At 46.2% G+C, this 96,234-nt stretch carries 63 protein-coding genes and 1 pseudogene; 42 read left to right on the top strand and 22 right to left on the bottom strand.

Annotation, left to right across the window (positions count from 1 at the left end):
• Positions 1–203: 203 nt before the first annotated feature.
• The 4 genes from ACFPFU_RS22955 to ACFPFU_RS22940 form a co-directional block, all read right to left on the bottom strand.
• Positions 204–2,621: an ABC transporter permease gene (locus ACFPFU_RS22955; protein WP_377068573.1), complete on the bottom strand. Its 2,418-nt coding sequence runs from the start codon at positions 2,619–2,621 to the stop codon at positions 204–206.
• 145 nt (positions 2,622–2,766) lie between these two features.
• The gene (locus ACFPFU_RS22950; RefSeq protein WP_377068571.1) at positions 2,767–5,148 is read right to left on the bottom strand and encodes an ABC transporter permease; all 2,382 of its coding nucleotides are present in this window, start codon (positions 5,146–5,148) and stop codon (positions 2,767–2,769) included.
• Positions 5,149–5,372: 224 nt separating this feature from the next.
• Complete coding sequence (locus ACFPFU_RS22945) at positions 5,373–7,778, bottom strand: ABC transporter permease (protein WP_377068569.1); 2,406 nt, start codon at positions 7,776–7,778, stop codon at positions 5,373–5,375.
• A 225-nt stretch (positions 7,779–8,003) separates the two neighbouring features.
• Positions 8,004–10,376, bottom strand: coding sequence for an ABC transporter permease (locus ACFPFU_RS22940; RefSeq protein ID WP_377068567.1), 2,373 nt, complete (start codon positions 10,374–10,376; stop codon positions 8,004–8,006).
• A 491-nt stretch (positions 10,377–10,867) separates the two neighbouring features.
• On the opposite strand from ACFPFU_RS22940, the gene ACFPFU_RS22935 reads away from it, so the two are divergent.
• From ACFPFU_RS22935 to ACFPFU_RS22880, 12 genes are all read left to right on the top strand, one after another.
• Positions 10,868–11,512, top strand: a complete 645-nt coding sequence (locus ACFPFU_RS22935; RefSeq protein ID WP_377068565.1) for an RNA polymerase sigma factor — start codon at positions 10,868–10,870, stop codon at positions 11,510–11,512.
• A 796-nt stretch (positions 11,513–12,308) separates the two neighbouring features.
• A complete protein-coding gene (locus ACFPFU_RS22930) occupies positions 12,309–13,400 on the top strand; it encodes a FecR family protein (protein ID WP_377068563.1) in 1,092 nt (363 codons plus the stop codon).
• 177 nt (positions 13,401–13,577) lie between these two features.
• A complete protein-coding gene (locus ACFPFU_RS22925) occupies positions 13,578–17,045 on the top strand; it encodes a SusC/RagA family TonB-linked outer membrane protein (RefSeq protein WP_377068559.1) in 3,468 nt (1,155 codons plus the stop codon).
• Between the two features lie 12 nt (positions 17,046–17,057).
• A complete protein-coding gene (locus ACFPFU_RS22920; RefSeq protein WP_377068557.1) occupies positions 17,058–18,767 on the top strand; it encodes a RagB/SusD family nutrient uptake outer membrane protein in 1,710 nt (569 codons plus the stop codon).
• A 371-nt stretch (positions 18,768–19,138) separates the two neighbouring features.
• Positions 19,139–21,343 carry an alpha-amylase family protein gene (locus ACFPFU_RS22915; RefSeq protein WP_377068555.1) on the top strand — a complete coding sequence of 735 codons (2,205 nt, stop codon included), beginning with the start codon at positions 19,139–19,141 and terminating at the stop codon, positions 21,341–21,343.
• Between the two features lie 533 nt (positions 21,344–21,876).
• Entirely contained in the window at positions 21,877–24,318 is a 2,442-nt protein-coding gene (locus ACFPFU_RS22910; protein WP_377068553.1) for a hypothetical protein, read from the top strand.
• A gap of 387 nt (positions 24,319–24,705) precedes the next feature.
• Complete coding sequence (locus ACFPFU_RS22905) at positions 24,706–26,886, top strand: alpha-amylase family protein (protein ID WP_377068551.1); 2,181 nt, start codon at positions 24,706–24,708, stop codon at positions 26,884–26,886.
• Between the two features lie 147 nt (positions 26,887–27,033).
• Entirely contained in the window at positions 27,034–28,527 is a 1,494-nt protein-coding gene (locus tag ACFPFU_RS22900) for a sulfatase family protein (protein ID WP_377068549.1), read from the top strand.
• An 83-nt stretch (positions 28,528–28,610) separates the two neighbouring features.
• A complete protein-coding gene (locus ACFPFU_RS22895) occupies positions 28,611–30,083 on the top strand; it encodes a sulfatase-like hydrolase/transferase (RefSeq protein WP_377068547.1) in 1,473 nt (490 codons plus the stop codon).
• Between the two features lie 41 nt (positions 30,084–30,124).
• A complete protein-coding gene (locus ACFPFU_RS22890) occupies positions 30,125–30,580 on the top strand; it encodes a hypothetical protein (RefSeq protein ID WP_377068545.1) in 456 nt (151 codons plus the stop codon).
• Positions 30,581–31,080: 500 nt separating this feature from the next.
• Positions 31,081–31,848: a hypothetical protein gene (locus ACFPFU_RS22885; protein WP_377068543.1), complete on the top strand. Its 768-nt coding sequence runs from the start codon at positions 31,081–31,083 to the stop codon at positions 31,846–31,848.
• A gap of 13 nt (positions 31,849–31,861) precedes the next feature.
• Complete coding sequence (locus ACFPFU_RS22880; RefSeq protein ID WP_377068541.1) at positions 31,862–32,095, top strand: hypothetical protein; 234 nt, start codon at positions 31,862–31,864, stop codon at positions 32,093–32,095.
• A 774-nt stretch (positions 32,096–32,869) separates the two neighbouring features.
• Here the strand turns inward: ACFPFU_RS22880 and ACFPFU_RS22875 are convergent.
• The gene (locus tag ACFPFU_RS22875) at positions 32,870–33,748 is read right to left on the bottom strand and encodes an RraA family protein (RefSeq protein WP_377068539.1); all 879 of its coding nucleotides are present in this window, start codon (positions 33,746–33,748) and stop codon (positions 32,870–32,872) included.
• A gap of 556 nt (positions 33,749–34,304) precedes the next feature.
• Between ACFPFU_RS22875 and ACFPFU_RS22870 the strand changes: the two genes are divergently transcribed.
• Genes ACFPFU_RS22870 through ACFPFU_RS22860 form a run of 3 tightly spaced genes read left to right on the top strand, consistent with a single transcriptional unit; the run spans position 34,305 to position 40,062 of the window.
• Positions 34,305–37,106, top strand: coding sequence for a DUF1553 domain-containing protein (locus ACFPFU_RS22870; protein ID WP_377068537.1), 2,802 nt, complete (start codon positions 34,305–34,307; stop codon positions 37,104–37,106).
• 11 nt (positions 37,107–37,117) lie between these two features.
• Positions 37,118–38,599 carry a DUF1501 domain-containing protein gene (locus ACFPFU_RS22865; RefSeq protein WP_377068535.1) on the top strand — a complete coding sequence of 494 codons (1,482 nt, stop codon included), beginning with the start codon at positions 37,118–37,120 and terminating at the stop codon, positions 38,597–38,599.
• Between the two features lie 8 nt (positions 38,600–38,607).
• Complete coding sequence (locus ACFPFU_RS22860) at positions 38,608–40,062, top strand: c-type cytochrome domain-containing protein (RefSeq protein ID WP_377068533.1); 1,455 nt, start codon at positions 38,608–38,610, stop codon at positions 40,060–40,062.
• Between the two features lie 155 nt (positions 40,063–40,217).
• Here ACFPFU_RS22860 and ACFPFU_RS22855 read toward each other — a convergent pair whose 3' ends face one another.
• The 4 genes from ACFPFU_RS22855 to ACFPFU_RS22840 are packed head-to-tail and all read right to left on the bottom strand — an operon-like array spanning position 40,218 to position 46,541.
• A complete protein-coding gene (locus tag ACFPFU_RS22855) occupies positions 40,218–41,900 on the bottom strand; it encodes a hypothetical protein (RefSeq protein ID WP_377068531.1) in 1,683 nt (560 codons plus the stop codon).
• 15 nt (positions 41,901–41,915) lie between these two features.
• Positions 41,916–43,073: a DUF4249 domain-containing protein gene (locus ACFPFU_RS22850; RefSeq protein WP_377068529.1), complete on the bottom strand. Its 1,158-nt coding sequence runs from the start codon at positions 43,071–43,073 to the stop codon at positions 41,916–41,918.
• Positions 43,073–45,832: a carboxypeptidase-like regulatory domain-containing protein gene (locus tag ACFPFU_RS22845; protein ID WP_417575073.1), complete on the bottom strand. Its 2,760-nt coding sequence runs from the start codon at positions 45,830–45,832 to the stop codon at positions 43,073–43,075. The genes ACFPFU_RS22850 and ACFPFU_RS22845 overlap by 1 nt, the downstream gene beginning before the upstream one ends.
• Positions 45,825–46,541: a hypothetical protein gene (locus ACFPFU_RS22840; RefSeq protein ID WP_377068525.1), complete on the bottom strand. Its 717-nt coding sequence runs from the start codon at positions 46,539–46,541 to the stop codon at positions 45,825–45,827. Before ACFPFU_RS22840 ends, ACFPFU_RS22845 begins: the two co-directional genes overlap by 8 nt.
• Before the next feature lie 206 nt (positions 46,542–46,747).
• Between ACFPFU_RS22840 and ACFPFU_RS22835 the strand changes: the two genes are divergently transcribed.
• The 7 genes from ACFPFU_RS22835 (at position 46,748) to ACFPFU_RS22805 (ending at position 55,020) form a co-directional block, all read left to right on the top strand.
• Positions 46,748–47,503 (top strand): LOG family protein, encoded by a 756-nt coding sequence (locus ACFPFU_RS22835; protein ID WP_377068523.1) that lies wholly within the window; start codon positions 46,748–46,750, stop codon positions 47,501–47,503.
• Positions 47,504–47,560: 57 nt separating this feature from the next.
• A complete protein-coding gene (locus ACFPFU_RS22830) occupies positions 47,561–48,358 on the top strand; it encodes a PhzF family phenazine biosynthesis protein (RefSeq protein ID WP_377068521.1) in 798 nt (265 codons plus the stop codon).
• 101 nt (positions 48,359–48,459) lie between these two features.
• Positions 48,460–49,182, top strand: coding sequence for a DUF547 domain-containing protein (locus tag ACFPFU_RS22825; protein ID WP_377068519.1), 723 nt, complete (start codon positions 48,460–48,462; stop codon positions 49,180–49,182).
• A gap of 4 nt (positions 49,183–49,186) precedes the next feature.
• Positions 49,187–50,548: an NAD(P)/FAD-dependent oxidoreductase gene (locus tag ACFPFU_RS22820; RefSeq protein WP_377068517.1), complete on the top strand. Its 1,362-nt coding sequence runs from the start codon at positions 49,187–49,189 to the stop codon at positions 50,546–50,548.
• Between the two features lie 242 nt (positions 50,549–50,790).
• Positions 50,791–52,335 (top strand): 4Fe-4S binding protein, encoded by a 1,545-nt coding sequence (locus ACFPFU_RS22815; protein ID WP_377068515.1) that lies wholly within the window; start codon positions 50,791–50,793, stop codon positions 52,333–52,335.
• On the top strand, positions 52,335–53,807 hold the full coding sequence (locus ACFPFU_RS22810; protein ID WP_377068513.1) for a cellulose synthase family protein: 1,473 nt from the start codon (positions 52,335–52,337) through the stop codon (positions 53,805–53,807). Before ACFPFU_RS22815 ends, ACFPFU_RS22810 begins: the two co-directional genes overlap by 1 nt.
• A gap of 505 nt (positions 53,808–54,312) precedes the next feature.
• Positions 54,313–55,020 carry a glycosyltransferase family 2 protein gene (locus ACFPFU_RS22805; protein ID WP_377068511.1) on the top strand — a complete coding sequence of 236 codons (708 nt, stop codon included), beginning with the start codon at positions 54,313–54,315 and terminating at the stop codon, positions 55,018–55,020.
• 365 nt (positions 55,021–55,385) lie between these two features.
• Here the strand turns inward: ACFPFU_RS22805 and ACFPFU_RS22800 are convergent, their stop codons facing one another.
• Positions 55,386–55,760: a helix-turn-helix domain-containing protein gene (locus ACFPFU_RS22800; protein ID WP_377068509.1), complete on the bottom strand. Its 375-nt coding sequence runs from the start codon at positions 55,758–55,760 to the stop codon at positions 55,386–55,388.
• A 107-nt stretch (positions 55,761–55,867) separates the two neighbouring features.
• Here ACFPFU_RS22800 and ACFPFU_RS22795 point away from each other — a divergent pair, with 107 nt between their 5' ends.
• The 4 genes from ACFPFU_RS22795 to ACFPFU_RS22780 all read left to right on the top strand — a co-directional run bounded on the left by ACFPFU_RS22795 (position 55,868) and on the right by ACFPFU_RS22780 (position 59,880).
• Positions 55,868–57,073, top strand: coding sequence for a DUF4221 family protein (locus ACFPFU_RS22795; protein ID WP_377068507.1), 1,206 nt, complete (start codon positions 55,868–55,870; stop codon positions 57,071–57,073).
• A 30-nt stretch (positions 57,074–57,103) separates the two neighbouring features.
• Positions 57,104–57,232, top strand: a complete 129-nt coding sequence (locus ACFPFU_RS22790) for a hypothetical protein (protein ID WP_377068505.1) — start codon at positions 57,104–57,106, stop codon at positions 57,230–57,232.
• Positions 57,233–57,270: 38 nt separating this feature from the next.
• Entirely contained in the window at positions 57,271–58,386 is a 1,116-nt protein-coding gene (locus ACFPFU_RS22785; RefSeq protein WP_377068503.1) for a hypothetical protein, read from the top strand.
• 324 nt (positions 58,387–58,710) lie between these two features.
• Entirely contained in the window at positions 58,711–59,880 is a 1,170-nt protein-coding gene (locus ACFPFU_RS22780; RefSeq protein WP_377068501.1) for a hypothetical protein, read from the top strand.
• A gap of 146 nt (positions 59,881–60,026) precedes the next feature.
• Here the strand turns inward: ACFPFU_RS22780 and ACFPFU_RS22775 are convergent, their stop codons facing one another.
• The 4 genes and pseudogenes from ACFPFU_RS22775 to ACFPFU_RS22760 all read right to left on the bottom strand — a co-directional run bounded on the left by ACFPFU_RS22775 (position 60,027) and on the right by ACFPFU_RS22760 (position 67,576).
• Entirely contained in the window at positions 60,027–60,884 is an 858-nt protein-coding gene (locus ACFPFU_RS22775; RefSeq protein ID WP_377068499.1) for an alpha/beta hydrolase, read from the bottom strand.
• 57 nt (positions 60,885–60,941) lie between these two features.
• Complete coding sequence (locus tag ACFPFU_RS22770; protein WP_377068497.1) at positions 60,942–61,394, bottom strand: ferritin-like domain-containing protein; 453 nt, start codon at positions 61,392–61,394, stop codon at positions 60,942–60,944.
• Between the two features lie 167 nt (positions 61,395–61,561).
• The gene (locus tag ACFPFU_RS22765; protein WP_377068495.1) at positions 61,562–64,009 is read right to left on the bottom strand and encodes a TonB-dependent receptor plug domain-containing protein; all 2,448 of its coding nucleotides are present in this window, start codon (positions 64,007–64,009) and stop codon (positions 61,562–61,564) included.
• 337 nt (positions 64,010–64,346) lie between these two features.
• Positions 64,347–67,576, bottom strand: a pseudogene (locus tag ACFPFU_RS22760) (S41 family peptidase).
• A gap of 146 nt (positions 67,577–67,722) precedes the next feature.
• Between ACFPFU_RS22760 and ACFPFU_RS22755 the strand changes: the two are divergent.
• The 4 genes from ACFPFU_RS22755 to ACFPFU_RS22740 all read left to right on the top strand — a co-directional run bounded on the left by ACFPFU_RS22755 (position 67,723) and on the right by ACFPFU_RS22740 (position 71,283).
• On the top strand, positions 67,723–68,604 hold the full coding sequence (locus tag ACFPFU_RS22755; protein WP_377068493.1) for a hypothetical protein: 882 nt from the start codon (positions 67,723–67,725) through the stop codon (positions 68,602–68,604).
• A complete protein-coding gene (locus ACFPFU_RS22750) occupies positions 68,601–69,932 on the top strand; it encodes an MptA/MptB family glycosyltransferase (RefSeq protein ID WP_377068491.1) in 1,332 nt (443 codons plus the stop codon). Before ACFPFU_RS22755 ends, ACFPFU_RS22750 begins: the two co-directional genes overlap by 4 nt.
• Positions 69,933–69,964: 32 nt before the next feature.
• The gene (locus ACFPFU_RS22745; protein ID WP_377068489.1) at positions 69,965–70,717 is read left to right on the top strand and encodes a DUF6503 family protein; all 753 of its coding nucleotides are present in this window, start codon (positions 69,965–69,967) and stop codon (positions 70,715–70,717) included.
• A gap of 161 nt (positions 70,718–70,878) precedes the next feature.
• Positions 70,879–71,283, top strand: a complete 405-nt coding sequence (locus ACFPFU_RS22740) for a LytR/AlgR family response regulator transcription factor (RefSeq protein WP_377068487.1) — start codon at positions 70,879–70,881, stop codon at positions 71,281–71,283.
• A 160-nt stretch (positions 71,284–71,443) separates the two neighbouring features.
• Here ACFPFU_RS22740 and ACFPFU_RS22735 read toward each other — a convergent pair whose 3' ends face one another.
• Entirely contained in the window at positions 71,444–72,664 is a 1,221-nt protein-coding gene (locus ACFPFU_RS22735) for an S-adenosylmethionine:tRNA ribosyltransferase-isomerase (RefSeq protein ID WP_377068485.1), read from the bottom strand.
• 179 nt (positions 72,665–72,843) lie between these two features.
• Here ACFPFU_RS22735 and ACFPFU_RS22730 point away from each other — a divergent pair, with 179 nt between their 5' ends.
• The 9 genes from ACFPFU_RS22730 (at position 72,844) to ACFPFU_RS22690 (ending at position 83,916) form a co-directional block, all read left to right on the top strand.
• Entirely contained in the window at positions 72,844–73,944 is a 1,101-nt protein-coding gene (locus ACFPFU_RS22730) for an o-succinylbenzoate synthase (RefSeq protein WP_377068483.1), read from the top strand.
• A gap of 158 nt (positions 73,945–74,102) precedes the next feature.
• On the top strand, positions 74,103–75,602 hold the full coding sequence (locus ACFPFU_RS22725) for a sugar porter family MFS transporter (protein WP_377068481.1): 1,500 nt from the start codon (positions 74,103–74,105) through the stop codon (positions 75,600–75,602).
• 28 nt (positions 75,603–75,630) lie between these two features.
• Positions 75,631–76,806 carry a n-acyl-d-glucosamine 2-epimerase gene (locus tag ACFPFU_RS22720; protein WP_377068585.1) on the top strand — a complete coding sequence of 392 codons (1,176 nt, stop codon included), beginning with the start codon at positions 75,631–75,633 and terminating at the stop codon, positions 76,804–76,806.
• Between the two features lie 4 nt (positions 76,807–76,810).
• The gene (locus tag ACFPFU_RS22715) at positions 76,811–77,911 is read left to right on the top strand and encodes a glycoside hydrolase family 10-like protein (protein ID WP_377068479.1); all 1,101 of its coding nucleotides are present in this window, start codon (positions 76,811–76,813) and stop codon (positions 77,909–77,911) included.
• Between the two features lie 182 nt (positions 77,912–78,093).
• A complete protein-coding gene (locus tag ACFPFU_RS22710) occupies positions 78,094–79,824 on the top strand; it encodes an FAD-dependent oxidoreductase (protein WP_377068478.1) in 1,731 nt (576 codons plus the stop codon).
• 78 nt (positions 79,825–79,902) lie between these two features.
• Entirely contained in the window at positions 79,903–80,556 is a 654-nt protein-coding gene (locus ACFPFU_RS22705; protein ID WP_377068476.1) for a flavodoxin family protein, read from the top strand.
• A gap of 287 nt (positions 80,557–80,843) precedes the next feature.
• Entirely contained in the window at positions 80,844–82,040 is a 1,197-nt protein-coding gene (locus ACFPFU_RS22700; protein WP_377068474.1) for a S8 family serine peptidase, read from the top strand.
• A 147-nt stretch (positions 82,041–82,187) separates the two neighbouring features.
• A complete protein-coding gene (locus ACFPFU_RS22695; RefSeq protein ID WP_377068472.1) occupies positions 82,188–82,421 on the top strand; it encodes a transposase in 234 nt (77 codons plus the stop codon).
• A 289-nt stretch (positions 82,422–82,710) separates the two neighbouring features.
• Positions 82,711–83,916 carry a DUF4221 family protein gene (locus tag ACFPFU_RS22690; RefSeq protein ID WP_377068470.1) on the top strand — a complete coding sequence of 402 codons (1,206 nt, stop codon included), beginning with the start codon at positions 82,711–82,713 and terminating at the stop codon, positions 83,914–83,916.
• Between the two features lie 76 nt (positions 83,917–83,992).
• Here ACFPFU_RS22690 and ACFPFU_RS22685 read toward each other — a convergent pair whose 3' ends face one another.
• Entirely contained in the window at positions 83,993–84,586 is a 594-nt protein-coding gene (locus ACFPFU_RS22685) for a hypothetical protein (protein WP_377068468.1), read from the bottom strand.
• Positions 84,587–84,796: 210 nt separating this feature from the next.
• On the opposite strand from ACFPFU_RS22685, the gene ACFPFU_RS22680 reads away from it, so the two are divergent.
• Complete coding sequence (locus tag ACFPFU_RS22680; protein ID WP_377068466.1) at positions 84,797–85,078, top strand: type II toxin-antitoxin system TacA family antitoxin; 282 nt, start codon at positions 84,797–84,799, stop codon at positions 85,076–85,078.
• A complete protein-coding gene (locus ACFPFU_RS22675) occupies positions 85,075–85,566 on the top strand; it encodes a GNAT family N-acetyltransferase (protein WP_377068464.1) in 492 nt (163 codons plus the stop codon). The genes ACFPFU_RS22680 and ACFPFU_RS22675 overlap by 4 nt, the downstream gene beginning before the upstream one ends.
• A gap of 22 nt (positions 85,567–85,588) precedes the next feature.
• Here the strand turns inward: ACFPFU_RS22675 and ACFPFU_RS22670 are convergent, their stop codons facing one another.
• Positions 85,589–86,176, bottom strand: coding sequence for a MiaE family protein (locus ACFPFU_RS22670; protein ID WP_377068462.1), 588 nt, complete (start codon positions 86,174–86,176; stop codon positions 85,589–85,591).
• 240 nt (positions 86,177–86,416) lie between these two features.
• Entirely contained in the window at positions 86,417–86,722 is a 306-nt protein-coding gene (locus ACFPFU_RS22665) for a hypothetical protein (protein WP_377068460.1), read from the bottom strand.
• A gap of 94 nt (positions 86,723–86,816) precedes the next feature.
• Between ACFPFU_RS22665 and ACFPFU_RS22660 the strand changes: the two genes are divergently transcribed.
• The gene (locus tag ACFPFU_RS22660) at positions 86,817–88,046 is read left to right on the top strand and encodes a glycosyltransferase family 2 protein (protein WP_377068458.1); all 1,230 of its coding nucleotides are present in this window, start codon (positions 86,817–86,819) and stop codon (positions 88,044–88,046) included.
• A 207-nt stretch (positions 88,047–88,253) separates the two neighbouring features.
• Here the strand turns inward: ACFPFU_RS22660 and ACFPFU_RS22655 are convergent, their stop codons facing one another.
• The 4 genes from ACFPFU_RS22655 to ACFPFU_RS22640 form a co-directional block, all read right to left on the bottom strand.
• Entirely contained in the window at positions 88,254–89,900 is a 1,647-nt protein-coding gene (locus ACFPFU_RS22655; protein WP_377068456.1) for a glycoside hydrolase family 88 protein, read from the bottom strand.
• Between the two features lie 210 nt (positions 89,901–90,110).
• Positions 90,111–92,321 carry a DUF4954 family protein gene (locus ACFPFU_RS22650; RefSeq protein ID WP_377068454.1) on the bottom strand — a complete coding sequence of 737 codons (2,211 nt, stop codon included), beginning with the start codon at positions 92,319–92,321 and terminating at the stop codon, positions 90,111–90,113.
• Positions 92,322–92,340: 19 nt separating this feature from the next.
• Positions 92,341–94,176, bottom strand: a complete 1,836-nt coding sequence (gene glmS, locus ACFPFU_RS22645; protein ID WP_377068452.1) for a glutamine--fructose-6-phosphate transaminase (isomerizing) — start codon at positions 94,174–94,176, stop codon at positions 92,341–92,343.
• A 687-nt stretch (positions 94,177–94,863) separates the two neighbouring features.
• Entirely contained in the window at positions 94,864–96,201 is a 1,338-nt protein-coding gene (locus tag ACFPFU_RS22640; protein WP_377068450.1) for a hypothetical protein, read from the bottom strand.
• Positions 96,202–96,234 lie beyond the last annotated feature (33 nt).

Below are 96,234 nucleotides of genomic sequence, written 5' to 3'. Positions count from 1 at the left end.
GTTATCAGCTTGATCAGCGCTATCAGCGTTCCATTCCCGTCGCTGCTCACTCCTCAAGAATAGACCGCAGATGACACGGATGTGCGGATCTGCGCTGATTTTTCATCCGCGGTTATCAGCTTGATCAGCGTTATCCGCGTTCCATTCCCGTCGCTGTTCACTCCTCAAATTATCCATCCCGATTTCCCGGATTTCGTCCCCGCTCACTCAGATCGCAGCGACTCAACAGGATTGGCCAGCGCGGCTTTGATGGCTTGGGAACTGATGGTCAATAGTGCTACCATCAAAGCTCCTATGCCCGCCAGAGGGAATACCCACCAGCCGATCTCGATTTTGTAGGCAAAGCCCTCCAGCCATCTGTTCATGACATACCAGGAAACCGGCGTGGCAATCACGATGGCCAGTAAAACCAATTTGACAAAGTCCTTGGACAACAATCCTACAATACTGCCCACGTTCGCTCCGAGCACTTTCCTGATCCCGATCTCTTTTGTTTTTTGTTCTGCCATATAGGTGGCCAAGCCCAGTAAACCCAGGCAGGCAATGAGTATTGCCAGCACGGAAAACGAAGTGAATATCTTTCTGAACTTCACGTCCGCCGCGTACTGCCGGTTAAAATCCTCATCCAGAAAACTGTATAGAAAAGGTCGGTGTGGCGCCATCTGTTCCCAGACCCGTTCCACCTCGGCGATGGTATGGGAAAGGTTTTCAGGGGTTACTTTTAGTGACAAGTACCTGCTGGCATAGGGTTCCAGCGGTAAAGTCAGCGGTTCGATGTTTCGGTGCAGGGAAATATAATTGAAATCCCTGACTACTCCGATCACTTCACCGATCCGGCCCCATTGTTCGAATTTCTTCCCTACTATATCTGGCGGGTTGTTATAGCCGTATTGCCTGGCAGTTGCCTCGTTGACGACCATAGCACTGCTTGAATCCGAGGGATAGTCCCTCGAATAGGTCCTGCCGGCTACCAATTCCAACCCATAGTGGGTAATGAAATCCATTCCCACCTGGAATATGGCCTGTCCGTCCCATATCATTTCCCCGTCCGGACCTTCTATACCGGTACCCGCATGGGGGAAATAGCTTCCGGGCACACTTCTGGAAAACGCCGCGGAAGAAATTGCAGGAATTTTCTCCATGCTGTTTTTAATCACTTCCGATCTATCGTTGACCAGTCCATCATAGTTATAGTCCAGCACCAGCATCTGTTCCTTGTCGAAACCCAGGTCCTTGTCCAGCAAATGTCCCATCTGAAAATAAACGATCATGGTGCCGGCTATCAGTGCAATGGAAAGACTAAACTGAAATACCACAAGCGCTTTCTTCAGGTTGACTCCTTGCGTGCCCGATTGGTACACACCTTTAAGTACCGATACAGGCTTGAAGCTGGACAATACCAATGCCGGATAGGTTCCCGCCAAAACACCAACCACAAGCATGATCCCCAAAATAACAGGAATGGTCTGCCAACTGATAAAATTTTGGAGTGAAAGCGCCTTGCCCGTGAGTTCGGCCATAAGCGGCATACTCACGGAGACAAACGAAATGGCGATAAGAGCTGCCAGGAAAACAATGATGACGGATTCTCCCAAAAACTGATAGACAAGACTCTTTCTACTGGCACCAATGGATTTTCTGATGCCGACTTCTTTTGACCGCTCCATGGACCGGGCGGTTGATAGGTTCATGAAATTGATCATGGCAATTGCCAAGATGAACAGCCCGATGATTGAAAAAACATAAATATTGGCCAGGCTGCTCGTCTCACCGGGCTGGCGTTGGGCAGGGGTTCGAAGATAGGCGTCCTTAAGCGGTTCAACGACAAAGGTGTACTTATAATCGCTTTGCCCTCTTCTCCTATCGATAAATTCAGGGATCTTTTGTTCGAAAGCCGTTTGGTCAAATTGACTATTGGCAAGAAAGTAAGTATAGAAGTCCGCGTAACCCCAATTATCGAATACATCGGGCCTTGACACCCTGAAAGTGCTCATGGACAGGAGAACATTGAATCTGAAATGGGAATTGGCAGGAATATCTTCCATGATCCCCGTCACTGTATAATCACCCGCAACCGATCTTCCGGCGGATTCGCTTCCTTTCAAAGTCCGGCCGAGGGGATCTTCATCGCCGAAATACTTTTTGGCGGCGCTTTTAGTCAACACGATGCTAAACGGGGCCACCAGTGCGGTTTTTGGGTCTCCCTGGACCAGTTTCCAGCTAAAAACATCAAACACGGTGGAATCCATAAAGAAGACGCCTTCTTCCTGGAAGATCCGGTCTTCATTTGTCAGCAAAATATCCGACCGCCCCGAAAACTGCACGACTTTTTCTATCTCCGGGAAGTCGTTTTTCAGAGCGGGGCCGATAGGGGCATTGCCCCATACCCAGAAGGACCCCAGGTCCGGCTTGCCTCCTTCGGCAGGAAGGGCCCCATGAGCTACCCTGTATATCCGGTCCTTATGTTCATGATAGTTGTCAAAGGAGATTTCATCCTGTACAAACATGAAGATCAGGACACAACAGGCCATGCCTATACCGAGTCCAACGATATTGATAAAAGAATACACTTTCTTTTTCAGAAGATTTCTCCAGGCGACTTTAAGATAGTTTTTCCACATATTATTTATGTTTCTAAGCGAAATAGTTTTTCACCATATTCTAATAACTTTCAAGCGCCTCATCCAACTCTTCCTTTCCCAAATCACCCCATCCCCAGATCACTCCATCACCAGATCACCAGATCACCAAATCACCGATCACCTTTCACTCCGATCGCAGCGACTCAACAGGATTCGCCAGCGCTGCTCTGATAGACTGGAAGCTGACCGTCAATACAGCAATTGCCAAGGCTCCTGCGCCCGCAACCACAAATACCCACCATGCTATCCCGATCCGGTATTCATACTGCAGCAGCCAGCCATTAAGATAAAAGTAAGAAACCGGAATGGCGATAAAACAGGAGATCATGACCAATACGACAAAATCACTGGATAGCATGCCCCAGAGAGTGGCCACGGAAGCCCCCAATATTTTACGTATACCGATTTCTTTCGTGCGTTGTTCTGCTACAAAGGAGGCCAGTCCAAACAAGCCCAGGCAGCTTATAAAAACAGCAAGTATAGCAAAGAAGCCAGCTAATCTACCGATGCGCTCTTCGTTCAAGAATTTGGCTGCAAATTCTTCATCAGCAAATTGATATTCGAAAGGAGTGGCAGGATGATGCTTTTTGAAAATCGATTCTATCTCGGCTATTGCTTTGCCGGCGCTCACTTGGGGATTTATCTTTATATTGATAAACTTAATCCTGTTAAATGTATCAATGTAAAAAATAGTCTGTCTTACAGGTTGATACAATGATTGCGTGACGATATCTTCTACCACGCCTATGATGGTATAGTTTCCACCAAAAGCCTTCACCGTCTCGCCTATAGGATTTTCAAGTCCCATGTATTTTACGGCGGTTTCATTCAGGATAAAGCCTGAGGAGTCGGTTGCAAAGTCCCTGGAAAAATCCCGTCCTTCTTTGATTTTCCAACCTACCGTTTTACCAAATTCATGATTGACGCCTCCTGTTACAATCTCGTCCTGCATATTCGGATCCTTACCTTTCCATTCAAATCCGCTATTCGTTACGCCAGTGTTGATGATGGTGCTTTCTGACAGGGCCGCTTCCGCTATGGTTCCTGAGGCCAGCAAGTCGTTCCTAAACGCCTCATAATGATTGCGGATTTCTTCGGTTTTTATGGGAATGGTGATAAGGCCTTTCCGGTCGTAGCCCACCGGACGGTTTTTGGCGTGTTGGATCTGCTGGAAAACAATAATGGTTCCGATTATCAGGGTTATGGAAACAGTAAACTGTACCACTACCAGGGCTTTACGGGGAATAGAGCCGAAACGACCCGTCCGGAAAGTACTTTTCAATACTTTGATGGGTCTGAACGCCGATAAATAAAAGGCAGGATAACTTCCGGCAACCAATCCTGTGAAAAAAGTAAAACCAATTCCAGTCAACCAAAACAAAGGTGATGTCCACAAGACGGTCATTTGCTTATCCGCAACTTCATTAAACCAGGGCAAAGCAAGTTGGACGAGGAGGATGGATAAGGCAAAAGCCAGGGCAGTCACTACCAAGGATTCACCGAAGAACTGGTTGATAAGCTGGCTACGGAATGACCCCACCACTTTGCGGATTCCCACCTCTTTAGCACGTTTTTCGGAACGTGCTGTGCTCAAATTCATAAAATTGATACAGGCCAGCAACAATACAAATCCACCGATAATGCCAAACAACCAGACAAATGTAATCTTTCCTCCCACACTTATCCCGTTTTCAAACTGGGAGTACAAATGCCATTTGGCCATCGGGTGTAAGAATAGCTCTGGGTTAAATCTTTTGTCCTCATCACCTACGTTATGCTGTTTGGCTTCTTTTATGGCCAGAGAGGCCTGAGCCATGTCTACATTTTCAGCTACCTGTACAAAAGCCTGAAACCAACTGTTGCCCCAGCCTACTCTTTCTTCCAGGTTCTCGCTTTTTACCATTAAATCCCATGGTGCAATAAAATTCAAGTCTTTAAATGTGGAATTATGAGGTAAATCTTCATAAACTCCAGTTACTTTCACATCTAATCGACTGTCCATTTTCAGGATTTCACCCACAGGGTCCGAATCTCCAAAAAAGGCTTTTGCGGTCGATTCGGAAAGCAAAATAGTGTAGGGGTCTTTTAGTCCCGCATGCGTGCCTTTCAGCATCTTTAGCGACAGCATCCCGGGAGCATCGGCTTCCATGAAGTTACCGGTTTTAGCGAGTGCCTTTTCCCCAAAGGTCAGGATTGGGCTTCTTGTAAAAGAGGATATGACGACATGCTCGAAGTTGCTGCCGTAGCTGTTTCGGAGTTCAGGTCCCAGTTGCACGGCTTGGCTACCCCATGTTACCACTTCACCATCAAAAGTCTGGTTTTGCATCACACGCGCGATCCGGTGGTAATTTTTATGGTATTTATTGAACGACAGTTCATCGTAGATCCATAAGCCGATCAATATAGCTAATGCCATGCCGACGGCCAGTCCACCAATGTTAATCAGTGAATAGCCCCATTGCCGACGCAAGTTTCGGTAGGCGATTTTTAAATAGTTTTTCCACATATTTTTTTAGTTCTGGGTATATAATGGAACGCTGATAACGCAGATTGAACGGATTCTCGCTAATTTTTTCTGTGAATTACCCACCTACGGCGATATGAGTCGGCTAAATCATGCGTCACTTGTTTTGCCTTGACGGATCAGTGTTCTATTATTTTCCGGTTTTTGTTTTTCGGTATAGCTTGGAACATGCTTTCCGTGTGCTGTCACACTACTTTCTACTTTCCTTACTCGCTTCTCAAACTATCCACCGGATTCGCCAGCGCAGCTTTCACCGATTGGAAACTCACGGTCAGCAAAGCGATCACCAAAATCGTAAGCCCGGCTGCCACAAATGTGACCCATCCGATCTCCATGCGGAAAGCGAAATTTTCCAGCCATCTGCTGACCAGCAGGTAGGAGAGGGGGGTGGAAATCAAAACAGCAACCATTACCAGCTTTACGAAATCCATTGAGAGCATTCCCACCACGCCCGCTACGGAAGCCCCCAATACCTTGCGGATACCTATTTCCTTTGTCCGTTGCCGGGCGATATAGGTGGCCAGGCCGAATAAACCCAGACAAGCAATGAAAATGGCGATACTTGTAAATACCAGGAATGTCCGGCCCGTCTTTTCATCGGCAGCATATTGTTTGTCAAACTCCTGGTCCAGAAAGGCATATTCATAGGGACTTCCGGGAAATAGCTCCTGCCATTTCTTTTCCACAAAGGCCATCGTGGAAGGCAGTTCCATGGTATTCAATTTCAGACTTATATAGTTAAACCGCCATGGGACGATGGCCAATACCAATGGCTCAACAGGGGCCTGCAGGGAACGGTAGTGAAAGTCTTTATAGACACCGATGATCTCACCGCCTTCGCGGCCAAAACCCGCATTCATTTTTTTGCCTATGGCCTCCTCAGGGGTACCCCAGCCAAAAGCTTTTACGGCTTTTTCATTAATTAAAAAAGCAGATTCAGCGTCTGTTTGCAGCTCTTTGTTGAATGGCCGCCCGGCCAGCATTTCTATACCATAGGTTTTTAAGAAATCCGCATCAACAAACATGAAATACATGGACTGGCCTTTATCATCTTCTTCGCCGCTTAGGGAAGCAGCAAAGTTATATACTTTTTTTCCGGGCACATCGGAAGAGGCGGTGAGGCTGATGATGGAAGAATGATTCAGGAACTCCTCTTTGACCTGCTCATACCTGTCGGCAATGGAAATCCCTCCCCTGACAGGTAAAACCAGCATTTGTTCCCGGTCAAAACCAAGCTTTTGGTCCTTCATAAAATCCAGCTGTCTGTACACCATGATGGTCCCCACGATAAGCATGAGGGAGATGGTAAACTGGCCTACTACCAATACTTTCCGCAATGAAGCGCCTTTGGATACCGTGTTCAACCCGCCCTTTAGCACCGCTACCGGACGGAAGGAGGACAGAAACAAGGCCGGATAGGTGGCCGCTGCCATGCCGACCAGAAATGTCAATCCAATAAGCATTCCGATAAATTGGAGCGTAAAAACCTCACTCAGGTTATAAGTTTGACCGGATAGCGATTCAAACAGGGGATGGGTAATAAAAACCAGCAAAAGGGCAAAGATCAATGCCATAGCTGTCAGCAATAAGGATTCGCTGACAAACTGGTTGAATATTTTCGCTTTGGCCGCGCCCACTACTTTGCGTACGCCCACCTCTTTGGCTCTGTTGGAAGATTGGGCCGTGGTGAGGTTGATGTAATTCAAGGAGGCAATCAGCAAAATCAACACGGCTATTACCGTAAAAATGTACACATTGACGGCACTTCCCGGCACTTCTGCCTCGCCGGTTAAATCCGAATGAAGATGAATGCTTTTGATGGGCTGAAGAAAATAATGATAGCCGATTCCCCATTCTTTGATGATATCCCCTACATAGGCATCGGCCGCTGTTTTCACCTGTTCTTCAAAAGCGGGAACATCCACGTGTTCATGTAGCTTGATATAAGTATAAAACATGGTGGAATGCCAGTTTTCAAGCGTACCTGCAAACCAGTCTTCATTTTCTATTGTCGCAAATGAAGTAATGAAATTAATGTCCAGGTGGCTGTTGTATGGCAGGTTTTTCATTACCCCGGTGATTTCAAACTCCGATCCGTTGATTTCCAGTACTTTTCCCAAAGGATCCTCCTCTCCAAAATATTTTCGGGCGGTTTCTTCCGCGATGACTAATGTGGATGGGCGGCTTAATGCTGTTTTTGGGTCCCCTTTTACAAGCGGAACCGTCAGTACATCAAAAATGCCTGGGTCGGCCAGGAAATAATTATCTTCATAAAAGATGTTTTCCTCCCCATATTTTACCAGTAAATTGTGCCACTGCCACAGCCGGGCAGACGCTTCCACCTGGGGGAAATCCCTTTCCAGCGCCGGGGCCAGGGGGCCACAGGTAGCGGCAAATACCCGGTTGCTCTCGCTGGTCTGAATATCTACCGCCACCCGGTAAACGCGGTCCGCATCTTGATGGTAATTGTCATAACCAAGTTCATTTCTGATGAAAAAGGAAATAACCAAACAGGCAGCGATGCCGATGGCCAGCCCGGCCACATTCAGGAAGGTATATCCTTTGTGACGGATGATATTTCTCCACGCGATTTTTAAATAGTTTTTCCACATAATTTTTTTAGTTCTGGATATTTAATGGAACGCTGATAACGCAGATTGAACGGATTATCGCTGATTTTTTCTGTGATTACCCGCCTACGGCGAGGTAGGTCAGCTAAATCATGCGTCACTTGTTTTGCCTTGACGGATCAGTGTTCTATTATTTTTCCGGTTTTTGTTTTTCGGTATAGCTTGGAACATGCTTTCCGTGTGCTGTCACACTACTTTCTACTTCCCTTACTCGCTTCTCAAACTATCCACCGGATTCGCCAGCGCGGCTTTCACCGATTGGAAACTCACCGTCAGCAAAGCTATCAGCATCGTCAGCAAGCCTGCTCCGATAAAGTGCCACCATTCCAGGTCAATTTTATAGGCGAAACCGTCCAGCCAGTTTTTGGTTAGGTAATAGCTCAAAGGCAGCGCTATGACAATGGCCACCAGCACCATTTTGGCAAAGTCCCCGGACAGCAGCTCCATGATTTTCCACTCGCTGGCACCCATCACCTTGCGGATCCCGATTTCCTTGATCCTTCTTTCGGCAGTGAAGGTGGCAAGACCAAACAGCCCCAGGCACGAAATCAGGATGGCTATTCCAGCGAAGTATCTGGAAAGGACAGCTACCCGTTGTTCTGCCACATATTGGTTTTGGTAATCCTGATCCAGAAATTTATAATCGAAAGGGAACCCTGGATTATACTCCTGATAAAACTGTTGTAGTTTTCCGATCGTCTCCTGTTCCTTTCCCGCTTCTATTCTGGCCATTACCTTGTGTGTCCAAGTGGGACGTAAAATGAAAAATAAGGGATTTATTTCTTCATGTAGGGAAGCAAAATGGAAGTCTTTGGTGACCCCTATGATCTCAAGCTGGGTGCCTTGGATAGAGATGACTTTTCCAATAGGATCTTTCAGTCCCATGACTTCAATCGCTTTTTCATTGAATATGATTTTCGAATCTTCCGTACCAAAATCCCTGGAATAGGTTCTCCCTTCCTTCATGTCCACTCCCAATAACTCAATCATGCCGTAATTGACAGGTCTCACTTCAAATGGAACCTGTTCATCCGGATCTTTTCCTTCCCATTCATCAATGGAAAAGGTATTTTGGCTACCGCCGACCACACTCTGCCCTATGCTGGAAGCACCGACAATTCCATTTATCTGCTGCATTTCTGAAAGAAAAGTATCCAGGTTTTCCGCTACTTTCCCTTCTATTTCAAAATAAAGAATATTCTCTTTGTCATAACCCAGATTTTGTGTCTGCACATATTCAATCTGATGGTACACCACCACCACGGAAACGATCAGTACCACGGAAAGCGCAAACTGAAATATCACCAAGCCCTTTCTGGCCCATAATTCACCCGTCGAACTGCCTAGCTTTCCTTTTAAGATGATGGCAGGCTTAAAATTGGAAAGATACAGGGCGGGATAGCTACCGGCAACCACTCCTGTCAGCAGGGAAGTGCCCGCCACCATAAGAAGAAGATCTTTATCCAAACTAAGTGTCAGGTATTTACCGGTAATAAGATTGAACTGGGGCAGGAAAAGCAGAACCAGCAGCAAAGCAATGGACAGGGATAAAAAGGCCATGAGAACAGATTCTCCCAGATATTGAAATACAAGCGTTTGTCTTGCCGCACCAATGGCCTTTTTTACGCCGACTTCCTTTAATCGTCCGGAGGCTTTGGCCGTGGAAAGGTTCATGAAATTGATACAGGCTATGCCCAAGATAAAAACGCCAATAATGGAAAAGAGCCAAACGTATTCTATCCTGCCCCCTTTAGGCTCACCATTTTCATACTGAGCATAACTGTACAGATAAGCTTCAGAATAGGGCCTGGTGGATAAGGTAAGATCCCGTGTATGAACTTCATCCCTTTTACCGTCTAAAAAGCGGGCTATTTTATCGTTAAATTGTCCTGCATCAACCCCTTCATTCAGTACCAAATAAGTGTTTACTTTGTTGTAATTCCAGTTCAGTACATTGGGATCCAGATCCTTGTATTCTTCAAAAGAAAGCACAAAATCAAATTGGGCAGTGGAATTGACGGGAGTTCCTTTGAATACCCCGGAAATCCGAAACTGTTTGTAATGGGGAATATCGATCACCTTACCGACTATGTTGTCGGTGGTATTGAATAGTTTCATGGCTAGATCTTCGGAAATCACCGCGGCACTTTTATCGGTTAAAACCTTGTCTTTATCCCCATGGATAAGGTCATAAGAGAACATATTGAAAAAATCCCGGCCGGCATACTGCACCACTGCCTTCACATAATTCTCTTCCACCCGAATGGTTTTTTGTTCAGGCCGGATCCGGCTGGCCACGGCATATTCCACTTCAGGCATTTCATTAGCCAACGCTTCCGCCAAAATCCCTGCCGTAAAGTTATTGACTCCAGGCCTGTCAGCGTTACTGTAAACCTCAACCACCTCAACAAGTCTGTTGTCTTTCTCATGGAATTTATCCACGCTCAACTCATCTCTTACCCAAAGAAAAATCAATAAAACACAGGCAAGTCCAGTAGACAGACCTATCAGGTTGATGAAGAAGGTGCTTTTGTACTTTTTGAAACTTCGGTAGATCAGCAGGAGGTTATGTCGGAGCATAAATAAAATGATTGAAAGTGAGATTTAGCGGTATTGCGACTTCCGTGCCAGCGGAAAAATTGATTTTCCAGCCATTGGGGGCTTTTTAGTGGGCGGTTTGTGGAGATTTTCGAACAAAAACGTCCGTGGGCGGGCGATTTGAAGAAAATCGGGTTATCTTCTCTTTTGTTAGTGGCGGTTCGAAGGGATTCCCCAGGATTCGTCAAAGTCGCTTTAATGGACTGGAAGCTTACCGTAAGCAAAGCAGTTACAAGGGCCAATACACCTGCGCTGACAAAATGCCACCATCTGTGGAGAAAGTCCTCCCGCCAACGCCCCAATCACCCTTGGAGAAAATATCAAATCATGCGATAGCTAGGGGGAGCTTGTTCCGGAACACGTTTTTTGAAAAACACATGACCGGCAACCCGGATTGATGTTAAAATGACTTCTCAGCAAATTTAGCCGAACAATAAAATTCCGCCCATAAACCTTTTTGAATTAATGGATTTATGGCTACTTTTCGAATACAATATACCCTTTTATCTTCTATGGCCAAAGAAAATTTTAATAAATCGCCTGATAGCTATCCGGATGATCTACTTCTCTGGAGGCAGATCAAAAACGGGGATAAGGCGGGAATGGAGGGATTATACGTGAGGTATACCCAACAGCTTTTTAGCCTGGGCATGTCGATAAAGGCCAACCGGAGTTTTGTGAAGGATTGTATCCATGAGGTATTTTTGAATATATGGAAATACGGGCATAGCCTTAGAGATGTAGATAACGTAAAACTTTACCTTTTCAAATGCCTCAGTCATAAAATCCAGAAAGAAATAAAAAGGGAAAAAAGCCGGTTTGTGCAGGATGCTTTTGATCCATATGAAACTTTGTTGTACGCGGAAGTTATGGAGTCGGATATAGGCCCCGACGGGGTAGATGAAAGGAAGAGGTTGAGGTTGGCGGATGCCTTGGAGAAGCTTCCCACGCGCCAGCATGAAGTGATACAGCTTTTGTTTTTTGAAAACTACTCTTATGAGGAGACATCCCAGATCATGGGGATCAATGTGCAGTCCGTTTATACCATGGCATGGAAGGCAGTTTCCAACCTGAAGAAGTGCCTCATAATGCTTTGTGTATGTTTGCTGTGTATGTGAGAGATGGGGAACGCTGGTTGGGTAGGGTTAAGTTTACGTGAATTTCTAACCATTTGAAAAAGCAGGCTCATTTTGTACGCACCCGTCAAGGGATTAACTTCTTGGATCCTGTTATTGCGTTTGTTACTTTTTGCTGCAGGTCAAAAAGTAACCCAAAAACCCCGCCGCTGTGCATCTTTCCAGCTAAAATTTAAGGCCGCCCACACACAGGCAAACCCGTCGTTTTGTTGGAAAGCATCTCAATCAAATTTGCCGTACCTGTTACCAAAAAACCTCCTCAGACATGCCTGTGCCCTTGCCCCCCGCTCCTTAAATTTCTTAACGCCGGAAATCTGCAAGGCGGAAAGAGCGTGTTTTCCAGCCGGGGAAAACCGTACCGTCACTGCCTTAACATTTAGAAAATACACCAATCAGGATGACAGAACAAGTCTGGGACAGGTTCCCGAAACAAGTCCGGGACAGGTATACACAGCCTGCCCCGGCTGATACCGGAGAATTAGCACGGAGGATAAGGGTAAGATGGTTGAAATTATCATTTCATGAAATTCGTGTCAACCATGCCTCGCCGGCCCGCCTCCCGAAGTCGTACGGAGGGCAGGCAGGCGGGTCAGTGAAATTCCCCGAATCCCTCTGTGCGGGTCCGGGGCAGGCGTGGACAAAAGTTCATTTGTTTACCCGAAAATTGATTCTTGACTTAACACTGGTTTTGTTATAAAATATAAATTTTTAAAAAAAATTTCCGAACGAAGGATAGATTTTGGAATCCCGGGACTTATGTGGGCGAAATTCAAATCCTATGGATATAGCCAATTATACTACGGAAGATTTCGTGCTGGATCCGTCCTTCAGAACATGGGTGCTGCACCCGAATGCCGAGTCTAACCTGGCTTGGGAACAACAGTTGGCCGCCCACCCCTCCAAATACCCCGAAGCCAAAAAGGCCAGGGAAATCATCATCCATTTGTCTACCAAAGAGCACAGGCTTTCGGATGAGGAACTTTGGAGTCTGTGGGAGGTCCTGGATGGGGAGATGTCTGAAAACACCGCTATGCACCGGAAAGAGAAGGTCATTCCACTCAACGCCTACAGCACCCTGTACCGGTCAACACCCCGCCGGGGATGGGTACGCGGGATCTTGTCCCATGCTGGATACCGGGTTGCGTCCATGCTGGTATTTGTAATGGGATTGGGTTTTCTGGCCAGCTATTTTCTGACGGAAACCGCTACAGAGGAACTGCCGCCTGTGGTTTATGAAGAACGCAGCACGGTCCCCGGCTTAAAAGCCCACTTCACCTTGAGCGATGGTTCGAAGGTGATCCTCAATTCGGGAAGTAAACTGAGGTATGTGAAAAATTTTGGCAGGGACCGGAGAGAGATATTTTTGGAGGGGGAAGCTTTTTTTACCGTGGCCAAGGACAGCCTGAGGCCATTTGTTGTACAGACGGGTGAAGTGAAGACCACGGCCTTGGGTACTTCCTTCAATATCAAATCCTACGGGACCGCCTCATTGGATATTTCCCTGCTTACCGGAAAAGTATCTGTGGAAATGCCACTGGGAGAAACCCCCTACCTCACTTTGATACCCGGAGAGGCGCTCAATATAAATATTCCCGACAGCCAAATCATGAAAGGCCGCTTTGAGGAAGAAATGGTGATCGGATGGACCAAAAAGCTGCTTATTTTTCAGCAGACTCCACTTCCGGAAGCCATTAGAACTTTGGAAAACTGGTATGGGGTGACCTTTGAGATACATAACCAGCCTGAGGACGAGGTGCTTTTTTCCGGCAGGTTTCACGATGAGACGCTGGAGATTGTACTGTCAGGTTTGAGCTATGCGGCCAAGTTTGATTTTGAGATCAACAAGGATAAAGTGACAATTAGATTTTAAACCATAACCCAAAAAACCATTTGCCTATGACCAAAAACTGACGCTTTCAACAAACAAGCCGGAGATGCTCCAACATCCCCGGCCTGAAACATCCCGGATGAAGATATTGCAGTCCGTCATCCGGTGGACGTTCATCTAAACTATTTCACAACAGTCTAAAATAAACTGAGTAAAGGTATGAAAAATCTTGTACTATTACATGTTATTCGCATGACCAAACTGTTTACCTACGCCTTTCTGATCCAATGCCTTTCCATGGGTTTTCTGTTTGGACATAATGGGAATGCCCAGGTAAAGGATATTGAGGAGGTAATGATTCAGGTGGCTTTCAACAATGTCCGGATAGAAAATGCATTTTCCACTATCGAGAAACTGTCCGGTTACAGCTTTGTATACACCCACAAGGAGGTAAAGAACCTTCCTGGAGTTTCTGCGGCTGGGGATATGCAAAGCATGTATGACCTGCTAAAAAACCTGGCCTTACAAACAGGCCTGCAATTCCGGCAGGTGAATCAGAACATTCACGTTAGGAGAATTGAAGAGGGGCTGCGTGAAGCACTGGTTCTGACCGGCAATGAAACGGCAGCTATCGACATCACCGGAACCGTCACGGACGAAAACAGTGAGCCCTTGCCGGGAGTAACGGTCATTATTGAAGGCACCAATGTAGGAACCGTCACAGACCTGGATGGAAGATACACCATTCAGGCGGAAGAAGGGGCGGTGCTGGTTTTTTCTTTTGTAGGATTTGTAAATCAAAGAAGAACAGTCGGCAATAGCAGCACCATAGATGTGCTGATGATTGAAGATGCTACGGCTTTGGATGAAGTTGTGGTGGTGGGCTATGGAACCCAGGAAAGGGCAAAGTTAACCGGTTCGGTGGCCAGTGTAAAAACGGATGACATTAACTTCATTCCCACATCTAACCTGTCTAACGTTCTGGCAGGCAGGGCTCCGGGTGTGCAGATCGTCCAGTCATCCGGGTTTGCGGGAGCCCCCTCCAATATTTCTATTCGTGGAAGTTCCGCCATAGAAGGTTCTTCCCCCCTGTATGTAATCGATAATGTCATAAAATCCAGAGCTGATTTTGATGCCCTGGACCCCAATGAGGTAGAGAGCATCAATTTCCTCAAGGATGCTGCAACTGCGGCCATTTACGGGGCGAGGGCTTCCAATGGGGTGGTTTTGGTTACGACCAGGCAAGGAACCACCGGTAAGCCTGTTTTTAACTACAAGAGTTTTTTTACGACCTCCAGAACGACGAGGCCGGTTCAGAGTTACACCGCGACAGAAGAGCTCGAATACATGAACGATTTTGCCGAGACGTTTGGTAACCCTTTGCCGGTTACCGAGGAAATTTTCCGGTATTTTGAAGATAGAAATTACGAGTTGCACGATTATATCTGGAGAAACCCCTCATCTCAGCAACATAACCTCAGCGTCAACGGAGGGAATGAAAACCTGACCTATTATATGATGTTGGGTACCAATTCAGACAAAGGGTCTTTTCACAATACAGATTATTCAAGGTATAACTTCAGAAGCAATGTAACGGCAAAAATAAGTAAGGACTTGTCTGTGAACCTTAATTTAAGCGGCAATAAACGTGTCACGAACAGGTTCTTTTGGCCCTACGACTGGGATGGGGGAGAAGGGTTTGAGCTATCGGATTTTTACCGGACAACCTTCAATTGGTCCAGGCTCTATCCGTACTTCGTAGATGCCCAGGGTAATCCGACCACGGATAAAGAGAACGGGTTTCCTGTCGGTTTGGGGGCTTGGAATCCGGTGTTGATGTTAGAAAATGGCAATTATAGAAAGATTTCAAGGAACACCTTCAACGGTATCATTAGGCTGGACTATGATCTTCCCTTTATAGAAGGATTGCGTACGAGCCTGATGGCCAATTATGCTTTTGACTCCAGAAACCAGAAGGATTTTGTCATACACAATCGTTCCTATATGTTTCAGCAGGGTTCATCCACAAACCCCTATGTCCCGGGTCCAATAGACCCCAAAAACCTGAATATCCATAATTTATCCAGGGCGTTTGAAGGTATAGATGAAAGCGCCGAATTCGGTGACAGTTATCAACTCAACTGGTTTTTGAATTACGACAGGACTTTTGGTGACCATACCGTTTCAGCCATGGCCATATATGAACAGGCTGCTTTCAGTGGAAAATCGTTTCGAGGTACGGCGGATCAGTTATTGACCAGTAGCGTAGACCAGATTTTTGCCGCGTCTACAGATACCGAAAGAAGGTATTTTAATGGCAGTGAATCCGAAACGGGAAGGGCGTCATGGATAGGAAGAACCCGCTATGAGTACGCAAGCAAATATATTGCTGAATTTTCATTCAGGTATGACGGCAGCTATCGGTTTCCGAAAGATACAAGGTGGGGGTTTTTCCCTTCCGGCTCCGTAGCCTGGAGGATCACGGAAGAAAATTTTGTTGATATCCCTTCTCTTAGTGAATTCAAACTCAGGGCCTCCATAGGCACGACAGGTGATGATAACGTGGCTGCCTTTCAATTCCAAAACAATTTTGTGCCTGGTAGCGGGTATGTGTTCGGAAACTCGCTTTACAACGGCATCCGTGCCGGAACCCCGCCAAATCCCAATATCACCTGGGCTAAAATGCTTTCTTATAATTATGGTTTTGATTTTGGCTTCTTAAATGATAAGCTGATAGGTTCCTTTGATTATTTCCACAATCACCGGTATGACTTGCTGAGGCAGCGCATCAGGGTTGTTCCCGGTACTTATGGAGCGCCGTTGAGCCACGAAAACTACGCCGAAATTGACATCAAGGGGGTGGAGTTTTCATTGAACTATAGAAACAACATCGGCAGGGTAAGGTACAGTATCGGGGCCAATATCGGCTATGCAAAGGATAAAGTACTTGTAATCGATGAGCCTGCGGGACTGGAAGACTGGAGAACGGCGATCGGTCATCCGGTAAACAGACTTTGGGGATACCGATCGAATGGGATCATCAGGGACCAAGCCACTTTGGATGCCCTGCCGGAAGGGTATAACCAATTTGGAAGAGCGCCTATGCTCGGGGTAATTCTGTTTGAGGATATAAGAGGGGTTAATAGAACGGAAGGCGCTGATGGCATCATAGACCAAAACGACCAGGACTGGCTGTCTGACAATGCTATTCCAAGAATAAACTACGGTATAAATGGAGGGTTTTCCTGGAACAATTTAAAAATCGATTTCTTGCTTCAGGGAGTGGGTGCTTACGACAAGATCGTCAAAACCCAAAACAACCCTACCGGAGGCGTGTTCCAGGTGGGAGCCAGGCCTTACTTTGAGCTTTGGACCGACCGGTGGACGCCGGACCGGGTTGATGCCCCCTATCCCAGGGCAGGTAATTGGGGAATGGAGGAATTTGGCTGGGCGCCCTCTGATTTCTGGATCAGAAGCGGGGCTTATTTAAGGCTTAAAAACCTGAATGTAGCCTATGACATCCCATCACCGTGGCTGAATTCCAAGAATATCAACCTCCAGTTTTTCTTCAACGGGACAAATTTATTTGTAGTTACCGCATTTAAGGAATACGACCCTGAGCAGGACCGGTTGGATTCTTATCCGCTCATGAAGTCTTATACAGGAGGAATCAATGTCAGATTTTAAACCGTCGCAAAAATGAAGAAGAATTTAAACCCAATATATATTATTGCCTTCGTAGCTGCTATGATGGCAGGTTGTGCCGATGATGTGCTGGATGTAAAAAATCTATCCGTTTATAACCCGGATGATGTATGGAATGATCCCACGCTCTCCAATGCCTATTTGGTGGATTTGTATGCCTCTACTTTTACCGGATGGCCGGTAAATAACGGAGACAATGCTGATGAATCCGTAGGTATTATAGGGCAGGGTCTTGTTCAAACCACCAATAATTCATTTAAACACTGGCCTTATACAAATATCAGAAGAATCAATGTTTTGCTGAATGACATTGATGAGGGGACTTTGCCTGAAGCCACCAAAACGGCTATCAAAGCCCAGGCGCACTTCATGCGGGCCTTTCATTATTTCAAGGCTGTCGTTCACCACGGCGGTGTCCCGATCATTAAAGTTCCACAATTGCTTACCGATGATTTGATGGTTCCCAGGAGTTCCACGCTGGCGTGTTTTGAATTTATACTGGAGGATCTTGAACAAGCCCTATCAGGGCTGCCCGACAAATTTGTCGGAGGTGACTTTGGCCGTGTAGATAAAGGTGCTGCAATGGCGTTCAAGGGGCGGGTTTTATTGTATATGGCGAGTCCCCAATTCAACCCATCCAACCCCTATGATAACAGCTATTGGCAATCATCCTACCAAGCGAACCTGGAGGCAAGGAATTTTCTGGAGTCCCAAGGGTACGGTTTGATGGAGAACTATTCGGACATCTGGAGGGAATCCGCCAACAAAGAGGTCGTTTTGGCTACCGTTTACAGGAATCCTGTGAGGGTCAACGGAAGGCAGGAACATTGTGTCCGCCCTATTTCCCAATCCAGGGATTGTACCGGTTCAGACCAACCTATATGGAAATTGGTGGAGACGTTTCCGATGAAGGACGGCCATATGCCGGGCGAATCACCCAATTATACGTACGATTTACAGCGTTTTTGGGAAAACCGTGACCCTAGGTTTTATGATGTGATCGTATATAATGGCGCCTTATATGAGTTGGGAGGCCAAGCGGGAAGGAGACAATATACCGATACGCAGGTGGGGGGAATCGCCGATGGTTTTGGTGCCAACGCGACTTTTAACAGATCGGGCTTTTATACAAAAAAAGGTATTCAAGAAGAATTGCCGATTGAACAAGCCCAATTGAACGACGTGGATTGGGTGGAAATACGTTTTGCTGAAGTGTTGTTTAACCTGGCAGAGTCGGCCAATGAAATCGGGAATAACGGCGAGGCCTTCGAAATACTGAAGCTGATACGGGAAAGAGCCGGTATCGAGGCCGGGGCCGATTCCAACTATGGCTTGAAAGCCGGAATGACCAGGGATGAATTGAGAGAGGCCATTTATACCGAGAAGTTTATCGAATTCGCTTTTGAGGGCAAGCGTTTTTGGGACCTTCGAAGAGCAAGAAAATTGCATACCGAAATCCACGGGGCCAGAAAATACGGCCTTCTGGCTAAACTTAAGGATGGACTGGACCCACTAAGCGGTGGTTTTATGCCCGAAGATTTTGACTACGAAATAACAGAATTGTTCAATACGGGGCAAAGGGAGATGTTTACTCCTGAGGAGTACTATTTCTTTCCAATCCACAGAGATGAAATCGAAAAGAACCCGAATCTGGAGCAAAATATAGGCTGGGATGAAGGCGGTTTTAACCCTGTTATTGATTGAAGGAGAGCGTCAGTTCTGGTATGACATGACACTGGATTCCGAGTGCTTGGTTGTCCACAGCCTGCCCCGGACCCCGTCAAACGGATTCGGGGAATTACACGAATTAGCACGAAGGATGAGGATGTTGGAATTTCAATGATCTGAATCATTTCATAAAATCCGTGTCAGTAAAGACCTGTCCCAGCCTGCGCCGAACTGGTTTCGGGGAACTTGCTTCGGATTAATGGACAAAAACTCGTTGGTTAACCCCAAAATTGATCCTTGACTTACCGTTAGTTTTATCAAATTTAAAATTTAAAAAAGGAGAGCGAGGTCGTTGATACGTCCATTCGACGACTTTGCTCTCCGTAATTCTCCATATGAAGGGTTTTTTGACTCGTATATCTTATAGTTTTCTTATTCTGTTCATTTCCTGTTCCCAATACGAACACGAGGACTATCAAAATGACGATTGGTTGATCAATGGAACAGGGTATAAAGCTGAGACAAAAATTATTGCGGGTGGGAAAGAACTTGTGCTGACAAACGGCCTGGTTCAGCGGCAATTTCGCGTTGCCCCAAATTTTGCAACTGTGGGGCTTAATAATCTGGTGACGGGGCAAAATTACTTACGCGCTGTCAGGCCGGAAGGTAGATTGACCCTAAACGGTATCGATTATAACATCGGGGGATTGTTTGGCCAACCCATCCATAATTACCTGTTGGAGGAATGGAAGGATGAGTTGAAAAATGATCGCCGTACATTCCAGTTTGTCGATTATACCATAGATGAAATCAAACCCAGGATGGCATGGAAAAGGCGTCCCGAATGGCTGTCTTCTGAAGCAGCCTGGCCTCCCAAAGGAAAAGAACTGTCCGTTACATTTACCGCGCCTGAGTTTATATCCAATCCCTCAATCGACCAGGGCCGCTCACTTCCCTTAAAAGGAATAGACGTAACCGTCCATTACGAACTTTATGACGGGCTTCCGCTTATGGGGAAGTGGATCAGCGTGAAAAATAACACAGAGAACCCGATTACCATAGACAAGTTTGTCGGCGAGATATTGGCCGTGACGGAAGAAGAATCCAGTGTGGAGGGGGAGGAGCGATGGGAGCTTCCCAATATTCACATAGAAACTGATTTTGCTTTTGCTGCTATGGGCAACCGGGAAGCCAATAAGAGCGTGGTCCACTGGAAAAAGGATTCATTATACACCTCCCAGGTTAATTATCTTTTGGAGACACCGGCCTTATTGGAAGTTCATCCAAGCCTTGGGCCAGCGCAAACCCTGGATACGGGAGAATCTTTTGAGACTTTCCGTACCTGGGAGTTGTTTTTCGCTTCTTATGACAAAGAGAGAAAGGGCTTATCCATGCGCAAGATGTACAGAACCTTGTCGCCTTGGGCAATGGAAAACCCCATTTTGATGCACGTGCGCAATGCAGATCCCGAATCCGTGAAACTCGCCATCGACCAATGTGCGGAGGTGGGATTCGAAATGGTCATCATGACTTTTGGCAGTGGGTTCAATATGGAGAGGGGGGACAGGGAGTATTACCGTAAAATGAAGGAACTCGCCGATTATGCACACAGCAAAGGGATTGCCCTGGGCGGGTACTCATTGCTTGCCAGCCGGTCTGTAAGTGGGGAAACTGATATCATCAATCCCGAAACCGGGAAACCCGGCCGTATTGCCAAATACGACAACTCGCCTTGCCTGGCCACGGAATGGGGGAGCGAATACTTCCGTAAGATCCGGGAAATGTATGAAGCCACAGGCCTGGACATCATCGAGCATGACGGAAGCTATCCGGGGGACATTTGTGGTTCACACGACCATTCAGGACATAGGGGACTGGAGGATTCCCAATGGAATCAGTATCAAATCATCAGTGATTTTTACGACTGGTGCCGGGAGCAGGGGATTTACCTCAATGTGCCGGATTGGTATTTTATGAATGGCTCCTCCAAGATTGCCATGGGATACAGGGAAGTGAACTGGTCGCTTCCCCGCGCCCATCAGGAAATCATAGAGCGGCAGAATATTTATGACGGTACCTGGACCAAAACGCCAAGCATGGGCTGGATGTTTGTGCCCTTGACGGAGTATCACGGAGGAGGTGAGGCAGCGACGATTGAGCCGTTAAACGAGCACCTGGACCATTATTCCAGACGAATGGCGAATCTATTTGGCGCGGGTGTTCAGGCGTGTTATCGCGGACCCAGGCTATACGATACTGAGGAAACCAGGGAGGTGGTGAAAAGTTGGGTGTCTTTTTACAAAAAGCACCGGGAAATCCTGGATTCGGATATCATTCATCTCAGGAGGCCAGACGGCACAGACTGGGACGGCATCCTCCATGTGAATCCTGATGGGGAGGAAAGAGGGCTTTTGATGCTGTATAACCCTTTGGATAAGCCCATTAGCCGCACCATCTCCACACCCGTGTATTATACCGGTTTGGCTGAAAAAGTGAAGGTTTCCGACAGCCAGGGCAATTCAACCACCCATTGGGTTGACAGGCATTATCACATCCGTCTTGAAGTAAGTTTGCCTGCCCGAGGGCATGAATATTTTATTTTAACCGAATAGCCTTGGAAAAGAAATTCCCCAACCTTAATGGAATCTTGAAACATACAGAGAAATGTTGGGTCAGTTCAACTATAAAATGGTAAATGTAAAAGTGAAATCAGATTAATGAAAAGGGTCGGGGAATTTTCATCCTTGGGTATAACCACAGAGGACACAGAGGGTTGGGAGGGGGTTTGGTGTTAAGCGTGATTGGCGGAATAAAAAGGGAAACCATATCGCAAAAACTCCCGGACGATCCAGAAAAATTCCGGACTCTCTCCGTGTCCTCCGGTCCTCTGTGGTAAAAAGAACTCACCACAGAGGGCACAGAGGTTTGGGAGGGGTTTGGTACTGAAAATGATGTATGGGACTTTGTTACTTGTTTAGATTTTCAATTATTAGAATAAAAATCAAGTTGGTAAGTTTCTTGGCATCTTAGCGTTCCCTGCCGACAGGTTGGCGGGAAATTCTAACCCCTTTATACTTGACTTGACGTCAGGTCATATTCCGGGGTTGATAGAAAATATTAAATCACTTAAACTATATGAAAATAAATGATGGATCAAGTTTATAAATTGATATTGATAGTGTTCATAGCAGTCCTTCCAAAAGTGTCGGCACAGGAGGTGACGTTCGAGACGAAGCATTTGAAAATAGCATTGGATGAAAGGGGACATATAGAAAGCCTGTTTGATCGTGTGCATAAAAAAGAATACCTGCTTTCGGGGCAAGCATCTCCTTTCCTCACCCTAAGGGTGGGGGAAAATATGGTCCAGCCGGAAAGGCTTCAGGTGTCGGGAGATCAAATGAGCTTATTTTTTCCTGTAGAGAATATTGAGGCCAGGATAGAATTCCGGGAACATGAAGAGTATCTGACTTTTGAACTAACCGGTATCACTTCTCCGGATTTGGTAGAAGTAGTCATCTGGGGACCGTATCCTACTTCGGTAAGGGAGATTATCGGAGAGGCGGTAGGCGTGGTAAGGAATGGCGAATTTGCCATCGGGATCCAGGCCCTGAATGTCAAAACCTTAGGTGGTTACCCCTCCCAGGAGAGCGATATCGAGCCTGCTTATGATATATTCGAAACCGGGGATTTGGTGGATGTGGATTCAGGGTGGCGAAATAAAAAATACTACCGCGGGCAAACCGCCAAGGTAATAGAAAACGGATCGGTTCTCCAGGCCTATACCCGCAATAGATCGGATAACAGGGTGATAGAAAACTGGGGGCATTCGCAGTATCTCGCACCGGCTTTTGAAGATGGCGGGGTCGTGGGATCCAAAATCGCCTTGTTTGGGTGCCCATCAGATCAGGCTTTGACCACCATTGGGACCATTGAAGTGGCTGAAGGGCTTCCCCATCCCACGATAAACGGAGCGTGGGCTAAAACGGCCAAAGAAGCAACGGCCTCCTATTTAATCATGGGTTTTGACGGGAAGTCGTTGGATAAAGCTGTTTCCCTTACAAAAAAGGCAGGCCTTAAATACCTGTATCATGGCGGGCCGTTTAAGACCTGGGGCCATTTTGAGCTAAATCAGGAGGCTTTCCCGGATAACTGGAAAAGCCTGAAAAGCTACGTCGATCGCGCGGCAGCTGAGGGTGTTCATTTAGGGCTTCATACCCTGTCCAATTTTATTACGACCAACGATCCCTACGTGACCCCTGTTCCGGATCCGCGTTTGGCGATCGTGGGTGAAAGCACATTGGAGAAACCCATTGACGCCTCTGCGAAAGAAATCCCTATAGCGTCCCCGGTATTTTTCAACCAGATGGAAAACAACTCATTGCATGCGGCACGCATCGGCAATGAGATTGTCCGGTACAGGGCCGTTTCCGAAGAGGTTCCATGGAGACTGTTGGACTGCATCCGGGGAGCATACGGGACCCAAGCCTCGACGCATTTGGAAGGTGAAGCCATCGGCAAGCTGATGGATCACGGATATAAAGTTTTTCTCAGCAATGCGGAATTGTCCGAAGAGATTGCCCTCACGCTGGCCAGGCTTTTTAACGAAACGGGGTTGATGCAGATTTCCTTTGATGGTTTGGAAGGGGTTTGGTCAACAGGTATGGGACAGTATGCCCGCAGCCTGTTTACCAAGACATGGTATGATCACCTGTCACCGGAACTGCGCAGCAAAATCATTAACGACGCCAGCAATCCCAGCCATTTCAACTGGCACATCAATACGAGATATAATTGGGGAGAACCCTGGTATGCCGGGTTTAGGGAAAGCCAGACCAATTACCGGCTGATGAACCAGGATTTTTATAAGCGGAATTTGTTGCCCGCGATGTTGGGCTGGTTCAGCATGTCTGATCAGACCAGCCTGGAGGACACGGAATGGCTGCTCGCCCGGGCGGCGGGATTTGATGCGGGGTTTGCTTTTAATGTCTCCTTTGCAGCGGTGGATAAAAACGGGATAAGTGATGAGATTTTTGAGGCGATACGGACCTGGGAAGCAGCCAGAATGGCCGGGGTATTTTCGGATGAACAAAAAACCCTGATGCAGGATATCGAAAATGAATACCATCTGGAAGCTAAAGGGGAAGGAGAGTGGGTGCTGTATTCCTATAAAGTGGGACGCCATGAACATAAACAGCTTATAAGGCAGCCGGGTGAACCTGTGCACAGTGTCATGGAGTTTGGGAATCCCTATTCCGAACAACCCATGCAATTTCTACTGAAACTGAACGGCGGGGAAAATAACGCCGGGGCTGCTGCCAGTAACCTTACGATGGAAGTGAATAATTTTCACTCCCTGGAAATTCCCTTTGCCATCCATGCGGGACAGTATTTGAAGCTGGATGCTTCAGGAATCATGCGGCTGTATGACGCAAGCTGGAATGTATTGCAAGAAGCAAACATAGGGGACAGGGTGCCTAAATTAAAAAACGGGAATAACAGGCTTATTATCGATTCGGATTTTTCCGGAAACGGAAATGCAAGTATCCATGTAGAGTTGAAAGCAAGTGTCAAATCAAGTGTAAAGTGATGGGGTTGCATCTTTGGGTATAACCACAGAAGACACAGAGGGTTGGGGCGGTGAGCGAAACAGGCAAAAACCCCCGGAAGATCCAGAAAAACTCCGCACCCTCCTCCGTGTCCTCCGTTCCTCTGTGGTTATAAAAAAATCACCACAGAGGACGCAGAGGGTTGGGAGGGGTTTGGAACTGAAAATGAGTATGGGATAAAAATAATGGCTGGCAACGGGGATAGTGGAAAATCAGTGACCGTTGCAGGCAACAAGTCCCAACCCGTCCGCATATAAATCCAAAGATTGGATCGCAGGGAGTGGAGGCATTTTATTTGATTTTCTAGCGTAATATATCTATTATTATAAGATAGCAACAGAAAATCCGAAATAACCCACTCCCCGACCATGAAAAGAAGAGATTTTATCAAAGCCGGCTCTTTAATAGGCAGTGCGGCCTATATGGGAAATGCACACTCTTTCATAAGCGCTTCCACCCGCAACGATCTTCAGGAGATGCCTTGGTTTAACCGTGCCATGCGGTGGGCGCAGCTTGCCTTTGTGGAAAGCGATCCGGGTAACTATGATCCTGATTTCTGGCTGGATTATTTCAAGCGCATCCATGCGGATGGGGTCCTGTTAAGCGCCGGTGGCGTCGTGGCATTTTACCCCACAGCCATTCCTTTGCACCACCGGAGCAATTGGTTGGGGGAAGAAGATACCCTGGGTTACCTGGTGTCAAGGTGCCGGAGGATGGGCATGACGGTGATTCTTAGAACAGACCCTCATGCTGCGAGGCAGGAGGTTTATGATGCCCATCCTGACTGGATTGCCGTCACTGGAGATGGTGAAAAACGCAGGCACTGGGCAAATCCGGATCTGTGGGTGACCTGTGCACTGGGGCCTTACAATTTTGACTTTATGACGGAGATCCATGAGGAGATCATGCAGCGCTATGAACCCGAGGCCATTTTTTCAAACCGGTGGGCCGGCCACGGAACCTGTTATTGCATTCATTGTCAAAAGCATTTTAAGGCATTTTCCGGTCTGGATCTTCCACAAAAAGAGGACAGACTTGACCCGGTCTATCAAAAATACAACGAATGGCGAATTGACCGGTTGCGGGAGTTATGGTTTCTGTGGGACGAAACTATCCGCCATAGAAAACCTACCGCCAGGTATATCCCCAACGGCTTTCCTGACAAGCTGATTACGGGAAAGCACTCTGATTTCTTTTTTGCAGACCAGCAGGCCCGGAGAGGGGTGATACCCCCTTGGTCCAACGGGAAACATGCCAAAGAACTGCGTGCCACTATGGGGATGAAGACCCAGGTGGGCATTTTCAGTGTAGGGCTTGAGGAGCAGTATCGTTGGAAAGACTCGGTTCAAAGCGATGCGGAAATCAGGCTTTGGGTGGCGGAAGGTACTGCCAACGGGATTCTCCCCTGTTTTGTGAAATTCGGGGGGGTGATCTTCGACAAGCGTTGGATGGATGGGGTGGCCAATATCTACCAAACCTACCATTCTCAGGAGAAGTACCTGAGAAATACCCGGCCTCTGGCCAGGGTGGGGGTGGTTTATTCTGAGCAGACCAACAGAAAATATGGCGGGCAGCCGTGGCAACAGCAGATTCAGGATCATGGCTACGGCATGTACCATGCCTTGGTGGAGGACCGCATGCCTTTCGAGATGGTCAATGACCTGCTTCTGGATGAGGAACACCTGCATCCCTTTAAACTTTTGATTCTTCCCAATATCGCTGCCCTTTCGGATGCTCAATGTGAACAGTTGAAAAAATTTGTTGAAAAAGGGGGGAGTCTTCTGGCCACCTTTGAAACCTCACTTTATGATGAAGAAGGTCAGCCCAGGGGCGAATTTGGCTTGTCTGAGTTGCTGGGGGTCAACTATGCCGGCAAGGTGGAGGGGCCCATGCAAAACAGTTACCTCCGTCTGAAAAGCGATCCGGATAACCGCCGCTTTCATCCGGTACTGGAAGGATTGGAAGATGCTTACCGCATCATCAATACCATTTACAGGGTGGAGGTCAATCCAAAGGACCGCTTTCCAAGTCCGGTAACCTTGATCCCTACTTACCCGGACCTGCCGATGGAAGATGTTTATCCACGGGTGCCGGATTCAGATGTCAGGGAACTTTACCTCAAGGAGGTAGGGAAGGGGAGGGTGGCCTATTTTCCAGGGGATATGGACCGTTCTTTTTGGCAGATCATGAATGTGGACCATGGGAATCTGCTTCGCAATACCATCAGGTGGGCGCTGAATGAAACGCCAGTTATCGAAGTGGAGGGAGCGGGGATATTGGATACTACGGTTTGGCGTCAGCAAGCATCCATGACGGTGCACCTGGTGAACCTTACCAATCCGATGATGATGAAGGGACCCTGCAGGGAAATCATACCCTTATCCGAGCAGCGGGTTACCATACAGCTGCCGGGAGGAACTGAAATCGCAGGACTGCAATTGCTGATGAGCGGGGAAAAACCCGAATACACCGTTAAGGATGGCCGTGTGAAGCTAACCGTTCCAAAAATCCTGGATCACGAGATTATAGCGGTGGATTTTAGGGTTTAAATGTTCAGCGGAAGCTAAAAAATGTCCACTCAGTCGCAACATTATTTATGAGAAATTCTCCCTGCTTCCGTGGGAATAGATTAATAAAATAAAAATTAGATGTTCTTGCTAAAATTATAATGAATAAATGTATAAAGAAATCAGGAAATGAAAACCCCCATCCGTCTCGTAATTATCAATATATTCATAGTCGTCTCATGCTCATCGCCTCAGCAGCAGGAGGAGGCACCTCAACAACCCAATATATTACTGATTTTTGCTGATGATTTAGGTTATGGCGATTTGGGGGTGTACAATTCACTTTCCAAAGTCCCGACGCCTAATTTAGATCAACTGGCAGGTGAAGGGGTAAGGTTTACCCATGCCTATTGTCCGGTGTCGGTATGTTCTCCTACCCGGTACGCCCTTATGACTGGGGAATACCCCTGGAGAAGTTGGAAGAAAAGCGGGGTGATGGCCAACTATGAGCCTTCCATGATTGATGAGGGGCTGCTTACATTACCCCAAATGCTCGTAAATGCGGGTTATGAAACGGTGGGCTTTGGCAAGTGGCATTTGGGTACTACCTTTCCTACCACAGACGGGAATAAGCCGGTTGGATATGGGAAATTCAGGGATGACAACAATGGGGCGAATATAGATTTTAGCCAACCCGTGAGCGATGGCCCCCTGGACCGGGGTTTTGAACATTGGTTGGGATTCAGTTGTGCGAGTGAATGTTGGATTTTTGACGATGACAGGGTTACAGGGGCAATCATCCACGATCTGTACACGATTGAAGCGGCTTCCGGAACCGAAGATCTGGAACGGATTCCGCTGGAAGACTTTTTGCCCTACCTGACAGAAAAGAGCATCCATTACCTCCAAGAATACAACAAAAAACAAAGCAGCAAGCCTTTTTTCCTTTACTTCTCGCCCTATGTTCCTCATATCCCGCTTGCCGTGCATCCCAGCTTTATGGGCAAAACCCAAGCCGGCCTTTACGCCGATTATGTGCATGAACTGGATCATTATATAGGCCTGCTTTTGGATGAATTGGAGAAATTGGGGCTTAAGGAAAACACCCTCATACTTTTCGCCAGCGACAATGGGTCCCAGTTTGTGGGCACACATCCCGACGAAGACCTGCAAAAAGTTACCAATAGCCAGGAGGACGTCAATGCAGAAATAGACTCCAGTTACCATATGCCTAATTTTCCATTCCGGGGAACCAAGTGGACGGCCTATGAGGGCGGGGTCCGGACTCCTTTGATTGCCAGTTGGAAGGATAACTTTCCAAGTGGAACGGAAAGGGATGATCTGATTGCGCTTAACGATATACTCCCGACGCTTGCTGCCATCGTAGGACAGGACATTCCGGAAGATATGGCCAAGGATGGTTACGATCTGTCCCCGGTCTTTTTTGGTGATAAATCCGTTGGTATTAGAGAAAGTGTTTTTGTGAGAGGCAGTGGGGAGATATATGGCTATAGAAAAGGGAAATGGAAAATCGTGAGCGACGGGAACAGTGAAAACCCGACCTTTGAGCTGTTTGATTTGATGGACGATCCGGAGGAAAACAAAAATCTAAGCGATAGCTTTCCGGCGTTAAGGAAAGAGTTGGAAAATGAGTTGAGGGCTCATTTGGAGAACATTGATTGAAGAATTGACTTCATGATACCTTGCTTATTTGATGAAATTTAGAATTTTAAATGGCGACACACCAGACTTATAAAACCCTATATATGACCCATTACCATCTGCTTCTTGTTTTAGCCTTTGCTTTATTGATGGGAGCCTGTTCACCAGCGGAGGAGGACAAAAAGCCCAATGTACTTTTTTTATTTGCAGACGACCAACGTACGGATGCTTTGGGGGCCTATGGCAATCCATATATCCGGACTCCCCATCTTGACCAACTGGCACAGGAAGGCAGTCTTTTTACCAACACCTATGTGATGGGAGGGAACCACGGGGCGGTCTGTATGGCCAGCAGGGCCATGCTGATGAGTGGCCAAAACCTCTTTAGGGTCTATGACCGCCTGAACGGGATCCATACCATGCCGATGGCCTTTGGAGAAGCGGGATACACCACCTTTGGGACGGGCAAGTGGCACAATGAGCAAGAAGCATTTGAGGCCTGTTTTCAGCAGGCCAACAATGTGTATCTGGGAGGTATGGCGGACCATTATAATGTGGCGTTGAGGGACTACGACAAAAACGGAAAACTTGGTGAGGCTACCTACAAAGGCTACTCCACAGAGATCTTCACGCAGACGGCCATTGATTTTATTGAAACGCATACAGCAACCCATAAAGGCCGGCCTTTTTTCTGCTATGTGGCCTATACGGTGCCACATGACCCCTATTCCCCGGAAGCCGGTTATATCAATCACTACCCGGACGGCTCCCTTCCCTTGCCGGGCAACTATATGCCGTACCATCCCTTTGAGTTTGACCACCTCACGGTACGGGATGAAAACCTGACCGGATGGCCCAGAAAACCGGAAGTGATCCAAATGATCCTTTCCGACTACTATGCGCTGGTCACCCATCTGGATCAGCAGGTAGGAAGGATCATCGAAACGCTCAGGAAAACGGGGCAATATGAAAACACCATCATCGTATATGCGGCTGACAACGGGCTGGCTGTAGGCAGCCACGGATTGTTGGGAAAGCAAAGCCTTTATGAGCACAGCACCAAAGTCCCGCTGATCATCAAGGGCCCGGGTGTGCTCCAAAACCGGGAGTTGGATGCGCTTGCCTATATCCATGACATTTATCCGACATTGGCAGAGTTGGCGGGAATTCCACCACCCGGACAACTGGATGGAAAAAGTCTGGTACCCGTAATCCAGGGCAGGGAGGAAGGGGTGAGAAACTCCCTGTTTACCGCCTACAGGCATACCGTAAGGGCAATAAGAGACGACAAGTGGAAGCTGATCCGTTATCCGGAAAGGGACTATACGCAGCTTTTTGATCTGGAGCACGATCCGTTGGAACTGAATAACCTGGCGGAAAATCCAGCGCATCAATTGAAGAAAGAAGAATTGACGGATTTGTTGAAAGACTGGCAACGGCAATCGGGAGATACGGCCGCCCTGACCACCAATGTCGTCAAGCCCATGGGTTATGACCCCGACACCCTAAGCCGCACCCCGGACCGTTGGCAGCCTGAATATTCCTTGAAGCGGTATTTTGAGGCAGAGGGTCAGTGACCAAATAGAAGGATTGAAAAATTTCAATTGAGGCTGTTTTTTTGTTTTCCTGTCAACCGGATGAGTTTGAGGATCTTCAGAAAAATTTCACAGGCCAATGGGAGTTGGTGGAAATGAGAAGTGACTGGGGACTGGAGGATGTAACTGATTTTTCTTATACAGAAACCTATGAATTCCGGTCAGATGGCACATTTGTCAAAACCAACTCGGAATTGGAGCGCCAATTAACCGGTACTTTTGTTCATGCAGTTCCGGACCAGGGGGAATCCCAGGCAGATTTCAGGATGATGTTGACCCTGACTTTTGATTCCGACGTACTGGATGAGGTAATTGGATCAGATGAAAGAACACCCCACCTGCTTTGGAGGGAAGACCCGTACTTTTGGATCCTTTATGGGTGTCAGGAACAGGAAGTATTGTGGTTAAGGGGAGACTTGTCCCTCACCAATGGGGGGTGGTGCATTGTCGATGCCGGCACCTATGTGTATCGGAGATAGAAAAAACCGCCGATTGGAAGCTTCAACTGGGGCAACTAAGGAGCGCAGCTAAATGGGGCGGCCTATGAGGACAGGGTCTGAACTCCTTTGATTGCAGAAGGATAATTTTCCAAGTGTTGGTGTCCGGCATAGAAACAATTACCTGGGTTAGCCATTGCGTAAACTAACCCAAACCCATTTTTTTGAGAAATGAAAAAACACAAATTCGCAATCAGCGCTTTACGAACGAAAACAGACAAAAACACCGTTTTACCAAACAACAATGTATTTTTTCAATAAAAAATAAAGTAATCCTTTGCTTAATATATTAATTTATTATATTTTTAGGGAATTAGTCTAGTTTCTTTTTTGGTTTTGTTTTTTTAACGATTGATAGGTTTTTAAGGGCTAACCACCCAAAGTCGGAAATGTGGAAGTGAAAACCGACATCAAATAAAAGAGTAGCAGGAAAATATCGGAATCCTAAATACCTAATGTAAACTCTTTAATCTTATTTTATCATGAAAAACTACAATAATTTTATTGGGATTGTTTGTTTATTGTTTTTAATGGGTTGTAGTGGTTTTGAGGATGACCTTGCGTTGGAATCTTCGGACGGATTGGTGGACAACAGTGAAAATATCCAGAAGATGATTCAAAGTTTTGACAAAACATTGGCGGCTTTGCTCGAAGGTGAAACTGAATTAAGTGAAGAAGATTTAGGTGATATCTTTTTGAAGGAAGCGCGGGACGCGGGGTTGGAAATCGTTTCATATAAGGATCATCATCCAAACGCCAGAACATCTTCAGATGGAATTGTGTACTCCGATGCATTTTATGATTATTCCCGATTAATTGCCCAGCCGACTTCATACAACAGTAGTGGAGGTTACAGCGTGAGTTTAAGCAACGCCATTACAGAAGTAAGGTATTCTAACATGCCGCTTTACGAGAGACAAATTTTGGTGGACAATATGATGTTTATGGATTCTTTTGTAAATTGGATGAACTATGCCAATTACACCTATACCGGTGGTGGGTACACGGTCATTATGGGATGTGACGGGTGGTGGTCCTGCTGGGGCAGGTGCGCCGCAGGTACAATGGGCAGCGCTTTGACAGGAGCTATTGTTGGTTGTGGCGTGGGGGCTGCTGTCGGAGGGGCAGTTGGGACGGTTGTTCCCGGAGTTGGAACAGCCACCGGGGTGATCGTCGGCTGTGCAGCCGCTGGAGTCATTGGACTTGTTGGCGGAGGTATGGAAGGTGCAGCAAAGTATTGTGAAAGTTAAACATATGGGAATCATGGATGAAAAATTTTTGAAATTTAGTATCTGGTTTGGGTTGCTGTTAGGTTCAATGAAAGTTTATTCTTCTTTTACCAATTTTCTAAATCATGCGCATCTTTTCGGAACGGAGGAGCAATGGAGATTTTATTTCTCATTGATCAGTTTGCTCTTGTTTTCCGGGATGCTGTTTGCATTGATTTTGGTTTTGGTCATCCGGGCAGGTATACTCAAATTCAACAGGCCTTCCTGACAGCAAAAAAATAATTGAAAAGCCCCGGTAACAAATACCGGGGCTTTTTTTGAAATAGAAGCTAATAGCCTGAATTTTCCACTGGCATTCAGTTCAACCCTTTCAGGGTTGGGACAGAAGTGATCAGGCGTCTTTACCCCCCGTTTCACAGGGGGTTAACGAGAAGTTCGACAGCTTCGCTGTCGCAGGCGGTGGGAAAAATGCCTTGCCTTAGGAATGATCCTGACGTGGTCAACTTTTCATTAACTCCGGTGCTAGCCGGGAGCAGACGGGGGCCGATCGATCCAGCATCACAAAGCGGCCCAACCTCCCGATACCCACGGGTGCATCCCCCCGGAATGCGAAACCGTCCCCCCTCCTCACAACCACAAAACGTTCAAACTTTTCAGTCACCCGGGGGATTGAAAACCTCGTCAATTCAAGCGAAAGCCCGGGAGGATGCCGGATACGTGTCCCCCACGGTAAAAAGTCGGGAAGGGATATATTTGCCGTTTTTCAGCGTATAAGTCAGAAGGGTTCGTTCCACTGGCTGAATGACCCAATATTCCCTGACGCCAGATTCCTCTTTTTGGTCATCCCTAGCATTAAGATAATTGTTTTTTATGGAAACAGACCTGTTATGTCCCTGCTAAAAAAATGAAAAACAGGGTAAAGCCTGATGAGATATTTTTTTGAATTACCCCGTTTTTTAAAGCTGTCAATTATTTTATCTGGAAAGCACATATGGCTTTACATGAAGACACTTCCATTACTCCACCCGATCGGGTTTTTTCATCATGGCATCTTGTTTGGATCTTCCGGCAGTCCCAGGCGCTTGAAAAAGGCCGCTGGCTCTTCCGGAATCTCCACCGTTTCATCAAGTTTTCTTCCGGTTTGCTCGTAAAGGGCTCTTCTTCCCTTGATGTCATCCACGAGTTCCTGGTAGGCAATCTGGCCGACCCTGACGGCTGCCCTTCGGGGAACCACCACCACGCCATCGGCATCCGCCACAATCACATCCCCGGGATATACCGTGCATCCGCCCACAACCACAGGCCGTTGCACATCGATTACCTCATTTCTCCCGATACGTTCCCCACGGCCCCTTTCAAAGTAGTTGGTATAGACAGGGTTCTTTTGTCTGATAACTTCGTCAATATCCCTCACACCTCCGGCAGAAACCAGCCCTACGGCTCCCTTTTCCTGCCAGTCCATAATATTTTTGGAACCCGTGGAACCTGTATCATTGTCGTCCTTGTTGTCCATGACCACCACGGTTCCTTTTTTGATGAACTCCTGGAAGGGTTCCGGGGACAGTTGGGAATACCACATTCCTCTCCATTTCCGGTAGGCTTCATAATTTTCGGGTTGGGTGAGGTCTGCTCCAGGGTGCATGGGCCGGTTGGTAGGCCCATATCTTACGGTTACAGCTATGCCCGCAAACCGGTGTTCCATGGTTTCCACGTCTTTCCAAAGCGGTGCGATTTTGGGATCCATTACCCCTACATCCATATAACCTACGGTAACCATGCCATCCACCACATCGGTTACCCGGGCGCCTTTATAAAGTTCCAACAGCACTTCGTCTGCCGCGTCTGCTTCTTCCTGAGCTATGGCAGCAGGATAATAGAAACCCATGAGGGCGATAAGCAATATAAGTATTGTCCTTTTCATTTTGATTTGGATTAATTAGGTGACTTTTGGTTTGATAAATAAGTTTTTTACAGGTAAATATTTTGGGTAATTGTCGAAAATAGGAATTTATGGTTTTTTTACAAAACCTCTCCGAATTACATTTGTTACTTTTTTGCTGCAGGTCAAAAAAGTAACCGACCTGCCCCGCCAGCACGGGGAAAACCCCGCCGCTACGCCGCGCGCTCACGCGAGGGGATCGCTTCGTCGCGGAGAACGTCTCCGGCAATTAAATCGAAAGGTTGCCGCTTCCCGCGATGACGAAACAGTACGTCACTAAGAGGGGGAAATCCCGGACAACCTGGGTAAACCGGACGATATGGTATTGCTTCTCGCGTATGACGACTGGGAGAAGGAAATCCGGGCCAAACCGCAAAAGCAGGAAGGATTTGAATACTTGGATTTTATTTCTTGGGGAATCCGGGTGGTTTTTTCCGTCAAAATCTTTATTTCGCCGTTGTTTTATCGGAATATTTGAAATTCAGCCAAATTTCTTTACTTTGTTACGTGAATTCCCCGCTGGGATTTCCCTTAAATTATGCTTCCGAAAACCCGACTGATATTATCTTTTTCTTCAGGATTGTTTTTGATTTGGCTGGTATATCTCCTTCTCAATGGGGTATCCATCGAAAACAAGCACCGGTATATTCCCTCTTTTGTGCTGGGAAAAGAAGTGGATTTCAATAAGGATATCCGTCCTATTTTTAATAAAAAATGTATTTTCTGCCACGGGGGCGTAAAAAAATCAGGAGGTTTTAGCCTTTTGTTTGAAGAAGAGGCTTTGGCGGTCAATGAATCCGGAAAAAGGGCTATTGTTCCCGGAAGTCCGGGCAAAAGCGAACTCGTCAAAAGGATCAAACACCATGATCCTGAATACAGGATGCCTTTGGAGCGGGAGCCTTTGAGTAAAAAGGAAATTGCTGTATTGACAAAATGGATCAATCAAGGTGCACCCTGGAAAGACCATTGGGCATACATAGCCCCGGAAGAAACAGCGGTTCCTGAAATAAGCGACGATTGGATAATCACTGATATTGACCGGTTTATTCTGGAAAAGCTGGAGGAAATGGAATTGGCACCCAACCCCATGGCTGACAGATACACGTTGCTTCGCCGGGTGAGCTTTGATCTGACCGGATTGCCTCCCAGCCTGGAACAAACCAGGGCTTTTCTTGCCGATACCTCTGCCACCGCATATGAAGCCGTGGTGGACAGCCTGCTGGCCTCACCGGCTTATGGAGAACGCTGGGCAGCCATGTGGATGGATTTGGCCAGGTATGCGGATTCAAAAGGATACGAAGCCGACCGACCCAGAAGCATTTGGAAATACCGGGACTGGTTGATCAATGCTTTTAATGACAACATTCCTTTTGACCGTTTTGTTACGGAGCAACTGGCGGGGGATCTCCTGCCGGATGCTACGGATGACCAATACATTGCCACTGCCTTTCACCGAAATACCATGAACAACGATGAGGGGGGTACGGATAATGAAGAATTCCGGATTGCAGCGCTGATAGACAAGGTAAGCACGACCTGGTCTGTACTGCAGGGCACCACCATGGAGTGTGTACAATGCCACAGCCATCCATATGACCCGATCAAGCATGAGGATTTCTATAAATCCCTGGCTTTTTTTAACCAAACGGCGGACACGGATATGCCCAATGAGTCACCTGTATTGGTGGAATTTACGGAAAAAGAAGACCAAGACCGGTTAAACAGGATATTGGATTGGGCAGAAAAACATGCTGGACTGGAAACCAGGCCGTATTATGAGAAGCTGGTCAGGGTCACGGAACCCAAGATCCATCCCCATCTCTTTGAACAGATGGATAAGGGAATTCCGGTAAAAGGCACCTCCTTCTTCAGTGTGACAGACAGCGTTTATACCCGAAAAAAGCAGGTTCCCTTTAGAGGAGAGGATAGAATCATGTTGAGGGTGAGAGCAGATACAAGTGTGGGTGTGCTGGAATTCAGGCTGGATCACAAAGAAGGGGAGGTGATCGGTAACTGGAGGGTCAGGCAAAAGACCAAAAAGGTTTTTGACGAGGAAGAGAACATGGACAAAATCATCACGTTGAACGAAACCATCTCTGTTCCGATTAAGAAAGTGGAAGGTAACCGTGATCTGTATTTGGTGCTACAAGGTGCTGAAAAATCCCATACCCAATGCATTGTGGAATGGGTGAGTTTGCATCAGGCATTGCCGGGGGAGGGGGAAAAAGGATATGAAGACGTTGAAAAAGACTTCTACCAGTTGTTCAATCTGGAAAAGGGGAAGGTAGGCACACCGATCATGCTGGAGCTGAAAGCTGAGTACGGGAGAGAAACCAGGCTGTTTGAAAAGGGCAACTGGATGGTGTTGGGAGATAAAGTGGAACCGGGTGTGCCCGAAAAATGGAATGATTTTGCTTACGGCATGAACCGCTTGGGACTGGCAGAATGGTTGGTAAGTCCCGACAACCCGCTTACTGCGAGGGTCACCGTCAACCGTTTTTGGGAACAGTTATTCGGGTTGGGATTGGTGGAAACACTGGAAGATTTCGGTTCTCAGGGGTTTGATCCCACCCATCCGGAATTGTTGGACTGGCTTGCCCGGCGTTTTATCCATGAGCATGAATGGGATGTTAAAAAGCTGTTGAAGGAAATCGTCATGTCGGCTGCTTACCGGCAATCTTCACACATGAGAGAGGATTTACTGGAAAAAGACCCGGGTAACAAAATGCTTGCCCGAGGTCCCCGGATACGGTTGACGGCAGAACAGTTAAGGGATCAGGCCTTATCGGTAAGCGGTTTATTAAGTAAGAAAATGTACGGGGCCAGTGTGATGCCCGAACAGCCGGAAGGCATATGGCAGGTGGTTTACAGCGGCGATAAATGGGAAACCAGTACAGGAGAGGACCGATATCGCAGGGCTTTATATACCTTTTGGAGGCGGACCAGCCCTTACCCGTCCTTTATTGCATTTGATGCGCCCAGCAGGGAGTTTTGTCTGCCCAGACGAATCGACACCAATACACCTATCCAGGCCCTGGTGACGTTGAATGATCCGGTTTATCTGGAGGCCGCCCGCGAGCTGGCAAGAAAAGTGGCAGAAAGTTCGCCTTCTGATGCCAGGGCGCAGTTGGCCTTGATGTACAGCATGGCGATGTTGCGCGGCGTAGATGAAGAGAAGCTGGAAGATCTTCTATTATTGCACCGGCAGACGCAGCAGTATTTCGAAGCGGATCCCGAGGCAATATGCCAGCTTATTGGAGAAGAAAATGAAACCCTGGCCGTTTTGACAGTAATGGCCAATACCATTATGAATCTGGATGAGTTCCTTATGAAGTCATAAATTGCGTACCCATGAACCTATTTGAAGAATACCACTACCGTTCTTTACAGCAGCAGACCAGAAGGCATTTTCTGAAACAATGCGCTTCGGGTTTGGGTGGGATCGCCCTGGGTGCGATGATGGGCTGCCAGCCGCTTGCCTCCCAAAAAGAAGAAGCAGCGAAACAAGCTGCGGAAAACCTGGCTGCTAAACTGCCTCATTTTGCCCCAAAAGCCAAACGCATCATTTACCTCCATATGGCCGGGGCTCCGTCCCAATTAGAGCTTTTTGATTACAAGCCCGATTTACAGAAACTTGATGGCTTGGATTGCCCTCAATCACTTTTGGAAGGGAAAAAATTTGCCTTTATCCAGGGCGTTCCAAAAATGCTTGGCCCACAGGCTGAATTTAAACCGAGAGGTGAATCCGGGATGGTGGTTTCAGAGTTGCTCCCGCATTTTTCCAGCATTGCGGATGACGCTACCCTTATCAAGACCATGCATACCGATGAATTTAACCATGCACCTGCCCAGTTGTTGTTGCAAACAGGGGGGCCGCGGCTGGGCAGACCCAGTATGGGATCGTGGGTCACCTATGGTTTGGGGTCCGAAAACGACAACCTGCCGGGTTTTATCGTTCTTGTTTCCGGGGGCAATACGCCTGATGCGGGTAAGTCTGTCTGGGGCAGCGGTTTTTTACCCTCGGTGTATCAGGGGGTGCAGTGTCGCTCTGAGGGCGATCCCGTCTTGTATGTGTCCAATCCGGCGGGGATAGACGGAAAATTGAGGCGTCAAACCATTGATGCCATCAATAAGATCAACGAAAAGGAGTATAGGGAAATGGGTGATCCGGAGACCCTGACCCGTATCAGTCAGTACGAAATGGCCTTTAATATGCAGACCTCCGTGCCGGATGTCATGGATATCGCAGATGAGCCTACCTATATTCATGAAATGTACGGCACCGCACCCGGTAAAACCTCATTTGCCAATAACTGTCTGTTGGCCAGGAGGCTGTTGGAAAAAGGGGTGAGGTTTGTGCAGTTATTCGACTGGGGCTGGGATACCCATGGCGTATCGGAAAACGAATCGTTGGAGGTGGGGCTCAGAAAAAAATGCCAGCAAGTAGACCGGCCCATGGCAGCCCTGGTAAAGGACCTGAAGCAGCGGGGCATGTTGGATGAGACGCTGGTGGTTTGGGGGGGAGAGTTTGGCAGGACGCCGATGCAGGAAAACCGGGGTGGGAGAGTATGGCCGTTCAAAGGCCGGGACCATCACACAGAAGCCTTTCCCATCTGGATGGCAGGCGGTGGTGTAAAAGGTGGGTTTACGCTTGGAGAAACCGACGAAATAGGTTATTATGGTATCCGCGATAAGGTGCATGTTCATGATTTACAGGCGACCATCCTTCATCTGTTGGGGCTGGATCATGAAAAACTCACGTATTTCGCCCAGGGAAGAGACTTCCGGCTAACGGATGTTTCAGGAAAAGTAGTTCATAAAATCATTGCATAAAATAGCATATGGATCAATCAGCAGCAGATATTGTGATTTTCTTTGGCAGGTTCCACCCTTTGATCCTGCATTTACCCATTGGTTTTTTGGTTTTAGCCTTTTTGATGGCGTTTTTGTCCCGGAAAGAGAGGTTTGCTTACCTGCGGCCCGCGGTGGGGTTTGTTCTACTTTTGGGGGCCATCTCTGCATTGGTGACAGCGACGTTGGGGTTAATGCTGGCGCGGTCGGGAGACTACAGTGAGGACCTGCTGTTCATCCATCAATGGGCGGGTCTCATTTTGGTGATACTGGCCTTTTCTTCTTGGTTTCTTTACCGTCAAAAAGAAAAAAAATCCACGGACAAAATCCAAAAGGCATACTGGGCATCATTATTTGTAATGATGGTATTCCTCGCCGGAGCAGGTCATTACGGTGGTTCCCTGACCCATGGATCCACTTACCTGACGCAGTACATGCCCAATGGCCTAAGGGCATTGGCCGGTTTGCCTGCCCAGGAAAAAGGGCCTAAACTGATAAAAGACCTGAACGAAGCCGATGTCTTTGCGGATATCGTCCATCCGATATTGGAAATGCGGTGCAATTCCTGTCATAACGCCAGCAAGAAAAAAGGGGACTTGCAGATGCATACCCGGACTGCACTGATGAAAGGGGGTGAAAACGGGCCTGTTTTTGTGGCGGGAAATGTGCAGGAAAGCGAGCTCATCAGAAGGATCCATTTGCCCGACATTGATGATGACCATATGCCCCCTAAGGGAAAGACACAACTTAGTCCGGATCAGATTACCCTGCTGGAATGGTGGATCGATAAAGGGGCGCCTTTTGATAAAAAGGTAGCCGAAGTGCAGGTGAATGATGAAGTGAACGCCATTTTACGGACACTGGCCGATCCTGACGCTAACAAGACCGAGGTGGAAAAACTGCTGGCGTCGGGAACCGCATTGGCAGACCCCGAAAAGATCAAAGCCTATAAATCCCGGGGCATTTCCATCAAGCCATTGTCCAATAAAGAAAATTGGCTCCAGGTTACGCTGTATAAAAATGATCCGGTAAATGAGGTTTTAGGAGAGCTGGCGGAAGATTTTCCGGAGCAGATCACCTGGCTTGATTTAAAAGATACCCCACTGTCGGATGCCGGGATGGAGCATATCGCCAAATTTAAAAATCTTACCCGTTTGAGGGCAGAAAAAACAGGCATTACCGACAAAGGGATGTCTTACTTAAAGGAACTGCCTTATCTTGAGTTTTTGAACATTTACGGTACTTCCGTAGGGGATGAGGGTATCCAATATCTTCAGAACAGTCCTAATCTGCGAAGACTTTACGTCTGGGAGAGCAGGGTGTCGAAGAACGGCGCGGCCCGGCTTCAGGAATCCTCCAGCCAGTTGGAAGTAAATCTGGGTTTTGAAGTGACCGTGGTCGATTCTTTGACCGTGGAGGTGTTGCCTGTGGCGGTGGGGAATTGAAAGAGGTTGAAGCAGATTGATAACGGTAAAATTGGAGGGGGGTATTTTAGGGCCTATTTGCGTTCCGGGCTTTCTTGATTTCTAAATTGGATACCGGATATCCCGGTATCTACGGAATGCTCCCCACGACATGAAGAACAGATTATTTCAAATGTTTACTCATTTCTAGCTACCACTTTTATCAGCCGGCTTTCCTCTTTCCAGTTTTCAGTAGCGGGATTCCAGAAGGACGCCCTGATCTCATAATCCCCTTCCAGGTCCGAGCTTTGGAAAAGGATGGGGTGGTCTTCTTCACGCTTCCGGTTGGTCTCCCACAGCAATATGTTTCTAAAATCGGGGAAACGTCTGTTTTCCTGATTTTTAACAAATAGGTTCCCGGTGTTTTTTTGGGGCTGTATCCCCTGATATTCTATGAACAGGGCGTTTTTGGGCAAGTCGTATTTACCAAAATCGTTGTTGTAGGAGGTAAGGGCTATCAGTCCCTGAAACAGGTTTTCCTGAAAATAAAGGTACCGGTTCACGATATCCATCCTTTCGATTTCTTTTGGGTTGAATCTGGAAAATTCATCACTGTCAAACACCGGCATGCCGTCTACCAGTATCAAAGGGTTTTCCTGAAACAAGCGGTTGTACGGCAGGTTAAAATTTTTGAATATGGTTTTTCTGTTTTGACTCCTCACATAGACGCTGGGAACATATTCCCTGATGGTGGTGGCCATGTTGTCAAAACGGTTATAGTCATCCAACAAATAAGAATGGTCAGCAATAAACTGGAATGGGACAGTTGGGGGCGGCAGCATTTTCTCAGGCATGAAATACCTATTGGTGGCATGTGCCAGTAGCCTGTCTTCGATAAATTGTTTGGCCTCCTGGGTAAGGGAAAATCCGGGAAGATCGAACCCGGCTTTGGGCCTTTGGTCCCAAAAGGGGGATTCCAGCAGAAAATTCACCTGTTCTTCGGATTTTGATGATTGCACCACGACATAGTCAAAATGACTGAAAGCACCGGTTTCGAAAAAGAAGTCACCGTTTTGATTGGGCTTTCCCAAGAACAAATGGGCTTGCGTACCATGCGCGGACAGAAAAAAGGTCTCTGTAGTATCCACTTTGTCGGCAAGCAGTCTGCCCTTGATGATGTGGCCATATATTTCAGGCACGATTACCTTATCTTTTTTGATAGGTGCATATATGTCGTCAATGGCGTACGGTTTGTTTTCAAAATATCCAGGGAAGACCTTGGTAACGGATACGTTAAAATAAGGGACTGAACCTTCTTCAGGCTTTACGTTCATCACGATGGTTTCCGATGTCAACCAGGATGATTTTTCCAGTTGGATGAACCTGTTTTCACCTTCTTTAAAAGAAATGTTACGGATAGGTGTTTTTGATTCCGCCAGGATTCTGGGGGGATTTTGGGGGTTGATGATCGACAATACATGGTGGGAAATCCTGTGAGGGTTTTCCGCATAAGGGCTGTTGCGGGTATAAACCCGCAGTAAATAGTGGTCGGAAGGAAGCTGCTCCGGTACCTCCAGGTATCCATCCCCTTTGCCTTCTTTTAAACCAATCATTTGTTGTTTTACCGGATTTCCCCTTCGGTCCAGGATTTCGGCATACACAATTTTGGAGGGTGTGGGTTTACCTTCCAGCGTCACCAGGACATGCAGCCACAGGGTTTCTCCCGAAATCAGCACATGATCCGTCAAATGGACATGCACCGTTTCTTCCGGAGCTTTTTCCGATGCCATTGGCTTTGTCATGTCACTTTGCCCGATCGACGGGAAAATGGTTAATCCCGACAGCGATATCAATATGAAAAGGTTGATGAATATCCGCATAGTTACTTCATTTTCTTACTGGTCTTCCCAAAATTCCGGCCTGTCTGTGGTCCCGCCTCTCAACCTACAGTCTGTACATCTTCGCGGTGCGGCGAAATATTGACCGCAGGGATAAAACATCTCACAATATTCTATAATAGGCTCATACCCCCCATATAAAAAAAACTCCTCGTAATCCTGAACACCTATTGTATCCATTTCACATCCCCGATATTCCGCGATGACAGCTCTCCAGTTAACATCGCCTCTGTCGATGTAAATGGATTTTTCCACGGATTTTCCCGCGCTTATATATCCTATCACGGGTTCGTCGGAATTTTCTGCATTATAGAGGTTGCTGCTGATTCCTGAAGGCATGGGGCTAAAGATATCCCCGATATCATCGGAGTTACGCCTGATGCTTTCCCAGAAGGTAAAGGCTTCCAGGTTTATTGCTCTCTGTTTTACTTTGATGTGATACCTGATCCCGAGTTTTTCGGAAAGGCTGTCTATTTGCAACAGTTCTTTCTGAAAAATCTGATTGTTTTGGTATTTAGATGAGGACTCCAGAATGATTCTTGTGGAAAAGTCACCATCCCAGCATTGGTAGGCCATTTCATTCTGGTTTCTTACCACTACTTGGTTGGTGGTCGATTCATATCTGAACGCAGAGGCAAAGGGTGTGCGGTACATCCAGGTCTCTTCATACTCCCATCTGAAATAAGGGGCACTTTCATTGCCGAAAGTGTTGGCGTAGATTTTCAGATTGCCATCCCTTTTTTGGTAGGTGATATCGAAATCAGGGGTTTCGACCGGAACAATTTCTTGTGAAAAGTACTGCCGTCCCGGACCCAAATAGATACTCAAAACATAAGATTGGTTCCCGGGAAGATTGCCCTCCGTGTAGTAATACCCGTCCTCGTGCCATCCCATAGCCCAAACGCCTTCTGTAGTGCCCATAATATTTACCTGGGCGTTGATGAGGGGAGAGAAGGTTGTCTGTTGATATAGTGGATGGGTGCGGCTTAATTTGATGACACTGGTTCCCCCACCTACTTCCAGGTGTCCCTCTACCACGAGAATACTGTGGTCGAAAGTGGAAAGGTCCGGCTCATAGGGCTCCCGGCACCCATAAACCAGCAGGCCACCCACAAAAGCAAAAAACAAAAACGAGATTTTTACCATGTTGTCCATTAGAACCTGAAGTTATAAGTGATAAAAGGAATGGGCTGGGCAAAGATGGAGAGCTGATAGCCCTGGATGATGCCATTGATGGGTGCAAAATACACCGAATAGGGATTGCTTCTTCCCAACACGTTATAGACGCCCAATGACCACGAGGCATGGGCCAGCTTTCTTATCTTATGGTTGCCTTCTAAGTTTACCGAAATATCCACCCGGAAATAATCAGGGATGCGATAGGCATTTCTGTCGGAATAATAGACCCGCTCAGATCCACCGTAATTGAATTTGGCTATGGGTAACGTGATGGGCCTGCCCGTGCTGTAGTTGGCGTTAAGGGAGGTGTTGATTCTTTTGGTAAATTCAAAATTGGCCGCGGCCATCACGTCATGTGGCTGGTCAAAATTACTGGGGTAAAAACGTCCCCTGTTGATCTTTTCCCCCAAAACGTTGGGATTGGTTCTGAAAAGCGACCTGGAATAGGTATAGCTGACCCATCCGTTGAGTTTTCCTGTCGTCTTCTTTGCCATCAGTTCGATCCCGTAGGCCTTGCCATCGGTATTCAATATATCCTGCTCTACATCATTATTGAGGATAAGTGTGGCCCCGCTTCGGAAGTCCACCAGGTTTCTCATTCTTCTGTAGTAAACCTCTACGGAGGTCTCTATGGTATTTTCTTTGAAATTTTTAAAGTACCCCACCGCCAATTGGTCTCCTATCTGCGGAGCCAGGTGGGGGTCACTCATTTTCCAGGTATCCGTTGGCGCTATGGCGGCGGTATTGGTGATCATGTGGATGTGTTGCCTCATGGTATTGTAGCCTGCTTTGATGGAGGTGAAATTATCCAAGGAATACCTGGCTGAGATCCTTATCTCCGGACCATGATAGGTGTTGATGATTTCTCCGGAGTCATACACTTTTTCCCCTGTTTTTGTGGTTTCGGTTTTGATGGTACCCACCGGGTATTCATTGACGGTATTGGGGCCCAGGTAATTGTACAGGACATATCTTAAACCATAATTAACGAGCACTTTGGGGTTTATCTCATGCTCGTTACCTATATAAAAAGCGGATTCCAGGGCTTTTTCCTGGCGGACCTGTTGGGGGATAAGAATGGATTCAGGGCCTTCCGGTGTAAGCCTTCCAGGATTGAGATTATACAAGATGTGGTTCATGCCGAAGCTCAACTTGTGTTTTTCGTTGAGCTCGTAGGTGAAGTGGTTTTTCCAGTGACTTTGGTCCATGCTGAAACCGAAGTTGAATGAATTCAAAGCATCCTGTAGGCTCAGGATACCAAATCGATATTGGTCATGGCCGATGCTGATTTCACTTTCCAGGCGGTCGTTGTAATAATGGGTCCATCCCATATTGAAGTTGAGGTTTTGGTACGAAAAGGACGTGTCCCGGTCAAAACGGAAAGCATCCTGGCTCCAATAGGAAGTAAAGGCGAGTTCATTTTTCCTGTCGATGGTCCTTTTTATATTGAGATTCAGGTCATGGAAGGAAGCCCTGCTGTCTCTGAACTCCGATTCTTCGTCCAGCATGCCGAACAGCCAGTTGGAATAAGTGCTCCGGCCTCCAACCGCAAACGTGGTGAGAGAATCCAATGGACCCTCCAGGTATAAACGGCTGGTCATAAGGCCAATACCGCCACCACCGGATAGCTTTTCTGAGTTGCCGAATTTTGCTTTTACATCCAGCACGGAGGAAAGCCTGCCCCCGTGCTGTACGGGGACACCCGCTTTGTACAAATCCACCTGGCTCACCATATCGGGATTGAAAGCCGAAAACAAACCAAAAAGGTGGGTAGGGTTGTATATGGTTGCATGGTTAAAAAGGATCAGGTTTTGGTCAGCGGCACCACCTCTCACATTGAACCCTGCACTGGCTTCCCCCACGGTTTTCACACCAGGGAGGGTCAATACCGCGCGCAACACATCCACCTCTCCGAGTACCGCCGGGATTTTTTTCAATGATTGTACGGTTATGGAGGCCATACCCATTTCAGGCCGCTCAATGTTGGCGGACCGCTCCGAGGTGACCGTCACTTCAGATAAGGAAATGATATTATCGTCCATATCCACGTTGAGTGTACCATCACCCAGTATGTTGACTTGCCGTTGTTCCTGATAAGCTCCGAAATTTTGGAAAATCAGGGTATGGCGGCCTTTGGGCAAGATAATTTCAAAACTGCCATTTTCGTCAGTAATGGTCCTGAATTGCCTGTCGGATGTATATACCAAGGCGCCGATTATGGGCTCTCCCGATTCATAACTTTTCACGATTCCTCTCAGTCTCCCCTCTGTGCCGGAAATGCTCCTGCCACCTGTACCGATTTCCCAAAGCCGGTTCTTGGCAAAAATTCTGTCTTCTTTTTCCTTCGGGTCGTCCCGTTCGGGTTCGTCGGTGGGTTCGGGTTTTACTGTGAAATAATCTGCGGGGAGCTTTACGGACAAAGGCCTGCCTTTGCTGATAAACACCCTGTTTTCCCGGTCAATGCTGAAATGGAGTTCTGATCCGCGCAGAATGTTTTCGAGGACTTCCTCTATGGTTGCGTTGCTCACGCTGATATTGATTTCGAGGCTGTCCGTGTCGGACTTGCTAAAGTAAAACCGGTAGGGGGATCTCTCTTCAACCATCTGGGCAAATCTTTCGAAGCCGATACCGGCGAAAATCCCGCTGATTTGCTTTTCCTGCGGCGTCTGTGCTGATGTTTCAGAGATAATGGTACACGCGATTACTGTCAGTGTAAAAAGTAGAATTTTATTCATATCCATTCTTTTTTTCATTGGCCAACAAAACCAAGGTTTTCAGGTAATCCTCTTTGTGTTTTTTGAATTTGTGCCCCTTTGATTTTAAAAGCTGTTTCGCTTCCTTTTTTGGAAGATGCAGCAATTCAAATACTTTTTTCTTTCTTGGAGCCGGAACCAATTTGCCGTCTATTTCAAAGAAAAATTTCTGAATCTCGTTATAATATCTCCTTAGTTCAATGGTTGAGGATTCCTGTTTTTTTTCCTTGGCATGTTTGCAGTAAAGACCGATATCTCCTTTGACAACCTCTCTGTAGAAGCCGTTGTTATGGTAATAGTATCCCGGATTTTCATTTTTCCTCACAAAGGTATCTCCATTGTGGAGTTGGAACTTTTCTATTTTGAGGTGGTTCAGAATCATTTTCTGCATGAAAATAGGGGAGAAGCTGATCAAAAGATCGTCCCAGATGTCATATTGAAGCGGGATACCGTCAAACGGGTATCCGCTGATCATCACCATGCCGTTTTCCATTTTATTGGTTCCATAAAAGGGATGCCCTTCCAACGCCCTTCTCAGTTCGACATATTGCCCGGCGACATGGATATCGGGGAAGTAGGCAATGATCTGGTTATAGGTGTTTAAAAGCAGGGGCTCTGTGTCAGGGGTTTGGGCCTGTAAATTTCCCAAATGGCCGAATATCCACATTAGTAAAAGTAGGCGTCTATTCATCTTATTCGTTTGAAATTGAAAATAGCAAATAAAAATATAAGATTAGTTATTAAGACGTAAATTTTATAATAAATGTCTTGATTATTAGGGAAATAATTTAAACTATTGCCAAAACGGAAGGTTGGACCAAACCATAATGTTTCAAATGGTGTTTATAAACTACAATCAACTTGATCCCTACAGTTTGTTTTTAATTTTTATTTGATATGATAAAAAAGGAGGAAAGGAAAATACTGCCATTGATCAATCCCGAGGAAGAGGCGTTCATGGCAGGACCTCAAAGCAGGATCAAAGATCTCAAATTCGGACTTAAGGTTTTGATGGAGTTCATCAGAGGCTTCAGGATGCTTCATTTTGTAGGGCCTTGTGTCACGGTTTTCGGTTCTGCCAGGTTTGAAGAAAAGGATGATTACTATCAGTTGGGTATCCGGGTGGGCGAAAGTATCAGTGATATGGGGTTCACCGTCATGACTGGAGGCGGGCCCGGTATTATGGAAGCAGCCAACCGTGGGGCCAAAATGGCTGGTGGAAAATCGATCGGATGTAATATCATTTTGCCGTTTGAGCAATTTCCTAATAAGTTTCTGGACAAGTACATGAACTTCAAATACTTTTTTGTGAGAAAGGTATTGTTGTCAAAGTACAGTTATGCCTTTGTTGTGCTGCCGGGAGGTTTTGGTACCCTGGACGAACTTTTCGAAGCCCTTACTTTGATCCAGACGAGGGTGATGAAAAGGTTCCCGGTGATACTGATGGGCAAAGAGTTCCACCGGCATCTATATGACCATATCCATTATATGGCTGAAATCGGTACGATCAGTGAACATGATCTGGATCTTTTTCTGTTGACTGATTCTGTCGAAGAGATGGAAGAACATTTGAAGAAATATGCGGTGGAAGAATTCGGCCTCCGGAGAAAGGATCCGGTTATGCCTTCTAAAATTTTGGGTGAGAAGTATTGAAAAAATCACTAATTTTAGGAATAGTCCAATTCTCCTGTTACCTAAACCCTTCCAGCGATGGAATTACCTATTGTCACTGTAGACGCATTTACTGACGAACCATTCGGAGGAAATCCTGCTGGGATTTGCCTTTTGCCGGGTGAACTGTCCGATGAGGGTATGCAGCTCATCGCTGCGGAACTTAACCTGAGCGAAACCTCTTTTCTGGAGAAAATAGCTGATCAGGAATACTCCCTGAGATGGTTTACACCTGAAAGAGAGGTGGATCTTTGTGGCCATGCCACCCTAGCTTCAGCTTTCCTGCTTTATACGGAGGAACTGGCCGACACAGAAAAGGATTTGATTTTTCATACCCGTAGTGGGAAGTTAATTGGTTCACTTGAAGGAGAAGAAGTGAAGCTGGATTTTCCTTTGATTCCGACGGAGTCAGGCACGCATCCTTATTTTTCCAACGATTTTTTTGGACAAAAAGTGATCTCAGGAGCCCGGCTTGCCAGAAACTGGATTCTGGAACTGGAACATCACCGTGCCGTGGAGTATGTCCAGCCTGACTATAATATCCTCTCCCTTCACAGCGAAGAAGGAATCATCATCACTTCTGAAGGAGATGGTGAATATGATTTTTGGTCCCGGTATTTTGCCCCTAATTTAGGCATCAGGGAAGATCCGGTCACCGGTTTCGCCCATTGTGCGCTGGTGGATTTTTGGCATAAAAAAACGGATAGACATTCGTTTAACGCCTATCAGGCGAGCAAGCGTGGAGGAAATATGCGCTTGCAGAAAATGGGGGACAGGGTCTTCATCTTTGGCAAGGCGGTGAAGATGTTTGAAGGGATGTTGAACATCAACATTTAATCGAATGGATTTTCGCTTATTTTTACCAACCTGAACCGAATAGCGATATTGATATCATGTGGCAAACCCCAACCCGCCTGCTTCTTATTTTATTTTTTTTAATGATGAATGCATGTCAACGCCGCTCCCCTGAAAATACCGAGGCCCCGGTTCCCAGCCACCATTCCTGGTCAGCGCTTTTGCAACAGCATGTGGGCGATATGGGGAAAGTCGATTATATGGGTTTTATTGGGGATAAAGCAGCACTGGAAGCCTACCTGGATCTTCTTTCCGGTCATCCTCCCGACCCAAAAAGTTGGAGCAGGGAGGAACAACTGGCGTATTGGATCAATGCCTATAATGCCTTTACGGTAAAGCTGATTATAGACCACTATCCTATCAAAAGCATTACGGATCTCCATCCCAGGTTTAGGATCCCCATGATCAATACAATCTGGCACAGGAGGTTTTTCCGGATAGGAGGCCAACGGTTTAGCCTGGATCGCATCGAACATAAAATACTAAGACGGGAATTTGATGAACCCAGGATTCATTTTGGGATTAATTGTGCGTCTTATTCCTGCCCTCCCTTGAGAAATGAAGCCTATGTGCCGGAGCGAATCAACGGGCAGCTCGATGACCAGGCCAGAATTTTCATCAACAATGAAATCTGGAATATCATTAAGAATGACGAAGCCAAAATTTCCCCGATATTTAAGTGGTTTCAGAGTGATTTTACCAAAAAAACGAGTTTAATATCCTATCTTAACCGGTATTCAGACAATCGATTGGAAAGTGATGCGAACATATCCTATATGGATTATGATTGGCGTTTAAATGAGTAAATAAATGGCAGGATTCTGTGATCATAAAAGGGACAGGCACGTGGTGATTATAGGAAACGGCATTGCAGGCATCACCTGTGCCAGGCACCTGAGAAAGAAGGACCATCATGCCCGCATCACCATCATTTCAGGAGAGACCCCTTATTTTTTTTCCCGTACCGCCCTTATGTACGTTTATATGGGGCACATGAGGTTTGAACACATCAAACCTTATGAAGATTGGTTTTGGAAAAAAAACCGGTTTGATCTTGTTCATGAATGGGTAGAAAAGGTTGATTTTGAGAAAAAATCCATCGTACTCGGCAACAGGGAATTGGCTTATGACATTCTGGTTCTGGCCACCGGGTCCAAACCCCGGATGTTTGATTATCCGGGGATGGATTTAAAAGGCGTACAGGGACTTTATTCTTTCCAGGATCTGCAAAGGATGGAGAAAAACACTGAAAATATCCAAAAGGCAGTGGTGGTGGGCGGAGGGCTCATTGGGATAGAATTGGCCGAGATGTTGAAAACCAGGAAAATAGCGGTGACCATGTTGGTCAGGGAAAACAACTATTGGGACAATGTGCTGCCCGAGGAAGAGGCGCGCCTGATTAACAGACACATAAGGGAGCACCATGTGGACCTTCGGCTAGGCGTGGAGCTGAGAAGTGTGGAAGCGGATAAAGAAGGGAAAATAAGCGCAGTCACTACTTCTTCGGGTGAAGAAATTGCCTGCCAGTTTGCGGGGATAGCGATAGGCGTGAAACCTAACATTGACCTGTTCCGGGAATCTCCGTTGGACACGGGGGAGGGCATTCTGACGGATGCCTGTTTTAGAACCAATGTGGAAAACGTATTCGCGATAGGGGACTGTGTGGAATTCAGGGATATTCCCGGTGCGGATCGTAAAAAGATTGAACAGGTTTGGTATACCGCCAGGATGCATGGCGAAACCCTGGCTTATAATCTGACAGCCGATAAGCCGGTAAAATACTCACCCGGTGTGTGGTTCAATTCAGCCAAATTTTTTGACATTGAATACCAAACCTATGGATTCATCCCGCCGGTCCATGTAAAAGGACAGCGGAGTTTCTACTGGGAACACCGCGAAGGCAGAATGTGCTTCAGAATGTTGTATGATGATCGATCCAAGGCTATTTTGGGTATCAATTCCCTTGGCATGAGGTGGAGGCATGCTTTCTTCGACAAAGCGATCAGGGAGGGCTGGCATATAGATAAGGTGATGCAGGGTTTGGAGCAGGCCAATTTCAACCCCGAATTCTTTGAACCCTATTATATGGAGATCATAGAAGCCTACAACCAACAATACGGTACGGCGATCAAAACAAGAAAACGGTCTTTCCTGTCCCGCTTGTTCAATTGATTGCTCAAGAAATAGGTAATTTGCAGTCGCTTCGGGATAGCAATAAAAAATGGCAACGGGAAAATAATATAATGTGAGTGGTATGAACAGTGTTTTGTGGTGGTTGTCGTTGTAGTGGTTGTCATGGTTGTCGTGGTGGGGGAGTGGAATTTGGTGGGGTCGTAGGTTTTCGCAGTTTACAAGCTATCCCGACTTGAGTTGCAGGACAAGTTATGGCTGATTAAATAAAAAAATATAAATAGATGAAATATATTCAGGTCTTCGGTTTGGTTCTTTTTGTGGCAGGGTTGCTGCTTTTTTCCCTACTTCCCTTTATAGGGCAAAACACCCTGACAGAGGAGGTATTGTTGGAAAATGCAAGAGAAGATCACGCAGCCACTTTGCTGGATGTGTTCTCCAAGGTTATGGATAAAACCTACGGTTCCCATATCCGCTTCATCAGTGACATCAACGGGTTGTTGGATGCCCATAACGAAAACCTGAAGGAGCAGGAATTATGGGATGAGGTGATTTGGGATGATTATGCTTTTATCCTTACCAAAGCTTCTGGTCATGGCCCTGTTCAGGACAAAACCGGTCTGTTTTTGGTTCTGGCGTTGATTGTACCTATTGCCGGGGCGTTGGCATATATTTTTCCCATGTATAGAAATGAACCGGAGGGCATAAAAAACGACCGCATATATTTTTCTGCCATGAAGGCACGGGGCTGGCTTGGAATAGTGACGGGAACCTACCTGATTCTTTTTTACATCATTTTGTACTGGTTTCCGGAATACATTGCCAATTCCATTAAAATTTTTGACCCGGTAAGTTTGTTTCTTTCAGGAAATGAGGCAAGCCAATGGTTCATGTACGGTGCGCTATATACCCTGGCCATATTGGTAATGGGTGTCAGGATATTCAGGAAGTACAGAGGCAATACCCACCAGATCATCCGCACCGTTTCCGTCATGTTTTTTCAGTTGTCATTTGCCTTTTTGATACCCGAGATGCTGGTAAGGTTCAATAAACCCTGGTACGATTTTAAAAATATCTGGCCATTGGACTATTCGTTCTTTTTTGAATACCGGATCAGTGAAATGCTCAGCAGCGGGACTTTGGGATTATTCATATTGTTTTGGGGCATTCTTCTCATCATATTGTCTGTTCCCATACTGGCGTATTTCTATGGAAAGCGTTGGTACTGCTCCTGGGTGTGTGGATGTGGGGGTCTGGCGGAGACCCTGGGAGATCCTTACCGCCATTTGTCCGACAAAAGACTTAAGGCCTGGCAGATTGAAAGGTATATGGTCCACGGGGTGTTTGTTTTTGCAATCGTCATGACCGCGGTAACCATCTGGAACTATTTCAGCGGTTTTGCCCTGTTGGGTGAAGCCACCGATATGCTGCACCAATGGTACGGTTTTCTGATTGGTTCAGCTTTTGCAGGGGTGATAGGTGTGGGCTTTTATCCATTTATGGGAAGCAGGGTATGGTGCAGGTTCGGTTGTCCCCTGGCAGCTTATCTGGGCATCGTGCAGCGTTTTAAATCCCGGTTTAGAATTACCACAAACGGCGGGCAATGCATCAGTTGTGGCAACTGCTCCACTTATTGCGAAATGGGTATTGACGTAAAATGGTATGCCCAAAGGGGGCAAAATATAGTAAGGGCTTCCTGCGTCGGGTGCGGAGTCTGTTCCGCTGTATGTCCGAGAGGTGTGCTGCGGTTAGAGAACAAAGAGACGAAGGGAAGGATCAACACCCACCCGATTATTATAGGCAATGATTCTATTGAGGTAAAGAATTGATGAACTGGATATATTTGTTGATTGGTGTGTACGGAATGGCCATGGCCGGGATTTTTCTTTACAGCCTTGTGCAGGGCCATCTGTTATGGCAGTTTCTTAAAGTCGCGGGACATCACCGGGAACAGCCGGTTATAAATGAAAACGACTGGCCCCGGGTTACCGTTCAACTTCCCATATACAACGAAAAGTATGTGGTGGAAAGACTGCTGGATGCCGTGGCCGCCCTGGATTATCCCGCCGGCAAATTGGAAATTCAGGTGTTGGATGACAGCACGGATGAAACCACCCTGATTATCCGTCAAAAATTATCGGAATATCCGCATCTGGATCGCCGCCATATACAAAGAACAAGCCGGCAGGGTTTTAAAGCCGGGGCATTAAAAGAGGGCCTGAAGACCGCGAAAGGAGAGTTTATTGCCATTTTTGATGCGGATTTTGTGCCGGACAAGCTGTTTTTGAGAAAAACCATACCTTATTTTGCCGACAAAAAGACAGGTATGGTCCAGACACGATGGACCCATCTCAACAAAAATTATTCTTTGCTCACCCGGTTGCAGGCATTTGCTTTGGATGCCCACTTTCTGGTAGAACAGGTGGGGAGGAATGCACAACACGCCTTTATTAACTTCAATGGAACTGCCGGGGTCTGGCGCAAAACCTGCATTCTCGATGCGGGCAACTGGGAGGCAGATACGCTGACCGAAGACCTCGACCTGAGCTACCGGGCACAAAAATCCGGTTGGGGTTTCCTTTATCTGCCGGAGGTCGCTTCTCCTGCTGAACTTCCCCCTGTGATGAGCGCGCTCAAATCCCAGCAATACCGGTGGACCAAAGGAGGGGCCGAATGTGCCAGGAAGCACCTTTGGTCGGTGCTGTCTGCTGGATTCCCGCTCAAGACAAAGGTCCATGCCACGGCCCATTTATTGAACAGCACGATTTTCATGGCCATTTTGACCGTGTCCCTGTTGAGCGTGCCGATCTGGGTGTTGGGCAATATGGATCTGCTGCCGCCATGGATGTGGGATTATGGTTATCTGTTCATGATAGGATTTGTGATCATCAGCCTGGTGTATTTTGTGGCCAACAGCTATGAAGAAAAAAAATGGCACAGGAAGCTGTTCCAATTTATCTGGCACCTGCCCCTGTTTTTGGCGGTTTCCATGGGAATGGCTTTACACAATTCCATTGCCGTCTGGGAAGGCCTCACGGGGAAAAAGACGCCCTTTATCAGAACACCCAAGTTTAATCTGTCCCAAAGCAATAGCAATTGGAAAAGCAACCGCTATTTGAATTTCAACCTGCCGGTAAGCACCTATGTGGAAGGGGGAATGGCCCTGCTTTTTACCGTGTTGGTGGCGGTTAGTTTTGTCTCTGGGCTTTTCATCCTGTTGCCTTTCCATTTGTTTTTGGCAGTGGGTTATGGCCTGGTGTTTTTGATGTCTTACCGGTCGAGGTTGAGAGCCAAGACGTGAGGCGCAAGATGCAAGACAAACTTGACATGTCCCAATATATATCCATTTTTAAGTTAATGAGAGCCCAGGGCTAATTAAGAAAATAATTTGTCATTCAGAAATACTTAGCTACCAAATGATGTCAGACTTTCATTTAACGAGCAATCGACCTAAGCGGGTGGGTTGGTCCCGGTCGACCGGGAGGCCGGAGTTGGCTCTGCGGGGGGAAGGATTTTTTTGCCTTGATCTTTGTGGTATCCCGAAAGCTTGCGCATCGGGACCAAAAAGTACAGAAAAGAAAAACTTTACTAGAAAACAAGGAACTACCCTAGGCAAAAGACCTTTTTTACTCCGAATATTCGCTAAGTTGACAGCCATTGGCACATTATCGGGAGGAGGTATACGGAGAATCGGCGTTTCGGCAATAAACATAAAAAGATGTCGACAAAATCTTAGATGTTGCAAAACACTATTTTTTGATCTTCCATGGCAGATTTGTGACCTTAATAAGAAAATACAACTTTAAATGACACCAAAAGAGCATACGTCATCGGTTATAATAGACGTGTTGATTCCTGCCTATAATGAGGAAAACTCCGTAGGAAAAGTCATTGCGGATATTCCGGAAAGCGTAAGGAATATCATCGTGGTGAACAACCGCTCCAGTGACGGCACCGGAGAGGTGGCGGGTGATGCGGGTGCAACAGTGCTGGACGAGTCCCAGAAGGGTTATGGGAAGGCCTGTTTGACGGGCATGGCCTATATCAAAAAGCTGGAAAAAGCGCCGGATATCCTGGTTTTTTTGGATGCGGACTACAGCGACTACCCGGAGCAATTGCTGCAAGTGGTAAGGCCTATTTTGGACGAAGACATAGATATGGTCATCGGTTCAAGGGCCAGGGGCATACGGGAAAAAGGGGCCATGACCTTGCCCCAGCGCTTCGGTAACCGGTTGGCCACCTGGCTGATGAGGCAGTTGTATGGTATGGATTATTCGGATCTGGGGCCTTTCCGGGCCATAAAATGGAAAAAGCTGCTCGAATTGGGTATGGCGGACGAAAATTTCGGCTGGACCATAGAAATGCAGATCAAGGCGCACAAAATGGGGTTGAGGACGACAGAGGTGCCGGTGGATTACCGCAAGCGAATAGGCGTTTCCAAAGTGAGCGGTACCCTAAAAGGCGTTTTGGGAGCAGGGTATAAAATCCTTTGGACCATTTGGAAATATAGGTAGTGTTATGTCAAGGATGAAATATCGGGTTTCGGATCACCCCCATTAATTTCGTAAGATGTCCACGGATTGCACAGCCTGTCCCGGACCCGGTCAACGGGATTCGGGGATTAGCACGAAACGAAAAATATCTAATTGAAAAGCTGTTTCAATTACACGATTCTTTCCATAAAATTAGTGTAATTAGTGGACAAAAAATCGTCGGGATTTCCGTCAATTTACATTTGACATGACAGTAGGACAGTATAGCGTATCAGGTATCTGAAACCAAGACTGATGGTTGCCAGTCCGGAGTCGGAAGCCCCGAAAGTGGCCAACCGTAGTGTCGCTGTCAAATATCAGAAATGTCTTTAAACTTATTAATCCCTTTAACGGAGATTACTTATTTCTTCTTTTAATTTTCGTATGTACTCCTCGAGCAGGGCGATGCGGGAGTCTTTTTCACGAAGGAGTTTTTCGCGAAATTCCCTTATTTCCACGGGGTCATGGCGGCCGTTAATGATGCCATTTTCTTCTCCATTTTGATCCTGTTGGTTAAAAGTAATTCCATGATCGGACAGTAGTTTGAGAATGTCCAAGCCGTAAAGTTTTCCCAAAGTGGCTAATTGTTCTATGGAGGGGGTGCTTTTGTCGCTTTCTATATTCGATAGTGTTTTTTGGGAGATGGACAACAGATCAGCAATTTCCTGTTGTGAGAACCTTTTGGTTTCTCTGGCTTTTTTTAATTGGGGGCCTATTTTCATGACAATAGCAATAAGCAGCAGATTAGGAAATATTTACTACATATTAGAACAGATAATCATGGATAATCAAATAAATTTATAGTTATTTTATTTAAAAATCAAAAGCCATGAAAAAATTAAATCCAGGCAGGTTGAAGCTTATTTCTGATAAAGTGCCAGAGTCCATCCAATTGAGAGGAGGTTACGGGTACGGGTGGTGTTATTTGTTATTTTCTGTAATGATATATATATCCTTTTCGTGTCAAGAGAAGAAAACCGGGCAGGACGGTCAGGGGATATCGTATTCGATAGATACAGTGATGATAGATTCCAAAGATCGGCTTTTGGAAGTGTCGGGGTATATGAAGGTTTCAGACCTGGATGATGATGAAAGATCCTTTTTCCTGTATAATCACCATGATCATTCCATCGACGAAATCAACCTTGATCAGAAAGAATTTGTCAAAACCTATCCCCTTGATGCTGAAGGCCCCAATGGGGTGGGAGAGTTCATCTTTGGGCTGCAGGTTTTAAATGATAGCCTAATGTTTGCTAAATCGGTTCCTTTCTCCACAATTTTCAATAAAAATGGACATGTAGTTCAAAAAGTAAATTGGCTTTCAGCGAAGGATTCCCTGGGGGAGCCATTTGGTGATGTGCCGCCGAGAAGTGAGTTAATAGTGGACATCAAGGACTGGCGGGTGATGGGAACCAATCTCGATTTTATGAAAGAGACGGCTTTTTTGGGAGTTTTTTCAGTCGAGGAGAAATTGGTAAAAAATATCGATGTAGATACCGAGAATTCGTTTTCTAATTATTTCCTGAAGTTTGACTACAATTTCCGACCCCCATGGGTATTTCTGTGGGCTGACGAGAACTACGCCTACTTAAGCCACGAATATTCCAACGAAATTTTCCTATTCCATCCAGGGGGTGAGCTTGTGAAAATAATCCAGTATCAACCGAAATTAACACCCAGCCGGGCAAAAGTACCGGAGGTTTTAACCAGCACTCGGGAACAAGTCCGACGCGAAAGTCGGAAGCTTCTGGAACAAGTCCGTTTTGAAGCCCCGGTATGGGACAAAGTAAACCGGCGCTATTTCCGGTTGTCCGCACAGCGGATCTTCGGAGATGGGTCTGGATATGATGAAACCGCAGAGCTCACCAGGACCAGGGTGTTTTTGTCAGTTCTGGATGCCGAATTTAATCTTGTATCGGAGGTGGAACTTGAAGAGGTACCTAACGAATTTTACAAATACTTTGCCAAAGACGGGAAGCTTTGGGTATGTCAGAATTTTTCGGATGAACTTGGATTTCTGGTGTTTAGTTTTTAGGTATAGTATATTACTAAACGTTTAAGAAAAATGAAAAAGATAGGTTTGGGGAAATTGAAACTCCTCTCTGATGAAATGTTACAGAGAGAGAAGTTGGAGTTTTCTTGGAGAAGTATCCGTTTGCATAACCAACCGAGCTCGTTTATAGGCAAACTATAAATATTTTATTCAAACTAGCTATGAAATACAGAACATTTATGATATTATTAGTCTCCCTATTTTTCTCCAGCAGTGTCATGGCCCAGTACCGGTTGGAAAAAACAGGTGAGTTCTCTATAAACTCCATGTATCCGGTTGGACTGATTGATTATCATACTGCAGAAGGGCTGTATCTGGGATATATCGACAAATTTTCAGGAGGGATGGAGATTGCAATCATCCATGAAAACGGTGAAATCCTGATCAGCAAAAACCTGCACGGTGAAGGGCCGGAGGAATACACTACAACACTGAACGGCTTGGGTTTTTCGGAAGAGGGAGATATATGGGTGCAAACCACCCACCAGCTTTTGCGTTATGACCGGAAATTGAACCTAAAGGAAAGGATAAAACATCAGTCCACTTTATCATATCATCTGCGCGGACGTCCTAAAAAAGTTTCCTGGTTCCGAAAAAACGATGATGCCTCCGATTTTTCATTGATTGTTAACCCATCAAAGGTAGGGAATTTTTTAAGGAAAATCAGTTTTGAGCACACAAGGTTGATCGAAATATTCAGCCTTAAAGAAAACCTAACTTATAAAATAGCCCCAATTTCCGAAAGGCCGCAATATAGGGACTTTGATATGAACATAAGCGCCATGTATGCACCCCTATATTATCTGGACAGGGAAACGAACCAACTTTACCTGAGCACAACACTGGACGATGAAATCACCGTGTATGACCTGAATACGGATGAGGTAATATCCAGGATCATTATCCGTCACGAAGATTACAACAGTTTGAAAACCATTCCCATCACAAGAAAAAGCCTGCCCGCCTACGATAACCTGATCTCGCTGGCGGCCGTCAACCAACAGATTTATAAACTGGACAGGAACCTGATAGCCTTGGAATATGTCCGGGAAATTCCCTATGGCACCTATGAAAAGCGCATAGCGGACGACCCCCACTATCATCACTATAGGGATCCGGAATACCGCCGCCTGATCCTCTTTGATCACTCAGAACAACTGTCTGATGACATACCTGTTCCATACGGCACTATTCAATTGGTACTGCCGAACAATCGCTTTGTGGTACAATTGGTCAATCCTGACCTTGAAGAAGGCTTTATCCGGTATGGGATTTTTGAACTCGTCAAGCATTGAAATTTTAACAATCATAAGTCAGTAATTTTCTTTAACGGAACAAAATTGAAAACTAGTTTTCCCTTTTACAAATAACCCGACGCCAAAGAATGCGGCCCCACCTGCCTGCGAATCATCGCTAAATATTACGGGAGAGTAGGGCAGGTATGTGCCCCGAAATAAAAAGAATTTTGCCGTCTGTGGCAAAGTACCTATGAAAATACCCGTTTCCTAGAGCGAAAGCGTGGGAAAAATTTTTGTATTGAGAAAAAGAAATAGGAATAAAGCGGAATGAATATTAAATTAGTTCAAACTTTATATGTAGTTTATTAAATCATCTAGTTGATGAAATATTTGATATACGTATTCTTTCTCTTTCTTTTTTCCTGTGATCCAAAGGACAAGAACACAACGATGGAAGAGGAGCGAAAGGTAGGTAAAACGGTTTCCTTTGAAAAACTGAACAGTATCCAGATTGACTATCTGGGCAACCCGACCGTCCATGATCTGGATCCGGAATCTGAGACTATACTTTTTGTGGAAGATAGGGAGTTTTCGGACGAAATCCATGTGGCAGATTTTGACGGAAATATCATGGCTTCCTTTTCGAAAACGGGAGATGTGCCTGACAGTTATGGGGCTCTTATGGCGACTTTAAGAATTAACGGAGACAGTTCCTTTATCGCATACAGCTATAATGGGTTTTTGACTTATGATTTTAGCGGACAACTTCAATCACGGATAAAACTTAAAGAATTTCAGGTTCCAAATTTTTACACAATGGCTATGGGGTTTGGAATGGAAAAATTAAAAGGCAAATATTTATATATAGATCAGGGCTCCCGACTTTTGGACTACAGTAGCATCAATGTTTACCAGGAAATGCGACTATTGAATTGGCTTGATCCCGAAACCGGGGAGAGGGAATCCTTTATTTACTTTCCCGAAAACAGTATCTTCAGAAGTGGCAAGTACTTTTTCAGAGATTCCTGGGCCCCGGCTTTTACATTGGCGGATGACCTGATATATGTGGCCTTCGGGATAGAGCCGGTCATTTATTTGTATGAAACTGCTTTTCCATATTCTTTAGTTTCCAGTATTCCACTTGACTTACCTGACTACCAGGATTATAAAGGATCGGACAGCTATCTGATTAGCCTTAGTTTAAGGACCACTTCAGGAAGAATAGAGAATATTAAAAAGATCTATGGGTTTATTGTAGTGGCATATTTTCCAGGTTATAATGCGTCGGATATAAAAGAGTCATTTACCAATAAAACACCTGAGGAAGCAATGGTTTTTCGGGAAAGGATGCGTGAAAAATACACTTCCCGGATTGCCATTCTGGATTCTCTAGGAAATTTGATTAATGATTTTGTGCCGGGTAGATTGGATCCCAAAAGCATGCTCCTTCGAAACGATCAACTTTGGATGTTTGAAACGCCTGATCTTGAAACCGAGCAGGATTATTTCAGGCTCTTTAGAGTAGGACTGAAGATTGAAGGTAGTGAGTAGATTATTTTAACCGCAGAGAAAAGGAGAACACGGAGGCAATGCGGAGTTATTTTGAAATAAGTTTTGTACCACCATCAAGCGCCATAGTCATTTCTCTGTTTTCTCCGTACCTCTGTGGTTTTTTCAGCGAGGAAACTCCCACCTTCTCACTTCACCCCCTCAAACACCTGATGGATAAAAAGCATATGGAAGGGTAAAGCTTTTGTCCAGTACTCCCAGGTATGTGCTCCGGGCCTTTCCGTGTACTCATGTGGGATGCCGTTTTCCAAAAGCATCTGGTGCATTTGACGGTTGGTTTCTATGAGGAAATCATCGGTGCCGCAATCAATGAGCAATGAAATGCCGTTTTCCTTTATCCTCTCCACCAAACCCACCGCTGTATATTCGCTGAAGGGGGCTTCATAATTGATTTCTCCCAGCATTGCATATTGCTGTTTTCTCCTGAGGGCGGCGAAATCTTCACCCACCTTCCATTTTCGGGTGTCGATGTTCATTACCCCGCTCATGCTTCCCGCCGCTATGAACAAATCCGGGTGCTTCGCACTCAAAGTAATGGCCCCGTGTCCTCCCATAGACAGGCCGGTAATGGCCCTGGCTTCGCGTCTGGCTATGGTTCGGTATTTCCTGTCGATCTCCGGAATCAGTTCTTTGGTGATATAGGTTTCATATTTCACCGAGTCCATCTTTGGGCTGTCATAATAGTAACTGCTTGGCCCTACGCCGGGGGTTACAAGGATAAACCCATATTGATTGGCCAATTGGGATAATAACCCCGGCGCAGTTATTTTTTGGTGCCAGTCACTGAACTGTCCGCTTCCACCGTGTAATACATAGACGGTTGGATAAAGGATATCCCGGTTGCTGTCGTATCCATCAGGTAAGGTAACGGCCACTTTTAGCTTTTTGTCCATTGCAGCACTGTATACCTCTAGGGTATCCACTTGTCCTGCTGCTTTGAAAGACACCAAGCCTATCAGAAAAGCCACGATCAGTATTTTGCTCATTGCAGATTTTGGATTTTCTGCAAGATAATCAAACTTTCAAAATAGAAAGCAGCGTATTTACCCACTGTTGCGCTTAAATTCTTCCAACTGCGTGAAAGTACCTTTGATCATGGTATGTTGTTTTGAAATGATTTCTTTGATGTACTCCGGAGGATCTGCTTTCAATGCGTCTTCATATCTTTGGACAGCACCTCTTTCTATTTTTTCACAGGTGTTGATGATTTTATCGGTGTCGTTGCCGTTCAGACCTGATTTAAATTCTATCCAGATCCTTTGTAAAGTATGGGAAAAACTGGTATCGGGTTGGTCACTGCCTCCCAAATCTCTGATACAGCTTTTTAGCTCTTCTCTGAACAAAGCCCTTTGTTGGGACAGCCGGTAAAATATGGTGGAAAGCTCACCCTCTTTGAGGTGTTTGGCGGCATTCTGGTATTCTTTGACGGAATCTTCACAGGTTTGGACAAGTTCATAGAGCTTATCCAGAACAGCTTGGTTTTTGGTTTCTTGCATGGCTACAGTGGTTAATAAAATTACAAAGCGGCAATTACCATGCTAATTTGGGTGGCAAAGGCTGTTTTCAGGCCGGAAATTATCATATTGGAGCCATAATTATCCGGAAAAGGACATATGACTCCTTCTGAATCAAAGCGTTGTCGTGAGGTTAAAATACCTGAAAATCAATATACCTCCAGTGAAATTTCTTTCAAACCTGGGGTGCCTGTATCACTGATCCCCTCTGCAATTACCCGATAGAGACTGCTCTTGTCTGCGGTATAAAAGGTCACCCGGGCTTTGCCTTCGGCATTTGTTCTGACCATGGGATTCCAATAGATCGTGGTTCTGTCGTCGGGAATGGAGCTTTCTTGGTTTTGGTCATAGCGGGGCGAATAAAATTGCCGGCTTTTGCTGAACCCTCCCAGACGGTGGACAATAATATGGTCGCCGGTTTCCGGCTCTTCTATTTCCTCCGGATAACCGCGATGGGTGTATAGCGCGATGACCCCACCTGCTCCTCTTCCTCCATAAATACCTACGTTCCCGGGACTTTTCAGGATTTCTATCCGGCTGATATCAAACTGGTTGATGCTTTGAAGAATGCTTTCGTCCACCGGCATGCCATCAAGAAGAAAGAGCGGGGTGCCCTGTCCCCTGATCACCGCCCTGAAGCGATCCCGCCCCATTTGGGTAATCTGTAGCCCCGCTACCCGTCCCTGTAGACTCTCCAGTATATTGCCGGAAGGTGCTACCGGTAACTGTTCCCGTCTGATGGTCACGTCAGCCTCGCGGTGAAGCCGGAAAGGCTCTGTAACCTCCGCCCTTCCTTCTACCACTACCTCATCCAGGAGGAGTTCGCCGAGTTCCAGGCTGCCTATATCCGTTTCCATACCCTGAAACAGGGGGATACTGGGAACCACATGGTCCCTATTGATCATCCCGGCGAGGTTCCCGGGGAGGGGGTAAGCGGAGGGGGCTTTTTCCGGGGTAAAGCGCTTGTCTTCAATATTTACCACCACATTGTCCTTCCTTCCTCTATCATCGGTTCCCTGCACCACAATGTCAATGGAATCCCTAAAGTGGAATCCTTCAAAGATAAACCGGCCGTTTTCGTCTGTAGGGGTGGTGATGAAGGTTTGGTATTTATCTTTAAGGAACAAAATCACTTCCCCATTCTTTACAGGATTTCCGTTTCTCCTCTGAAGGTTTCCGTGGATATTGATGTCCCGCTCATTACTGTGGTTGATCTTGGGGAAATTGCCCGCAATCATGGCTTCCCACCCGAAGCGTCTCCAGCCTTGTGTCATCATCAAAGTACGCAAGGCTTCCTTTCTGTTTTCATTTTCCGGATCAAAGTAGTAACCCGGAGACTCAATGAATCCCCGTAAGTCGGAATTAAGCAGCATATAGCTTTTTAAGCGCAGGCCATGGGATGAGCGGGGGAGGCTTTGATCGTCGGTGACTGCCAATGACAAATCCGTTTCTACAGCGTTGCCTTCTTTGTCTGTCACTTCTATATCCAGTGTCACGGCTTCCCTTGAATAATATTCATCCTGGTCGGAAAGGATCTGAACATTTAAATAATCTTCGTGGTCAATAAAAACCAGTCGTTCTGCCAGGGGTTCCCCGGTACTTTTGGATAAGGTAATTCTTGCGATACCTGTGGGAAAATCACTTTTTGGGATTTTTGTCTGATATTCTCCTGTCCCGGAAAGTTGTATCTCCTCCGTATATTTCAACTCATCCTGAGATATACCGGTAAGCAACAGTCCCTCATCGGTGCCGGTGTTGTCAGCAATTTTCAGCAGAATATGATCTTGGTCCCCGGTTTCATCGATGGCCATTACCTGCCCGGAAGCCTTGACATCCGGTAAGGGATAGTCTACCGTTTCACCATTTTCGAAATTTACTTTTGCGTAATAATGGCGGGACGGCGCTGGCTCCAAGGTAAAAGCCCCCATACCGAGGTATTGATGCTCAAAGTCCGCCACTTTCAGCCCTTGGTCATCAAAGATTCCCCCGGAAACCGGCACGCCACGGCCATCCGGGCCGATGGCTTTGAAAGCCACTTGGCTGGAAAGACCATACACCAGGTCCCCTCCTTCGGGAAAAAACTGCAGGTCCGGCAGAGAGGGTTCCACTGTTCCCCTGGATTCTTGGTTTATTTGTTCCGACTGCTCGGACCAAATGTATATTTCTTTTTCGAAGAACGTATCCTCTCCAAAATTCCTCATCCAGTTGGTGTAGGCAGTGAGGCGATAAATCCCTTCCTGCAAGTCCTCCGGCAGCGATATGTCTCCATGTGCCCTTCCTTGGACAGGGTTGAGTTTTAATTTTTTCACTGCTTCACCTGCTTCGTTGGTAAGGTCGACATACAGAATGTTGCTTTTGTCGGAATGCTGTAAATTGGATGCATTCACCAGATAAGCTTTGAGCCAGACCACTTCACCGGCCCTGTAGAAAGGTTTGTCATGGTGCAGGTATACTTTTTCGGGAGCATAGTTGATCCGCCAAACGGAAAGATGGGTTTCTATTTTTTCCAAAACAGCAGATCCCGGTATGGTCAGCGCCGCTGATCCAAGTAGCAACAGTATGCCCGCAATTAATATTTTGAGTGTTTGGTTGTTCATGGTTAAATCAGATTGAATGTCCACTGCTTCCTTATAAATTGCTGAAAAGCAGTGCTTTCTTCTTTATAACGTAGGAACGGGGGGAATAAGTTTGAGAGGGGCGGGTTAAAAAGGATCACCACAGAGGGCACGGAGTAATGGGAGGGGTTTGGAAAGGGAAGTGGGTTTGTAAAAAGGTTTGAATCTCTTATTGCTCCTTTGCTCTGTGGTTTTAAAAAGGATCACCACAGAGGGCACGGAGAGCAAGAAGTAATGGGAGGGGGGTGGGTTTGTAAAAAGGGGTGATGGAAAAACATAAGCCGTTGCTTATCCATCACCCCTGTAAAAAAATATTTTGTTATTTATCAATATCCTTCATCAGTTCCAGAATGGCCTTTTCCAGCTGTTGATCTACACCTTTATCGATTTTTCCAGGCATATTTTTGACCTCAAACCGGGGTTTGGTCTCATTGTTTTCCATCCACTCTCCATCCTTGTTTTTGGCCGAAACCGGGACCACGCCCCATCGGCTTCCGTCGGGAAGACTTTCCCAACCTGCAAACGAACAGGTGCCCGGAGTAGGCATTCCCACTGTTTTCCCGATTTGGAGATCGGTATAGCCACAGGCAAAGCAGTGACCGTCCGAATAATTGGCTTCGTTGAACATGGCCAGGGTGGGTTTGGTCCAGCGAAAAGTGGGTTCGTAGCCTATTTCCCTGGATTCAGTGGCGTAGGTGATAAACCTTTGTCCGGTAAAAAACATGGCCAGGTCAGCCACCAGGTCGCCCCCGCCGTTGAACCGGGTGTCCACGATAATGCCTTCCCGGTCATGGTATTTCCCCATCATTTCTTCATAGGCATCGCGATAAGGACCGTCTGACATGCCGGGAATGTGAACATATCCCAATCGGCCGTCACTTAGACTGTCCACTTCAGCCTGATTTCTTTTCACCCAGCGCTTATAAAGCAACTGATTTTCCTGCGACAGGCTGATGGGTTTGACGGTGACTTGTTTTCGGGCTTTTGCCGTTGGGTCGAATATTTCCAGCAAGGTAAACTTGTCTTCCTTCCGGTTGAGAAACCGGGCCACGTCTTTATCTATAGTTAATGGTTCTCCATCGATTTTTTCAATCACCATTCCGGGTTTGATTTCCATTCCGGTCTTGTCCAAGGGGCCGTTCTTGAGTATCTCCACAATTTTGACTCCGGTGTCCTGATGATCATAGTCGATGAAAATTCCCAGGGAAGCGGTAGCATCGGGCTGATCGGTCTTTCTGCTGTAGCGCACACCTGCATGGGAAACGTTCAGTTCACCGATCATTTCGGAGGCCATTTCCGCAAACTCATAGCTGTTGCCCAAATGAGGCAGGTACCGGGCATATTGGGCAGCCAGCTGTTCCCAATCCACACCATGAAAATCAGGGGTATAAAAGATGCCTTTGACCCGGTTTCGGATGTGTTCAAACATATGTGCCCGCTCGGCATCCAAATTCAAAGTCATCTCACCGGCAATCTTAATGTCTTCTTTTTTGCTCCCCTTTTCCGTGATTTTGGAAATTTTACCGTCAGCCAAAAGATAGAGATTTTCCTTTTCCTTGTCCCACTCCAGGCTGGCCGTTTTGGCATCCACTTTCAGTTCCATCTTGGTTTCCTTCGTGCGGAGGTTGGTGCTCCAGAGGTTCATGTCTTTTTCAAAACGGGCCAGATAATACAGTTTTTCTCCTTCCTTGTCCAGGACGGCGTCTCCCAATGCCGAAGAATGGATGGTTAGTTTGGCCTTCCTGTCCTTCAGGCCTTCCCAGTCAATCACGATGTCCTCAACTTCCTGCTTTTTTTTCTGTCGCTGTTCTTTTTCATCATCTTCCTTGTCGGCTTTTTCCACTTCTTTTAACAAATCATATTCTTCTTTGCTTAAGTTGAATTTGTCATAAGCTTCTTTGGTGAAAAAAAGTGCAAAGACATCATTTTCAGACCTGCCGCTGCTTGCAAAGCTTTTTAATCCGTCACGGTTACTGAACCAAATCATCTGTTTTCCTGCATTTATCCATTTGGGGCGGTAATCCCCGTAGCCACTTTCAGTCAGATTTTCCATTTCACGCTTTCCGGAGGCATCCAGCAGCACGACCTCGCTGTTCACCATGGTAGGGTTGTATTCTGCCAAAAGCCACTTGCTATCAGGGCTCCAGGTAAAATATTGATCCCCGTCCCGCATATGGAACAACTGGTCGGGCGTCATCAGGGTGAGTGTTTTTTTGGCGTTTACATCCATTACTTTTATGCTTCTCCTGTCTTCGACATAGGCCAGCTTTTTACCATCAGGAGAGAGTAAAGGCTGGTAATTATCCATGTCATTGCTGATGAGTACCTCTTCTTTTATCAGGGTGCTGGCAAAGAAAAACGGCTCTTCCTTTTCCCTGATTTTTGAGGCCCGGTAAATCTGCCATTTACCGTCACGTTCGCTGGCATATATTATGGATTTTCCGTCAGGCGCAAACTGTACAAACCTTTCCTGCTCTGGCGTCCGGGTGATCCTTTGGTCAATGCCCCGTCAACGGAGGTGACAAAAACCTCGCCCCTGGAAATGAAGGCAATTTCCTTTCCGTTGGGGGAAACGGACATTTCCTTTACTTCTCCATTGACGGTGATGAAACGCTCCGTGTTGGCTGCAGGCTGGGTTTTAACCATGATGTTCAGTTTTGTGGGTTCTTCTCCTTCCCGGAAAGTATAAAGCTCACCGTCGTAGGAAAAACTCATCAAACCGGTATTGGAAATGCTTAGAAAACGGACAGGGAAATCCTGTAGACGGGTAAGGGCGGTTTTTTGGCCGGGTTGGTCCAGGTTTGTTTTAAAAATATTGAAGCTTCCGTTTTCTTCACTGAGATAATAAGCGGATTTTTCATCCGGCGCAAATACCGGGTTTCTGTCTTCTCCGTAAAAATCAGTGATCTTTTGATGGACGCCCGTTTCCTTGTCGTATAACCATATATCTCTGGTTATGGAAGACCGGTGTTTTTTCCGCCACTCATTTTCCCCACCTTTTTTATCGTGATATATCATTTTTGTCCCGTCTTTGCTTACCTGCACATATTCAGCCGGGAGGGTCCAGACCTGTTGGATACGTCCTCCTCCTACGGGTACTTGATAGAGTTCCGGTTGGGAGCCCGTAGGATACTGGCGGTGTTCGGCGAGGTCCTGTCTCACGCCGCCAAAAATCACATACGCGTCATTTGAAGAAAATGAGTAAGGCATTTCATCATTGGAGTGAAAGGTTAGCCGGGAAGCCGGGCCACCTTCCGCGTCCATGACGAAAACGTCAAAATTACCATACCGGTCGGATGCAAATGCGATGGTTTTGCCATCCTTGCTCCACACAGGCATAAAATCATGCGCTTCATGGAACGTGAGTTGAGTGGCTTTTCCGCCCTGACTCGGCACCGAAAAGAGATCCCCTTTATAGGTAAATACAATGGTGGTTCCATCAGGAGAGATGGCTGGATAACGAAGCCACTTGGGGGCTTCTTCTCCCCGGACCGTAAGAAGCGGGCCCAGAAGAGCGATAAGAGCTAAAATAAGTTTAATACTGCGCATTTGTCAATTGAATGAATCTGAGCCCAAAATTAAAAGATTAAGGAGAATTCCGCTTATTTTGGAGAGAGAAAGATGGTTAGCTTGCAATATTTCATGATATCTTCTCTAAATGCGTTAAATTCGTTGGTACAATCATTTGATTCGCGATGAAGAAACTTAGCATATATTTATCGTTGGCCTCTGTCATGTTTGCATGCGGCCCGCCCCAAAGAGACGTGGACAAACAGCAGTTTGGAAGTTATTGGTATCAGGGAAAAGCAGAAATCAACGCTTTTGATCTGACACAATACCGCTATGGTGAGGCCAGGGAAGGAGAGGCGGTGCTGATTTTTGTTACCGAGGAATTTTCCAGGAAGAAGCATGTAAAACTGGATGACTACGAAAGTGCCGGAAGGGATGCCGTGAATGTATTGAAGATGAACATGACCAAAGAATTTGTTACGGGCATTTATCCTTATCATATGATGTTGTCGGTTTTTTCGCCGGTCTATGCGGAAACCTCTGCCATGAAGATCACGGCTTCGTCCCAGGATTGGTGCGGACAGTCATTTTCCCAGATGAACCTGAATGGAGATGCCTATAAGGGGAAATTATATTCCTATTTTGAGGAAGAGGGGGATGTGGACTTTACGGCCAAGGCGCTTGCAGAGGACCACCTGTGGAATCTGATCCGTATCGGTCCTGAACATTTGCCACTGGGCGAAGTGGATTTGGTTCCGGGTTTATTGGAGCAGCGTTTTTCTCATGAACCTATTGTGCCCCAAAAAGCGCTGCTTAGAGTCAAAAGGATAGACAGTACTTATGATGAGCTTGAAGTGGATTATGTGGACTACAACAGGATGGTAAAAATCTGGTACGAACGTGAATTTCCCTATCAGATAACGGCTTTTGAAGAGATTTCCTTATTGGAGGATGGTACCCAAGAGGTAAGCCATGCAGAGCGAAAAGCCGTTAGACAGATAGATTATTGGACAAAAAACAGGCTAGGAGACAGCCGGCTGAGAAGGGAATTACGCCTCAATCCATGAAAAAAAAGTTAATGGGTCTTTGGGCAGGTTTATCTGTTTTTTCGGCGTTACTGGCAGTCATGGCTTATTTGCCAAGGAATAATTTTTGGCTGTTGCTGGCCGTTTATAGCTTGTTGTTTCTCATCTATACCGTGGTTTGCCACTATTCGGCTGACCAAGCGCGCCGCATTCAACCGCTACTGGTTTTTTCATTTTTCTGCCGTTTGGTTTTTATCTTTTCCGTGCCAACGCTTTCTGATGATTTCTACCGCTTTTTATGGGACGGGCATTTGTTGATTCATGGGTTGAATCCCTATACATACCTCCCTGTAGAGGTGCTGGAGCATATGAGTGCCACTGACCCTGTATTTTATGAAGAACTTTTTCTTGGACTTAATTCTCCTGAATATTACAGTATCTACCCTCCCATTAATCAAGTGGTTTTTGCGATGGCCGCATATATAGGGCGGCAGGATCTGTTGCTTAATTTGTTGGTGATAAGGGGGGTCTTGTTTGTGTTTGAAATGGGTGTTGTTTTTTTATTGTATCAGCTCACTGTTATGCTTAACCTTCCCAAAAAAAACGTCCTGGTATATGCCTTAAATCCATTGGTATTGCTGGAAATAGGGGGCAACCTTCATTTTGAGGGGATCATGCTTTTTTTTGTACTGGCAGCTATTTACTTTGTTGCCAAGCAGCCCAAAATGTCAGGGATCTCATTGGGCACGGCGATCGGAGTAAAACTGACCCCGGTGATTTTGGTGCCGGCATTTTTACGGTTTGTTTTTCCACTTAAAAGGTGGGTTTTTGTCTTGTCTTTGAGCATGAGCGCGGCGGTGATGATGGCTCCGGTTCTTCTGGATGGTGCTGCGCCTTACTTTTTGGAAAGTCTTGGTTTATACCATGGGAAGTTTGAGTTCAATGCGTCAGTGTACTATCTTATCAGAAATATGGTGATGTGGATAGTTGGTTTTAATCCCATTGCCATTTTAAGTCCTTTATTGGGCTTGATAACCTGGGGACTCATCATCTGGGTATCCTTAAAGTATGATAGAAGAGAAAGAAGCGTTTCCCAACTTGTAGAAACCGCGGTGTTGCTGTATCTGATATACCTTATCCTGCATCCGGTGGTCCATCCCTGGTACCTCCTGGTACCTTTCGGGATATCGGTTCTGGGAGCACAGCGGAGCTTTTTGGTATGGTCCTATGTGGTGTTTTTATCTTATGCGGGTTACCAGTCTTCCATTGTTGAGGAAATCTGGTGGTTACAACTGATACAATATGGCACGCTGATGTTTTTTATTTGGCGTGATAGTCTATTCATCAGGAAAAAAGTATTAATTTGCTGAGAGTTTATTCTCCCATCAACCTGACTTCTTTCATGTTTAAGATAAAATATCAAAAACATAGGTATTTGTTTATTTTAGTGACAATCCTTTTGTGGGAATGTAAGGGGGATGATAAAGCTCAGGATATCGTTGATAAAAGCATTGAGGCCCATTGGGGAGGCTACCCCGGCCGGATTGGGATGGAGTTTGAATTTAGGAACATCCATTACACGCTGCTCAAAACCCAACAGGAGTTCAGGTACACCCGGGAATTCAAAGACACGGTGGGGATAGCCATCAGGGATGTCTTATCCAACGAAGGCTTCCAAAGGTACATGGATGGAAAGCCGGTTGAGGTGCCCCAGAACAGGGCTACTGCCTACAGCAACTCCATCAATTCCGTCATGTATTTCATGCTGTTGCCGTTATTGCTGAACGATGATGCGGTTATCAAAAATTACATTGGAGAAGTAGAAGTCAAAGGCACGCCATATTATCTGGTAGAAATAAGTTTCAGGAAAAAAGGAGGAGGCAAGGATTATGATGACGTATACCTGTATTGGTTCAATAAGGATACTTTTTTGATGGATTACCTGGCATACGATTTTCATGTGGATGGGGGCGGAAAACGTTTCAGAGAAGCCATTAACAGAAGGGAAGTCAATGGTGTTGTCATTCAGGATTATAGAAACTATAAGGCCGACCATGTGGAGGATCTGTTTACTTTGGACGGTCTGTTCGAAGACGGAAAATTGGAGCCCCTTTCAGAAATTGAAAATTCTGTTATAGATTTAGTTTTGAAATAGTATTTGTAAATTGGGCTCCTGTATCGTGGGTGGGTGGACGATCTTACCATAGCCAACGATTTTCGGGATATATTATCTGATTATTTTACTGCGCAAAAAAACAATTATTAAGAAAAATTGTTACGTACCAAAGTCAAACCCTTAACAGTGCGGACATGAATATGAAAGACAATTTACAGGAGTACTCAACAAAAGCCGTCAATGGGACCATTGACAGCAATAGAGAACTTCTGATCAAAGACGCGATTTTCATCAGGGATAAAGGCTGTCTTACTAAAATCAAATTTGCAGAAATTCATTACCTAAAAGGTGATGGCAATTACACTACCCTGGTGACCGGAACCAAATCCTTTTCATTAAGAAACATCTTGAAGGAATTTGAGGAAGTGCTTCCGGATCATTTATTTATAAGAATTCATAAATCCTACATTGTAAACCTCAATGAAATCAACACCATTTCACCTAAAGAAGTGACGGTAGTCAATGATAAAGTGCCTGTAGGAAGAACTTACTATCAAAATTTGATCAACGGAGTACAAAAACTGGGGAGCAGTGGTTTGGATTAAGGGCGGATTTTCGAGTTGGCAGCGTGAACCTCTTTGATCAATTCAATGAACCCAGACATTGATCAGGGAAGGTGATTTAAAATGACATTCAACTACCATCAGGTAGGTGGTCTGCTTTTGTGCATGCCGTAAAATCATCCTTGAAGTGATTGTTGAATAATCAAAGTTTGTTGTTCCAAAGCATGCTGCTGTCTCCATAACTTAGAAACCTGTATTTGTTTGCCAATGCTTGTGAGTATATCTTTTTCCAATTGTTGTGGGTAAACGCAGCCACCAAAAGAATAAGGGTAGAACCTGGCTGGTGGAAATTGGTAATCAGGCCATTGCAAACTCTGAAATGGTATCCAGGAAAAATAAATATTTCGGTATGACCAGTGATCTCATTTTTCCGGTGCTTTTTCATATATGTCAATACAGCTGAAAGACTTTCATGTTTGCTGGGCAGATTTTCGAACCCCCGGTAGGGAAAGAGTTTTTCTATAAAGAAATCCTCTCCCGCACCTTGCAGGATTTTTACCCCGTACCAGTAGAGGCTTTCCAAGGAACGCATGGAGGTTGTGCCGACTGCCACGCTGTTGCCCTGGGCGGCCAGCAGCGTTTCAAGGTTATCCCGGGTGAAAACCATCTGCTCGCTGTGCATGGGGTGGTGCACCACTTCCTCATCCTTGATAGGTTGGAAGGTTCCTGCCCCCACATGCAGGGTCAGGTAATCGGTGGTTACGCCCACATCAGCCAGCTCATTGAGCAGTTTGTCCGTAAAGTGCAAGCCTGCCGTAGGGGCAGCCACTGCGCCCTTTATTTTAGAGTAGACTGTTTGGTACCGGGGCCGGTCCATTTCTGTTGCCTCCCTGTTGAGATAGGGGGGGAGGGGGACCTCGCCGCTGGACTCCACCACCGAGGCGAAAGTAATGTTTTCGGCAGACCAATCCAGGGTGACTTCTTTTTTGATTTTGTCCTTTAAAGTGGCGTTGATGGTGATGGCCTGACCCTGATGGTCGATTTGACCGCTAAGCACTTCCCCCTCTTTCCATCTCTTCAGGTTACCGATCATGCATTCCCAAGTCACCGGCCCCGTACTTTCCATGGCCAGCTGTATAAGCGGGGACGGAAGAACGGGTTTCAAAAGAAAAATTTCTATCCGTGCCCCCGTAGCTTTCTGAAAAATCAGCCTGGCGGGAATCACTTTTGTATTGTTGAAAACCAGCAGGCTGTTTTTTGGCAATAAGGAAGGCAGTTCATAAAAATGGTGGTGGGCAATATTGCCGTTTTCATAATGCAGCAACCGGGATGCATCCCTGGCTTCTAAAGGAAATTTAGCAATGTATTCCTCGGGGAGGTCGTACTGGTAATCAGAAAGTTTGGGTGTGCTGATACGATGCATCTTGGATATTTCAGAATTTGGTACCGTAAGTCATATTTCGGAAGGCAAATATAAAGCATTATTGAAGAAATGGGGCCCCTGTTGAACGCGTGCTTCCCGGGTTGGGAAAAAAACCAGGAAAAAGTTATTAGTATAGGAATTATTGACCAGTTTTACAGCGTCATTAAAGAACAAACGACATGGCTTCATCTTTCAAAGTCAAGGCGCGGTACACCCCCTACCTGTTGCGGTTTAAGTTTGATGCCGGCACCAGCAGAGGGGTATTAAGAACAAAAAAAACTTACCTGATACAGCTTATTTCCGCTGATTTTCCAGGTACCGCCGGATACGGGGAAGCGGGTCCCCTAGCCGGTCTGAGCATCGATGACCGGGAGGATTTTGAACGGCAATTGGCCGATGTCCTGTCTGAAATGGAGCAGATTTCCTTTCCTTTCCAAGAGGCCAAAATAATGGAAATTTTGGCGCAAAAGGTTTCTTTTCAGTTGCCAAGTATACGGTTTGGAATGGAAACGGCTTTGCTGGATTTGTTAAACGGAGGTAAAAGGTACTTGTTACCCAATGATTTTTATGATAAAGGCCGCCCTATTCCCATCAACGGCTTGATTTGGATGGGGGATAAGGAATTCATGTACCGGCAGATCCGGGAAAAACTGGAGCAGGGCTTTGATTGCATCAAACTCAAGATAGGTTCTATTGACTTTGAACAGGAATGCGAACTGCTGGCATCCATAAGAAAACAGTTTGATGAACATGAGGTTACTTTGCGTGTGGATGCCAACGGGGCATTCGCTTCGGCAGACGCTCTTGGAAAACTTGGGAACTTGGCCAAATATAAACTTCACAGTATAGAACAACCCATCCAACAAGGCAACTGGGAGGAGATGGGCGCTTTATGCCGCAACACACCGGTGCCGGTTGCATTGGATGAGGAACTGATCGGGATCCATGAGCCGTTCACAAAACAGCGTTTACTTGAAGAAATCCAGCCCCAATACATTATTTTGAAGCCGACGCTGTTAGGAGGGATAGCTGCCAGCCGGGAATGGATCAAAATGGCAGAAAGCCGCAACATAGGCTGGTGGATCACTTCTGCATTGGAAAGCAATGTAGGATTAAATGCCATTGCCCAGTTTACTTCTTCACTGAATCCGGAAGTTCCACAGGGATTGGGAACCGGCAAACTGTACCATAATAATTTTGAATCCCCGCTTGCCATGATGGGAGGGGAGCTGTATTACCAAAAGGGAAAAAAATGGTCCAATTTAAAGGAGGTTTTTTGAAGACACTGTGCTGGTTGTATTTCCCCGGTTTAAGGAGACAGTTCCCCAGCTCAACCGGGTTATAAATATATTAAGTAACTAGTTTTTGCTATTTATTTGGTAATTAAAAATAAAATTTTCTAATTGATCACGGCTTTGTCTGTTTAGAGGTCTCCCGATTGCAAAAAGGGGTAACTTTAACCGCTCAACAAGCCAGTCACAATCATATGAAACGAAATATACCCATTGTTTACCTTATTTTTCTTTCTTCGGTGGCGGCGATAGGGGGATTACTCTTCGGCTACGACACGGCAGTCATTTCAGGCACCATCGGGCAGGTTACCCGGCAGTTTGAGTTGGATGCTATAGAACAGGGTTGGTATGTGGGTTGTGCGCTTATCGGTTCCATCATCGGTGTGGCCATGGCGGGGCCTCTTTCTGACCGCTTTGGCAGGAAAAAAGTGATGATCCTATCCGCCGTGCTTTTTTCAGTTTCGGCATTGGGCTGTGCCGTTTCGGAAAGCCTGACGGAACTGGTGCTCTACCGGATATTGGGTGGCATGGGGATAGGCATGGTATCTATCGTTTCTCCCATGTACATCTCCGAAGTAGCCCTTTCCGGGTACAGGGGCAGTCTGGTATCCCTGTACCAATTGGCCATCACGGTCGGATTTCTGGGTGCTTATCTGATGAATTTTCAACTGCTGGAGTTTTCCCGAACCACGGCCTTTGTATTTGAGCCGCTGCTGTCCAAAATTTTTCATGAAGAGGCCTGGCGCGGCATGTTGGGCATGGAGTTTTTACCGGCTTTTCTTTTTCTGTTGGTATTGTTCTTCATACCGGAAAGCCCCAGGTGGTTGGCGATCAACAACCAGATATCCCAAGCGGAGAAGGTATTCTCTGGTATCTATGGATCTTCGGCACTGGCTAAAAGAAAAGTGGAAGACGTACGGCGTAGTACAAGTGCGGGCATAAAAAGCAGCCAATGGGCCTTGTTGAAAAATCCCCGTGTATTGAAACCGGTCATGATAGGCGTGGCCATTGCCATATTGGGTCAGTTTATGGGGGTAAACGCGGTGTTGTATTATGGGCCCAGCATTTTTGAGCAAAGCGGACTGTCCGACGGGGATGCCCTTTTTTACCAGGTAATGGTAGGGCTCGTAAACGTCTTGACCACCGTATTGGCCCTGATCATTATTGACAAAGTAGGGAGAAAAAAGCTGGTTTATTTTGGGGTCAGCGGCATGATCATCACGCTATTGCTCATTAGTTTTTATTTCCTAAAGGGCGAAACACTTGGATGGCCCTCACAGATGCTACTTGTGCTTTTTTTGACCTATATCTTCGCCACGGCCATTTCCATATCGGCGGTCATTTTTGTACTGCTTTCGGAGATGTACCCTAATAAAATCCGCGGTGTGGCCATGTCCATAGCCGGGTTTTCCCTGTGGGTAGGCACTTATCTGATTGGCCAGCTCACACCCTGGTTTCTGGAGAACCTCAGCCCCTCGGGCACTTTTCTGCTCTTCGCACTGATGTGCCTTCCTTATATGTGGATCATATGGAAGCTGATCCCTGAAACAGCCGGCATGAGTCTGGAAGCCATCGAGGCCTATTGGATGGGAGAAAAAGCCCGCCGGGAAACCTATGATAAGCGGAGCAACACAATTGAAACCTAAATATTTTGGATTGGAGAAACCTTTGGACATGGAAAGCTATAGCAAACTTTATAAGGAAGAGTTGTTGGACCGGGTGATACCTTTTTGGCTGGAAAAGAGCCAGGATACGGCTTATGGTGGCTATTTCACCTGTCTTGACCGAACCGGGAAGGTGTATGATACGGATAAGTTCATCTGGTTGCAGGCCAGGCAGGTGTGGATGTTTTCCATGCTTTATGAAAGGGTGGAGGCCAAACCGGAATGGTTAGCAATGGCCAGACATGGGGCTGCTTTTCTTCAACGGTACGGCAGCGACGGGCAGGGTAATTTTTATTTTTCCCTTACCCAAAGCGGGGCCCCCTTGGTACAGCCCTACAATATTTTTTCCGACTGTTTCGCAGCAATGGCCTTTGGTGCACTTTATAAAATAGATCCCAAGGAAGAATATGCCGTGCTGGCAAAAAAAACCTTTCAAAACATCCTTTCCAGAAAAGACAGACCAAAAGGAAAATATACCAAGACGGTATCCGGCACAAGGGATCTGAAAGGCTTTGCCTTGCCTATGATTTTGAGTAACCTGACACTGGAACTGGAGCATTTGCTGGACAAACAAACCGTGGATGAATTGGTGCCGGGAGTAATCAGGGAGGTCATGGAGGTATTTTACCAGAAAGAGAGTGGATTGATCCTGGAAAATGTTTATCCGGACGGGTCGTTTTCGGATTCTTTCGAGGGAAGGCTGACCAGTCCCGGGCACGCCCTTGAGGCCATGTGGTTCATGTTGGACCTTTCGAAAAGGTTTGGGGACAAAGCCCTGATGGACAAAGCGGTGAGGATAGGGTTGGATACCTTGGAATACGGCTGGGATAAAACGTATGGCGGCATCTATTACTTTATGGATGTAAAAGGGCATCCTCCCGAAAAACTCGAATGGAACCAAAAATTATGGTGGGTACACCTGGAAACCCTTGTGTTTCTCGCAAAGGCTTATGAAATGAGCGGCAGTAAACAATGCTATCAATGGTTTGAAAAAGTACATGATTATACATGGGAGCATTTCCGGGATAAGGACTATCCGGAATGGTACGGTTATCTGGACAGGTATGGCAAGATTCAGCTTCCTTTAAAAGGTGGGAAGTGGAAGGGATGCTTCCATGTACCCAGGGGATTGTACCAGGTTTGGCAGTCCTTAGAGCAAATAAGTTCGGCAAAAGCAACAGGATGACGGTATGAAGAAGCTTTTTTGGATGATCCCTCTTTTCTTTTGGATGGCGTTGGTACTCAACAGCCGGCAAACCATAGCCAAACCTCCTATTAGGGGCGTATGGCTAACCCATTTGACAGGCGATGTATTGGCTTCCCGGGAAAACATCCGGGAGGCGGTGTCTCTCTGTCAGGCCAGCGGCATCAATACCGTTTTTGTCGGCGTCTGGAACAATGGATATACCCTCTATCCAAGTGATGTGACGTTGCAGTATTTTGGAGAAACAATTGACCCCCGGTACAGAGGCAGGGATCCTCTTCATGAATTGGTGGAGGAAGCCTCAGCAGCGGGAATAGCCGTGCATGCCTGGTTTGAATATGGATTTGCTGCATCGCATCAACAGGAAGACGGAGGAAAAATCATCCGGAAATTTCCGCATTGGGCAGCAAAAGATATCGAAGGCAACCTTCTGACCAAGGACAATTTCCAGTGGCTGAACATATTCCACCCTGAAGTGCAGGCCTTTTTACTACAGCTGATTTTGGAGGTAGTGGATAAGTATGATATAGCCGGTATACAGGGCGATGACCGGCTTTCCTCCCTGCCTTCCACAGGTGGATATGACGATTATACCGTTCATCTGTATAAAAGGGAACATAAGGGCAAAATTCCACCAGGTGACCATTTGGAGGAAGGCTGGACACAATGGAGGGCTGAAAAACTACATGCGTTTCTGAGAACGCTGTTCCATAAAATAAAATCAAAAGACAAAAACATGTTGGTTTCCATGTCTCCCCATGTTTTCCCTCGGAGCAAGGGAGAATACCTCCGGGACTGGCCTACCTGGGTCGAAAAAGGTTGGGTGGATTATATCATTCCACAGATTTACCAGGACCAAGGGAAGGATTATGAAACCGTTTTTTTGGAAAATCTCGACCGGGTAAGTGCAAAAGACAGAAGAAAGTTTCTTCCCGGCGTATGGATCAAGACGGATGACTACCTGATCCCGGATGCGTTGTTGGAGGAAAATGTCCGTTTCCACCGGGAATGTGATATAGAGGGGGAGGTTTTCTTTGTTTATGAAGGCCTGCTTCTCAAACAGGCTTTTTTCAAGGATTACCATTAAGAGTTTGAAATCACGTCCGGAGGAAAAAATCAACTTTGAGTCAAATAACTGGAATAAAATTCAAAAAATAAGAATGATAGAAGCGAAGGCCTGTTCCCGTGCTGACGGATATTTTTATCATCGGCAAGTTGAATGGGAAACCAGGCTGGAGGATTAGGCGCTTATCATGAACGATTAAAAATATGGATAGAAGAAATTTTATAAGCAGGATGGCTTTAGGAGGAGGTGGCTTGGCCGCAGCTTCCGCATGGCCTTTGTCTTTACAGGCGGATCAAAGGGGTAAAACCGTCAGGATCCATGAAAACGGCAGAAAGTTTTCCGCCGATGTTGTCATTGCAGGGGGTGGGTTAGGAGGCTGTGCAGCAGCTTTTGCGGCGTTGAGAAATAACCTCACGGTGGTGATGACCGAAGAAACGGATTGGATAGGAGGGCAGCTCACACAACAGGGGGTGCCGCCGGACGAACACCGATGGATTGAAACCCACGGTGCGCCTGAATTGTACCGGGCTTTTAGGGAGGGGGTAAGGGAATACTATCGCAGGCATTATCCCCTTACGGAAGCAGCTGCAAATGCTCCCCGCTTGAACCCCGGAAACGGATCTGTTTCCGCACTTTGCCATGAGCCCAAAGTTGCCTTGCGGGTACTGGAAGAAATGTTCGCACCTTATGAAAGCGCCCGTAAATTGCTGGTTCTGAAAGAATACAAGGTGATTGATGCAGAGGTCCAAGTAAATAAAGTAAACTACTTGATTGCTAATTCATTAAGATCAAATATTACTTGCCAGCTTGAAGCCCCTTATTTCGTGGATGCCACCGAATTAGGGGATCTGCTGCCACTTACAGGTACCGAGTACGTAACAGGTACGGAAGCCAAATCGGAGACCGGTGAACTGCATGCGGCGGCAACCGCCCGGCCCAATAACAACCAGGCCTTTACGGTTTGTTTGGCGATGGATTATGTCAAGGGTGAGGACTGGACCATCCCCAAGCCGGAGGAGTACGGTTTTTGGAGCCGTTACCGACCTGAAATGACACCGCCTTGGGCGGGGAAGTTGCTTGAACTGAATTATTCCGACCCCAAAACCTTAAAGCCAAAAGAGCTGGGATTTCATCCGGAAGGTATTTCGACAGGAGATAAACTGAACCTTTGGAATTACCGCAGGATCCTTCACAAGGACAACTTCGAAAAAGGTTTTTACCAGGGCGACGCCACCATTGTCAATTGGCCCCAGAATGATTATTTTCCCGGCAATATTGTGGATGTCAGCGAGGAGGAATTCAAAAAGCACGTGGAAAGAGGAAAACAACTCAGCCTTTCCCTGCTTTATTGGTTGCAGACAGAAGCTCCCCGTCCGGATGGAGGGAAGGGCTGGCCGGGACTGCGGCTGCGGCATGACCTGATGGGTACGGAAGACGGCCTGGCCAAGTACCCTTATGTAAGGGAGTCGAGAAGAATCAAAGCTTTGTTCACGGTACTGGAAGAACATGTAGGAGCCCAGCAGCGGTCGGAGGTATCGGGTTTGGAAGGAACCGGTCTCAAGGCCGCGGATTTTTATGATAGCGTGGGCATCGGCTATTACCATATTGACCTTCATCCCAGCAGCGAGGGGGATAATTACATCGATTTTGGTTCCCTTCCCTTTCAGATACCCCTCGGTTCCCTCATTCCCCAAAGGATGGAAAATCTGTTGCCCGCCAACAAAAACATAGGCACCACGCACATTACCAACGGTTGTTATAGGCTCCACCCTGTGGAATGGAGCATTGGGGAGGCCGTAGGGATGTTGATTCCCTTTGCCATGGAAAAGGGAGTATCCCCCAGGCAGGTGCGGGAAGACAGCTCTCTGCTGACCGCTTTTCAGTCGTTTATCCAATCACAGGGGATTGATACCGAATGGCCCAAAGACCAATGATGGTAAATGAATTTTTTGGGTATGGCGTTTGTGGTGAAAACCTAGCGCTCGCATGTCCCATCAATAAACCGACAATTTATGGAACTGAAAGTCCTATTCTTAAACTGTACTTTAAAGAAGTCCCCGGAGACGTCAAATACGGAAGCCCTGATCAACAAATCCGTTTCGCTGTTCAAAGAATATGGGGTGGAAAGCCAGGTCATCAGGGTAGTGGACCATCATGTCGCTTTTGGAACTACCTCTGACGAAGGGAATGGAGATGAATGGCCGCAAATTTTAGCGGAAGTTAAGAAGTCAGACATCCTGATAATTGGTTCGCCGGTCTGGCTGGGTGATAAGTCTTCTGTTTGCAAGATGGTAATCGAACGGATCGATGGCAGTACTGCCGAACAGGATGAGGAAACGGGACAATATCCTTTGTACAATAAAATCGGGGGCGTACTGGTGACAGGAAATGAGGACGGCGCAAAAAAAGTCTGTGCTGATGTGCTCTTCTCGCTTAATCATTCGGGCTGCACCATTCCTCCCAATTCCATGGCCTATTGGGTAGGCGATGCCGGTCCCGGCCCCAGTTATCTCGAAGGTGGAGGTGATAAGCATTTGTTTACCAACAAGAATTTGAGGTTTCTGGTAAGCAACACGGTTTACCTGGCCAAACAGCTTAAAGAGAAGCCTATTACCACCAATTTACATAAGCTTACAGAGGAAGCTGAGCAGGTAAGCGAAAGTTGACGCACAGGAATTTTTTTCAATCTCTTTTAAAAAACTTTTGACCACCTTTCTCAAACTTGGGCTTCGCGCAGGTTAATTCCGATAGCGCATCAGGACAGATAATCCGTCTGGACTTATAATATCAGCATATATTTTATATTTTTTGTGTAAAAAACAATTTTTTTTAGGCATTTGTAATCATCAATATTGTATGTATTGTTATTATAAATTATATTATGGTATAATTTCATGATATTTTAATTTAAACGGATGTGCCTATGTATGTTAGCTTTACTGAAAAAACGAAAATGATCTTTTTAGCGGCCATTTTCACGGGCTTAAGTTCATGCCAACCGGATGTATTTGAAGAGACAGAAAAAGAGGACCAGTCGGTAGAGACAACCGTTTCCGGATTACTCGAAGGGCACTATATTGTCGTGCTTAAAAGGGATGCGGTCAATGCACGCATACAATTACACGGTGACCACAAACAACGGACGGAGGATATGAAATCGGCCATCGGTCCCCTTTTAAGGAAAGCGTTGATTGCTGAAGCGTCTCTCGAACATGTATACAGTTCCAGTATATATGGTTTTTCTGCTCCACTGAATAAGGATATGCTGGATAATCTCATCAAAGATCCCGAGGTGGCATATATTGAGCAGGACCGGATCATTACTTTGGCTCCTCCGTGGGAAAGGGGAGAAGAAGATGCCGGAACCGGACAGGAAGCGCCTTATGGAATTAACAGAGTGGGGGGAGCGGTAGATTTTTCCGATTGTAACCATGTGGCCTGGGTGATCGATACCGGAATTGATTTGGATCATCCGGATTTGAATGTGGATGAGTCGCGGGGATTCAATGCTTTTACCAAAGGACGCGACTCCAAATCCCTGGATGATGGTGACGGGCATGGAACCCATGTAGCCGGCATCATAGGGGCTATTGACAATGAAATAGGTGTGGTGGGTGTCGCTGCCGGTGTCACGGTAGTACCCATAAAAGTTCTTGACTCAAAGGGTAACGGGACCTATTCCGGGGTAATAGCAGGGGTGGATTATGTGGCGGCGAATGGTGAACCCGGCGATGTGGCCAACCTGAGCTTGGGCGGGCCCGAATCTGCGACATTGGATCAGGCTGTGGTGGAAGCTGCAAAAAACGGCGTTATTTTCTGTGTGGCAGCGGGTAATGACGCGGATGATGCCGACAACTATTCGCCTGCACGTGCGGAAGGGAAAAATGTCTATACGATTTCCGCTATGGACAACAATGACACCTGGGCCTCCTTTTCCAATTTTGGAAACCCTCCCGTGGATTTTTGTTCTCCCGGTGTAAGCATCAGATCCACTTGGAAGGGTGGGGCTTACCGTACCATCAGCGGGACATCGATGGCGGCTCCCCATGCTGCCGGTGTATTCCTGGTTTCGGGAGGCAATTATAAAACGGATGGTGTGGTCAAAAATGACCCCGATGGATTTGATGATCCCGTTATCGTTCACAAATAGATGCCGGTCTTATTGATAGAAGCACTACGGTTAAGTCAAGTAGGGTTTCCGATCGCCCCGATTAGTTCCCTAAATGCCCCCAGATGTCCACGGATTGCACGAATTAACACGAAGTTGGATTTTTGATTTAAAAGCCGTTCAATTAGGGTGGTTGAGCTCAGCTCCCGGATTCCCTGGGAAGATCTGGTAGGAATATTCAACAAACGTAATCCCTCTAAGCAGACGGGAAGGCCTACCCTTAACCCACGTGTGCTGATCTGTGCGGTGATCATCAAGCACGTCCTCAACCTTGACGACCGTGAGACGGTTGCCCAGATTACCGAAAACATGTATCCCGCACAGCGGGACAAATTATCCAGTATTTTCTTGGCTACGGAATGAACCGGATCAGGGCCAGGCTCAGAAACACCAGCCAATCGTGGATCGCCTCTATCTTATTAGTGTTAATTAGTGTAGACCTGTCCCAGCCTGCTTCGGGATTAGTGGACAAAAAATCGTCGAGATTTCCGTTAATTTACATTTGACGCGACACTACGCTGTTGAAAAACCGGATATGGCTTGATCGGCGTCTCTTCCTTCCGGTAAAAATATTCTATTTATTTATTAGTTGGGTTGTAGGCGAATTGGAGATTAATAACTATATTGATAATTCCACTAATCTGTTGCTGCTATGATAAGAACGCCGGGATGTGAAATCCTTCCTTTGTTTTTGAACAAACTACCTGTTTTGTTTTACGTTTTGCCCGTTTTATGCTTGTTCTCTTTTGCAGGATGCCGTTCCAATGAATCCGCCAGTGTATCTTCCGGAAACCTGCAATTGATCAACGCTGAAAAAAATCTTGCCTTGGGCATTGATGAAGAGACACCGAATTTCAGTTACGCCGGTATCCGTTATTTCAGGGGGGAGAAACCCTGGTTATTCAGCCTGAACGAAGGGAAAAACGAGATACAAATGTTTGACCTGCAGGAACAAAAATTGCATAAAAGGCTGCAATTTGAAGTGGAAGGTGACAAGGGAGTAGGCCACGTATTTGGGTTTCATGTCCATAACCTGGACAGTATATTTATTTTTCCACAATTCAAAGGTGAGATTTTTATAACCGATACTTCAAAATCCATCAAAAACAAACACACCTATAGTGTCCCGGATTTTCATACGCCGGCATTTGTCTTGCCCGATTCCCCTCCGGTACTTCAAAGTGGCCAGCGGCTGGTTGTCAGAACCAGGCCTGAAGGGAACTACAATGAATTGAAGGACGAAGAGCTATCTACCAGACACCTCGCATACACCATTAACTTAAACAATGGCGAGAGTGGTTTGCTTCCCCATTTTTATCCCAAAGGCTACCTGGCCCAAGGTCCCAGGATTTTTGAATTCAGCATGGCCGCATCCCCCCAAAAAACGGTGTATTCGTTCTTTGCAGACCACCGGCTGTATTATTCCACCTCGGATACCGGGGAATTAGAGGAGGTATATGCCCGGAGCAAATACCTTCCGGATGATTTCGCCAACCGTCCGCTATCTGGCACTCCTTTGGAAAACATGCAGTATACCTTTGGATCCAACCGGTATTCAGGCATTATGTATGACCCTTACCGGGAGGTGTTTTACCGGTTTTGTTATCCTGAAGTGGAGATAAGGGACCGGGAAGAAGGAATGCAGCTGCGGGGATTCCCGAAAAAGTTTTCCATTATGGTTTTGGACAAAGACCTGAACATATTGGGAGAGACCCTGTTTGATAAACCGCATTACGTTCCCCACAATGCCTTTGTGGCCGAGGAGGGACTTTATATTTCCATCAACCACCCCGAAAACCCGGATAATCAGGAAGACTATTTTGCTTTTGCTTTGCTTGTTTTGGAGGAAGGGGAGTAGGTTTTGGTGTGCTTTGGTGCTGAGGTAGGAGGGGTATTTTTGGTTGAGATTATACCTAAAAAGGAATTCGGTAACATTACTTTACCGTAAGCGTAATTTCATCAAAATAGATTTTTCCAGTAGTCCCACTGAGCATTCCTAAATTAACGCTAATGTTATCTGCTTCGGAAGGAAAGTTATCCAGGGTGATGATGATGGGCGTCCAATCAAAATCACCCTCCAAGAATGAATAACTATCGGACCCAGCGGATCTTCCTTGGGTATTTCCTTTGCTGTCACTCTGAGGAAATATCCGAAATGAGATATAAACTCTGGGAGAGGTGGGAAATACACTGCTTATATTTTCTCCCTTGAGGAAAGCTATGAGCTCTAAGGTACTTCCCTGGGCAGGCATTGGACCCGAATAGGTTTGTGTCCAGGATCCGTAGTTGAGATTGACGCTATCCCGGTTTTCTATGAACAATGATTGAATTCCAGTCATAAAAACTTCTTTGCTCACCCCTAATTCGATACCGTCGGATTTATTCGCAGTCCAGGGGAAAACCGAATCGTGGGATAAAGATATATGGGGGTTCAACATCAATTGGGTCCCTGGAGGAAGGGTGTCTTCATCTACACATGCCATTAGCAGAAGCAATAAGAGCGGCCCGAGAGAAATGTTTTTAAACATAAAGACTCAATTAGTTGTACTAATGTTTACGGATTTCCGAGATGACGGTTTTTATTTTTTCAATGCAGGAATTTCCTGTGAGAAAAATAAAATGTAATATCATTGTTTGTTTTGGAATAGAAGTGGTTTTTACGGTTTTGTGTAATTTGAAATGTCCGTACAAATTCCGTACATTTGTCGTATAGAAGATCAAAGTTAAATGAGATGAAGATGTCTTTGAAAAAGGAGGAACGGATTGAGATTCGCGTTTCAGTTGAAGATAAAGAAGTTTTTAAAAAAGCACAAGAACTTAGTGGGGATAGGACTTTTAGCGGGTTCATTATCAGGATACTAAGGATGCAGGCTGAACGGATTATTTCAGAAAGAGATAAGATCATTGCCAGTGATAGGGATAGAAAGATTTTTTTCGACACAGTTTTTGGAGACCAGGAACCTAATGAGAAATTAGTAGCTGCGGCTAAAAGGTATAAATCAAGATTTACCGCAAAGTGAAGGTAGTACTTTTAGACAAAAGCCATACCCGGAGTAAATTTAGTTGCGAAGAGGAATCACTGTCGGAATATGTCCGAAAGCAAGTAAGTCAGGATATAAAAAAAGGACTGGCAGCGTGCTTTGTGGCGATAAATGAGCACAAAGAAGTCATCGGCTATTACACGCTATCCAGTGAAAGTCTTGGCAGGGATAGCTTGCCTGAACACTATCGGAAGAGGGTTCCGAAAAATTACCATGTTCCCGTGATTCTGCTAGGACGGCTAGCGAGGCATCTGTCCGAAAAAGGAACCGGGTTAGGAGAACATTTGCTAATAGATGCCTTAATTCGGAGTTATAACTTATCCAAGCAAAGTATAGGAGCAATGGCTGTGGTCGTTGATCCCATCAATGAAAAAGCCGCTAAATTTTATTCGAAGTATGGATTTGAACTTCTCCCCGATAGCGGAAAAATGTTTATTTCCATGAATGTTATTGCTAAGATTGTTTGATGTAACATCAACTAACCTGTTTTCAATGCAGCGCAGCCCTGACGGGAAGGTTTTTGATGACTTCTCCCTCGAAGGCCATCATCTCATGCAGCCGGTCATAGACGGTTTTCTCCTCAAAATATTCCAGGGCCAATTCCACGAAGATATTGCCATGTTTGGCTTCCGAGGTCCACAGGGTTTTGTAGAATTTTTTCAGGTCCTCATCCTCCTGCGCTTCGGAGACCATGCGGAACCGCTCACACCCACGGCATTCCACGATGGAGCCCAACAGCATCCTGGAAAGAAAACGGGATTCATGGGTGCCTCCATGGGTGAGGGGCATGAGCTGTTTGATGTAGGGGTCTTCCTGCATCTCCCTGTTCAAGGCCACGCCTCTCTTCTGCATCAGTTCGAACACCTGCTGAAAATGCTCCAGTTCCTCAATCGCCGTGGCGATCATATCCGGGATGATTTTTTCCCGGTCCGGATATTTGGCAATCAGGGAGGTGGCCATAGCAGAGGCTTTCCTTTCGCAGTCTGCATGGTCCTGTAAAAAAGCATCGAAATCCGTCATCACGGCATCCAGCCATTCCTGAGAAGAGGGTATTTTAAGGTCTATAGAATATTTCATCTGTTTACAATTGTTCCTTAATTGTCATATGGAATCTCGCATGATAGATAATCATCTCTCCGTGTGACGATCCCGTCATGCTCGATTTCATATGATTATAATTGTTTTTTTAGCGGTCACATACTTGCGTGTCGTAATGCACTTCAGTGTGCAGGCATGGAATCTCGGTTTTTCCCTCACCCCCGGCCCCTCTCCCTACCGGAGAGGGGAGACAATATTGAAATGCCCGGTTCCATGTGTTTATAATTTGTTCTTTATCAGCCATAAGCTTGTCCCGAGGTTGAAATAACCTATCTTAGCCAGCCCCAGCCAGCCCTGGCCTGCCCCTGCCTGCCCCGAACTTGTTTCGGGGAACTTGCCCCGGGATTGGTGGAAAACTATTTGGTTCTGAAGCTGTGGCTTCCTTAAAAACCACAGACGCAACCAAACCCCATTCCCCAACCACGACAACAATGAGAACAATGACAACCACGAGAATAATGACAACCACGCCAACCAAAACGCCCCCTCCTCATCCCCTCCAATTTTCACAACAGCATCATCCACGGGCAAATTTAGTATTTCTTTTCAAAAAAGGGGAAGGTGCTTACCTTTGTTGCCTAAGTTTAAATACCGCCTATGAGCGTGTTTGCCAAATAGCATGAAGGAACTTTTAAAAACCTATACCCACCGCTTCCAGGTAAAAGCACCTTATTTTTCTTCCCATCCCCGCAGGGAGCTTGGACTGATTATTGCCATCCCATCTTTCAAGGAACCGGATATTTTGCCTACGCTCCGTTCGCTGGCCTCCTGTGACAGGCCCAAAGGAAGCGTGGAGCTGATCATTACCATCAACGCCTCTGATGGATCGGAGCCGGCCCTATTGGAAGCCAATGAAAACACCTTCCAGCAAATCAATTCATGGCGCATCACTGAAAAGCCTGATTTTATGGAGGTTTTGGTGATCAGGGAAGAGCATTTGCCAAAAAAACATGCAGGAGCCGGGTGGGCCAGGAAAATAGGGATGGATGAAGCTTTCAGGCGCTGGGCAATGTTGGAAAAAGACGGCCCGATCCTTTGCCTGGATGCGGATTGTACCGTGTCAAAAAATTACCTGACAGCGGCGGAAGCCGTTTTTAATGATCCTGATATCGACCTCGGGCATTTTGAATTTGAGCATTTGCATGAGAACGAGCAGGATGAATCCCTTAAAAAAGGCATTGTTCAGTATGAATTGCACCTGCGGTGTTATGTACAGGGACTGCAATGGGCGGGATATCCCTTTGCGGTACATACGGTCGGGTCCTGCATGGCAGTGAGGGCATCGGCTTATGCCAGGGCAGGGGGGATGAACCGCAGGAAAGCGGGGGAGGATTTTTACTTTATGCATAAGTTGTTGCCGGTCAGTAATTTCCGTTACCTTGGAGCCATCGTCTATCCATCATGCAGGGTTTCTGACCGCGTGCCTTTTGGCACAGGCAGGGCCCAACTGGAATGGAAGGCCAATGAAGGGGAGAGGCTGAGCTATGATCCCAGGGTGTATAAATTACTGAAAATTCTGTTTGACAAAGTACCTGAATGGTATGAAAATGAAGTGGATGTAAAGGGGTTTCCTGAAGTCATGCAGTTGTTTTTGGATATAATAAAACTGCCTGGTGAAGTGGAAAAAATGAAAGCCCAATCCAGGAGCAGGGTGGTCTTCATGCGCAGGTTTTGGCAATGGATGGATGGTTTTATGGTGCTGAAATTCACCCATTTCCTAAGGGACCAGGCTTTTCCCAACTTACCCGTATTTTTGGCCGCCCGGGATCTTTTGGATCAAATCCTCGCTTCTGATCCCTGTTTTTCTGTGGATTCCCGATTGGTGAAACTGGTCTCATGCCAAGAGTAAAATGACGGATATCTCGTCGATTTTTTGTCCACTAATTCCACTAATTAACACTAATTTTATGGAAAGAACCATGTAATTGAAACAGCTTTTCAATTCTCCTTTTCGTGCTAATTAGTGCAATCCGTGGACATCTAGAGAACCAATGGGAGCGACCGAAATCCGACATTTCATACCTGACTCAACACTAGCTAATACCTTAACGCCGGATCAATTGCCCTTATTGGATGGGCTTAAGGTAAGGTAAACCGGTTCGTTGGCTTTGGCGCGGATATCAATACCCGCTATCAGTTCTTTTCCGCTGTAATTCCGGGTTTTGTTGTCCTGCTCAAAGTGAAGCCGGTAAGTCTGCTCTTCCTTTACCGTAAACCATTCGGGAAACTGGTTGATCCTGGGATAGTCCAAGGGCAGGTTGAAAATCCCCTGATGCCTGGGATGGTCAAAATGTATTTTGCCTGCCCAATCCGCTTCGGGGAAAATGGCCATTTTAAGACCGTCACCGTCATTGATAGCGCCGAAGTAGACCGCTTCACTCCAGGGTGACAAAGTGGTGCCCTGCGTTTTCCAGAGGCAGTACATGATGGTGGTCCGGGCAAAGTTGCCATCCCCATGCCATCCCTCGATGATGCCGGTATTTTGATAGGCTTCAGCGTTGGCCCTATGGGCTGAATCCTGCATGCCCCACATCACCTGTATCTGGCTGTCCACCCAGTTGCTGGCCTCGTTTACTTTTTCCCTGTTGTACAGGTTCAACGCACTTTCTATGGCATCGGCATAGCCATCCGCACTTCCCCTTTCCCAGTCGTAGTATTCGTAGTGATTCAGGTTATTCAATGCCCGAAGCACCGCATCGCGATAAGGCCCGTGCCCATCCAGCATGTATACGGAATAGTAGGCATTGTAGGTGTAACCCCAGGTATCTGCAATCCCCGCATCCAGTATTTCGCCTGTAATGGGATTGACCTGATTGTAGAATAATCCATGTTCATCGGTTCCCACCTCCAATATGCGGTCCAGCATGTCATAAATGGGTTTTCTGTAGGCCTCCTTCTTTTCCACATTGGCAAAGGCAGTAGTAAGGTACAACTCACACAGGCCGGAAATGATCTCGCAGCCATGGTCACGGAGACGGATGAGATCTTGGTCCCGGGTAGGGTGGTTTTCTCCCAACAGGTAAAAATCACCCAGCCGGATGGCCCAGTCCAGGTATTTTTGCTCTCCCGTCATCCAATAAACCCTGGAAAGTGCCTGCAACAGTTCACCGTTTACCTCTACGTTGTAGGAAGGAATGTGGCCGAAGGGGCTTTCATATTCCGCATTTTTCCAGATGTCATCAAGAATATCGATCATGCGCTGTGACCACGCTGTCTTTCCAATATATTCGGTCAACGGCAGAAGGCCATCCTTCACATACTCTGAGGCACCAAAAATGATCTCGTCTTTTCGGAGATTCTCTGCCATGAAGCCTTTTTTGGAAAATGACCAATCATCCGGCAGCCGGTCCCAACGGTTGGTGAGCCGTTGTTCCGTTTCGAGAATGGCCTTCATTTTTCCTTCATACAAATCCCTGTCGAGGAGGGCCGCGGTCAAAACCATAAAGGGATAGTTATCCGCAGCGGCGTCCTTGGCATTCCAGAAATCCTTGGATTCGTGTAGGTTTCGCGGGATCAATCCGGTTTCAAGATCCGCATATTCCAACCAGGAGTTCACAAAATCCAGGCAACGGCTAAAGCCCTCATGGGCCAGATACCCGTTTTCAAGGGCATCCTGGAATAAAGGATCAAGCGGTTTCTCCTGTTGACAAGAGGTGAAAAAAAGAATACAAATGACACTGAACAGTAGGAAAGGCTTCTTCATGGTTTATCGGTGAATGGGTTTATGGTCAACCTTTGGGGTTATTTCAATTCTGGTTAAAGTGGTGTAGTTGAAGCAATAAGGATATGGTGGGTACGCATAAAATTAAAATTTTAATTTTGTCCTGTAAGAAATATCCATTCCATAATTTGGTGATTTTCATGGAATGTAAAAATATAAATTAAAAAACCGTATACAAAAAAAACACAAGCCCTATTTCAGGGCCTGTGACCATTCTTTTACCTTCCGGATGTAATTTTTGCAGTCCATCTTTTCTTCAGCTATAAAAGGATTGTCGTCCAATCCCCCAACGATTTGGTCCCTCTCTTCATCTGAAGCATATACCATGTTTCGGAAAGGGTTGTCATAATCCTTTTTTCTCGAAGCATATACCTGGTCGGATAACCATTGCCGGAAAGCAAGGGTTTCTTCCATGATATCCTGCCATGTTTGGAGAGAAAAAGTTTGGCCCTGGTCTTTCAGGAACTGGTTCAAAATACACAGGGCGTGGCTGGCTTTATTCCGGCTATAGGCTTTGGATACAGCTTGGTATCCTTCATGTATACCGTCCCATCCCGTGATGTTTCCCGCTTTGATGTTGTGGATAAGCTGTTCCAGCTCATTGTCAGGAATGAGTTGGCCACCCACATTGGACCAGGTCAGGCATTCATTCTTTGAAGAGATAAGACCGGATAATCTCTCCCAACTCATGTCTTTTTCTTCTTCCAAGTATTCCAGGCTGCATTTTACCGCATAATATTTGATGAGGCTGACATAAATGGACCAGGCCTGGCTTGCTTTGATAACCTGAACTTTCCTTTTGCTGTTTTCCCAGCCATGGATGAAAATCTCCAATCCTTCCAGCAGCTCACTTTGGTTTTTCAGCAGCTCCGCGCCCTCACGCCTTGCCCGCTTGTGGGTAATTTCCCCTGGGTTTTCCTTTTGCTGTAAATAACTTTTTCCGGTTTCGGTTTCCAAAATCCCGATGGCCCGGTATACCTCAAAAATCGTATCGGGAGCCAGGTAATCAAACTCCAATAGCTGGATTTTCTCCGTTCTTTTGTCCCTGTCTTTGTACTTCCATGCATTCCTGGCCAATGCATACATGTTGTATAGAAACCAATAAGCGGGCATGACAACCAGCCGGTTCTGGTAGACCTGGTTGCTGATAAGGGAAAAAGGCAGGGGGATGTCCAATTCAGCGGGATAATCCCCTTTGGCCAGGATATTAAAGCTGGCAAACCTGGAGTTGTGTTTCAGACTGACACACAGGCCCGGCCAAAACCCTCTTCCGGCTATGAGTTCCCCGTCCGCACCTCTTGAATTGTGGTTAGACCCTACCGTGGCTCCGGCAGCCATGTTGCTCTGGCCCATCACCAATGCCGCGCACAGGAAGGAGTTGTTGTGATGCTGTTCGTGGGCAGGGAAAATCAATGAATTCAACACCTCGCAACAAGAGATGGTGGCATTGTTGCCCAGGTAACTGTTGATCAGCCGTGCACCGTATTTGAGTTGGGAATGGGATGCCATCACAAACCGGACGGCCTTCACACCATAAAATATGGTGCAGCCTTCGCTGATGATCCCGTTGACCATTTCGCATCCCTCGCCAATCTGTGTACTGGCTTCAGCGTCTGAATGGATGGTCAGGTTTTTGAGTTTGTTGGCCCCTTTGATATAGGCATCGGATCCGATCCATACATCTTTGATGATCAGGGTGTTTTTGATGATACAACGGTCGCCTACTTTGCCGTAATAACCCCTTTTGCTGTCAAAAGCCTTTTGGGTAAAATCCAGCAGCTTTTTTTGAAGCTCCACATCAGTTCTGAACCTGGACCAAAGCCAGGCGTCGCCGGGCAACATGCCGCTGAAAGGGGCCACCTTTCTGCCAGCATTTTCATTGCATACCTCCAGCCAGATCCTTATATTTTCCTCTTCGCCCTCTTTGACTATGCCATTGCCGAATTTGGCGTGGCTGGTTGTGGCCATTTCATTCACATTCACCAATACCACATCATTGCCCAGGATATAGTGGGACAGGTAATTCACATTGTCAATGACCACGTTATCCCCGATGTCACAACTGATGATGGTGCTGTTATAGATCCCTACAGGCATGCGCAGGTTGTGGTATTCCAGGTAGCAGGGTTCCAGTTTGCCCAACCGTACCAGACCAAAGAACTTGCAGTTTTTGACGAGCTCGGGGTTGAAGGCGTCGGATACCAGGATTTTGTTCCAATCATCCGATTGGTTCCGGTTTCTTACCAAAATCTCAATCTCCTGGGCATTCAGTTGACGGTAATTGACACCGTTTCTGTTTTGTATGTTGCGCAGATAATATTCATCTTTCCCTTCGGGAAGAAATTTCTCCTGGATAAACCGGTAGCCCAACGAGGATAATGGATGCCTTGTTATCTGGTTCATGGTAATGGTTTTAAAAAAGTCATTCTACGGTAACGGATTTGGCGAGGTTTCTGGGTTTGTCCACATCAAGCCCTTTAGCCAACCCGATGTAATAAGCCAGCAGTTGCAAAGGAATCACGCCCAACATGGGGGCGATCAGTTCATCGGCGGCTGGGACGGACATGGTATCATCAGCAATCTCAGTGAACACCGGATCATCTTCGGTGATCACGGCCACAACCTTTCCTCTCCGGGCTTTTATTTCCTGGGCATTGCTGACGAGTTTTTCATGATAAGCATCTTTTGTGGCCACGAAAACCACCGGAAGCGTCTCTTCCACGAGGGCGATGGGGCCGTGCTTCATTTCGGCCGCAGGGTATCCTTCCGCATGGATGTAGGAAATCTCTTTTAGCTTGAGGGCGCCTTCCAACGCCACAGGAAAATTGAAACCCCTGCCGAGGTAGAGAAAATCGGTTGAATCTTTATATTTTTCGGCAAGTTCCTTTATCCGGGAACTGCTCTCAAGTACGGTGGCCACTTTTTCGGGCACCATGTGAAGTTCATTGATCAGGTGGGTGTACCTTTCCATGCCGATGGTGCCTTTGGCATAGCCCAACTTAAGGGCGATCATATACAGGACAGCAAGCTGGGCGGTGAAGGCCTTTGTGGACGCCACACCGATTTCCGGGCCGGCATGGGTATGGGCTCCCGCATGGGACACCCGGGCGATACTGGAGCCTACCACATTGACGACGCCAAAAATAAAAGCCCCTTGCTCCTTGGCTTTGTCTATGGCTACCAGCGTGTCAGCCGTTTCCCCGCTCTGCGAAATGGCAATGATGACGTCACCTGTTTGGATCACCGGATTTCTGTAACGGAACTCCGAAGCATATTCCACTTCTACAGGTATCCTGCACAATTCTTCGAACACATATTCCGCCACCAATCCGGCATGCCAGGAGGTGCCACAGGCCACCATGATGATGCGGCGGGCGTTGGTCAGCATATCCAGGTTGTCGTCCACCCCGCTCATGCGGATGGTTCCGGCACTGGCATCCAGCCGGCCTCTCAAGCAATCGAAGATGGTGGTGGGCTGCTCAAAGATCTCCTTCAACATAAAATGGTCAAATCCGCCTTTTTCAATGGCAGCAAGCTCCATATCCAGCTTGGTGATAAAAGGCGTCACTTTCTCATTTCCGAGGTTTTTGAGGATGAGTTCATCCGGTTTGACGATGGCGATTTCATAGTCGTTGATATAAACCACCTCTTTGGTGTATTCTACAATGGGAGAGGCGTCCGATGCCAGAAAATGCTCTCCTTTGCCAATGCCGATGACCAGAGGGCTTCCCTTTCTGGCCGCGATAAGGGTGTCGGGATTGTCCTCATCGATCAAAATGATCACATAAGCCCCCACTATCCTCTTTAGAGCGATCCGGACCGCTTCCTCCAGGGATCCGTTGTGGTGTCCGTGGATGTCTTCGATGAATTTGAGCAACACTTCCGTATCGGTGTCGCTCTCGAAATGGTACCCTTTGTTCTGGAGCTCCCGCTTTAATAAGGCATAATTTTCAATGATCCCGTTATGGACCATGGCCAGTTTTCCGTTGGAGGACCGGTGGGGGTGCGCATTTCTGTCAGAGGGCTCTCCGTGGGTAGCCCACCGGGTATGCCCGATGCCCGTTAGGGCGTGAAGGTTTTTCCCCAATAAGGCCTCCTCCAGTTCGGCGACTTTTCCTTTTTTCTTGAAAACCTGCAGCCCGCTGTTCAACAGGGCCACTCCCGCACTGTCATATCCTCTGTATTCGAGTCTCTTCAGTCCTTTTAAAATAACAGGGTATGCTTCCCTGGGACCGGTGTAAGCAACAATTCCACACATGGCGCTAAATCAAAATAATATTCGTAAAAATGACTTCTATTTATTCCGGGACGAAAATTAGTCAAATAATCACAAGATTCACAAAATGTGATTTCAACTACAAAAAACCAAAAAAAGATCAAGCCCCGGTTTTTAATGTTTTTTTTAAAGGATCTATGGTTCCTTGTTTTATAATTTAATAAAACTACAATCCGGAAAAGAGGTATTTTGATAATCTAAATTTACTTTTTGAATGAATGCGATAAACACAAAGCACTTTCCGGGAAAATATTTTTTGATAATTCCGTAAATTTTTCTTTAATATTTTTCCATATGGACAATCGATGTCCGGTTCGTGTGCATTTTGTTTAATGGAGATCGGTCTTTTTGGGCTAAGCCTTGAAGGGGTGTAGGTAGCTATCTGATAGGAGGATTTTTCTATTTAGAACGGGATTCTTGCCAATAGGAGGGGAGTGGCTGGTAGCGGGCATGCTGCTTGTGGTTCTGGATGCTTTCGAAGACCTCCTTTAGCCATTTAAGGTTATGAATCCATGCTTTCCTATTACCTCAAATCACAACCTACAATCCAGTGAACCGCCAAGTACAGCCAGCCCCGAACTCGCTTCGGGGAGACCTGTACGTACGGTGGTGTGATAGACTCAGCCTGAGCCATTTGGCTCAGGTCGGACTCGATTACAGGCTGGCTTTCTATTTTTTGATTTTCCTATCAGGAAGAGGTTCAACATCGTTTATATCATTTTGGATTCCTTGTTCTCTATATTCTGAAGCAATATTTACTTGGATAATTTCTCGTTCATCCTTCCAATAAATAATGCTCAAAAAAGCAATTGCTAACTGAACCTTTAGGTCTTGGTTATCAGGTTCGTTTTCTAAATTCCATTTGTCTTTAATCGCCTTATTATCTTCTTTATTGATGTCAATAATTGAAGCATAAATTTTCAGCCCTTCATTGATACAATTATTTAATTGCAATTCTTCTTTTTCGTCTTCTTTTAAATCTTTGTGTTCAATTGCTGGCAAATCATATTTTCGAAGAATAAACAATATGTCCTGTGAATTATACTCGGTCGATGGAATGTATTGAATGTATCTTTTGAAATTACTTGCATTAAGAATTTCTTCTAATTGAAAGTTAATATTCACACCAACGATTATGATATCACTGGAGTTACCTACAATTTTGTTTAATGCAATAAGTATGTTATCCTTATTAAGTAAGTACCTTTTTGTTCTCGCTATTAAAAATGAGTTGGGGATTAATCGTTTAACTTTATTGTTTACTATTGCTCCTGCAAATACTGTATCATAATTCAAATGATGAACATCATTGTCAGTAAATGCCGATTTTGACATTAAAGTAATTTCTCCATTAACACTCAATTTGAGTTCACCTTTAGAATGTTCCTTGTCTTTTGCTACAAAGATCGGTTTGTAAACATCAAAAGCATTTGATATTATTTCGTTGGATTTAGAATAAAAGTTTCGGATTTTTTCCTCAGACAATTCAGCATTTAATTTTTGCCGTCCGATTTTTCCCTTTATTGCTTTTTTTAAGTCATTGATGAACAAAGAAAAATCTTCTCTTTTAGTTTCCACTAGTTGTTCAAATTCGAGCTCTACTATTAATTCTTTGTTTGCAAGTATATTATTTAAACACTTTTCAAAAAAAGAAATACTATCGAGCCAACTGCTCAGCTCTAAAACATCATCAGGAAGATTTGGTAAAGCTGTAAAGTCTTGATAGATGTAGTATTTATGAAGAGAGTACTGTCTTAAAAACAAGATTGTAATATAGCAGCATATCCAATAGTTAACTTGTCGTCTGTTCCCTAAATTGTCAAGGCCAGGAAAGTAATATCTTAAATCTATTGGTGTTCTATGTTTAAATTCATTTCTGAAATACTCAAACCAAAAAAAGATTTGTGTCATTGTGTAATCGGTAATTACAACTGCACCACTTTCGGTAAATAAGACTGCACCATATTTGGCAACAGGAATGCACCACCAATAATCCCTTAGGGGCATGCCCCTAAGGGATTTGGTACTATTTTGCTAGTC

Source organism: Negadavirga shengliensis (assembly GCF_042652345.1).
Classification (GTDB): Bacteria; Bacteroidota; Bacteroidia; order Cytophagales; family Cyclobacteriaceae; genus Negadavirga; species Negadavirga shengliensis.
This window is presented reverse-complemented; position numbering and strand designations above follow the sequence as displayed.

Bases quoted from the DNA above. Each gene is read 5' to 3' on its own strand.
- ACFPFU_RS22865 (WP_377068535.1), top strand. From the start codon at position 37,118: ATGAACCTATTTGAAGAATACCACTACCGTTCTTTACAGCAGCAGACC.
- ACFPFU_RS22905 (WP_377068551.1), top strand. From the start codon at position 24,706: ATGAAAAGAAGAGATTTTATCAAAGCCGGCTCTTTAATAGGCAGTGCG.
- ACFPFU_RS22690 (WP_377068470.1), top strand. From the start codon at position 82,711: ATGATAAGAACGCCGGGATGTGAAATCCTTCCTTTGTTTTTGAACAAA.
- ACFPFU_RS22935 (WP_377068565.1), top strand. From the start codon at position 10,868: ATGGCTACTTTTCGAATACAATATACCCTTTTATCTTCTATGGCCAAA.
- ACFPFU_RS22775 (WP_377068499.1), bottom strand. From the start codon at position 60,884: ATGAGCAAAATACTGATCGTGGCTTTTCTGATAGGCTTGGTGTCTTTC.
- ACFPFU_RS22755 (WP_377068493.1), top strand. From the start codon at position 67,723: ATGAAGAAACTTAGCATATATTTATCGTTGGCCTCTGTCATGTTTGCA.
- glmS (WP_377068452.1), bottom strand. From the start codon at position 94,176: ATGTGTGGAATTGTTGCTTACACCGGTCCCAGGGAAGCATACCCTGTT.
- ACFPFU_RS22740 (WP_377068487.1), top strand. From the start codon at position 70,879: ATGAAAGACAATTTACAGGAGTACTCAACAAAAGCCGTCAATGGGACC.
- ACFPFU_RS22795 (WP_377068507.1), top strand. From the start codon at position 55,868: ATGAAAAAATTAAATCCAGGCAGGTTGAAGCTTATTTCTGATAAAGTG.
- ACFPFU_RS22945 (WP_377068569.1), bottom strand. From the start codon at position 7,778: ATGTGGAAAAACTATTTAAAAATCGCGTGGAGAAATATCATCCGTCAC.
- ACFPFU_RS22925 (WP_377068559.1), top strand. From the start codon at position 13,578: ATGAAAAATCTTGTACTATTACATGTTATTCGCATGACCAAACTGTTT.
- ACFPFU_RS22880 (WP_377068541.1), top strand. From the start codon at position 31,862: ATGGATGAAAAATTTTTGAAATTTAGTATCTGGTTTGGGTTGCTGTTA.
- ACFPFU_RS22765 (WP_377068495.1), bottom strand. From the start codon at position 64,009: ATGAACAACCAAACACTCAAAATATTAATTGCGGGCATACTGTTGCTA.
- ACFPFU_RS22885 (WP_377068543.1), top strand. From the start codon at position 31,081: ATGAAAAACTACAATAATTTTATTGGGATTGTTTGTTTATTGTTTTTA.
- ACFPFU_RS22700 (WP_377068474.1), top strand. From the start codon at position 80,844: ATGATCTTTTTAGCGGCCATTTTCACGGGCTTAAGTTCATGCCAACCG.
- ACFPFU_RS22920 (WP_377068557.1), top strand. From the start codon at position 17,058: ATGAAGAAGAATTTAAACCCAATATATATTATTGCCTTCGTAGCTGCT.
- ACFPFU_RS22660 (WP_377068458.1), top strand. From the start codon at position 86,817: ATGAAGGAACTTTTAAAAACCTATACCCACCGCTTCCAGGTAAAAGCA.
- ACFPFU_RS22815 (WP_377068515.1), top strand. From the start codon at position 50,791: ATGAAATATATTCAGGTCTTCGGTTTGGTTCTTTTTGTGGCAGGGTTG.
- ACFPFU_RS22805 (WP_377068511.1), top strand. From the start codon at position 54,313: ATGACACCAAAAGAGCATACGTCATCGGTTATAATAGACGTGTTGATT.
- ACFPFU_RS22750 (WP_377068491.1), top strand. From the start codon at position 68,601: ATGAAAAAAAAGTTAATGGGTCTTTGGGCAGGTTTATCTGTTTTTTCG.
- ACFPFU_RS22855 (WP_377068531.1), bottom strand. From the start codon at position 41,900: ATGCGGATATTCATCAACCTTTTCATATTGATATCGCTGTCGGGATTA.
- ACFPFU_RS22745 (WP_377068489.1), top strand. From the start codon at position 69,965: ATGTTTAAGATAAAATATCAAAAACATAGGTATTTGTTTATTTTAGTG.
- ACFPFU_RS22770 (WP_377068497.1), bottom strand. From the start codon at position 61,394: ATGCAAGAAACCAAAAACCAAGCTGTTCTGGATAAGCTCTATGAACTT.
- ACFPFU_RS22900 (WP_377068549.1), top strand. From the start codon at position 27,034: ATGAAAACCCCCATCCGTCTCGTAATTATCAATATATTCATAGTCGTC.
- ACFPFU_RS22650 (WP_377068454.1), bottom strand. From the start codon at position 92,321: ATGAACCAGATAACAAGGCATCCATTATCCTCGTTGGGCTACCGGTTT.
- ACFPFU_RS22875 (WP_377068539.1), bottom strand. From the start codon at position 33,748: ATGAAAAGGACAATACTTATATTGCTTATCGCCCTCATGGGTTTCTAT.
- ACFPFU_RS22940 (WP_377068567.1), bottom strand. From the start codon at position 10,376: ATGCTCCGACATAACCTCCTGCTGATCTACCGAAGTTTCAAAAAGTAC.
- ACFPFU_RS22800 (WP_377068509.1), bottom strand. From the start codon at position 55,760: ATGAAAATAGGCCCCCAATTAAAAAAAGCCAGAGAAACCAAAAGGTTC.
- ACFPFU_RS22820 (WP_377068517.1), top strand. From the start codon at position 49,187: ATGGCAGGATTCTGTGATCATAAAAGGGACAGGCACGTGGTGATTATA.
- ACFPFU_RS22830 (WP_377068521.1), top strand. From the start codon at position 47,561: ATGGAATTACCTATTGTCACTGTAGACGCATTTACTGACGAACCATTC.
- ACFPFU_RS22685 (WP_377068468.1), bottom strand. From the start codon at position 84,586: ATGTTTAAAAACATTTCTCTCGGGCCGCTCTTATTGCTTCTGCTAATG.
- ACFPFU_RS22735 (WP_377068485.1), bottom strand. From the start codon at position 72,664: ATGCATCGTATCAGCACACCCAAACTTTCTGATTACCAGTACGACCTC.
- ACFPFU_RS22950 (WP_377068571.1), bottom strand. From the start codon at position 5,148: ATGTGGAAAAACTATTTAAAAATCGCCTACCGAAACTTGCGTCGGCAA.
- ACFPFU_RS22710 (WP_377068478.1), top strand. From the start codon at position 78,094: ATGGATAGAAGAAATTTTATAAGCAGGATGGCTTTAGGAGGAGGTGGC.
- ACFPFU_RS22715 (WP_377068479.1), top strand. From the start codon at position 76,811: ATGAAGAAGCTTTTTTGGATGATCCCTCTTTTCTTTTGGATGGCGTTG.
- ACFPFU_RS22785 (WP_377068503.1), top strand. From the start codon at position 57,271: ATGATATTATTAGTCTCCCTATTTTTCTCCAGCAGTGTCATGGCCCAG.
- ACFPFU_RS22705 (WP_377068476.1), top strand. From the start codon at position 79,903: ATGGAACTGAAAGTCCTATTCTTAAACTGTACTTTAAAGAAGTCCCCG.
- ACFPFU_RS22720 (WP_377068585.1), top strand. From the start codon at position 75,631: ATGGAAAGCTATAGCAAACTTTATAAGGAAGAGTTGTTGGACCGGGTG.
- ACFPFU_RS22790 (WP_377068505.1), top strand. From the start codon at position 57,104: ATGAAAAAGATAGGTTTGGGGAAATTGAAACTCCTCTCTGATGAAATG.
- ACFPFU_RS22835 (WP_377068523.1), top strand. From the start codon at position 46,748: ATGATAAAAAAGGAGGAAAGGAAAATACTGCCATTGATCAATCCCGAG.
- ACFPFU_RS22955 (WP_377068573.1), bottom strand. From the start codon at position 2,621: ATGTGGAAAAACTATCTTAAAGTCGCCTGGAGAAATCTTCTGAAAAAG.
- ACFPFU_RS22910 (WP_377068553.1), top strand. From the start codon at position 21,877: ATGATGGATCAAGTTTATAAATTGATATTGATAGTGTTCATAGCAGTC.
- ACFPFU_RS22930 (WP_377068563.1), top strand. From the start codon at position 12,309: ATGGATATAGCCAATTATACTACGGAAGATTTCGTGCTGGATCCGTCC.
- ACFPFU_RS22780 (WP_377068501.1), top strand. From the start codon at position 58,711: ATGAAATATTTGATATACGTATTCTTTCTCTTTCTTTTTTCCTGTGAT.
- ACFPFU_RS22640 (WP_377068450.1), bottom strand. From the start codon at position 96,201: ATGCCCCTAAGGGATTATTGGTGGTGCATTCCTGTTGCCAAATATGGT.
- ACFPFU_RS22825 (WP_377068519.1), top strand. From the start codon at position 48,460: ATGATGAATGCATGTCAACGCCGCTCCCCTGAAAATACCGAGGCCCCG.
- ACFPFU_RS22730 (WP_377068483.1), top strand. From the start codon at position 72,844: ATGGCTTCATCTTTCAAAGTCAAGGCGCGGTACACCCCCTACCTGTTG.
- ACFPFU_RS22895 (WP_377068547.1), top strand. From the start codon at position 28,611: ATGACCCATTACCATCTGCTTCTTGTTTTAGCCTTTGCTTTATTGATG.
- ACFPFU_RS22810 (WP_377068513.1), top strand. From the start codon at position 52,335: ATGAACTGGATATATTTGTTGATTGGTGTGTACGGAATGGCCATGGCC.
- ACFPFU_RS22860 (WP_377068533.1), top strand. From the start codon at position 38,608: ATGGATCAATCAGCAGCAGATATTGTGATTTTCTTTGGCAGGTTCCAC.
- ACFPFU_RS22840 (WP_377068525.1), bottom strand. From the start codon at position 46,541: ATGAATAGACGCCTACTTTTACTAATGTGGATATTCGGCCATTTGGGA.
- ACFPFU_RS22845 (WP_417575073.1), bottom strand. From the start codon at position 45,832: ATGAATAAAATTCTACTTTTTACACTGACAGTAATCGCGTGTACCATT.
- ACFPFU_RS22870 (WP_377068537.1), top strand. From the start codon at position 34,305: ATGCTTCCGAAAACCCGACTGATATTATCTTTTTCTTCAGGATTGTTT.
- ACFPFU_RS22655 (WP_377068456.1), bottom strand. From the start codon at position 89,900: ATGAAGAAGCCTTTCCTACTGTTCAGTGTCATTTGTATTCTTTTTTTC.
- ACFPFU_RS22680 (WP_377068466.1), top strand. From the start codon at position 84,797: ATGTCTTTGAAAAAGGAGGAACGGATTGAGATTCGCGTTTCAGTTGAA.
- ACFPFU_RS22850 (WP_377068529.1), bottom strand. From the start codon at position 43,073: ATGGACAACATGGTAAAAATCTCGTTTTTGTTTTTTGCTTTTGTGGGT.
- ACFPFU_RS22670 (WP_377068462.1), bottom strand. From the start codon at position 86,176: ATGAAATATTCTATAGACCTTAAAATACCCTCTTCTCAGGAATGGCTG.